Origin of the sequence: Microbacterium sp. Root280D1 (assembly GCF_001428975.1) — a bacterium.
Taxonomy (GTDB): Bacteria; Actinomycetota; Actinomycetes; order Actinomycetales; family Microbacteriaceae; genus Microbacterium.
This window is the reverse complement of the sequence record NZ_LMJK01000002.1, coordinates 563536-675752: the sequence shown is the minus strand read 5'-3', so window position 1 is coordinate 675752 and position 112217 is coordinate 563536. Positions and strand designations below refer to the sequence as shown.

At 67.3% G+C, this 112217-nt stretch carries 113 protein-coding genes and 4 tRNA genes (2 of these 117 only partly in view); 48 read left to right on the top strand and 69 right to left on the bottom strand.

What is annotated here, in order from left to right; genetic code table 11:
* From pepN (ASE34_RS09430) to ASE34_RS09415, 4 genes are all read left to right on the top strand, one after another.
* A protein-coding gene (gene pepN, locus ASE34_RS09430; RefSeq protein ID WP_056278699.1) for an aminopeptidase N crosses the window boundary here: on the top strand, positions 1–1598 show its 3' portion. Its footprint begins 955 nt before the window's first position; 1598 of the gene's 2553 nt are visible here — the last part of the coding sequence; the start codon falls outside the window, past its left edge; the stop codon is at positions 1596–1598.
* 73 nt (positions 1599–1671) lie between these two features.
* Positions 1672–2745: a mechanosensitive ion channel family protein gene (locus tag ASE34_RS09425; RefSeq protein WP_056278698.1), complete on the top strand. Its 1074-nt coding sequence runs from the start codon at positions 1672–1674 to the stop codon at positions 2743–2745.
* Positions 2700–3191, top strand: coding sequence for a globin (locus ASE34_RS09420; protein WP_222839269.1), 492 nt, complete (start codon positions 2700–2702; stop codon positions 3189–3191). The genes ASE34_RS09425 and ASE34_RS09420 overlap by 46 nt, the downstream gene beginning before the upstream one ends.
* Positions 3188–4846: an FAD-binding dehydrogenase gene (locus tag ASE34_RS09415; RefSeq protein WP_056278697.1), complete on the top strand. Its 1659-nt coding sequence runs from the start codon at positions 3188–3190 to the stop codon at positions 4844–4846. Before ASE34_RS09420 ends, ASE34_RS09415 begins: the two co-directional genes overlap by 4 nt.
* Positions 4847–4858: 12 nt before the next feature.
* On the opposite strand, the gene ASE34_RS09410 is transcribed toward ASE34_RS09415, so the two are convergent.
* Positions 4859–5524: a hypothetical protein gene (locus ASE34_RS09410; protein ID WP_056278696.1), complete on the bottom strand. Its 666-nt coding sequence runs from the start codon at positions 5522–5524 to the stop codon at positions 4859–4861.
* 51 nt (positions 5525–5575) lie between these two features.
* Here ASE34_RS09410 and ASE34_RS09405 point away from each other — a divergent pair, with 51 nt between their 5' ends.
* Entirely contained in the window at positions 5576–6463 is an 888-nt protein-coding gene (locus ASE34_RS09405) for an acyl-CoA thioesterase (protein WP_056278695.1), read from the top strand.
* Between the two features lie 29 nt (positions 6464–6492).
* Here ASE34_RS09405 and ASE34_RS09400 read toward each other — a convergent pair whose 3' ends face one another.
* The 4 genes from ASE34_RS09400 to ASE34_RS09385 form a co-directional block, all read right to left on the bottom strand.
* Positions 6493–6981 carry an acyl-CoA thioesterase gene (locus ASE34_RS09400; protein ID WP_056278694.1) on the bottom strand — a complete coding sequence of 163 codons (489 nt, stop codon included), beginning with the start codon at positions 6979–6981 and terminating at the stop codon, positions 6493–6495.
* Between the two features lie 7 nt (positions 6982–6988).
* Complete coding sequence (ettA, locus tag ASE34_RS09395; protein ID WP_053096025.1) at positions 6989–8668, bottom strand: energy-dependent translational throttle protein EttA; 1680 nt, start codon at positions 8666–8668, stop codon at positions 6989–6991.
* Between the two features lie 83 nt (positions 8669–8751).
* Positions 8752–9255, bottom strand: a complete 504-nt coding sequence (locus ASE34_RS18000) for a DUF6993 domain-containing protein (protein ID WP_072591251.1) — start codon at positions 9253–9255, stop codon at positions 8752–8754.
* Positions 9256–9336: 81 nt separating this feature from the next.
* Entirely contained in the window at positions 9337–9882 is a 546-nt protein-coding gene (locus ASE34_RS09385) for a single-stranded DNA-binding protein (protein ID WP_053096024.1), read from the bottom strand.
* A gap of 202 nt (positions 9883–10084) precedes the next feature.
* On the opposite strand from ASE34_RS09385, the gene ASE34_RS09380 reads away from it, so the two are divergent.
* Complete coding sequence (locus ASE34_RS09380) at positions 10085–10354, top strand: hypothetical protein (RefSeq protein WP_053096023.1); 270 nt, start codon at positions 10085–10087, stop codon at positions 10352–10354.
* A 24-nt stretch (positions 10355–10378) separates the two neighbouring features.
* Here the strand turns inward: ASE34_RS09380 and ASE34_RS09375 are convergent.
* A tRNA-Arg gene (locus ASE34_RS09375) sits at positions 10379–10454 on the bottom strand.
* 59 nt (positions 10455–10513) lie between these two features.
* Between ASE34_RS09375 and orn the strand changes: the two genes are divergently transcribed.
* From orn to ASE34_RS09345, 6 genes are all read left to right on the top strand, one after another.
* On the top strand, positions 10514–11140 hold the full coding sequence (gene orn, locus ASE34_RS09370; RefSeq protein ID WP_053096022.1) for an oligoribonuclease: 627 nt from the start codon (positions 10514–10516) through the stop codon (positions 11138–11140).
* 36 nt (positions 11141–11176) lie between these two features.
* A tRNA-His gene (locus tag ASE34_RS09365) sits at positions 11177–11252 on the top strand.
* A 125-nt stretch (positions 11253–11377) separates the two neighbouring features.
* A complete protein-coding gene (locus ASE34_RS09360; RefSeq protein ID WP_056278693.1) occupies positions 11378–12007 on the top strand; it encodes a LysE family transporter in 630 nt (209 codons plus the stop codon).
* Between the two features lie 36 nt (positions 12008–12043).
* Complete coding sequence (locus ASE34_RS09355) at positions 12044–12391, top strand: metallopeptidase family protein (protein ID WP_056278692.1); 348 nt, start codon at positions 12044–12046, stop codon at positions 12389–12391.
* Positions 12388–12681, top strand: a complete 294-nt coding sequence (gene clpS, locus ASE34_RS09350) for an ATP-dependent Clp protease adapter ClpS (RefSeq protein ID WP_053096019.1) — start codon at positions 12388–12390, stop codon at positions 12679–12681. Before ASE34_RS09355 ends, clpS begins: the two co-directional genes overlap by 4 nt.
* Positions 12678–13169: a DUF2017 family protein gene (locus ASE34_RS09345; RefSeq protein ID WP_056278691.1), complete on the top strand. Its 492-nt coding sequence runs from the start codon at positions 12678–12680 to the stop codon at positions 13167–13169. The genes clpS and ASE34_RS09345 overlap by 4 nt, the downstream gene beginning before the upstream one ends.
* A gap of 1 nt (position 13170) precedes the next feature.
* Here ASE34_RS09345 and ASE34_RS09340 read toward each other — a convergent pair whose 3' ends face one another.
* From ASE34_RS09340 to gatC, 6 genes are read right to left on the bottom strand one after another with little or no spacing between them, the layout of a single operon-like run.
* Positions 13171–13752 (bottom strand): hypothetical protein, encoded by a 582-nt coding sequence (locus ASE34_RS09340; RefSeq protein WP_157538167.1) that lies wholly within the window; start codon positions 13750–13752, stop codon positions 13171–13173.
* Positions 13736–14053, bottom strand: coding sequence for a hypothetical protein (locus ASE34_RS09335; protein WP_053096016.1), 318 nt, complete (start codon positions 14051–14053; stop codon positions 13736–13738). The genes ASE34_RS09340 and ASE34_RS09335 overlap by 17 nt, the downstream gene beginning before the upstream one ends.
* A 37-nt stretch (positions 14054–14090) precedes the next feature.
* Positions 14091–15347 carry a DNA polymerase IV gene (gene dinB, locus ASE34_RS09330; protein ID WP_056278689.1) on the bottom strand — a complete coding sequence of 419 codons (1257 nt, stop codon included), beginning with the start codon at positions 15345–15347 and terminating at the stop codon, positions 14091–14093.
* 47 nt (positions 15348–15394) lie between these two features.
* Entirely contained in the window at positions 15395–16909 is a 1515-nt protein-coding gene (gatB, locus tag ASE34_RS09325; RefSeq protein ID WP_056278688.1) for an Asp-tRNA(Asn)/Glu-tRNA(Gln) amidotransferase subunit GatB, read from the bottom strand.
* Positions 16909–18426, bottom strand: a complete 1518-nt coding sequence (gene gatA, locus ASE34_RS09320; RefSeq protein WP_053096013.1) for an Asp-tRNA(Asn)/Glu-tRNA(Gln) amidotransferase subunit GatA — start codon at positions 18424–18426, stop codon at positions 16909–16911. Before gatA ends, gatB begins: the two co-directional genes overlap by 1 nt.
* A complete protein-coding gene (gene gatC / locus ASE34_RS09315) occupies positions 18423–18722 on the bottom strand; it encodes an Asp-tRNA(Asn)/Glu-tRNA(Gln) amidotransferase subunit GatC (RefSeq protein WP_056278687.1) in 300 nt (99 codons plus the stop codon). The genes gatA and gatC overlap by 4 nt, the downstream gene beginning before the upstream one ends.
* A 67-nt stretch (positions 18723–18789) precedes the next feature.
* Between gatC and ASE34_RS09310 the strand changes: the two genes are divergently transcribed.
* A complete protein-coding gene (locus tag ASE34_RS09310) occupies positions 18790–20490 on the top strand; it encodes a long-chain-fatty-acid--CoA ligase (RefSeq protein WP_056278686.1) in 1701 nt (566 codons plus the stop codon).
* A 46-nt stretch (positions 20491–20536) separates the two neighbouring features.
* Positions 20537–22381, top strand: coding sequence for a DEAD/DEAH box helicase (locus tag ASE34_RS09305; protein ID WP_056278685.1), 1845 nt, complete (start codon positions 20537–20539; stop codon positions 22379–22381).
* A 103-nt stretch (positions 22382–22484) separates the two neighbouring features.
* On the opposite strand, the gene ASE34_RS09300 is transcribed toward ASE34_RS09305, so the two are convergent.
* From ASE34_RS09300 to ASE34_RS09285, 4 genes are read right to left on the bottom strand one after another with little or no spacing between them, the layout of a single operon-like run.
* A complete protein-coding gene (locus ASE34_RS09300) occupies positions 22485–22961 on the bottom strand; it encodes a hypothetical protein (protein ID WP_056278684.1) in 477 nt (158 codons plus the stop codon).
* Positions 22958–25273: an NAD-dependent DNA ligase LigA gene (gene ligA, locus ASE34_RS09295; protein ID WP_056278683.1), complete on the bottom strand. Its 2316-nt coding sequence runs from the start codon at positions 25271–25273 to the stop codon at positions 22958–22960. The genes ASE34_RS09300 and ligA overlap by 4 nt, the downstream gene beginning before the upstream one ends.
* A 42-nt stretch (positions 25274–25315) precedes the next feature.
* On the bottom strand, positions 25316–26413 hold the full coding sequence (gene mnmA, locus ASE34_RS09290) for a tRNA 2-thiouridine(34) synthase MnmA (protein ID WP_082297806.1): 1098 nt from the start codon (positions 26411–26413) through the stop codon (positions 25316–25318).
* Between the two features lie 9 nt (positions 26414–26422).
* The gene (locus ASE34_RS09285) at positions 26423–27598 is read right to left on the bottom strand and encodes a cysteine desulfurase family protein (RefSeq protein WP_056278682.1); all 1176 of its coding nucleotides are present in this window, start codon (positions 27596–27598) and stop codon (positions 26423–26425) included.
* 95 nt (positions 27599–27693) lie between these two features.
* Between ASE34_RS09285 and glgX the strand changes: the two genes are divergently transcribed.
* The 3 genes from glgX (at position 27694) to glgB (ending at position 34107) form a co-directional block, all read left to right on the top strand.
* A complete protein-coding gene (gene glgX, locus ASE34_RS09280) occupies positions 27694–29766 on the top strand; it encodes a glycogen debranching protein GlgX (RefSeq protein WP_053096005.1) in 2073 nt (690 codons plus the stop codon).
* Positions 29767–29842: 76 nt separating this feature from the next.
* Positions 29843–31906 (top strand): alpha-1,4-glucan--maltose-1-phosphate maltosyltransferase, encoded by a 2064-nt coding sequence (locus ASE34_RS09275; protein WP_082586580.1) that lies wholly within the window; start codon positions 29843–29845, stop codon positions 31904–31906.
* Entirely contained in the window at positions 31903–34107 is a 2205-nt protein-coding gene (glgB, locus tag ASE34_RS09270; protein WP_056278681.1) for a 1,4-alpha-glucan branching protein GlgB, read from the top strand. Before ASE34_RS09275 ends, glgB begins: the two co-directional genes overlap by 4 nt.
* A 68-nt stretch (positions 34108–34175) precedes the next feature.
* Here the strand turns inward: glgB and ASE34_RS09265 are convergent, their stop codons facing one another.
* Both ASE34_RS09265 and ASE34_RS09260 read right to left on the bottom strand, forming a co-directional pair.
* Complete coding sequence (locus ASE34_RS09265; RefSeq protein WP_056278680.1) at positions 34176–35105, bottom strand: tetratricopeptide repeat protein; 930 nt, start codon at positions 35103–35105, stop codon at positions 34176–34178.
* On the bottom strand, positions 35102–37120 hold the full coding sequence (locus tag ASE34_RS09260) for a hypothetical protein (protein ID WP_056278679.1): 2019 nt from the start codon (positions 37118–37120) through the stop codon (positions 35102–35104). Before ASE34_RS09260 ends, ASE34_RS09265 begins: the two co-directional genes overlap by 4 nt.
* Positions 37121–37299: 179 nt before the next feature.
* Between ASE34_RS09260 and ASE34_RS09255 the strand changes: the two genes are divergently transcribed.
* A complete protein-coding gene (locus ASE34_RS09255) occupies positions 37300–38361 on the top strand; it encodes an AI-2E family transporter (RefSeq protein ID WP_053096001.1) in 1062 nt (353 codons plus the stop codon).
* Here ASE34_RS09255 and ASE34_RS09250 read toward each other — a convergent pair.
* The 9 genes from ASE34_RS09250 to rpsB form a co-directional block, all read right to left on the bottom strand.
* Positions 38358–39071: an alpha/beta hydrolase gene (locus ASE34_RS09250; protein WP_056278678.1), complete on the bottom strand. Its 714-nt coding sequence runs from the start codon at positions 39069–39071 to the stop codon at positions 38358–38360. The genes ASE34_RS09255 and ASE34_RS09250 overlap by 4 nt on opposite strands.
* A gap of 2 nt (positions 39072–39073) precedes the next feature.
* Positions 39074–39361 (bottom strand): hypothetical protein, encoded by a 288-nt coding sequence (locus tag ASE34_RS18135; protein WP_082586579.1) that lies wholly within the window; start codon positions 39359–39361, stop codon positions 39074–39076.
* Between the two features lie 9 nt (positions 39362–39370).
* Positions 39371–40045: a transglycosylase SLT domain-containing protein gene (locus ASE34_RS09245; RefSeq protein WP_230100820.1), complete on the bottom strand. Its 675-nt coding sequence runs from the start codon at positions 40043–40045 to the stop codon at positions 39371–39373.
* 48 nt (positions 40046–40093) lie between these two features.
* The gene (locus tag ASE34_RS09240) at positions 40094–40678 is read right to left on the bottom strand and encodes a DivIVA domain-containing protein (RefSeq protein ID WP_056278677.1); all 585 of its coding nucleotides are present in this window, start codon (positions 40676–40678) and stop codon (positions 40094–40096) included.
* Entirely contained in the window at positions 40678–41817 is a 1140-nt protein-coding gene (locus ASE34_RS09235; RefSeq protein WP_056278676.1) for a phosphatidate cytidylyltransferase, read from the bottom strand. The genes ASE34_RS09240 and ASE34_RS09235 overlap by 1 nt, the downstream gene beginning before the upstream one ends.
* 5 nt (positions 41818–41822) lie before the next feature.
* Positions 41823–42377, bottom strand: a complete 555-nt coding sequence (gene frr, locus ASE34_RS09230; RefSeq protein WP_053095997.1) for a ribosome recycling factor — start codon at positions 42375–42377, stop codon at positions 41823–41825.
* A gap of 66 nt (positions 42378–42443) precedes the next feature.
* Complete coding sequence (pyrH, locus tag ASE34_RS09225; protein WP_056278675.1) at positions 42444–43160, bottom strand: UMP kinase; 717 nt, start codon at positions 43158–43160, stop codon at positions 42444–42446.
* A gap of 90 nt (positions 43161–43250) precedes the next feature.
* Positions 43251–44078, bottom strand: a complete 828-nt coding sequence (gene tsf / locus ASE34_RS09220; RefSeq protein ID WP_053095995.1) for a translation elongation factor Ts — start codon at positions 44076–44078, stop codon at positions 43251–43253.
* Positions 44079–44122: 44 nt separating this feature from the next.
* Positions 44123–45067, bottom strand: a complete 945-nt coding sequence (gene rpsB / locus ASE34_RS09215) for a 30S ribosomal protein S2 (RefSeq protein ID WP_053095994.1) — start codon at positions 45065–45067, stop codon at positions 44123–44125.
* A gap of 304 nt (positions 45068–45371) precedes the next feature.
* On the opposite strand from rpsB, the gene ASE34_RS09210 reads away from it, so the two are divergent.
* The gene (locus tag ASE34_RS09210) at positions 45372–45899 is read left to right on the top strand and encodes a murein hydrolase activator EnvC family protein (RefSeq protein ID WP_056278674.1); all 528 of its coding nucleotides are present in this window, start codon (positions 45372–45374) and stop codon (positions 45897–45899) included.
* A 16-nt stretch (positions 45900–45915) separates the two neighbouring features.
* Here the strand turns inward: ASE34_RS09210 and ASE34_RS09205 are convergent, their stop codons facing one another.
* From ASE34_RS09205 to ASE34_RS09165, 9 genes are all read right to left on the bottom strand, one after another.
* Complete coding sequence (locus ASE34_RS09205; RefSeq protein WP_056278673.1) at positions 45916–46818, bottom strand: tyrosine-type recombinase/integrase; 903 nt, start codon at positions 46816–46818, stop codon at positions 45916–45918.
* Positions 46819–46853: 35 nt separating this feature from the next.
* Positions 46854–48035, bottom strand: a complete 1182-nt coding sequence (gene dprA, locus ASE34_RS09200) for a DNA-processing protein DprA (RefSeq protein ID WP_056278672.1) — start codon at positions 48033–48035, stop codon at positions 46854–46856.
* A complete protein-coding gene (locus ASE34_RS09195) occupies positions 48032–49561 on the bottom strand; it encodes a YifB family Mg chelatase-like AAA ATPase (protein ID WP_082586578.1) in 1530 nt (509 codons plus the stop codon). Before ASE34_RS09195 ends, dprA begins: the two co-directional genes overlap by 4 nt.
* Complete coding sequence (locus tag ASE34_RS09190; RefSeq protein ID WP_056278671.1) at positions 49558–49920, bottom strand: YraN family protein; 363 nt, start codon at positions 49918–49920, stop codon at positions 49558–49560. Before ASE34_RS09190 ends, ASE34_RS09195 begins: the two co-directional genes overlap by 4 nt.
* Before the next feature lie 101 nt (positions 49921–50021).
* Complete coding sequence (locus tag ASE34_RS09185) at positions 50022–50348, bottom strand: DUF2469 family protein (protein WP_042541663.1); 327 nt, start codon at positions 50346–50348, stop codon at positions 50022–50024.
* A 47-nt stretch (positions 50349–50395) separates the two neighbouring features.
* Positions 50396–51055, bottom strand: a complete 660-nt coding sequence (locus ASE34_RS09180; RefSeq protein ID WP_053095954.1) for a ribonuclease HII — start codon at positions 51053–51055, stop codon at positions 50396–50398.
* Positions 51052–51786, bottom strand: coding sequence for a signal peptidase I (gene lepB, locus ASE34_RS09175; protein ID WP_053095952.1), 735 nt, complete (start codon positions 51784–51786; stop codon positions 51052–51054). The genes ASE34_RS09180 and lepB overlap by 4 nt, the downstream gene beginning before the upstream one ends.
* A gap of 118 nt (positions 51787–51904) precedes the next feature.
* Positions 51905–52252 (bottom strand): 50S ribosomal protein L19, encoded by a 348-nt coding sequence (gene rplS, locus ASE34_RS09170; protein WP_053099097.1) that lies wholly within the window; start codon positions 52250–52252, stop codon positions 51905–51907.
* Positions 52253–52431: 179 nt separating this feature from the next.
* Positions 52432–52920 (bottom strand): hypothetical protein, encoded by a 489-nt coding sequence (locus ASE34_RS09165; RefSeq protein WP_056278670.1) that lies wholly within the window; start codon positions 52918–52920, stop codon positions 52432–52434.
* Between the two features lie 121 nt (positions 52921–53041).
* Here ASE34_RS09165 and map point away from each other — a divergent pair, with 121 nt between their 5' ends.
* Positions 53042–53824, top strand: coding sequence for a type I methionyl aminopeptidase (gene map / locus ASE34_RS09160; protein ID WP_053095949.1), 783 nt, complete (start codon positions 53042–53044; stop codon positions 53822–53824).
* On the opposite strand, the gene ASE34_RS09155 is transcribed toward map, so the two are convergent.
* Positions 53804–54280: a pyrimidine dimer DNA glycosylase/endonuclease V gene (locus ASE34_RS09155; RefSeq protein WP_053095948.1), complete on the bottom strand. Its 477-nt coding sequence runs from the start codon at positions 54278–54280 to the stop codon at positions 53804–53806. The genes map and ASE34_RS09155 overlap by 21 nt on opposite strands.
* Entirely contained in the window at positions 54277–55014 is a 738-nt protein-coding gene (locus ASE34_RS09150; RefSeq protein WP_056278669.1) for a class I SAM-dependent methyltransferase, read from the bottom strand. Before ASE34_RS09150 ends, ASE34_RS09155 begins: the two co-directional genes overlap by 4 nt.
* An 88-nt stretch (positions 55015–55102) precedes the next feature.
* On the opposite strand from ASE34_RS09150, the gene ASE34_RS09145 reads away from it, so the two are divergent.
* Positions 55103–55675 (top strand): histidine phosphatase family protein, encoded by a 573-nt coding sequence (locus tag ASE34_RS09145; protein WP_056279048.1) that lies wholly within the window; start codon positions 55103–55105, stop codon positions 55673–55675.
* Here the strand turns inward: ASE34_RS09145 and trmD are convergent.
* The 4 genes from trmD to rpsP are packed head-to-tail and all read right to left on the bottom strand — an operon-like array spanning position 55672 to position 57677.
* Positions 55672–56382 carry a tRNA (guanosine(37)-N1)-methyltransferase TrmD gene (gene trmD / locus ASE34_RS09140; protein ID WP_053095944.1) on the bottom strand — a complete coding sequence of 237 codons (711 nt, stop codon included), beginning with the start codon at positions 56380–56382 and terminating at the stop codon, positions 55672–55674. The genes ASE34_RS09145 and trmD overlap by 4 nt on opposite strands.
* Positions 56383–56401: 19 nt before the next feature.
* On the bottom strand, positions 56402–57013 hold the full coding sequence (gene rimM / locus ASE34_RS09135; RefSeq protein WP_053095943.1) for a ribosome maturation factor RimM: 612 nt from the start codon (positions 57011–57013) through the stop codon (positions 56402–56404).
* Positions 57006–57236 (bottom strand): RNA-binding protein, encoded by a 231-nt coding sequence (locus ASE34_RS09130; RefSeq protein WP_053095941.1) that lies wholly within the window; start codon positions 57234–57236, stop codon positions 57006–57008. The genes rimM and ASE34_RS09130 overlap by 8 nt, the downstream gene beginning before the upstream one ends.
* Positions 57237–57242: 6 nt before the next feature.
* Positions 57243–57677 (bottom strand): 30S ribosomal protein S16, encoded by a 435-nt coding sequence (rpsP, locus tag ASE34_RS09125; RefSeq protein ID WP_053095939.1) that lies wholly within the window; start codon positions 57675–57677, stop codon positions 57243–57245.
* 209 nt (positions 57678–57886) lie between these two features.
* On the opposite strand from rpsP, the gene ASE34_RS09120 reads away from it, so the two are divergent.
* A complete protein-coding gene (locus ASE34_RS09120) occupies positions 57887–59038 on the top strand; it encodes a glutamate--cysteine ligase (RefSeq protein WP_053099095.1) in 1152 nt (383 codons plus the stop codon).
* A 2-nt stretch (positions 59039–59040) separates the two neighbouring features.
* On the opposite strand, the gene ASE34_RS09115 is transcribed toward ASE34_RS09120, so the two are convergent.
* Positions 59041–60012, bottom strand: coding sequence for a sugar-binding transcriptional regulator (locus ASE34_RS09115; protein WP_053099094.1), 972 nt, complete (start codon positions 60010–60012; stop codon positions 59041–59043).
* A gap of 100 nt (positions 60013–60112) precedes the next feature.
* Here ASE34_RS09115 and ASE34_RS09110 point away from each other — a divergent pair, with 100 nt between their 5' ends.
* From ASE34_RS09110 to glpK, 3 genes are all read left to right on the top strand, one after another.
* Entirely contained in the window at positions 60113–61822 is a 1710-nt protein-coding gene (locus tag ASE34_RS09110) for a glycerol-3-phosphate dehydrogenase/oxidase (protein ID WP_053095938.1), read from the top strand.
* 92 nt (positions 61823–61914) lie between these two features.
* Positions 61915–62667 (top strand): MIP/aquaporin family protein, encoded by a 753-nt coding sequence (locus ASE34_RS09105; RefSeq protein ID WP_053095936.1) that lies wholly within the window; start codon positions 61915–61917, stop codon positions 62665–62667.
* Between the two features lie 29 nt (positions 62668–62696).
* Positions 62697–64211: a glycerol kinase GlpK gene (gene glpK, locus ASE34_RS09100; RefSeq protein WP_053095934.1), complete on the top strand. Its 1515-nt coding sequence runs from the start codon at positions 62697–62699 to the stop codon at positions 64209–64211.
* A gap of 2 nt (positions 64212–64213) precedes the next feature.
* Here the strand turns inward: glpK and ASE34_RS09095 are convergent, their stop codons facing one another.
* Entirely contained in the window at positions 64214–65149 is a 936-nt protein-coding gene (locus tag ASE34_RS09095) for a LysR family transcriptional regulator (RefSeq protein ID WP_056278668.1), read from the bottom strand.
* A 78-nt stretch (positions 65150–65227) separates the two neighbouring features.
* Between ASE34_RS09095 and ASE34_RS09090 the strand changes: the two genes are divergently transcribed.
* Positions 65228–66136, top strand: coding sequence for an EamA family transporter (locus ASE34_RS09090; RefSeq protein WP_056278667.1), 909 nt, complete (start codon positions 65228–65230; stop codon positions 66134–66136).
* Positions 66137–66145: 9 nt separating this feature from the next.
* Here the strand turns inward: ASE34_RS09090 and ffh are convergent, their stop codons facing one another.
* Together ffh and ASE34_RS09080 are read right to left on the bottom strand one after the other, a co-directional pair.
* Entirely contained in the window at positions 66146–67699 is a 1554-nt protein-coding gene (gene ffh, locus ASE34_RS09085; RefSeq protein ID WP_053095928.1) for a signal recognition particle protein, read from the bottom strand.
* 13 nt (positions 67700–67712) lie between these two features.
* Positions 67713–68333, bottom strand: a complete 621-nt coding sequence (locus ASE34_RS09080) for a TetR/AcrR family transcriptional regulator (RefSeq protein WP_053095926.1) — start codon at positions 68331–68333, stop codon at positions 67713–67715.
* Between the two features lie 93 nt (positions 68334–68426).
* Between ASE34_RS09080 and lipB the strand changes: the two genes are divergently transcribed.
* A complete protein-coding gene (lipB, locus tag ASE34_RS09075) occupies positions 68427–69080 on the top strand; it encodes a lipoyl(octanoyl) transferase LipB (RefSeq protein ID WP_056278666.1) in 654 nt (217 codons plus the stop codon).
* Entirely contained in the window at positions 69077–70066 is a 990-nt protein-coding gene (lipA, locus tag ASE34_RS09070; protein WP_056278665.1) for a lipoyl synthase, read from the top strand. The genes lipB and lipA overlap by 4 nt, the downstream gene beginning before the upstream one ends.
* Before the next feature lie 16 nt (positions 70067–70082).
* Here the strand turns inward: lipA and ASE34_RS09065 are convergent, their stop codons facing one another.
* The 3 genes from ASE34_RS09065 to smc are packed head-to-tail and all read right to left on the bottom strand — an operon-like array spanning position 70083 to position 75064.
* Entirely contained in the window at positions 70083–70583 is a 501-nt protein-coding gene (locus ASE34_RS09065) for a DUF2004 domain-containing protein (RefSeq protein ID WP_053095921.1), read from the bottom strand.
* A gap of 44 nt (positions 70584–70627) precedes the next feature.
* Entirely contained in the window at positions 70628–71500 is an 873-nt protein-coding gene (ftsY, locus tag ASE34_RS09060; protein WP_053095919.1) for a signal recognition particle-docking protein FtsY, read from the bottom strand.
* A gap of 24 nt (positions 71501–71524) precedes the next feature.
* Positions 71525–75064 carry a chromosome segregation protein SMC gene (gene smc, locus ASE34_RS09055; protein WP_056278664.1) on the bottom strand — a complete coding sequence of 1180 codons (3540 nt, stop codon included), beginning with the start codon at positions 75062–75064 and terminating at the stop codon, positions 71525–71527.
* 543 nt (positions 75065–75607) lie between these two features.
* Here smc and ASE34_RS09050 point away from each other — a divergent pair.
* The 5 genes from ASE34_RS09050 to ASE34_RS09030 all read left to right on the top strand — a co-directional run bounded on the left by ASE34_RS09050 (position 75608) and on the right by ASE34_RS09030 (position 80168).
* Positions 75608–75886 carry a hypothetical protein gene (locus ASE34_RS09050; RefSeq protein ID WP_053095916.1) on the top strand — a complete coding sequence of 93 codons (279 nt, stop codon included), beginning with the start codon at positions 75608–75610 and terminating at the stop codon, positions 75884–75886.
* Positions 75887–75899: 13 nt separating this feature from the next.
* Positions 75900–76988: a GNAT family N-acetyltransferase gene (locus ASE34_RS09045; RefSeq protein ID WP_056278663.1), complete on the top strand. Its 1089-nt coding sequence runs from the start codon at positions 75900–75902 to the stop codon at positions 76986–76988.
* Positions 76985–78064 carry a GNAT family N-acetyltransferase gene (locus ASE34_RS09040; protein ID WP_056278662.1) on the top strand — a complete coding sequence of 360 codons (1080 nt, stop codon included), beginning with the start codon at positions 76985–76987 and terminating at the stop codon, positions 78062–78064. Before ASE34_RS09045 ends, ASE34_RS09040 begins: the two co-directional genes overlap by 4 nt.
* 89 nt (positions 78065–78153) lie before the next feature.
* Positions 78154–78849 (top strand): ABC transporter ATP-binding protein, encoded by a 696-nt coding sequence (locus ASE34_RS09035; protein WP_056279047.1) that lies wholly within the window; start codon positions 78154–78156, stop codon positions 78847–78849.
* A complete protein-coding gene (locus ASE34_RS09030; RefSeq protein WP_056278661.1) occupies positions 78846–80168 on the top strand; it encodes an FtsX-like permease family protein in 1323 nt (440 codons plus the stop codon). Before ASE34_RS09035 ends, ASE34_RS09030 begins: the two co-directional genes overlap by 4 nt.
* Before the next feature lie 3 nt (positions 80169–80171).
* Here the strand turns inward: ASE34_RS09030 and mutM are convergent, their stop codons facing one another.
* From mutM to ASE34_RS09000, 6 genes are all read right to left on the bottom strand, one after another.
* Positions 80172–81035 (bottom strand): bifunctional DNA-formamidopyrimidine glycosylase/DNA-(apurinic or apyrimidinic site) lyase, encoded by an 864-nt coding sequence (mutM, locus tag ASE34_RS09025; protein ID WP_056278660.1) that lies wholly within the window; start codon positions 81033–81035, stop codon positions 80172–80174.
* Positions 81028–81720, bottom strand: a complete 693-nt coding sequence (gene rnc, locus ASE34_RS09020; protein WP_053095908.1) for a ribonuclease III — start codon at positions 81718–81720, stop codon at positions 81028–81030. The genes mutM and rnc overlap by 8 nt, the downstream gene beginning before the upstream one ends.
* 17 nt (positions 81721–81737) lie before the next feature.
* Positions 81738–81947, bottom strand: coding sequence for a 50S ribosomal protein L32 (gene rpmF / locus ASE34_RS09015; RefSeq protein WP_017830754.1), 210 nt, complete (start codon positions 81945–81947; stop codon positions 81738–81740).
* A 2-nt stretch (positions 81948–81949) separates the two neighbouring features.
* Positions 81950–82498, bottom strand: coding sequence for a YceD family protein (locus ASE34_RS09010; protein WP_053095906.1), 549 nt, complete (start codon positions 82496–82498; stop codon positions 81950–81952).
* 82 nt (positions 82499–82580) lie between these two features.
* Positions 82581–83078, bottom strand: coding sequence for a pantetheine-phosphate adenylyltransferase (gene coaD / locus ASE34_RS09005; RefSeq protein WP_053095905.1), 498 nt, complete (start codon positions 83076–83078; stop codon positions 82581–82583).
* Between the two features lie 30 nt (positions 83079–83108).
* On the bottom strand, positions 83109–85283 hold the full coding sequence (locus ASE34_RS09000) for an ATP-dependent DNA helicase RecG (RefSeq protein ID WP_056278659.1): 2175 nt from the start codon (positions 85281–85283) through the stop codon (positions 83109–83111).
* Between the two features lie 61 nt (positions 85284–85344).
* Here ASE34_RS09000 and rsmD point away from each other — a divergent pair, with 61 nt between their 5' ends.
* On the top strand, positions 85345–85947 hold the full coding sequence (gene rsmD / locus ASE34_RS08995) for a 16S rRNA (guanine(966)-N(2))-methyltransferase RsmD (RefSeq protein ID WP_056278658.1): 603 nt from the start codon (positions 85345–85347) through the stop codon (positions 85945–85947).
* Here the strand turns inward: rsmD and thiL are convergent.
* Positions 85917–86912, bottom strand: a complete 996-nt coding sequence (thiL, locus tag ASE34_RS08990; RefSeq protein ID WP_056278657.1) for a thiamine-phosphate kinase — start codon at positions 86910–86912, stop codon at positions 85917–85919. The genes rsmD and thiL overlap by 31 nt on opposite strands.
* A 23-nt stretch (positions 86913–86935) precedes the next feature.
* On the opposite strand from thiL, the gene ASE34_RS08985 reads away from it, so the two are divergent.
* A complete protein-coding gene (locus ASE34_RS08985; protein ID WP_053095897.1) occupies positions 86936–87442 on the top strand; it encodes a DUF3515 family protein in 507 nt (168 codons plus the stop codon).
* A gap of 11 nt (positions 87443–87453) precedes the next feature.
* Here the strand turns inward: ASE34_RS08985 and ASE34_RS08980 are convergent, their stop codons facing one another.
* From ASE34_RS08980 to leuC, 6 genes are all read right to left on the bottom strand, one after another.
* Positions 87454–88536: a D-alanine--D-alanine ligase family protein gene (locus tag ASE34_RS08980; protein ID WP_056278656.1), complete on the bottom strand. Its 1083-nt coding sequence runs from the start codon at positions 88534–88536 to the stop codon at positions 87454–87456.
* Entirely contained in the window at positions 88442–89599 is a 1158-nt protein-coding gene (locus tag ASE34_RS08975; RefSeq protein WP_157538165.1) for an NAD(P)H-dependent glycerol-3-phosphate dehydrogenase, read from the bottom strand. The genes ASE34_RS08980 and ASE34_RS08975 overlap by 95 nt, the downstream gene beginning before the upstream one ends.
* Entirely contained in the window at positions 89565–90320 is a 756-nt protein-coding gene (locus ASE34_RS08970) for a lysophospholipid acyltransferase family protein (protein WP_053095891.1), read from the bottom strand. The genes ASE34_RS08975 and ASE34_RS08970 overlap by 35 nt, the downstream gene beginning before the upstream one ends.
* 5 nt (positions 90321–90325) lie before the next feature.
* Positions 90326–91693 (bottom strand): UDP-N-acetylglucosamine 1-carboxyvinyltransferase, encoded by a 1368-nt coding sequence (gene murA / locus ASE34_RS08965; protein ID WP_053095889.1) that lies wholly within the window; start codon positions 91691–91693, stop codon positions 90326–90328.
* A gap of 65 nt (positions 91694–91758) precedes the next feature.
* Positions 91759–92358 (bottom strand): 3-isopropylmalate dehydratase small subunit, encoded by a 600-nt coding sequence (gene leuD, locus ASE34_RS08960; RefSeq protein ID WP_056278654.1) that lies wholly within the window; start codon positions 92356–92358, stop codon positions 91759–91761.
* Between the two features lie 2 nt (positions 92359–92360).
* On the bottom strand, positions 92361–93812 hold the full coding sequence (leuC, locus tag ASE34_RS08955) for a 3-isopropylmalate dehydratase large subunit (RefSeq protein WP_056278653.1): 1452 nt from the start codon (positions 93810–93812) through the stop codon (positions 92361–92363).
* A gap of 187 nt (positions 93813–93999) precedes the next feature.
* Here leuC and ASE34_RS08950 point away from each other — a divergent pair, with 187 nt between their 5' ends.
* Together ASE34_RS08950 and ASE34_RS08945 are read left to right on the top strand one after the other, a co-directional pair.
* Positions 94000–95295 carry an O-acetylhomoserine aminocarboxypropyltransferase/cysteine synthase family protein gene (locus ASE34_RS08950; protein WP_056278652.1) on the top strand — a complete coding sequence of 432 codons (1296 nt, stop codon included), beginning with the start codon at positions 94000–94002 and terminating at the stop codon, positions 95293–95295.
* The gene (locus ASE34_RS08945; protein ID WP_056278651.1) at positions 95292–96605 is read left to right on the top strand and encodes an LLM class flavin-dependent oxidoreductase; all 1314 of its coding nucleotides are present in this window, start codon (positions 95292–95294) and stop codon (positions 96603–96605) included. The genes ASE34_RS08950 and ASE34_RS08945 overlap by 4 nt, the downstream gene beginning before the upstream one ends.
* A 17-nt stretch (positions 96606–96622) precedes the next feature.
* On the opposite strand, the gene ASE34_RS08940 is transcribed toward ASE34_RS08945, so the two are convergent.
* Positions 96623–97120 carry a DUF427 domain-containing protein gene (locus ASE34_RS08940; RefSeq protein WP_056278650.1) on the bottom strand — a complete coding sequence of 166 codons (498 nt, stop codon included), beginning with the start codon at positions 97118–97120 and terminating at the stop codon, positions 96623–96625.
* A 36-nt stretch (positions 97121–97156) separates the two neighbouring features.
* On the opposite strand from ASE34_RS08940, the gene ASE34_RS08935 reads away from it, so the two are divergent.
* Entirely contained in the window at positions 97157–97750 is a 594-nt protein-coding gene (locus ASE34_RS08935; protein ID WP_053095883.1) for an LON peptidase substrate-binding domain-containing protein, read from the top strand.
* Positions 97751–97801: 51 nt separating this feature from the next.
* On the opposite strand, the gene ASE34_RS08930 is transcribed toward ASE34_RS08935, so the two are convergent.
* Positions 97802–98806: a TerC/Alx family metal homeostasis membrane protein gene (locus ASE34_RS08930; RefSeq protein WP_056278649.1), complete on the bottom strand. Its 1005-nt coding sequence runs from the start codon at positions 98804–98806 to the stop codon at positions 97802–97804.
* Positions 98807–99053: 247 nt separating this feature from the next.
* On the opposite strand from ASE34_RS08930, the gene ASE34_RS08925 reads away from it, so the two are divergent.
* From ASE34_RS08925 to ASE34_RS08910, 4 genes are all read left to right on the top strand, one after another.
* A complete protein-coding gene (locus tag ASE34_RS08925; RefSeq protein WP_056278648.1) occupies positions 99054–99611 on the top strand; it encodes an RNA polymerase sigma factor in 558 nt (185 codons plus the stop codon).
* Positions 99608–100687 carry a DUF4349 domain-containing protein gene (locus ASE34_RS08920; RefSeq protein ID WP_056278647.1) on the top strand — a complete coding sequence of 360 codons (1080 nt, stop codon included), beginning with the start codon at positions 99608–99610 and terminating at the stop codon, positions 100685–100687. The genes ASE34_RS08925 and ASE34_RS08920 overlap by 4 nt, the downstream gene beginning before the upstream one ends.
* 79 nt (positions 100688–100766) lie before the next feature.
* Entirely contained in the window at positions 100767–101315 is a 549-nt protein-coding gene (locus ASE34_RS08915) for an ArsR/SmtB family transcription factor (protein WP_056278646.1), read from the top strand.
* Entirely contained in the window at positions 101312–102559 is a 1248-nt protein-coding gene (locus tag ASE34_RS08910) for an MFS transporter (protein ID WP_056278645.1), read from the top strand. Before ASE34_RS08915 ends, ASE34_RS08910 begins: the two co-directional genes overlap by 4 nt.
* A 52-nt stretch (positions 102560–102611) precedes the next feature.
* Here the strand turns inward: ASE34_RS08910 and ASE34_RS08905 are convergent.
* Positions 102612–102684: transfer RNA gene (locus tag ASE34_RS08905), tRNA-Glu, on the bottom strand.
* A gap of 153 nt (positions 102685–102837) precedes the next feature.
* On the opposite strand from ASE34_RS08905, the gene ASE34_RS08900 reads away from it, so the two are divergent.
* Positions 102838–103476: an MBL fold metallo-hydrolase gene (locus ASE34_RS08900; protein ID WP_053095878.1), complete on the top strand. Its 639-nt coding sequence runs from the start codon at positions 102838–102840 to the stop codon at positions 103474–103476.
* Position 103477: 1 nt separating this feature from the next.
* Entirely contained in the window at positions 103478–104356 is an 879-nt protein-coding gene (locus ASE34_RS08895) for an aminoglycoside phosphotransferase family protein (protein ID WP_056278644.1), read from the top strand.
* Here ASE34_RS08895 and pepN (ASE34_RS08890) read toward each other — a convergent pair.
* On the bottom strand, positions 104353–106836 hold the full coding sequence (gene pepN, locus ASE34_RS08890; RefSeq protein WP_056278643.1) for an aminopeptidase N: 2484 nt from the start codon (positions 106834–106836) through the stop codon (positions 104353–104355). The two genes, ASE34_RS08895 and pepN (ASE34_RS08890), sit on opposite strands and share 4 nt — an antisense overlap.
* An 82-nt stretch (positions 106837–106918) precedes the next feature.
* On the opposite strand from pepN (ASE34_RS08890), the gene ASE34_RS08885 reads away from it, so the two are divergent.
* Both ASE34_RS08885 and ASE34_RS08880 read left to right on the top strand, forming a co-directional pair.
* Positions 106919–107365, top strand: coding sequence for a MarR family winged helix-turn-helix transcriptional regulator (locus tag ASE34_RS08885; protein WP_056278642.1), 447 nt, complete (start codon positions 106919–106921; stop codon positions 107363–107365).
* A 35-nt stretch (positions 107366–107400) separates the two neighbouring features.
* Complete coding sequence (locus ASE34_RS08880) at positions 107401–108258, top strand: 3-hydroxyacyl-CoA dehydrogenase (protein ID WP_056278641.1); 858 nt, start codon at positions 107401–107403, stop codon at positions 108256–108258.
* A 6-nt stretch (positions 108259–108264) separates the two neighbouring features.
* Here the strand turns inward: ASE34_RS08880 and ASE34_RS08875 are convergent, their stop codons facing one another.
* Positions 108265–109224: a DNA topoisomerase IB gene (locus tag ASE34_RS08875; protein ID WP_372983609.1), complete on the bottom strand. Its 960-nt coding sequence runs from the start codon at positions 109222–109224 to the stop codon at positions 108265–108267.
* A gap of 194 nt (positions 109225–109418) precedes the next feature.
* Here ASE34_RS08875 and ASE34_RS08870 point away from each other — a divergent pair, with 194 nt between their 5' ends.
* On the top strand, positions 109419–110261 hold the full coding sequence (locus tag ASE34_RS08870) for a hypothetical protein (protein ID WP_056278640.1): 843 nt from the start codon (positions 109419–109421) through the stop codon (positions 110259–110261).
* Positions 110262–110313: 52 nt separating this feature from the next.
* Here ASE34_RS08870 and ASE34_RS08865 read toward each other — a convergent pair.
* Positions 110314–110385, bottom strand: a tRNA-Gln gene (locus tag ASE34_RS08865).
* A 149-nt stretch (positions 110386–110534) separates the two neighbouring features.
* Positions 110535–112040, bottom strand: a complete 1506-nt coding sequence (gltX, locus tag ASE34_RS08860) for a glutamate--tRNA ligase (protein ID WP_056278639.1) — start codon at positions 112038–112040, stop codon at positions 110535–110537.
* Positions 112041–112213: 173 nt separating this feature from the next.
* On the opposite strand from gltX, the gene ASE34_RS08855 reads away from it, so the two are divergent.
* Positions 112214–112217, top strand: partial view of an acyl-CoA dehydrogenase family protein gene (locus ASE34_RS08855; protein ID WP_056278638.1) — the beginning only. The gene runs 1241 nt beyond the window's last position; 4 of the gene's 1245 nt are visible here — the first part of the coding sequence; its start codon is at positions 112214–112216; its stop codon lies beyond the right edge, outside the window.

Below are 112217 nucleotides of genomic sequence, written 5' to 3'. Positions count from 1 at the left end.
ACCTCTGGCTGAACGAATCGTTCGCCGAGTGGGCGTCGACGATCGCGACCGCCGAGGCCACCGAGTGGACCGAGGCATGGACCACGTTCAACGCGATGGAGAAGACCTGGGCCTACCGTCAGGATCAGCTTCCGTCCACCCACCCGATCGTGGCCGAGATCAACGATCTCGAAGACGTGCAGGTGAACTTCGACGGCATCACCTACGCGAAGGGCGGCTCGGTTCTCAAGCAGCTCGCCGCCTGGGTCGGCATCGAGGAGTTCTTCGCGGGTGTCTCGCAGTACTTCCAGAAGCACTCGTGGGGCAACACCGAGCTGAGCGATCTGCTCACTGAGCTCGAGGCCACCAGCGGTCGCGATCTGAGCACCTGGTCGAAGAAGTGGCTCGAGACCGCGGGCGTGAACACGCTCGAACCGGTGATCGCCGACGACGTCGACGGCACCATCACGCGGTTCGCCGTGACACAGACTGCTCCCGCGGACTACCCCACCATCCGCCCTCACCGCCTCGGCATCGGCTTCTACAACCTCCAGGACGGCGCACTCGTGCGGTCGCACTATGCCGAGGTCGACGTCGACGGAGACCGCACCGAAGTCCCCGAGCTGCACGGCCTCAAGCGCCCCGACCTGGTGCTGCTCAACGATGACGATCTCGCCTACGCGAAGATCCGCCTCGATGACCGTTCCCTCGCCACGGCGATCGAGCACCTCGCAGACATCAGTGATCCCCTCGCACGCTCGCTCGTGTGGGGAGCGGCGTGGGATCAGACCCGCGACGCCGAGACCGCCGCATCCGATTACATCGATCTGGTGCTGGGGAACATCGGCCGCGAGACGGAGTCGACCACGGTCCGTACGACCCTTGCGCAACTGCGCACGGCTGCGACGCTCTACGTCACGCCGGAGGACCGCCTGGCGGCCCGCCAGAAGGTCGCCGACGGTCTCTGGGCACTCGCAGAATCCGCCGAATCGGGCAGCGACAGCCAGCTCCAGTTCGTGACGGCGTTCGCGAACGCGCTCGTCACTCCCGAGCACGCCGGCATCGTGGGTCGACTGCGCTCCGGCGAGGAGACGCTTCCCGGTCTCGAGATCGACGCGGACCTCAGCTGGCAGCTCCTCGTGGGCCTCGCCACGATCGGCGCGACGGACGCAGCATCCATCGATGCCGCGCTGTCCTCGGACAACACCTCGAAGGGCGGCGAGTTCGCCGCGCAGGCCCGTGCCGCGCTGCCGGACTCCGCCTCGAAGAAGGCCGCGTGGGCCTCGCTGATCGATCGTGACGACGCTCCGAACACGATCGTGCGTTCGGCCGCACTCGGCTTCGTCCACCCGGCGGGCGCCGAATCGCTCCGCGAGTTCGTTCCCGCGTACTTCGACATGCTCGTGCCGATCTGGGAGTCCCGCAGCTACCAGATCGCGCAGTACCTCATCGTCGGCCTGTTCCCCACCGCCATCGCGGATGTCGAACTGCGCGACGCGACTCGGGCCTGGCTGTCCGCGAATCAGGACGCCGCACCGGCACTCCGTCGTCTCGTGCTCGAGAACCTCGCAGACGTCGAGCGGTCGCTCGCCGCGCAGTCTCGCGACGCAGAGGACTGACCCGTCTCTCCCGATCAGGCCTCTGTGCGGTGCATCCAGCCCGCGCAGAGGCCTGATCGCTACTCTGGAGGGGATGATGCAGCCATTCGATACGAACCCTGACCCTGCAGAGACCCCACTCCCCGACTGGTGGATGGATGCTGTCACCGTGCTCCGGGACGTGGGCCTCCAAGCTCTCGGGGTCGTCGCGATCATCGGCGGCTGCATCCTGATCGGTCTGGTCCTCCGAGTGGTCATCCGACGCGTCGTGCACCGGATCGTCGACAGTGCGAAGAGCAAGGCAGACGTCGACGACACCCAGGCCCTCGAGCGATCTCCGCTCGCCGACATGCGCCTCGTGCAGCGGACGCGAACTCTCGGGACGATCCTGCAGAACATCGTCAATGTGATGCTCGTGGTGATCGCGATCGTGCTGGTGGTCAACCATCTGTCCCCCACCCTGCTCGGTTCCCTCACCCTGCTCACTGCGGCGGTCGGCGCGGGCCTCGGCTTCGGCGCTCAGAACATCGTCAAGGACGTGCTGAACGGCATGTTCATCGTCGCGGAGGATCAGATCGGCATCGGCGACGTCGTCGATCTCGGTCTCGCGTCAGGCGTCGTCGAGTACGTGAGTGTGCGCATCACCCAGGTCCGTGATGTGAACGGCACCCTCTGGTACGTCCGGAACGGCGAGGTGCTCCGCATCGGCAACATGTCCCAGGGTTGGGCGCGCGCGATCATCGACGTCGGTGTGCCCGTCGACTCGGACTTCGACAAGGCCGAGCAGACCATGTTGGACACCGCGCTGGCGCTGGCCAAGGATCCGAAGTGGCGAACTCGCATCGTCGAGAAGCCGGAGCTGTGGGGTCTCGAGTCGATCGACGGCGACGCCCTGGTCATCCGTCTCGTGATCAAGGCTCGCGCGAACGCCAAGGACGACGTGGCGCAGGAACTGCGCAAGCGTCTGCGGTCGGCCCTGCTCGAGAACGAGATCGCGCTCCCGAGCATGACGACGGTCGTGCCCACCGGTCTCGACGGTGCACGCCGGGTTCGGGGTGCGAATCCGCCCAAGACCCGTCCGAACGCGGTCACCGGCGTGCCTGCGATCCCGGACAGGGGAATCTGGCGACGCAAGAAGACGAACGACGACGGGAGCCCCCAGAAGTGACTTTCTACGACGAGGTCGGCGGTCGCGACACCTTCGCGAAGATCGTGTCGGTCTTCTACCGCGAGGTCGCACTCGATCCTGTCCTGAAGCCGATGTATCCCGAAGAGGATCTCGGCCCCGCCGAGGAACGCCTGCTCCTGTTCCTCGAGCAGTACTGGGGCGGCCCCACGACGTACGGCGAGACTCGTGGCCACCCCCGCCTCAGGATGCGCCACATGCCGTTCCACGTCGACCCCGACGCGCGTGACCGGTGGCTCCGGCACATGCGAACGGCCGTGGACGAGGCGGAGTTGTCGCCACTCCACGAATCGACGCTCTGGGACTACCTGGAACGAGCCGCGTATGCCATGGTGAACACATTCGAGCCGTCCGGCATCGGCGCACCCTCCGCCGGGCGTCCCACGCTCGAGACGCGATCACGTCAGGAATCAACGGAGAGCACATGACGACCACGCCCCTGTCTGCAGACGTACTGGTCATCGGATGGGGGCTTGCCGGGCTCGTCGCGGCGAGTGAGGCGTTGGATGCCGGGCGTCGCGTGATCCTCGTCGACCAGGAGCCGCGCACGAATCTCGGCGGGCAGGCGTGGTGGTCGTTCGGCGGACTCTTCTTCATCGATTCGCCCGAGCAGCGACGGATGGGGATCCGGGATTCGCTCGCGCTGGCGACCCAGGACTGGTTCGGAACGGCCTCCTTCGACCGCCCGGAGGATCACTGGCCGCGCCGGTGGGCCGAGGCCTACCTCCAGTTCGCGGCCGGTGAGAAGCGCGCGTGGCTGCGCGAACGCGGCGTCACGTTCTTCCCCGTGGTCGGATGGGCCGAGCGAGGCGGATACGGTGCACTCGGTCCGGGCAACTCGGTTCCGCGATTCCACATCACCTGGGGCACCGGCCCCGGTGTCGTGGCTCCGTTCGCCGCAGCAGTCGAACAGGGTGAGCGCGAGGGCCGGATCACGATCCTGCCCCGCCACCGGGTGACCGAACTCGTCACCACCGACGGAGCCGTCACCGGCGTACGGGGAACGATCCTGGAGTCGAGCCCCGCGCTTCGCGGCGTCGAGTCGTCACGGTCCGCGATCGGCGACTTCGAGATCAGCGCCGGAGCGACGATCGTCTCCTCGGGCGGCATCGGCGGCAACCACGATCTCGTGCGTGCGGCATGGCCTGCGAGCCTCGGCGTGCCGCCCGAGCACATGCTGACGGGGGTGCCCGCGTACGTGGACGGATCGATGCACGCCGTCTCGGACGCGGCGGGGGCTCGCCTCGTGAACGGTGACCGGATGTGGCACTACGTCGAAGGCATCACGAACTGGGATCCGGTCTGGCCGTCCCACGGCATCCGCATCCTCCCCGGACCCTCGTCGCTGTGGCTCGATGCCACGGGGACGCGATTGCCTGTCCCCCTGTTTCCTGGCTTCGACACGCTGGGCACGCTCGCCCACCTCCGCCGCACCGGCTACGACCACTCGTGGTTCATCACCTCTCGTCAGATCGTCGAGAAGGAGTTCGCCCTCTCGGGAAGTGAGCAGAACCCCGACCTGACGGGCAAGGACGTCGGTCTGCTGGTGAAGTCCCGACTGGCGAAGGGACCGACCGGCCCGGTGCAGGCATTCCTCGACGAGGGTGCGGACTTCATCGTCGAGAACGATCTCGAGTCCCTGCTCGAGCAGATGAAGCGGCATCCCGGCGGCGAATCGCTCGACATCGACCACGTCCGACGGGAGGTCGTGGCGCGCGACCTGGAGATGGACAACGAGTTCTCGAAGGACGCCCAGATCGGCATGCTTCGCTCCATGCGCGGATATCGTGGCGACAGGCTGATCCGCACCGCCGCACCGCACCGGCTCCAGGATCCGGCAGCAGGTCCGCTCGTCGCTGTGAAACTGCACGTCCTCACGCGGAAATCACTCGGCGGAATCAATACCGATCTCGACGGCCGTGCTCTCGGAGCCGACGGCGAACCGATCCCCGGTCTGTATGCCGCGGGCGAGGCGAGCGGCTTCGGCGGCGGCGGGATGCACGGCTACCGCGCGCTCGAGGGCACGTTCCTCGGCGGATGTCTCTTCTCGGGTCGTCAGGCCGGGCGCGCTGCCGCGCGGTGAGCTCGTACGCGTCTACTGTGCGGAGCCCGTACCCCTGACGGCGGTCAGGCCCGACGCGACCGGGCCTCGGGAGAGAACGTGTCCGCGACGGAAGGCGAGCCGAGTCCATCGCCCCGATTGCATGACCGGAACGTCCTCCTCGCCGGAGATGAAGCCGAACGCGTCCGCCGCGAATGCCACTCCGCGCGGCAGACCGCCGAGATCGTCATCGGGCTCGCCCCAGATGGCCGCACGGAGGGCTCTGACCGCCTCCTCGCCCGCGCCCGGCGTCGCTCCACGAGCAACGGCGCTGATCCCCCACTGGGCGCGTCGGGCGATCACGGATGCCGTCAGAGTCGACGTCGCCTGCCAGTGGCCGCGCGGCGGGGCGACCCCGGCCCACGCGGGTGAGAGCCCGGTCTCCGGCAGTGTCAGGGCGCGCTCGTCGTCCGTCGCTGTGAGCGCGGCGACGACGACGTCGCACTCGAGCTCGGGGTCCGCCTGGACGACTCGCATCGCCAGCACGGTCGGAGTCTGATCGAACAGGCCGTGAGGAGAGAGCGCGGCGCCCGTCAGCGCGAGGACTCCCCTCGCTGCCTGCAGCCGAACCCCTTCATCGGAGATGCGGCTCGCTCGTCCGAGGAAGGTCAGAACGTCCTTCGCGGTCTCGGCGTCTGCGAGAAGAAGCTGGTGGGGCACACCCTCTAAACTAGCAACGCCAGAAGCATCCGCAGTCGCGGGAAGGAAGTCATGACCGCCGACGCCCACGCGATCCGCACCGTCGAACAACTCCTCGACGTGCTCGATCTCGACTCGACGCAGGCACGCACCACCGAGGACATCTTCACCGGTTCGTCGCATCCGATGCCGTCCGGACGGATCTACGGTGGCCAGGTGCTCGCGCAGAGCCTGCTCGCCGCGGAGCGCACGCTTCCGGAGGATCGGGCCGTCCACTCCATGCACGGCTACTTCCTGCGGCCGGGCGACGCGAGTCAGGGAATCACGATCGCCGTGGATCGCATCCACGACGGGCGATCCTTCTCGACTCGCCGATCACAGGCCTATCAGAACGGCGTACCGATCTTCTCGATGATCGCGTCCTTCCAGGACGAGGATCCGGGACTCGAGCATGCCGTCCCCATGCCCGCCGATGTCCCCGGTCCCGACTCCTTGCTCCCCGATGAGCAGCGCGTCGACGGTCTGCCGTCCGGCGTCGTGCGGATGCTCAGTGATCGCGCGGCCGACGTGCGCCATATCGACTCGCCTCTGTTTCTGCCGAGCGCAGACGACCGCGTCCCTCAACAGGGTGTGTGGATGCGCATGAAGGCGCCGCTTCCCGATGACCAGCGCATCCACAGGGCGGCTCTCGCATACCTGAGCGACATGACGATCCAGGAATCGATCCTCCGGGCCCATGGCGTCTATTGGGGCCTGCCCGGGCTCAAGGTGGCGAGCCTGGACCACGCGATGTGGTGGCACCGTCCCGCACGTGTCGACGAGTGGTTGCTCTATCTTCAGGAGTCTCCGAACGCGCGCGGCGGCCGTGGACTCGCCCAGGGACGCATCTACACGCAGTCGGGCGACCTCGTCGCCTCGGTCGCGCAGGAGATCATGGTCAGGGTGCCCGCACCGGCGTGATCCGGCCGGCGCCGACGAGTCAGCTCACCTCACCGGTGGGCGTACTCGATGGACGGTCCGACGTACGGTTCCCAGGCCTCGCGCATCTCCTGCGTGAGCCGCGTGGGTCGTCCGGTCTTCGCATCGACGAGCACGATGATGGCGGTGGAGCGCGCATAGATCGTGCGAGGTTCCGCCGTGGGGTCGTTGTGCACCTCGTAGCAGACCTCGACGCTGGAGCCGCCGAGCTTGCCGAACCACATCTGCACTTCGAGCGGGCGCCGTTGATACGGCACCGGTGCGAGATACTCGATCTCCTGACGAGCGATGAGCGTCAGCGTTCCCTCGTCGATGCCTGAGTCGAGCACAGCGGTGGATGGCGCCTGCTCACCGGGACCCGCACGCCAGAACGCGCGTACGCGCGCCTCCTCGAGGAGCTTCAGCATCGAGGTGTTGTTGACGTGATTGAAGGCGTCCAGATCCCCCCAGCGGAGGTGGATCGGGATGTGCAGCCGGGATCCCGGTGTCAGGTCGGACATCGGGCGGTCAGTCGCGCGTGAGCTTGCGGTGCGTCGAGCGGTGCGGCTTCGCCGCGTCTGCACCGAGGCGCTGGATCTTGTTCTCCTCGTACGCCTCGAAGTTGCCCTCGAACCAGTACCACTGGTCGGGCTTCTCGTCGGTACCCTCGTACGCGAGGATGTGCGTCGCGATGCGGTCGAGGAACCACCGGTCGTGGGTGATCACGACTGCACAGCCGGGGAACTCGAGCAGCGCGTTCTCGAGGGAGCTCAGCGTCTCGACGTCCAGGTCGTTGGTGGGCTCGTCGAGCAGCAGCAGGTTGCCGCCCTCTTTCAGGGTGAGGGCCAGGTTCAGTCGGTTGCGCTCACCACCGGAGAGCACACCGGCCTTCTTCTGCTGGTCCGGTCCCTTGAAGCCGAACTTCGAGACGTACGCGCGCGAGGGGATCTCCGTCTTGCCCACGGTGATGAAGTCGAGCCCGTCGGAGACGACCTCCCACAGCGTCTTGTCCGGGTCGATGTTCGACCGGGACTGGTCGACGTAGCTGATCTTGACCGTCTCACCGATCTTGAGATCGCCCGCGTCGAGCGGCTCGAGGCCGACGATCGTCTTGAACAGCGTCGTCTTACCCACACCGTTCGGGCCGATCACGCCGACGATGCCGTTCGGCGGAAGGCTGAAGCTGAGGCCGTCGATGAGCGAACGCCCGTCGAACCCCTTCTTCAGGTTCTTCGCGTCGATGACGACACTCCCGAGTCGGGGACCCGCCGGGATCGTGATCTCCTCGAAGTCCAGCTTCCTGGTCCGCTCTGCCTCGGTCGCCATCTCCTCGTACCGCGCGAGACGTGCCTTGGACTTGGTCTGACGGCCCTTCGCGCTCGACCGCACCCACTCGAGCTCCTCCTTGAGGCGCTTGGCGAGCTTGGCGTCCTTCTTGCCCTGGATCTCGAGGCGTTCGCCCTTCTTCTCCAGATAGGTCGAGTAGTTGCCCTCGTACCCGATGAGCCGACCACGGTCGACCTCGGCGATCCACTCGGCGACGTGGTCGAGGAAGTACCGGTCGTGGGTGATCGCGATCACCGCGCCCTTGTACGCCTGCAGGTGCTGTTCGAGCCAGAGCACGCTCTCGGCGTCCAGGTGGTTGGTGGGCTCGTCGAGCAGCAGAAGATCGGGCTTCTGGAGCAGGAGCTTCGCCAGCGCGACTCGGCGCTTCTCTCCACCGGAGAGAGGCGCGATGGCGGCATCGGCCGGCGGCGTGCGGAGGGCGTCCATCGCCTGCTCGAGCTGCGAGTCGAGGTCCCAGCCATCGGCTGCATCGATCTCTTCCTGCAGTGTGCCCATCTCGGCCAAAAGCGAGTCGAAGTCCGCATCCGGGTCGGCCATCAGCATCGAGATCTCGTTGAAGCGGTCGACCTTCGCCTTGATGGCGATGCCGTCCTGGATGTTCTCGATGACGGTCTTGCTCTCGTCGAGCTCGGGCTCCTGCATCAGGATCCCGACGGAGAAGCCGGGAGACAGCTTCGCCTCGCCGTTGGACGGCGTGTCCATGCCGGCCATGATCTTGAGGATCGTCGACTTGCCGGCGCCGTTCGGACCCACCATGCCGATCTTGGCACCGGGGAGGAATGCCATGGTGACGTCATCGAGGATGAGCTTGTCGCCCACCGCCTTGCGCGCACGAACCATCGAGTAGATGTACTCAGCCACCGAAAACCGCTCCTTCTGTTGGCGTCGAAGATCGACACTCCAGCCTACCGGCGATCGCAGGGCTCGCTACCGGAGCCGCCGTATCACCAGTCGATTGCCCGCGTCGCACCGACGAGACAGCGCCCCTCTGCGAGCTGGGGCATCACGACGGCGACGGGCTCGCCGGTCGACGGTCCCACCTGACCGACGAGGCACTCCGCGTCGCCCCAACGCACCGCGAACTGCAGGCTCTCGACCGGGTTTCCGACCGTCGTGACGTCTGCGGTCACCTGCATGGCGGCCTTGTCGAAGCCGGCCGCCGTCAGGGCATCGATATACGCGCGGCCGGAAACCCTCTGCTCGGATGCCCATACGCCGTCGGTCACGGCTGCGAAGAGCGGGAGGTTGTCCTCCGCACTGCCGTCCGCCACGAACACGGGACCTGCCGGAGATGCCGACGGCCCCGGCGACGCAGCGGCGTCGGTCGGACCCGGTGCCGGTGCGGGCGAGGCTGTCGGACCGCACGCCGTCAGCAGCAGCACCAGAGTCGTGCCGATGCCGACTGCGATCGCTGAACGCGGTGCGGAGGAGTCCGGTCGTCGAAGCACGAACCGAGTCTACGGGCGTCCTCCTCCGCACGCGTCCGGCTCACCACGATCGAGTGCGTCGGACGCAGTCCTCACCCGCCCTCAGGACGCACCGGACCCTGAGGGGAACGAACCCACGAGGTCGCTGCCTGATCCCGCAGGCTCGGCGTCGTTCGCGGCCCACGACGTGTCGATGTCCTTCATCTCATCGCTCGAGCCCAGGCTCCCCGCGTCGTCGCTGACCGCATCCGACGGCGCCGCGCCACCTCGCGGAGGCGCGTCGACGGTCGATCTGGAACTACGGCGATACGCGGTCGTGCCCCAGCGGAGGTCGTGGCCGATCGCATCCGCGTCGATGTCGACGCTGGTCCCCTGCTTGCCGTTGTTCTCCCAGGCGCGGATCTTCATCCTCCCGGTGACGATCACGCTGTCGCCCGCCCGCAGCGAGGCCTTGGCATGCTCTCCCAACTGGCGAAAAGCCGCGACCGAATACCAGTTCGTGACCACGTCGATCCAGGTCCGCGTCGATTCGTCGAACCGCCTGTGAGTGCTGGCGAGTCGGAAGTTCGTGACAGGGATCCCGCTGGTCGTGCGCCCCTGGGTGGGATCGGTCGCAACGTTTCCCACGATCGTCACTGTGTCGTACATGTTCGCTCCTCTGTGCCCGGAACGTGCGTCCGGCTCGCTACAGAGTGCGCTCCGGCGGTGCTTCCTGCGCACGCGGAACACCAGATCCTGAACAACCAGAATCGACGTCCGCATGTGCAGAAGAACTGCGCTTGCCGCCGCCTCACGCCACCCGCGCAATGTCGGTGGTCGGTCATACGTTCGAATCAGGAAAGGAGATTCGATGTCCGCCACCCTGATCACGTCCGTCCCCGAGGTTCCCCACGCGACGCCGCGGCTGTCGGCGAAGAAGGAGCACCTTGTGCGCGCCTCAGCCCATCTCTGGCGGGTGCAGGACGCGAAGGACCGGGTCCTCGGGCATCTGCGCCTCGTCCCGGATCCCCTCGGGGTCAGGTATCGGGCGGAACGCCTCCACCTCGCCACGTCGTCTTTCCGACTCGTCGGAGACTTCTGGAGCGCAGACGATGCGGTGGCCGCGCTGCGGAACGGATGAGCCTCCGCACACGTGCCCAGGCGATGGTGCCCCCGGCAGGATTCGAACCTGCGACCAAGAGATTAGAAGGCTCCTGCTCTATCCCCTGAGCTACGGAGGCGCACAGAACTACCGTACCGCGCCCGACTCGGATGTCGGAGCCGTCGATAGGATGGCGACATGGTATCTGCCTCAGAGAACGACCGCCTCGTCTGGATCGACTGTGAGATGACCGGTCTCGATCTCTCCGTCGACGAGCTCGTCGAGATCGCCGTCGTCATCACTGATTTCGAACTGCGTCCGGTCGATCCCGGCTTCCAGATCGTGATCCGCCCGAGCGACGCAGCACTCGAGAACATGAACGACTTCGTGACGAAGATGCACGAGTCCTCCGGGCTGATCACAGAGATCCCGCATGGCGTCTCGCTGGCCGAGGCCGAGGAGCAGACCCTCGCCTACATCAAGCGGTTCGTCCCCCTCGAACGCAAGGCTCCGCTCGCAGGCAACACCATCGGCACCGACCGCATGTTCCTGGCGAAGTACATGAGCCAGGTGGACCAGTGGCTGCACTACCGCAACGTCGACGTCTCCAGCATCAAGGAGTTGTCGCGGCGGTGGTACCCGCGGGTGTTCTTCCAGGCGCCGGCGAAGGACGGCGGACACCGCGCCCTCGCGGACATCCTCGAGTCGATCCGCGAGCTGCGGTACTACCGTGAGGCGGTCTTCGTCGACGAGCCCGGACCGTCGAGTGACGACGCTCGCGACATCGCCACTCGCACCGTGTCAGAGTTCACCCCGAACATGTAATAGACTCGTCTGGTTGCCAATCGCGATTGGCACATGGTGGGTATAGCTCAGCTGGTAGAGCGCTGGCTTGTGGTGCCGGATGTCGCGGGTTCGAGTCCCGTTACTCACCCCACTCAGAAGAAGGTCCGAGTCGAGAGACTCGGACCTTCTTCTGTTCTCCTCGTCGGATGACGCCGCGGTCCTGAAGCCCAGGCGGCGGTGATCGAGAGCACGCTGAGCTGCCCCTAGGATTGCGGGGTGTCGCTCGCCGTGTGGTTCTCGCTTCTGACCGCCTGCGTGGTGATCAGCTTCACGCCGGGCGCCGGTGCCATCAACACGATGTCGAACGCTCTGAGTCAGGGCTGGCGCCGATCGATCTGGGGCATCCTCGGGCAGCAGCTGGCTCTCGTCCTCCATGTCGTGATCGTCGCCGCGGGCCTGGGGCTTCTCGTCTCGCAGTCCGAAGTCCTCTTCAACGTGATCAGGTATGCCGGCGCGGCGTACCTGGTCTTCCTCGGAATCCGACTGATCCTCACGAGGCCTCGACGTGCCGCCGATGACGACGGGACGGTCGTCGACCTGCACGAGGGCCACTGGTCGATGATCAGACGCGGATTCTGGGTCAACCTACTCAATCCCAAGGCGATCGTCTTCTTCCTCGCCTTCATCCCGCAGTTCATCCGACTGGACGAGCCCCAACTCCCCCAGTACCTCACTCTCATCGGCACCGTCATCATCGTCGACATCGTGGTGATGTGGGGATTCTTCGCCACAGCGGCCGGGCCGTTCCGCAGGCTCACGAGATCCTCGCGAGGGCAGCGGACGCTCAACAGTGTCTTCGGCGTCCTCTTCATCGCCGTCGCGGGCCTCCTCGTCTTCCTCCACTGACGCGCAGCTCCCCCAGCCGGCAATAGGCTGGAGCTGATGGAGATGGATGCAGCGGACTTCGAAGAGCTCGTGATCGACGAGCTCGATCGCCTGCCCGACGAGATGGTCGACGGGCTGGAGAACGTGGTGTTCGTCGTCGAGGATCGTCCGGAGGATGGAAGCCTCGACCTGCTCGGACTCTATGACGGCTTGGCCCTGACGGAGCGCACGCAATACGGCTCCGGGGAGCTCCCGGATCGGATCGTCGTCTATCGCGAGTCTCATCTGGCCGCCTGCGACACCGATGACGAGCTTCGCGACGAGATCCATACGACCCTCGTGCACGAGATCGCGCACTTCTACGGCATCGACGACGAGCAGCTCCACACGCTGGGCTGGGCATGAGTCCCCTCGCTACACCTGACATCGACGAACAGCTCGATCTCTCGGCCGCCCCGCTCGAGCCCTGGGAGGTCGTCGTGTGGAACGACCCGGTGAATCTGATGAGCTACGTCGTGCGGGTCTTCCGCACCTATTTCGGATATTCGCTCGAGCGAGCCACGATGCTGATGCGACAGGTGCACCACGACGGTCAGGCCATCGTCGCTACGGGCCCGCGCGAGACGATGGAGGTGCACGCGCAGGCGATGCACGACTACGGCCTCTGGGCGACCGTCCGAAAGGCTTCGAGGTGACCGACCTGACCGTACGGGTGCGGATGGCCCGCGTCGAGGGTGCGCAGCTGGTGCACCTGGTCGACGACTTCCGTGAACTCGTGGGAGCGAACCGCGACGTCGAGGATCCCGCGATCGGTCGCCTGATTCCAGACCCCTATCCCGAAGACGAAGACTCGTCGCGCGCGTTCCGTGACGCGACCCGAGACGATCTCTTGGATCGACGCGCTCTGGACGCGGACATCGTCCGTACCGCACTCGCCGGGATGCGCGGGGACCTCGGCGACATGCCCCGGGACGAAGCCTTCGCAGAGCACGATCTCGACATCCCCCTGTCTGATGTCGACGCGTGGATGCGCACGCTCACCGCCCTCCGACTCGTCATCGCCGAGCGTCTCGGGATCCAGAACGATGACGATCATGATCCCGACGACCCGAGGTACGGTGTCTACGACTGGCTCGGATATCGTCTCGAGCTGACTGTCGAAGCGGCGGACCGCCTCCTCTGAGCTACGGCACTTCGACGACCCTGGTCGCCAGGGAGCGGGGATCATCGCGCGCGATGTGATCGCTTTCCTGCCGCGCCCACTGCTCCCAATGAGGCCGGTACGTCTCCCCATCCCGCGCCAGAGCCCGCGCCTTGCGGCCGGTTTCGGCGGACTCGATCCAGACGCGCACGTCCGCGATCGCCGCGGTGGCCGGGGTCAGTATCCCGCTCCCCTCGATGAGCACGCCCAGCGAGGGGTCTACCGCGTGAGTCTCAGCCTCGGCGCCCTTCGCCCAGTCCCAGCGTCGCCACTCCCCGAGGTACCCGCGACCATGCGGACGCAGAATACCGTTCAGTGCTCGCTCCACTCCGTCGCTGAGGCCGTCCCAACCGGGGTAGATGGAGTCGAGAGCGACGAGCTGCACCCGTCCGGCGATCGGCCAGCGCTGGACGAGCATCCGGGCGAGAGTCGTCTTACCGGCACCGCTGCGACCGTCGATGAGGACGACCGGATTGGCCGCAGACAGCATCCGGATGTCCTCGACGATCTGGGTCGCTGCGCGCTCGAGCGCGACAGCGACCGGGTCGTCACTTCTTGAGTGCACGGATGATGCGAGAGAGCGCGCGCCCGGTGACCCAGATGAACGGCACGGCGACGACGAGCAGCGTCACGATGTTGGGCTCGAATCGGAGTCCCTCCTCGCGGCGGACGTAGACGCCGACCGGCACGGAGACACCTCCGCCACCACCGCCTTCGGCGCCGTCACCGCTGCCTCCGCCGAAGCCGGAGTAGGTGAAAGCGACAGGAGTGATGCTCACTCCATCGACATCCTGCTGTTCGCCGTACGCGCTCTTCACGCCGAACGCGGCGGCCTGCTTTCCGAGTTCCAGTGCAATGTTGGGCATGGCTCCACGCTAGTCCAGGAATCGTCCGCGACAAGCGTCAATCCAGTCCATGGGCCTTGGGATGCTGGGCAGCGCCGCGGCCGTCACCGCGCCCTATGTGGCGCGCTCGACTGATCGTGGCGCTCCCGAACCGTGCCACGGCGTCGTCGACCGCGCCCTCGACGCGTCGCCAGTCCTCATCGTCGTCCCACAGGCCGAACCCGCCACCGCCGGCGGGGCGCAGCTTCTCTGCGCGCACCCCGACGAGCCGCACAGGATCGCGTCGCTCGATCTGATCGAAGAGCGTCTGAGCCGCTTCGCCGATGCGCTGCCCCACCGCGGTGGGTTCCGGGAGCGTCTGTGAACGGCTGATGGTGCGGAAGTCGTCGAACCTGATCTTGATGGCGACGGTCGAGGTCTCCCACTCTGCTTTCCGCAGACGCGCCGCGACGCGGTCCGCGAGGCGCAGCAGCTCAGCCCTGAGGAACGATCGGTCCATGATGTCCGTGTCGAACGTCTCCTCGTGCCCGATGCTCTTCTCCACCCGCTCGGTCTCGACTGCACGGGGGTCCTCCCCGCGGGCGAGTTCCGAGAGCCGAGCGCTCAGAGCCGGTCCGACGGCACGGTCGAGAATCGCCTGCGACGAGGTGCGGATGTCCCGCACTGTGCGAATTCCTCGTCCCTCCAGCGCTTCGGCGGCTTTCGGGCCCACACCCCACATCGCACGCACTGGGCGCGGATCGAGGAAGTCCTGGGTTTCCGATGCGGCGATGACCAGCATCCCGTCAGGTTTCGAGATCGTCGAGGCCATCTTCGCCACATGCTTGGTCGCAGCGACGCCGACGCTGCAGGTGATCCCGACCTCTTCTCTGACTCGCTCGCGAACGAGGTACGCGATTCTCGCAGGGCTCCCCCACAGACGTCGGACGCCCCGCACATCGAGAAACGCCTCGTCGACAGAGAGCGGCTCGACGAGAGGCGTGAACGACTCGAAGATCGCCATGACCTGTCGCGAGACGGCGTGGTATCGATGGAAATGCGGAGGGACGATGCGCGCAGAAGGACACAGGCGCAGAGCCTGAGAGACCGGCATAGCTGCGCGAACGCCGTAGCGACGAGCCTCGTACGAGGCGCTCGACACCACCGAGCGACCGTCAGGCGCTCCGATGATCAACGGCAGTCCTCGCAGGCTCGGATCATCGAGCACCTCGACGGCCGCGTAGAACGCATCCATATCGACGTGCAGGATGCTCGTGCCGGTGTCGTCGGCATCCGCGGACGACACGATGCGCCCTCTGCCGTCACCGTGACCCATGACACCATTCTCCCCCGGGCCTCGGACATGAGGCCCGGGGGAACCGGTTACTGCGCAGCGCGCTCGAGGACGAGTTCGCGGACACGGGCGGCGTCCGCCTGGCCCTTCATCGCCTTCATCACAGCGCCGATAACGGCCCCGGCGGCCTGGACCTTTCCGTCCTTGATCTTGGCCAGCACATCGGGCTGCGCTGCGAGTGCGTCGTCGATCGCTGCGATCAGCGCACCGTCATCCGAGACGACCGCGAGTCCGCGGCCGTCGACGACCTCCTGAGGCGTGCCCTCGCCCGCAATGACGCCCTCGAGCACCTGACGCGCGAGCTTGTCTGTGAGCGTTCCGGCGTCGACGAGTTTCTGCAGGGCCGCGACGTTCTTGGGCGAGACCAGCTCGGTGACGTCCTTCTCCTGTGAGTTGGCGAGGCGCGTGATCTCGCCCGTCCACCACTTCCGGGCCGTCGCCGGAGTCGCGCCGGCGGCGATCGTCGCTTCGACGACCTCCAGCAGCCCTCCATTGCGCACGTCCTGGAACTCCAGGTCCGTGAAGCCCCACTCGGCCATCAGACGGCGTCGACGGGCGACGGGCTGTTCCGGGAGCTCGGCACGCAGGGCATCGATCAGCTCTGCTGCAGGCTCCACCGGCAGGAGATCGGGCTCAGGGAAGTAGCGATAGTCGTCCGCATCCGACTTCGGACGACCGGGCGAGGTCGTCCCGGTGTCCTCGTGCCAGTGTCGCGTCTCCTGAGTGATGGTCCCGCCATCGGCGAGGATCTGCGCCTGACGCTGGATCTCGTACCGGACGGCACGCTCGACCGAGCGCATCGAGTTGACGTTCTTCGTCTCGGTGCGGGTGCCCAGCTTCTCCTGTCCGCGGGGACGCAGCGACACGTTCGCGTCGCAGCGCAGGTTGCCTCGTTCCAGACGCGCCTCGGAGATCCCGAGGCTGCGCACGATGTCACGGATCGTCGCGACGTATGCCTTGGCGACCTCGGGGGCGCGGTGCTCGGCGCCGAAGATCGTCTTCGTCACGATCTCGACGAGCGGCACACCGGCGCGGTTGTAGTCGACGAGCGAGTATTCGGCTCCCTGGATGCGTCCGGTCGCGCCACCCATGTGGGTGAGCTTGCCGGCGTCCTCCTCCATGTGGGCGCGCTCGATGGGGATCTGCACGATCGTGCCGTCCTCGAGCTCCACCTCGACGGAACCCTCGAACGCGATCGGCTCGTCGTACTGGGAGATCTGGTAGTTCTTGCCGAGATCCGGGTAGAAGTAGTTCTTCCGGGCGAAGCGGCTCGACGGTGCGATCGAGCATCCGAGAGCGAGACCGAGACTGATCGACGAACGGATCGCCGTCTCGTTCACGACCGGGAGCGATCCGGGCAGGCCCAGATCCACCGGCGCGATCAGCGTGTTGGGCTCGGCGGCGTGGTAGAGCTCGTTCGCCGGGTTCGGCGCGTCCGAGAACATCTTGGTGTGCGTGTTGAGCTCGACGTGGACCTCGAACCCGAGCACGGGCTCGTACAGTTCGAGCGCCTTGTCGAAGTCCATGAGCTTGGCGGTGGCCATCAGCGGGTCCCTCCCACGAGCTGGGGTGCACGCGTGAGAAGCGGCGCTCCCCACGAATCGACGAGCAGCGTCTCGACGGCGGCGCCCACCTTGTAGAGTCGCGCATCCTCCCGCGCCGGTGCGATGAACTGGATGCCGACGGGCAATCCGTCTTCCGACGCGAGTCCGCTGGGGACCGAGATGCCGGGAACGCCCGCGAGGTTGACGGGAATGGTCGTGATGTCGTTCAGATACATCTGCAGCGGATCGTCGATCTTCTCGCCGATCTTGAACGCAGTGGTCGGAGCCGAGGGCGTCGCGATGACGTCGACCTCCGCGAAGGCGTTCGCGAAGTCCTGCTGAATGAGCGTGCGCACCTTCTGAGCACTGCCGTAGTACGCGTCGTAGTAGCCGGCCGACAGCGCGTAGGTGCCGAGGATGATGCGTCGCTTCACCTCGTCGCCGAACCCGGCGTCACGCGTGGCGGACATGACGTCCTCGACGGTGGGGGTGCCGTGGGGCGTGACGCGCAGGCCGAAGCGCACCGAGTCGAACTTCGCGAGGTTGCTCGACGCCTCTGCAGGCAGGATCAGGTAGTAGGCCGCGACGCCGTACTCGAAGTGCGGAGCGCCGATCTCGACGATCTCCGCGCCCTGCGCCTCCATCATCGCGAGCGCGCTGCGGAACGATTCCGCGACACCGGGCTGGAACCCGCTGTCCGGCAGCTCTCGGATGACACCGACCTTGAGCCCCTTGAGCACGTCACCGCGCGCGCCCTCACGGGCCGCGTCAGCGAATGAGGGCCACACGTCACGCAAAGACGTGGAGTCCTTCGGGTCGTGCCCGCCGATCGCATCGTGCAGGAGACCCGCGTCGAGCACTGTACGCGTGACGGGTCCGACCTGGTCGAGGCTGGAGGCGAGTGCGATGGCCCCGTAGCGGCTGACGCCGCCGTAGGTCGGCTTGACGCCCACCGTGCCGGTGACATGAGCAGGCTGACGGATCGAGCCGCCGGTGTCGGAGCCGAGTGCCAGCGGAGCCTCGAAAGCGGCGACTGCTGCCGCCGATCCGCCGCCGGAACCGCCCGGGATCCGGTCGAGGTCCCACGGGTTGCGGGTGGGACCGTAGGCGGAGTGCTCTGTCGAGGACCCCATGGCGAACTCGTCCATGTTGGTCTTGCCGAGCGGGATCAGCCCCGCCGCGCGCGAGCGGGCGACGACCGTGGCGTCGTACGGCGAGCGGTAGCCCTCGAGGATCCGCGAGCCGCTCGTCGTCGGCTGGTCGGTCGTCACGAGGACGTCCTTGATCGCGAGCGGCACGCCGGCGATCGGGCCGAGCTGCTCACCCGCCGCACGCTGGGCATCGACAGCGGCGGCCGCCTCGAGCGCACCCTCGTTGATGTGCAGGAAGGCATGAACGTCGCCGTCGACGGCTGCGATGCGGTCGAGGTGAGCGCGAGTGGCCTCGACGCTCGAGATCTCGCGGCTGGCGAGCTTGTCGGCAAGCTCCGCCGCAGTCATGCGGATGATGTCGCTCACAGCTCTTCTCCCAGGATCGCGGTGACGCGGAATCGGCCGTCGGCCTGATCCGGCGCGTTCTGGAGCACCTGCTCGTGTGTGAGGGTCTCGCCCACCACATCGGGACGGTAGACGTTGCTCAGCGGAATCGGATGACTCGTCGCTGCGATGTCGGGGCCTGCGACCTCCGACACCTTCGCGATGTTGTCGACGATGGCATCGAGCTGGCCCGTGAGTCGGGACACCTCGTCGTCGTTGAGCTGGATGCGCGCGAGCACGCCGAGATGACGCACAAGATCAGGGGTGATTTCAGACACGGCCCCAGTCTAGTTGCCGTGCTCACCGGGTCCCTGCAGTCCGGCGAAGCCGCCCTATGCTGGGCGGGTGAGCTCGTACCAGCCTCCTCGCCCATGGATCGCCAGCTATGCCGCAGGCGTCCCGGAAGACCTCTCCCCCGTGTCCGGATCGCTGGTCGACATCGTCGCCGCGTCCGCCCGCGACTACCCGGATGCCCCCGCCCTGCAGTTCTTCGGTCGTGAGACGTCGTACTCAGAACTGCAGAATGCGATCGACCGAGCAGCCGCAGGACTGCGCGACCTCGGCGTGCGGGCGGGCGATCCCGTGGCGATCGTGCTTCCGAACTGTCCGCAGCACATCGTGGCGTTCTACGCGGTGCTCCGTCTCGGCGCCGTCGTCGTCGAGCACAACCCGCTCTACACCCCGCGCGAGCTGCGGAAGCAGTTCGAGGACCATGGCGCGAAGCACGCGATCGTGTGGAACAAGGTCGTCGCCACGGTGCAGGAGTTCCCCGCCGACCTCGCCGTGACGAACCTCATCTCCGTCGATGTGACGCGCGCGATGCCCCTTCTCACTCGTGTGGCGCTGCGGCTGCCGGTGGCGAAGGCCCGTGAGTCTCGCGCCGCTCTGACCGAGAAGGTGCGAGGAACCGTCACCTGGGACTCGCTGGTGCAGTCCGCCCCGATCCCTGCCGCTCATCCGAAGCCCGCCACCGACGACCTCGCGATCATCCAGTACACGTCCGGCACCACGGGAACCCCCAAGGGCGCCGCCCTGACCCACGGCAACCTGCTCGCGAACGCCGCGCAATCGCAGGCATGGGTTCCGTCGATCCAGCGCGGCAAGGGCTGCGTCGTGTACGCGGTGCTGCCGATGTTCCACGCCTACGGTCTCACGCTCTGTCTGACATTCGCGATGTCCATGGGTGCGCGCCTGGTGCTCTTCCCGAAGTTCGATCCGGATCTCGTGCTCGACGTGATGAAGAAGCACCCCGCCACCTTCCTTCCCCTCGTGCCCCCGATCGCCGACCGCCTGCTGTCGGCGGCGAAGGCGAAGGATGTCTCGCTCGACGGCATCGAGGTCGCGATCTCCGGCGCCATGGCTTTGCCGCACGAACTCGTGGTGCCGTTCGAGGCGGCGACGCATGGCTTCCTCGTCGAGGGGTACGGACTCAGCGAGTGCTCCCCCGTGTTGATGGCGAACCCCGTCGCTGACAACCGCGTCCCCGGCACCGTGGGACTTCCTCTTCCGGGAACCGAATGCCGCGTCGTCGATCCCGAGAACCCGACCGTCGACGTTCCTGAGGGATCCGCGGGTGAGCTCCTGGTGCGCGGACCCCAGGTGTTCTCCGGCTACTACGGCAAGCCGGAGGAGACGGAGGCGGTCTTCGTCGACGGCTGGTTCCGCACCGGTGACATCGTGACGGTCGATGAGGCGGGTTTCATCCGGATCGTCGACCGCATCAAGGAGCTGATCATCACCGGCGGCTTCAACGTGGCCCCCACCGAGGTCGAGAGCGCTCTGCGTCAGCATCCTCAGGTCGTGGACGCTGCCGTGGTCGGTCTGCCGAGCGACCACTCCGGCGAGGAGGTCGTCGCCGCGATCGTCGTCGACGCGGGGGCAGACATCGACGTCGAAGCGATCCGCGAGTATGCGCGCAGCATCCTCACGCCGTACAAGGTTCCGCGGCGTCTGTTCATCGTCGACGAGCTGCCCAAATCGCTGATCGGCAAGGTGCTGCGTCGCCAGGTCAAGGAGAGACTGCTCACTCTGACTTCCGGCTCCTGAGGCGCCCTCACAGGCGCGGAATCCCGCGAAGCGCTACCCTTGGTCAGTGACTCCTGAAGACGCTGTGCCCACCGACGCCCCCGAGACCCCTGGATTCGAGGAGCTCGGCATCACCGGCCCCGTCCTCAAGGCCATCAAGGACCTCGGCTACGAGACCCCCTCCCCCATCCAAGCCGCCACGATCCCGACCCTGCTCTCCGGTCGCGATGTCGTCGGTATGGCGCAGACCGGAACGGGAAAGACCGCGGCATTCGCGCTCCCCGTGCTCGAGCGCCTCGACGTGTCCCAGAAGACCCCGCAAGCTCTCGTGCTGGCTCCGACCCGCGAGCTCGCTCTGCAGGTGTGCGAGGCGTTCGAGTCGTACGCGTCGAAGATGAAGGGCGTCCACGTCCTCCCCGTCTACGGCGGACAGGGCTATGGCGTGCAGCTGTCGGCGCTGCGCCGCGGCGTGCACGTGATCGTCGGCACCCCCGGTCGCATCATGGACCACCTCGCCAAGGGCACCCTCGACCTGTCCCAGCTGCAGTACCTGGTGCTCGATGAAGCCGACGAGATGCTCAAGATGGGCTTCGCCGAAGACGTCGAGCAGATCCTCTCGCAGACGCCCGAGGAGAAGCAGGTAGCCCTCTTCTCAGCGACCATGCCCCCGCAGATCCGCCGACTCGCGCAGAAGTACCTGCGTGAGCCCGAAGAGATCAGCATCAAGTCGAAGACCGCCACCGGCACCAACATCACGCAGCGGTACCTCGTGGTGTCGTACGCGCAGAAGGTGGATGCGCTCACTCGCATCCTCGAGGTCGAGAACTTCGACGGCATGATCGTGTTCGTCCGCACGAAGAACGAGACCGAGACGCTGGCCGAGAAGCTGCGTGCCCGCGGATACTCCGCCGCCGCCATCAACGGCGACGTGCCGCAGGTCCAGCGTGAGCGCAGCGTCAACCAGCTCAAGGCGAGCAAGCTCGACATCCTCGTCGCGACCGACGTGGCCGCTCGCGGTCTCGACGTCGAGCGCATCAGCCACGTCATCAACTTCGACATCCCCACCGACACCGAGTCGTACGTGCACCGCATCGGCCGCACCGGCCGCGCGGGACGCACCGGAGACGCGATCAGCTTCATCACCCCGCGTGAGCGCTACCTGCTCAAGTCGATCGAGAAGGCCACGCGTCAGCAGCCCACTCAGATGCAGCTGCCCAGCCTCGACGACGTGAACACCACGCGCCTCGCCCGCTTCGACGACGCGATCACGACGGCGCTCAGCGATAGCACGCGCATCGAGAAGTTCCGCGACATCATCGACCACTACGTGCGCAACCACGATGTGCCCGAGGCCGATGTCGCAGCTGCGCTCGCTGTCGTCGCCCAGGGCGATACTCCTCTGCTGCTCGACCCGGCCGACGACGCCCTGTCGAAAGCGGTCGAGTACGACAACCGTCCGCCGCGCGAGAGCAACACTCGCGAGCGTCGCGAGACCCGCGAACCGCGCGAGCGCCGTGGGCGCGGCGACTACAAGCCGTACCGCATCGAGGTCGGACGCCGTCACCGCGTCGAGCCCCGTCAGATCGTCGGCGCACTCGCGAATGAGGGCGGCCTGGGTCGTGATGACTTCGGCGCGATCAACATCCGGCCGGACTTCACTGTCGTCGAGTTGCCGGCGAACCTCGACTCGTCCGTCCTGGAGAAGCTGAAGGACACCCGCATCTCGGGTCGGCTCATCGAGATCAAGCCCGACCGTGGGCCTGGAGCCCGTCGTAACGACGGCCCTCGTGACGGCGCCCGCGGTGGGTTCGAGCGCCGCGATGACCGTCCGCGCTACGACCGTGACGACCGTCCTGCTCGCACCGATGAGCGAGGCGAGAAGCCGTTCCGCAAGCCCCGACACAAGGGCTGATCAGCCGTAGAACGCATCGAGCGCGCCGTGCCCGGACGAAAGTCCGGGCACGGCGCGCTCGCGTGCACCGATGGGCAGCCATCCTGAAGGGCCAGCCTGCGCGTCAGGCTCCTGAAGGCCTGTGGCGAGCGAGACGCGCGGCCACGTCGATGAGCTGTTCAGGGCGCGCGAGCAACGCTCTCTGCTCCGGGTTGTCGATGAGATGCTGCAGCAGCCGGTGGGCCCCGTCCACCGTCGGTGTCCAGTACCCGCCGACGTGGTGACGGCTCAGCGGTGCGATCGACGTTTCCCCGTCTGCCAGGAGCTCGACCGCGCCATCCTCAGGGTCGAATCCGAGATCGGACACGGCGAGGAACGTCAGGGCGCCGAGGACGAGCGTGCTCAAGAGGCCGGGCAGACGGAACCGCGTGGTGGGCACGTCGAGGATCACTCGCTGCACCTGGGACCAGGGAATGATTCCCCGGTTCTCTGTGCCGTGGCGGATCAGGAGCGCATCAGGCGTCAGACGCAGGTGGTTGCGGCCCGGGTCTCCCACAGCCATCGCGCCGGAGACGGCGATCAGCGGTCCATATCGCCTCATCCCAGAGCGTCCGGCCCCTCCGTGACGAGGATGTGGAACTGAGCGGCATCGAGGATGCGGATGCCGAGCTCCTCCGCCTTCCCCAGCTTCGACCCCGCTCCGGGACCGGCCGCGACGAAGTCCGTCTTCTTGGAGACGCTCGACGCGGCCTTACCGCCCGCCTTGAGGATGGCCTCCTGCGCTCCATCTCGGGTGTACCCGTCGAGCGAACCGGTCGCGACGACCGTGATCCCGTCCAACACACCGCCCTGGACGACTGCCGCGCCCGGACCGGGATGACCGGGCGTGGCCCACTGGACGCCTGCCTCGGCCCAGCGACGAACGATGTCCTGGTGCCAGTCGACATCGAACCACGCGAGCAAGGAGTCGGCGATGATGCCGCCGACTCCTTCCACAGCGGCGAGCTCGTCGCGAGAGGCCGCGCGGATCGCGTCGAGCGAACCGAACCACTGCGCCAGCGCCCTCGCCGCGACCGGCCCGACGTGACGGATGTTCAGTGAGACGAGCAGCCGCCAAAGGTCCTTGGTCTTCGCCTTCTCGAGTTCCGCGAGCAGAGTCACAGCTTGAGAGGAGGGCTGGGGGCCCTCCAGCCCCGACTTCTTCTCTGTCGCGGTCGGGTTGCGTCGGAATGGCGCCCTCGTCTTCACGAGACCGTCTTCGTCCTCCTTGGGCAGCCCCGTCTCGGCATCGCGCACGACGAGCTCGATCGGCACGATCTCATCGAGCGTCAGCGCGAACAGTCCGGCTTCGGTCTCGAGAGGCGGTGTCGCCGGCGAGGTCGGCTGGGTGAGCGCGGCCGCCGTGACTTCTCCGAGCGCCTCGATGTCGAGGGCGCCCCGCGAACCGATGTGCTCGACACGACCGCGAACCTGGGCCGGACACGAGCGCGCGTTGGGGCAGCGCAGATCGATGTCGCCCTCCTTCATCGGACGCAGCGGCGTGCCGCACTCGGGGCATTCGATCGGCATCACGAACTCCCGCTCGGTACCGTCGCGTTTCTCGACGACCGGACCGAGGACCTCGGGGATCACGTCGCCCGCCTTGCGCAGGACGACGGTGTCGCCGATCAGCACTCCCTTGGCCTTCACAACGTCCTTGTTGTGCAGCGTCGCCTGCCTGACGACGCTCCCCGCGACCTGGGCGGGAGCCATCACCGCGAACGGCGTCGCCCTGCCGGTTCGACCCACAGACACGACGATGTCGAGCAGCTTCGTCTGCACCTCTTCGGGCGGGTACTTGTACGCGATCGCCCAGCGAGGCGCCCGACTGGTGGCGCCGAGCTCGTCGTGGAGGGACAGCTCGTCGACCTTGACGACGATCCCGTCCAGCTCGTGCTCGATATCGTGCCGGTGCTCGCCGAAGTACTCGACGAACGCAACCACGTCGTCGATGCTCGTGCACACCCTGGTGTGCGGGCTGGTCGGCAGCCCCCAGTCCGACAGCTTGTCGTAGACCTGACTCTGTGCGGCGACCGGCGGATTCTCCCAGGCCCCGATGCCGTGCACGTACAGCGCGAGCGACTCGATGCGCAGCATCCCCGCCTCGAGTTCGAGCCCGTCCTTCTTGTCGATCTGCTGACGCAGGCCACCACTCGCCGCGTTGCGCGGATTCGCGAACGAGGGGAACCGCCGAGCCGCAGCAGTTCGCGCCTTCTCTTCGTCGAACGGCTTCTTCGCTCCGCTCCGAGCCTCCCAGCGGGCGAGAGCATCGGCGTAGGCCCGGTCGCGGAACTCCGCCTGTGCGGCATTCAGGCGCTCGAAGGCGGCCACGGGAATGAACACCTCGCCGCGCACCTCGACGATGGGAGGGTGACCTTCGCCGCTGAGCTCGAGGGGGATCTCGGGAAGGCGCAGCGCGTTCTCGGTGACGATCTCACCGACGCGCCCATCTCCCCGCGTCGCCGCCGACGTCAGCCGCCCGTTCTCGTAGCGGAGATTGATCGCGAGGCCGTCGATCTTGAGTTCGGTGAGCCAGTCGACAGCTCGCCCCGCAGAGGCGCGCGTCTTGGCGGCCCAATCCCTGAGCTCGTCGATCGAGAACACGTTGTCGAGACTCAGCATCCGCTCCGCGTGCTCGATGGTGGCGAGCCCGGTGGCCTCGGCCGCCCCCACCATCTGAGTGGGCGAGTCCTGACCCTGCAGCTCGGGATGCATCCGCTCCAGCTCTTCGAGCCTGTGCATCCACCCGTCGTAGGTGAAGTCGTCGACGAGTGAAGTGTCGCGCCCGTAGTACGCGTCCTTCGCTTCGAGGATTCGAGTGGTCAGCTCGTCCGCTTCGATACGGGCGTCTTCCAGCGAGATGTTCTCCGGCACCCCGCCAGTCTACGAGCGGGCGCCGACATCGAGAGGCAGGCGCTATGCGTCGACCGGCACTGCGGACACGGTGCGGTCGATCGTGAACTGGCCGAGCACGCGCGTTCCGACGTACAGCACGGCGGTCTGGCCCGGCGCGACCCCGTTGAGCGGCTGCTCGGGCACGACGCGCACGCCCTCGGGCGAGACGAATGCCCGGGCTGCTTCCGGCTCGGCGTGGGCACGGATCTGCACCTCGCAGTCGAACTCGGAGTCGACGGGCGCTGCGCCCGCCCAGCTGAATCGATCGCCCGAGATCTCACGCGTCGCGAGAGCCTCCTTCGGCCCCACGACCACCGTGTTGGACACCGGCCGCACCTCGAGCACGAAGCGGGGCTTGCCGTCGGCCGCCGGGACGCCGAGCTTCAGACCACGGCGCTGACCGACCGTGAAAGCGTGCGCGCCCTCGTGCGAGCCGACGACGGAACCCGTGCGGTCGACGATCTCACCGGTGGCGGTACCGACCTTCTCGGCCAGCCAACCTCGGGTGTCACCGTCGGGAATGAAGCAGATGTCGTGGCTGTCGGGCTTCTGCGCGACACTCAGCCCACGCTCCTCCGCCTCGGTACGCACGACCGCTTTGGACGGAGTCGTTCCGAGCGGGAAGTAGGTGTGCGCGAGCTGCTCGGCGGTGAGGACGCCGAGCACATAGGACTGATCCTTGGCGTTGTCCGCGGCTCTGTGCAGCTCGAGACCGGCGTCCGTGGGGATCAGTGTCGCGTAGTGCCCGGTGCACACTGCGTCGAAACCGAGCTCGATGGCGCGCTCGAGAAGGGCGGCGAACTTGATCTTCTCATTGCAGCGCATGCAGGGATTGGGGGTGCGTCCTGCCTGGTACTCCGAGACGAAATCGGCGATCACGTCGTCGCGGAAGCGCTCGGAGAAGTCCCAGACGTAGAACGGGATGCCCAGGAGATCGGCCGCACGACGCGCATCGAGCGCATCCTCGATCGTGCAGCATCCCCGGCTTCCGGTGCGCAACGTGCCGCCCGCCCGGGACAGCGCGAGATGCACGCCGACGACGTCGTGCCCCGCGTCCACAGCCCGTGCGGCCGCGACTGCGGAGTCCACTCCGCCACTCATGGCCGCAAGAATCCTCATGGGACCAGTCTACGAGCGTGCGGCTGAGCCGGAGCCGGAAGCCCGCAGGTAGGCCTCGCCGATGGATGCGAGGACGGCATCGACGTCGGCGTCCGTCGATGTGCGTCCCAGCGTGAATCGGAGGGCGCTGCGCGCGTCCTGCTCACTGCGCCCCATCGCCATCACGACATGCGATGGCTCCGCCACACCCGCCTGGCAGGCCGACCCGGTCGACGCGGCGATGCCTGCCATGTCGAGAAGGAAGAGCAGGCTCTCCCCCACCGCTCCGGGAAACAGTATGTGGGCGTTGCCGGGGAGCCGTCGCGAGCCGTCTCCCAGAAGCTCGGCCTGCGGCACCCGCGCCAGGATGCCGTCGATCAGCCGATCGCGCATCGTCGCCAGCCGCGCGGTCTCCGTCTCTCGCTCCGACTCGGCGAGCTCGAGCGCGGTGGCGAAGGCCGCGGCACCGGCCACGTCCTGCGTTCCGGCGCGAAGTCCGCGCTGCTGCGCGCCGCCGCGAAGGAGTGCGGAGAGCCGCGCGGTGCGAGCGACCACCAAGGCTCCGACGCCGACCGGCGCGCCGATCTTGTGTCCGGCCACGCTCATCGCGACAAGACCGACCGAGTCGGGCGCATCGCCTCTCAGCGCGCGGAACGACAGAGGCAGGTGGCCGAGGGCCGCGACCGCATCGAGATGGAGGGGAACGAGCGCCTGCGCGGTCGACGACGCCAGCATCGCGGCGTCGTTGATCGTCCCGGCCTCGTTGTTGGCGACGAGCGCGGTCGCCAGCGCCGCGCCCGGAAGCTGGGCAGTGAACTCGTCCACGTCGATGGCCGCCGAGCGATATACCGGAACAGCGCGTAGCACCGCCCCTGCCGCCACCAGGGCCTCGACGGTGTCCATCGTCGCGTGGTGCTCGGCATCCGGCATCACGATGGCATCCGACTCCGCCGGCCGCGCCTGCCACAACCCCTGAAGCGCGAGATTGATCGACTCCGTGCCCCCGGAGGTGAACACGACCTCGATGGGGTCGCAGTCGAGCACTGCGGCCGAGCGCTCGCGTGCCTCCTCGAGCAGGCGCCGCGCGTCCTGGCCGGCACCGTGCGTCGATGACGCATTCCCGACCATCTCGCTCGCTTCGAGCCACGCCTCCCGCGCCTCGGGACGCAGCGGCGTCGTCGCGGCGTGGTCGAGATAGTGCTGCATCCCTCCACTCTCCCCCATTTTCCGCGCAGTGGCGTGCACCTGGAACTGAGTGCATGCTGTCCTGAGACCCGAGCGCAGACCTCTATGGTGTACTCATGCCCGCGATCCGAGACATCACCGTGCCCGGCGGTACTGCACTCGACAACCTCGGTGTGCGCCTTCACGACGGCGTCGGAACCCTCCGCGTCTGGTCGCAGAACGCGTCCTCCATCGAACTCGTCGTCTTCGATGCCACCGACCTCGACTGGGTCATCGACCAGGTCGATCTCGCACGCCTTCCCGGCGGCATCTGGGAGGTGACGACAGAACTGCTCCAGCCCGGCACCCGGTATGCGATCCGCGTCGGAGGGCCACACGGGCCGGGGAACACGTTCAACCCCGAGACTCTGCTCCTCGACCCCTACGCTCGCGGTCTCGCGCAGGGCGACGGCTACGAGGAGTGGCGCTCCGTGGTGATCGTCGACGGGTTCGACTGGGGAGAGTCCGTCAAGCCACGGATACCGCTCGACCGCACCGTGATCTACGAAGGGCACCTGAAGGGGCTGACCAAGCGTCAGCCCGATGTGCCCCCGGCTCTGCACGGCACATACGCCGGACTCGCGCATCCCGCGATGATCGAGTACTTCCACTCGCTCGGGATCACCTCGATCGAGCTCCTGCCCGTCCAGGCGTTCGTTCCGGAGCCTCGCCTGCTCGAGCGCGGCCTCACGAACTACTGGGGCTACAACACCCTCAACTTCTTCACACCGCACAACGCCTACGCCACGGAGGACGCACGCAAGGGCGGCCCCGAGGCCGTTCTCGCCGAGTTCAAAGGCATGGTGCGACTGCTGCACGAAGCCGGACTCGAAGTCATCCTGGACGTCGTGTACAACCACACGTCGGAAGAGGGCCTCGGTGGACCTCGGTCCAGTCTGCGCGGCATCGACAACGCCAGCTACTACCGACAGGACGCATCAGGCGCGTACATCGATACGACCGGCTGCGGCAACACGCTCGACACCTCGACCGATGCCGGAGCGCGCCTCGTGCTCGACTCGCTGCGCTACTGGGCGCAGGAGATGCAGATCGACGGATTCCGCTTCGATCTCGCGGCCGCGATCGCGCGCGACGGCTCGCACACCTATACGCCCGAGCACCCGCTTCTCACCGCCATCGCGAACGATCCGATCCTCCGCGACACCAAGCTCATCGCCGAGCCGTGGGACGTCGGCATGGGCGGCTGGCAGACCGGCAACTTCCCGAACGGCTGGATGGAGTGGAACGACCGCTACCGCGACCGGGTCAGGAACTTCTGGCTGAGCGACATCGACTATGCGCGTCGTGCGTCCGCTCCGGTCGGCATCGGGGGCTTCGCGACGCGTCTCGCCGGCTCGTCGAACACTTTCGCCGATGTTCGGGGACCGCTGGCCAGCATCAACTTCGTCACCGCGCACGACGGCTTCACCATGCACGACCTCGTGTCGTACGACGTCAAGCACAATGAGGCGAACGGCGAACAGAATCGCGATGGTGCCGACATGAATCGGGCTTTCAATCACGGTATCGAGGGGCCAACCGACGACCCTGCGATCCTCGCTGCCCGGCGAAAGGCGATGCGCAACCTGCTCGGCACCCTGCTGCTGTCCGCCGGGATCCCCATGCTCACGGCCGGCGATGAGGTCGGTCGGACGCAACGCGGAAACAACAATGCCTACGCCCAGGATTCGTCGATGACGTGGCTCGGCTGGGACGCGGAACCGTGGCAGGAGGACCTGCGCGCACACGTCGCTCGACTCATCCAGCTCCGTTCCGAGAATCCCGCCCTGCGTCCGAGCCGGTACGCCCGACTCGGTGAGCACATCCCCAACGCCTCTGTCATGGACTGGTTCGACCAGAACGGCGAGACGATGGAGAGCCAGCAGTGGACGGACCCTGGTAACCGCACTCTGCAGTATGTGGCGGCCTCGACCCCCGATCGCGAATCGGCCAATCGGATCCTCCTCATCGTGCACGGGACGGAGTCGCCCATCGACGTGCGTCTGCCCGACGACCTCGAGGAGGCGACGCGTTTCGTCTCGCTGTGGTCGAGCGCCGACGACCGCCCGCAAGACGGCGGCGAGGTGTTCGCCCCCGGCGACGTCCTTCCCATCCCCGGCACCTCCATGCGACTCTTCCGCGTGGAATGAAGGGCGGCGCGCCGGGGCCCTCCGCGAGCTACCCGCTTCACGCCGCGAGCGGTACATTCGGGGGGTGGCCGCACGTATGAGCAGCATCAGTCCGAAGGCTCTCCGAAGCCCCGCGCAGATCCCGTCGCGCCCGCTGGGCGCCGTCTCGGACGGCGACGGACTCGTCGCGACGCGAATTCCTCTGGTGGGCGGCGCACCGTCCGTCCCCGGAGGCTTCGCGCCCAAGGCGTTCGTCGGCGAGGTGGTGCCGTTCAGCGTCGTCGCCTTCCGTGAAGGGCACGACCTGATCGGGGTGCAGCTCCGGTTGACAGCCCCGAACGGCGAGGAGTCCCTGCACCGATTGACGCCCTTGCTCGATGGGAGCGATCGCTGGGCAGCGGAGGTCGCTGTGGACATGCAGGGCCCGTGGGCGTTTCGCTTCGAGGCGTTCTCCGACGACTTCGCGACCTGGGCGCACGCCGCCGAGGTGAAGGTCGCCGCGGGCGTCGATGTGCCGGTCATGGCAGCCCTCGGCGCCGAACTTCTCGCGCGCGCAGCGAAAGAGAAGGATCGCCCTGCGGTTCAGCGCAGACGCATCAGCGAACTCGCCACCGCACTGGCGGGGGGCGATGCAGAGACCACCACCGCGGTCTCGACCGACGCCGAGCTGGGCGGTCTCTTCCATGAGCGGCCTCTCATGACGCTGCGTTCAGCATCTGCCACGCACACTCTGCTCGTGGAGCGGACCGCCGCAGGCGTCGGTGCCTGGTACGAGTTCTTTCCCCGCTCGGAGGGCGCGAAACGCCTGAAGGACGGCACTGTCAAGAGCGGTACGTTCAGGACAGCCGCCAAACGTCTTCCCGCTGTCGCCGCCATGGGCTTCGACGTCATCTACCTGGTGCCGATCCATCCGATCGGAACGACCAACCGCAAGGGACGCAACAACACTCTGACGACGGAGCCAGGCGATCCGGGCTCACCGTATGCCATCGGCTCCGTTGACGGCGGCCACGATGCGATCCACCCGGAACTCGGCAAGCCGGCCGACTTCCGCGCATTCGTCAGGGCGGCGAAGAACGAAGGGCTGGAGGTCGCTCTCGATCTCGCACTGCAGGCCTCTCCGGACCACCCGTGGGTCGATGAGCACCCCGAGTGGTTCACCACTCTCCCGGATGGCACCATCGCCTACGCAGAGAACCCGCCCAAGAAGTACCAGGACATCTACCCGCTGAACTTCGACAACGATCCCGCCGGTATCTACCAGGAGATGCTCCGCATCGTGCAGCACTGGGTTCGCGAAGGCGTGAAGATCTTCCGCGTCGACAACCCGCACACGAAGCCGCTGCAGTTCTGGGAATGGCTCATCGCGACCGTGAACGCCCAGGACCCGGACGTGATCTTCCTGGCCGAGGCGTTCACTCGACCCGCCGTGATGCGTGCGCTCGCGGCCGTGGGGTTCCAACAGAGCTACAGCTATTTCACCTGGCGCAACACCAAGGCGGAGCTCGAGGAGTTCCTCACCAGCGTCTCGCACGAGACGAGCGACTACATGCGGCCGAATCTCTTCGTGAACACGCACGACATCCTCACGGAGTACCTGCAGTTCGGCGGCCGCGCCGCCTATCGGATCCGCGCCTGCATCGCCGCCACCGCCGCCCCTGTGTACGGCGTGTACGCCGGGTACGAGCTCTTCGAGAACGTGGCGAGGCCCGGTTCCGAGGAGAACATCGACAACGAGAAATACGAGTTCAAGTTCCGGGACTGGGAGGGCGCGGAGGCATCGGGTGACTCGCTTGCGCCTCTCCTGCGCCGACTGAACGAGATCCGCCGTGAGCACCCGGCTCTTCGACAGCTCCGCAATCTCTCCGTGCACTGGAGCGACGACGACTCGGTGCTCGTCTACAGCAAGCACCTCGATGCCGCGTTCACCGGCACGGGCCACTCCGATACGATCCTCGTCGTCGCCAACGTCGATCCGCACTCCGTGCGTGAGACCACCGTGCACCTCGACACCACGATCTGGGGCGTACCACCTGGCGAGCCGTTCGAGGTGGAGGACCTCCTGACCGGTGCCGTGTGGACGTGGGCCGATCACAACTACGTGCGCCTCAACGCCTTCGCCGAGCCGGTGCACATTCTGAAGGTGAGGAGACGAGCATGAGCTACGTCGAAGATGCCACTACATCACCGGACTGGGCGGCTGTCGCAGCCGGCGCCCATCACGACCCGCACGCAGTGCTCGGCTCCCACCCGTTCACGGATGCGAGTGACCGGACCGTCACGGTGATCCGCGCTCGCCGACCTCTCGCGTCCTCGGTCGCAGCCGTCTTCGAGGACGGGAGCCGATTGGAGCTCGATCACGTCGCACACGGCATCTGGGAGGCCCAGCACGACGGTGCCCCGGTGGCGTATCGCATCGCCACCGCGTACGGCGACGACGACGAGACGATCACCGGCGACCCGTACCGGCACCTCCCGACTCTGGGCGACGTCGATCTCCATCTGATCGCCGAAGGGCGGCACGAGCGGCTGTGGCAGGTGCTGGGTGCGCACGCGACGGTCGCAGACGCCGAAGACGGCGTCGCATTCGCCGTCTGGGCCCCGAACGCCACAGCCGTGCGAGTCGTCGGAGATCACAACGGGTGGAACGGCGAAGCGCACGCGATGCGCTCGATGGGTGTGAGTGGCGTCTGGGAGCTGTTCATCCCCGATCTCGCCGTCGGAACGACATACAAGTATCAGATCCGCACCCGCGGCGGCTCCTGGATCTTCAAGGCCGACCCGATGGCGCAGGCCGCGCAGGTGCCGCCCGAGACCGCATCGGTGGTCACGCGGTCGGACTACGCATGGTCAGACGGCGCGTGGATGACCCGCCGGGCAGCGACTCACGCGGTCGCTCAGCCGCTGTCGGTCTACGAGGTGCACCTCGGCTCCTGGCGCGGAGGCCTGAGCTACCGCGATGCCGCAGAACCGCTGATCGCACACGTCACCGAGGCCGGTTTCACGCACATCGAGTTCATGCCGCTCGCCGAGCATCCGTTCGGCGGCTCCTGGGGCTATCAGGTGAGCGGGTACTACGCGGCGACCAGTCGCTTCGGCAGCCCGGATGACCTGCGATACCTCATCGACCAGCTGCATCAGGCCGGAATCGGCGTGATCATGGACTGGGTGCCCGGGCACTTCCCCAAAGACGCGTTCGCCCTCGCGAGGTTCGACGGACAGCCGCTGTACGAGCACCCCGACCCTCGTCGCGGTGAGCATCAGGACTGGGGAACGCTCATCTTCGACTACGGTCGCCCTGAGGTGCGCGGATTCCTGGTCGCGAACGCGCTGTTCTGGCTGAGCGAGTTCCATGTCGACGGCCTGCGAGTGGATGCCGTGGCGTCGATGCTGTACCTCGACTACTCGCGTAACGAAGGCGAGTGGGAGCCGAACATCCACGGGGGCCGGGAGAACCTCGAAGCGATCCGCTTCCTCCAGGAGGTCAACGCGACCGCCTACCGCCTGCACCCCGGCGCGCTGATGATCGCTGAGGAATCGACGAGCTTCCCCGGTGTGACCGCACCCACCGACCACGCGGGTCTCGGCTTCGGGTTCAAGTGGAACATGGGCTGGATGAACGACTCCCTCCAGTACATCGAACGAGACCCGATGTATCGCGCGCACCACGAAGGTGAGATGACGTTCTCGTTCGTCTACGCGTTCGGGGAGAATTATCTGCTGCCGATCAGCCACGATGAGGTCGTGCATGGAAAAGGCAGCCTCGTCTCGAAGATGCCCGGTGACCACTGGCACAAGCTCGCCAATGTCCGCGCATACCTCGGATACATGTGGGGTCACCCCGGAAAGAAGCTCCTCTTCATGGGGCAGGAGTTCGGCCAGCTCGCCGAATGGTCGGAATCCCGCCAGCTCGACTGGTGGCTCCTCGACCAGCCGTCGCACGCGCAGCTGCAGGGTTTCGTCGGACAGCTCAACCGCACCTATCGCGCTCAGGCCCCGCTCTGGGAGCGGGACAATGACGGATCCTCGTTCTCACGCCTCGGCGCCCCGAGCTGGGATCCCAATGTCATCGCCTTCGAACGCCGCGACGCACATGGCGGCCGTCTCGTGGTGATCAGCAACTTCGCCGGCGTCGAGCGCAGCGGTTACAGCCTCGCGCTGCCGATCCCCGGCGTGTGGCAGGAGATCCTCAACACGGACGCCGCAGAATACGGCGGTCGCGGATCCGGCAATCTCGGCATGGTCGTCGCGCACTCGGAGGACGACGGACCGGCCATGGCGACGATCACGGTTCCCGCACTGTCGACCATCTGGCTGCGCCACGAGAGCGACCCGCACGTACCCACGATCAGCCGCGGCTGACGACCTCTGCCGATCAGCGAGACGGCCCCGGCCCGACAGAGCCTGGGCCGTCTCGCTGCACTCTCAGCTCAGAACAGCAGGGAAGACAGTCTGTTGCGCGCGGTGATGACGCGTGGATCTGCGACGCCGATCAGGCCGAACAGCTCGAGAAGGCGTTCCCGCACGGGCGTTCGCTCATCCGAGGGCAGCTGGGCGAACAGGTCGAGAAGCCTTCCGAACGCATCTTCGACATGGCCTCCCGCGAGGTCGAGGTCGGCGACATCGAACTGGGCCTGGATGTCCAGGGGTCCGGCTGCGGCCGCGGCCCGAGCTTCCTGGAGATCGAGTTTCTGGACGCGGTCGAGCAGACGGACCTGGCCCAGGCCTGCGATCGCATCCTCATCGCGCGGATTCTCCGCGAGAGCCTTCTCGTATGCCACGACCGCCGCGGCGTAGTCGCCGTTCTCGATCGCGGCGAAAGCCTCCGCGTGCAGCGGCGGCATCGGCGGCTCCTCCGGCGTCTGCTCGCCCTCGGGCGCCTCTCCGACGTTCAAGGTGCCCGTCACTCCGTTCTGAGCAGCGAGCTGAAGCAGCTGCGCGAAGACCTCTCTGACCTGTTGCTCGGGCACTGCACCGGTGAACATCGGAACCGGCTGACCGGCGATGAGTGCCACGACCATCGGGATCGACTGCGCGCGGAATCCCTGGGCGAGCTGCGGGTTGGCGTCGACATCGACCTTCGCGAGAAGCACCCTGCCGCCGAGTTCACGCGTCACCTTCTCGATGATGGGGCTCAGCTGCTTGCACGGCCCGCACCATTCGGCCCAGAGGTCGACGACCACCGGCACTGTCCGGGAGAGCTCGAGGATCTGACCGAACGACTCGTCGGTCGCATCGACCACGATGTCCACGGCCCCGGGAGCAGGGCTCTGCGCTCCGGCGGCAGCAGCCGCGGGCCGGTTTCGCAGAGAGGAGAGGTCGACGGCTCCACGGAGCGCGGCGGGAGAGATATCGGTCATTTGATCACCTCGACGGAGAGTAGGTCCTGTCGGACCGCCATGAGTCGGATCTGCTCCGTCGAGCCCTGCGCGGGAACGGAGAAGAACAGCTGGAATTCGTACTTGGTCGTGAAGCCCTTCGCGGACTCCGTGACACCCGTCAGCGCCTTCGCCTGCGGATTCGCGTCTTCCAGTCGGATGACGGCGTCCGGTGACGTCGGGGTGACCGATTCGGTGTCGATGAGCGAGACGGCCACGATCGCACCGCTGTCCAGCGTGGTCATCGAGACCGGCTCGGAATCGGCCGGGAGGATGTCGAAGGCGGTCTGAGAAGTCTCCGCCGCTCCGTTGTCCGCCAGCGTCTGCACGACCGCCTGCCGGCTGTCGCGAATCGACTGGGCGAGGTTCTGCGAGATCTCGTCGAACATGCCGTACGAAGGGCTGGCCTCGCCCGCGTCGACGACGTCGGCGAAGGTCTCCGCAAGCTCTCCCGGCGGGATGCTGAGGAATGCGGAATCGTCGGGAACGAGCGAGGTGCCGAGCCACGCTGCAGCCACGTCGGGGAAGACGGCATCCGCAGACATCTCGGCCATGTTCGTGACCTTGTAGTTCGACCACGGATCCTGCTGCGTCATGGTCAGGATGACGGGGGGAACGGTGTCGTCGTCAGCGCTCTTCGAGAGCAGGAGCACCGTGCGCGGCCACCGGTCGGTGGCTTCGGGAAGCACGACCTCGACGTCATCGGTCGGGAGTGCGGCGGGCGGTGCGGTCTCCGGAAGAGCTGTCCGAAGCGCGTACTCGGTGGTGCGAGCCGTGAGCGCCGGGCCGTCCAGACGAGTGCCGGCCAGAGCGATGTCCATCGACGCGTCCGCGTCGGACAGGGTCGACGACACTTCCTGCAGGATCCGCTTCGCCTGGGCCTCCGTCACTGCCGGGGGCTTCTGATTGTCCGGGGCGATCACCGTCGCACTGGGAGACGGCGAGGGCGTTCCCTCTCCGAGCTGCGGCCATGAGTCAGGCGAGCAGCCGCTCGCGAGCAACGCGGTCACGGCGAGGGCGGGGACCGCGAGCAGGCGCCGTCGACGGTTCACGGGTCGCGCACGCATCTCCGTCTTCCGATCGGGGTCTGGGTTCTTCGGACCGGCGGCGTCGACTGCCCCCGGGTCACCGGCGGCTGCCGCGTCGGAGTCTGCGCCGGTCCGACCGGGCTCATCCCCGGCAGCGGTGGTCGAGGTGTCGTCGATCGCCGCGCGTTCCGATGGCGGCAGCTGAGCCACGTCGATCGGCTCGGTGGCCGGAAGGGGGCCGGGGCCCTTGCGCCGCGGTCCTCGCCCGCGACGCTGGTGCCGGATCGCGAGGACGTAGAGCACGAGTCCGACGAGAAGCATCGCCGCGCCCGCCGCCATGAGCGGTCCGGCGAGAGGGGTGGACGTGTCCAGCGGCCAGGACACCACGATGTCGTCCGGTGCGTCGGCGGTGCCGTCGTACGCGATGATCAGACTCACGCCCTCGGGCAGCTGCATGTTGTCTGCGATGAGTGTGTCGGTCTCGGTGAAGGAGTCCAGCCAGAGGTCGGAGCCGGCGGGGTTGCGGCCCGGCTCTGCGGCTGCATCGCCCTCGGCGGGCGTCTCCGCCGGTGCCGGAGTCTCGGCCGCGGCCGGGGTCTCGGCAGGGGCGGGGGTTTCGGAGGCCCCATCACCTTCCGGTGCTGATCCGGCGGGGACCAGCTCGACCTCCAGGTCACCATCGTCGCCGACCGTCACGCGGTTGTACGACGAGTCGGCAAGCCACGCTTCCATGTCGGCGGTGCGGCCATAGGCGGCGAAGATCTCGCCCTCTCCGCGCACCAGCAAGGTCTGAGATCCCGGGTGCTCACGAAGGACGTCGCCGTCCATCAGCACAAACGGGGCGGGTTCCTCTGCAGCGACTGAGACTTCCTGAGTCGACGGACCCATGAAGATGGTTCGCTGCGCGATGCCCGCAGCGATCAGTCCCGCAGCCAGCACGAAGGCCACGACGGCCCATACGAAACGCACGAATAGTCTCCTCACACGGCCCGGACGCACGCCCGAGTCGCAACACTCGACATTTCAGACTAGCGAAATCACCTGTGTGTTGCCCACGAGGGGCATGCGGCACCACGTGCGGCACGTCGTCCCGGCCGGTCGTGGTGCGGTGGATACGCTTGCAGAGTCCCCCATTCCGAGGAGCAACGATGAAGATCCACAACCCGTTCCGCACCGCCCTCGTGGCGACGCTCGGCGTGGGACTGGGAATCCTGCTGATCGGAAGCGTGGAGAGCCTGTCGACCGTGCTGCTCTACGTCGGTACGGCTCTCTTCCTCAGTCTCGGCCTGGACCCGCTCGTCTCCTTCCTCGAGCGCAGGCGTCTCCCCCGCTGGCTCGCCGTGCTCATCACGATCCTCGCGGTGCTCGGGATCTTCGCCGGGATCATCCTGATCGTCATCCCCGTGCTGGTCGACCAGATCTCGCAGCTCATCGCCGAGATCACGGCCATCGTCCAACGCGGGACATTTCTCCTCGACCTGCGCCAGTGGATGGTCGACACGTTCCCCAATCTCAAGGTGGATGACGTCTTCGCCTATGTGACCGACTGGCTGGAGACGAACCTCGCCCAGATCGGGGGGTCCATCGGGCAGGGCGTGCTCGCCGCCGGCGGGGCACTGCTGAGCGGACTGTTCGGCGCGTTCATCATCCTCATCCTGACGATCTATCTGACGGCCTCGACACCGTCGCTCAAGCGCGCCGTCTACCAGCTCGCTCCTGCATCCAAGCGCGAGCGCTTCATCGACCTGGCCGAGCAGATCACCGATTCGGTCGGCTACTACGTCATGGGCCAGGTCTCCCAGGGCGTCATCAACGGCATCCTGAGCATGATCTTCCTCACGATCATCGATGCGCCGTTCCCGGCCGTGCTCGCCGTCGTCGCCTTCTTCTTCTCACTGATTCCACTCGTCGGCACCCTCACGGGGTCGACCATCATCGTGCTCGTGTGCCTGATCCCCGGCCTGGGATCACCGGCGACAGCGATCGCCGCCGCCATCTACTACCTCATCTACATGCAGATCGAGGCGTACGTGATCTCGCCGCGCATCATGAGCCGGGCCGTGTCCGTACCCGGAGCGGTCGTCGTCGTCGCGGCGCTGGCGGGCGGAAGCCTCCTGGGGCTGCTCGGCGCGCTGATCGCGATTCCGGTGGCAGCCAGCATCCTGATCCTCTACCGGCAGGTGCTGATCCCTCGCATGAACGAGCTCTAGTCGGCGGGCCACTCCGTCGGCAGCGGAAGAGCTGCCGGGTTCACGGCAGCGACGATCTCAGTGAGGACTCTCCGAGTCTGGCTCTCCCCCACCCAGAGGTGCTTGCCACCCTCGACGGCGATCAGCTTCGCATGCGGAATCGCGGAGAAGCGCTCGCGTGCTTCGGCCGGGCGGAGGTAGTCGTCGAGCTCGGGTACCAGCACCACGACGTCAGCATCGGAGGCGGCCCACTCCGCCACCTCGGCGTCTGTGGCGCGGTGAAGTGGCGGGGACAGGAGGATGATCCCCTCGACATCGTGTTCCCGACCGTACTTCAGCGCGAGTTCGGTGCCGAACGACCAGCCGAGCAGCCATGGGCGCGGAAGACCGCGCTCGCGCACGAAGCCCATCGCCGCCGCGACGTCGAACTGCTCCGCCTCTCCCCCATCGAACGCGCCATCGCTGGTGCCACGCGGAGAGGTCGTCCCTCTCGTGTTGAAGCGCAGCACAGCGAGGTCCGCCAGCGCAGGCAGACGGGCGGCAGCCTTGCGGATGATGTGCGAGTCCATGAACCCGCCGGCCGTCGGGAGAGGATGCAGCGTGACGAGCGTGGCCACGGGCGCCGACGACTCGGGAACCGCCAGCTCTCCGACCAGTGTCAGCTCGTCTGCGGTCTCCAGTGCGATGTCTTCGCGCCGCGCAGGCAGCTCGATCGGTCCACGGATCTCCATGCTCACGCAATCCTCCAACAGTGTGTGTGCCAATGCCTGCGTGCCGCGAGGTCTGCGGCGTCACCGAGCACCCCGTCTGCGCGCCAGATCACGAGGTGAGCGGTTCCGGGAACAACCGATCGCCCGCACCCAGGACAGATGTACTCCTTCAGCGCCTGAGCTGCCGACACCGGCTGGACGGTCCACTCGGAACCACGACGGACTTCCGTGCGCTTCCAGGACGCGAGGAGTCGATCGAGCGAATCGTCGGTGTCAGGGCGCGTCGGACGGCGTCTGCGAGAGCGGGCCATGAGGCCGACTCACCACCAGTGGTTGTTCGTCCAGAAGGCGTGGGCGCCCGCCCAGCTTCCGTATCGACCCGTGGCGTATCCCGTTGCCCAGCGCAGGTTATCCACCGGGTCGTAGCCATTGCCGGGAACCTTACTGCATGGCAGAGCCTGGACGAGCCCACACGCTCCAGAGGACTTGTTCGTCGCGTTCGGGTTCCAGCCGCTCTCGCGGGAGACGATGTAGTCGACGAAGCCCCAGTCGGACTCCGCGATGCCCGCTGCTGCCATCCACTCCGCAGGGGCTCCCCCGCCGGTGTAGTACAGAGGAGCGCTGGGACCGGGTTTCGATGACCCGGACGACGCGGTCGTCGGTGTCGGGGTGGGAGTCGGCTTGGGCGTCACGTAGACCGAGAACGATCCACGCTGAACCGGTGCGATAGCGGCACCCTCTGCGGTCACCGTGAGATTCTGCGTCTCCGTGAGCGCCGCTGAGTACGCCGACTCGGGGCCTTCCGTCTCCGGCTGCTGAGCCAGCGCGACGCCGGTCGGGGCGACCATCGCGGCCGCGAAACCCACGACCGCGAGGGCGCTGACGAAACCGACGACGCCCCGTCGGCGGCTACCGCTGCGCGCCGAAAGCGCCGCCGATGCAGGCACCGGCGTGACGTCTTTGCGATGAGGTGTGATGTCGTTTCGGGAGTTCACGATGAGTGGCAGTCTACCCGGTGAGGCGTGAGTCGGCCATCAGAACGCTCAGCGAACCGCCAGGATCACATCGACGGTAGCGTCGAGAAGGGCATCCACCTGCTCTTCCCGGTACCCGCCGCGCTGCATGCGGAACGCCGCCGAACGCAGCTGCTCGGCCGTCAGCGGTTCGCCGTCTCGCAGATAGCGGGCGATGCGGGTGCCCACATGGTCAACCTCGTCGATGCGATACCCGAAGGTGAGGACGCCCGTGCGCGCGAAACGCTGACGCTTCGGACGCGCGAGGTGGTCGAGGATGATCTGGGCATCGTCTCGTGCCTGCTCGACCCATGCCCCCGCGCCCTGCGACCGGACGGCCCGGTCACGCGCGCGAGCCGCCAGCGCGTCCTCCACTCTCCCGAGCGCCGCATCGACCTCTGCCACGACATAGCCGTTCTTCACGAGCGGGAAGGACGCCACGCGTACGTCGGCTGCGCCGAGATCGTCCGCGTCGCCTTCGAATGCAGCCCGAGCGGCTGCGAGGAACGTGTCGACCGCTGCGCGGTGATAGCCGCGCACGCGCCCGGTCGTCACAGAGAACGCGGCCGGAGGCTGAACCGAACCGTCCGATGTTCGCACGTCGTCGAAGACCATCACAGCACCACCCAGGAGGAGAAGAGGAAATACAGGCACAGCGCGGGCACCGTCGACGGAAGGATGCTGTCGAGTCGATCGAGGAGCCCGCCGTGACCGGGCAGCCAGGAGCTCATGTCCTTGATTCCGAGATCACGCTTGAGCATGGACTCCCCGAGGTCGCCGAGGGTCGCGGACAGCAGGATGGCGACGCCGAAGATCACGCCGATCCACCACGGCAGATGCAACAGGAAGATCGCGAGGAGGACACCCGCCGTGATGGAACCCACCACGGCTCCACCGAACCCTTCCCACGTCTTCTTGGGACTGATTCGCGGGGCCATCGGATGCCGGCCGAAGGCCAGCCCGGCGGCATACGCGCCGGTGTCCGCCACGACGGCGATGGCGATGAAGCTCAGCACCCACCACTGGCCACCCTCCTGCTTGAGCAGGATCAGGGCGACCGCCGCGAGGAACGGCACGTAGATCTGAACGAAGCCTCCGATGACGGCATCCGTCAGCACATCGCCGTAGGTTCTGCCGTCCTTGGCGACCATCTGGGCGACCAACCGCCACACGATCACGAATGCGACGGCGAAGAACAGCATCACCCAGACGAACCACAGGTCGAGGAAGAACGCGGACAGCACGAGCAGCGTCGCCGCCACGAACTGAGCGATCACGTCGATCCGCCGCCCGGACGCGCGCAGTGCCAGCGAGAGCTCGTACACCCCGAGCAGCGCCGCTGCCAACGCGAACGGCACGAAGAGGACCTTGATGAACAACAGCGAGGCGAGCAGGGCGGCGCCGAACGCCAGCCCGATCAGCGTCGCGAGGATCAGGTCACGCCCTGTGCGCTCCTTGATGCGCTCGTTCGCCTGGTCGAGCTGCCCGCGAGCATTCGTGACGTGGGTCCCGAACTCGTCGCGTGCGGCACGCCACTGCTCTCTGATCGCGTTGTGATCAGCTGTGTCCAACGGGGACTCCGTCATCGCGCGCTCCTCGGCGGGGAGAGGTGGACGTGGCGGGATGCTCGTCGCGTCGAACGCCGGGAAGGCGCCGTCGACCAGCGGGATGGCGCCGGTCGAGGTCGACGAGTCGCGCGCCTCCCGGCGCGTCTGCGGCTTGTCGGTGCCGTCATCGGTGCGTTCGTCGGACATGCCGCCTACACCTCGAGGAGCTCAGCCTCTTTGCGCTTGAGTGCGTCGTCGATGAGGTCGACGTGCTGGCGCGTGAGGGCGTCGAGTTCCTTCTCTCCGCGAGAGATCTCGTCTTCTCCGAGCTCGCTCTTGAGACCGTCGAGTTCGTCCTTGGCCTTGCGACGGATGCCGCGCACGTGCACCTTGGCGTCCTCGGCCTTGGTCTTGACGAGCTTGACGTACTCCTTGCGGCGCTCAGCCGTGAGCTCGGGCATCGTCACGCGGACGAGGTTGCCGTCGTTCGTGGGGTTCGCGCCGAGGTTCGGCATGTCCCGGATCGCCTGCTCGATCCCCTTCAGAGCACTCTTGTCGTAGGGAGTGATGATGAGGGTGCGCGCCTCCTGGTTCGCCAGAGAGGCGAGCTGGGCGAGCGGCGTCGGCGTTCCGTAGTAGTCGACGAGCACCTTCTGGAAGAGCTGCGGGTTGGCGCGACCCGTGCGCACCGTGGAGAAGTCCTCCTTGGCGGCCTCGACCGCTCGTGCCATACGGGAGGTGGTTTCAGCGAGGACATCCGCGATCACGGTGACTCCTATCGTCGGGGTGTTCTGAAATTCTATCTGGCGCGGCGCGTGAGCACCGTCAGGGACTCAGGCGGTGACGAGAGTGCCGATCGGCTCTCCGAGGAGCGCACGCGTGACATTGCCCGCCGGCTCCATGCCGAACACCCTCATGTCCATGTTGTTGTCCATGCAGAGGCTGAACGCGGTCGAGTCGACCACCTTGAGGCCGCGCTGAAGGGCATCGCGGTAGGTCACGCGCTCGATGCGCTCGGCGTCGGCGTGCTTGTTCGGGTCCGCGGTGTAGATGGCGTCGACGCCGTTCTTGGCCACGAGCACCTCCTGCGCCCCGATCTCCAGCGCGCGCTGCGCGGCGACCGTGTCGGTGGAGAAGTACGGGAGGCCCGCTCCGGCGCCGAAGATGACGACGCGGCCCTTCTCCATGTGCCGCTCGGCCCGCAGCGGGATGTACGGCTCGGCGACCTGCGTCATCGAGATCGCGGACTGCACGCGGGTCGGCGCTCCGGCCTGCTCGAGGAAGTCCTGCAGCGCGAGGGCGTTCATCACCGTGCCGAGCATGCCCATGTAGTCGGCTCGCCCCCGGTCCATTCCGCGCTGGCTGAGTTCCGCTCCGCGGAAGAAGTTGCCGCCGCCGACGACGATCGCGATCTCTACGCGGTCGACGGCCGCGGCGATGTCACGGGCGATCTGGCTGACGACGTCGGGGTTGACGCCGAGCTGTCCGGCGCCGAACGCCTCACCGGAGAGCTTCAGGAGAACGCGACGGCGTCCGTTGCCTTCGGTCATGGGGGTGTTCCTCTCGTCCCGATTCAAGATAGTGCCTTCTGGGCATGAAGAAGGGGTTCGGATCATGTGATCCGAACCCCTTCGACGGTGTTACGCGCCGACCTTGAAGCGCGCGAAGTCCGTCACGGTGATACCGGCGTCCTTCGCCACCTGGGCGACGGAGAGCTTGTTGTCCTTCGCGTAGTCCTGCTCGAGCAGTGCGACCTGCTTGATGAACGCGGAGACACGGCCCTCGACGATCTTGGGCAGAGCCGCTTCCGGCTTGCCCTCGTTGCGAGAGATCTCGGTGACGATCTCGCGCTCCTTCTCCACGGCGTCAGCCGGGACGTCCTCGCGGGACAGGTACGACGGGTTCGCGAACGAGATGTGCTGCGCGATGCTGCGAGCGGTCTCGGCGTTGTCACCCGTGTAGGCGACGACGACGCCGATCTGCGGCGGGAGGTCCTTGCTCGTGCGGTGCAGGTAGACCTCGACGTTGTCGCCGGTGATCGTGCGAACGCGACGAAGTTCGACCTTCTCGCCGATGATCGCAGCCTCTTCCGAGATGACCTGCTCGACGCTCTTGTCGCCTGCCTGGGCGGCGAGTCCGGCCTCGACCGAGTCGGCCTTGACGGCCGCGACAGCGTCGGCGACCTTGTCGGCCAGTGCGATGAAGCGCTCGTTCTTCGCGACGAAGTCCGTCTCGCAGGCGAGCTCGATCAGCGTCACTGCGCCGTCCTGCTCGCGAGCGACGATGAGGCCCTCGCTGGTCGAACGGTCGGCACGCTTCGCGTTGCCCTTGGCACCCTTGAGACGCAGGATCTCGGTGGCCTTCTCGACGTCTCCGTCGGCCTCCTCGAGCGCCTTCTTGGTGTCGACCATTCCCGTTCCGAGCTGCTCACGCAGCGCCTTGAGGTCGGCGATGGTGAAGTTGGCCATGTGTGGTGGCTCCTTGCTTCGTGATGTGTGTGGTGGTCGCGGAATTACTTGGCGTCTGCTGCCTCGGCGGCGGCGACCTCAGCGGTCTCCTCGCCGGAAGCGGCAGCGATGGCCTCGTCGTGCGCCTCGGCGCCGGCCTCGTCAGCAGCGGTCTCGTCGGCAGCGGGGGTCTCGACGGTGGCAGCTTCGTCAGCTGCGGCGTCATCGACCTCTGCGGCGTCAGCCGACTCCTGGACGGGAGCCTCGAGGAGCTCCTTCTCCCAGTCGGCGAGCGGCTCAGCGTCGCCCGTCTCGGGGTTGTGCTTCTGCTGCAGGCCCTCTGCCGCTGCGTCCGCGATGATGCGGGTGAGCAGCGAGACGGAGCGGATGGCGTCGTCGTTGCCGGGGATCGGGTACTGGAAGTCGTCCGGGTCGGCGTTGGTGTCGAGAATGCCGATCACCGGGATGCCGAGCTTCTTGGCCTCGTCGATGGCGAGGTGCTCGCGCTTGGCGTCGACGACCCAGAGAGCGGACGGCGTCTTGGTGAGGTTGCGAATACCACCGAGCGACTTGTGGAGCTTGTCGAGCTCACGCTTCTTGAGAAGGAGTTCCTTCTTGGTGAAGCCCGAGGCAGCCGGGTTCTCGTAGTCGAGCTCCTCGAGCTCCTTCATGCGAGCGAGACGCTTCGCGATGGTCTGGAAGTTGGTGAGGAGTCCACCGAGCCAGCGCTGGTTGACGTAGGGCTGGCCGACGCGCGTGGCCTGCTCCGCGAGGATCTCCTGCGCTTGCTTCTTCGTGCCGACGAAGAGGATCGTGCCGCCGTGCGCGACGGTCTCCTTGACGAAGTCGTAGGCCTTGTCGATGTAGCCGAGCGACTGCTGGAGGTCGATGATGTGGATGCCGCTGCGCTCCGTGAGGATGAAGCGCTTGACCTTCGGGTTCCACCGACGGGTCTGGTGTCCGAAGTGCACGCCGCTGTCGAGCAGCTGGCGGATGGTGACCACAGCCATGGTCGTCTCCTTGTTCCGGCGCGATTCTGCGCCCTTGAGGTTGTCGAGTCGATCGGACGACCGAACTCCCTGGTGCCCGGCGCACACCCGCCTGAGTGGATCAGGACCAGTGGGAGTGGATGCCACGACCGAAGTCGCTCTGGGCACGCGTAGTCACCCCGAGATCGAGGTGCTCCAACAGCATACAGGATGCGGCGGCCTCACTCCTCCTGCACGATGCACCGAAGCCATGTCTTCCCCACATGGATCGCGGGGGTTGCGATGACGCGTCCCTCCGCCGGCGGGAGCGACGGACCATTGCCTCATGAACTCCCGCGCACGCGCGACCATCGCGTTCCTTCTGCTGGTCGCCCTGATTCTCGTCGCTCCGATCCCGACGCGTGCGCACGCGTCATCCGCGGAAGGTGAGAGGTATCCCGTCTGGCTCTGGCCGACCGATGAGCGCCGCGCGGTCGCGTCGCCGTATCGCGCTCCCGCGCACGAGTACGGTGCCGGCCATCGAGGGATGGACCTCGCGACGACGCCGGGGGCTGTGATCCGCGCTCCCGCCGACGGGGTGATCGCATTCCGCGGAACCGTCGTCGACAGGCCTCTGATCACGATCGAGCACCCCGGTGGCTACGTGTCGACGTTCGAGCCGTTGTCCTCCGAGCTCTCGCCGGGAGACGCGATCTCATCGGGGCAGGTGATCGGCACCGTGGCTGCCGGTGGCCACGCGGCGCCCGGCACTCTGCACCTCGGTGTGCGAATGGATGGCGCGTACATCAACCCGTTGCTCCTCTTCGGCGCCGTACCCAGGGCGGTGCTGCTCCCCTGCTGCACGACCCCATGAATCGGTGACCGGGTGTTCAGGCGCGCGGGTGTGCGAGGCGATACGTCGCGGTCAGCCGTTCGGCGGACACGTGGGTGTAGATCTGGGTCGTACCGAGACTCGCATGGCCGAGGATCTCCTGCACCGCTCGCAAGTCCGCGCCGCCGTCCAGGAGATGGGTCGCGGCAGTGTGTCTCAGCGCATGCGGGCCGACCGTGTCCGCCCCGATGAACGGTGCGAGCACGTCGGCGACGAGCGAATAGACCGCGCGCGGTCCGATCCGCGCGCCTCGACTGCCGAGTAGCAGAGCGGGCGACGGCCGAGTAGCTCGTGCTGCCAGTGAGGGCCGCCCTCGAGACAGGTAGGCACCGGTGGCATCACGTGCAGGAGCACCGTAGGGCACCACCCTCTCTTTCGCGCCTTTCCCCAGCACGCGCGCCGTGCCCCGGTCGAGGTCCAGATCGTCGACATCGAGTCCGCACAGCTCGGAGACTCGGATCCCTGCCCCGTACAGCAGCTCGAGAATCGCATGGTCGCGGAGCGCGATCGGATCACCGGTGGCGGCGGCGTGCCGTTGCGCCTCGAGAAGAGTCGTCATCGCGTCCTGAGAGGCGATGACGGGCAGCGTCCGCCCCCGCTTCGGGGCTACCAGCCGGAGACTCGGATCGTGTGCGACGAGCTGCTGCTCCTGCGCCCAGCTGAAGAAGGACCGCGCCGCCGCGGCGCGCCGCGCGAGTGTTGACCGCGCGTCCCCCCGTTGAGTCGCGCGCCACAGCCAGTCGCGCAGTGTCTCGAGTGTGACGTCTTCGAGCTCGCGATCGCCGACGGTCTCCGCGAGATCACGGAGATCAGATCGGTAGGCCCGCACAGTCGCTGAAGACAGCCGACGCACTCGGGAGAGATGCTCGGTGAAGGCGTGTGCTGCTGCCTGGAACTGCATGGATCAAGTGTGCAGGAGCGCGAATCCGCGCGGTGTCAGCCGCGCCGCTCTCCGTCCGGCCGTTTCCGCCATCCGCTCTCGACGCGCGTGACAATCCCATCCAGCTCCAGGAGCCCGAGGAGGGCGCCGATCCTCTCGGGAGCGAGCCCCGATCTTCGGGACAGCTCGAGAACGGGTCGTGCGGAGCGACTGCTCAGGGCGTCGAGCACCCGAGACCGATCCGGGTCCGTGGCTCCGCCAACGGTCGTCCCGGGTGCGGCGTCACCCCACAACTCGCGTATCTCGGCGGTGGTCGTGACGCATCTCGCGTCGTATTCACGAAGAAGCCGATGACAGCCGGCCGACGATGCGGAGGTCACAGGCCCAGGCACCGCACCGAGCGGCCGTCCGAGCGCAGCCGCGTGTCCTGCGGTGTTCAGTGAACCGCTCCGCCACCCTGCCTCCACCACGACCGTCGCGTCGCTGATAGCGGCGATGAGTCTGTTGCGCGAGAGGAATCGCCACTTCGTCGGCGCGGTGCCGCAGGGCACTTCGCTCACCACGGCTCCGGTCTCCACGATTCTCCGCAGCAGCGGCTGATGGCCTTGGGGATACGCGCGATCGACTCCCCCGGCGAGGAAGGCTACGGTCTTGCCGCTCACGCCGAGGGCGGCCCGATGAGCTGCCCCGTCGATGCCGTACGCTCCGCCGGATACGACGACCGTGCCGGAGGCTGCGAGCTCGCCGGCGAAGTCACCGGCGAGCATCTCTCCATAACCGCTGGCCGCCCTCGCGCCCACGATCGCGACTCGGCTCGGAGCCGTGAGCAGCGCCGGGTCTCCGCGAACCCAGAGCACTGTCGGCGCATGCACCCCAAGGTCGTCGAGAGATCTCGGCCAGAGGTCGTCCCCCGGCAGAAGCAGCCGAGCGCCGACCTCGGCTGCTGCACGGATCGCATCGAGAACGCTGCGCGCATCCGCGCGGACCATCCACCTGGCTCGTCCCTCGGCGAGAGTCCGTTCACTGACCTCCGAACTCGCCACGGCCCCTCCGCCGATCGCCAGCCCCAGTGATGCCACTGCGCCCCGCTCCGCGATGAGCGCTCCGGCGACTCCGTCCCCCGGCTCGGTGAGGACTGACCACGACACTCGTGCCAGCGCCTCGTCCAGGTCATCGACTAGTCGCACCTGTCGCAGCGATCGCCGCACCGCCGCATCGCCTCTGAGAGACTCGATCACGATAGGTATCCCCTCTTCAAGAACAGTGCCCGTCCTATTTCTTCCCGGCCTGGACTGTCGACCTGTGCGAGGTCCGCCATGGTCCAAGCCAGCCGCAGAACCCTGTCATAGCCTCGAAGAGTGAGAGCTCCCCGCTCGAGAGCCCTGTCCAGTGGCGCCCTTGCCTCTGCGGCGATCCGCAGATCGAGTTGCCTCAATCGGGCGCCCGGAACTTCGCTGTTGCGGACCCACGGTGTCCCCCGCCACCGCGAGGCCGCCCGCTCACGCGCCTGCATGACTCTCGCTCGAGCTCGCTCGCTCGTCACCTCCGTACGGTCGCCGATCATCGCCCGAGAAGCAGACACGCGCGAGACATGCAGCTCGATATCGACCCGGTCGCGAAGCGGACCGGACAGTCGGGTCGAGTATCTCCGGATCGCCAACGACGGGCAGGTGCATTCCGCACCGCGCACCCCGTAGTTGCCGCACGGGCACGGATTGAGCGCCATGACCAGTTGGAAGCGTGCGGGGAACTGTGCGGTGACGCCCGATCGACTCACCTCGATGACGCCGGACTCGAGCGGCTGCCGCAGTGCGTCGAGCGCGACTCTCGAGAATTCCGCTGCTTCGTCGAGGAAGAGCACACCCCGGTGCGCGCGAGAGATGGCGCCAGGACGAACAGACCTCGTGCCGCCTCCGACGAGCGCCGCAACCGAGGCGCTGTGGTGAGGCGACTCCATCGGCGGCGTGGCGTCGAGAGCTCGCACAGCGTCGCCGGTGAGTGAGCGGATCGAGGCCACTTCGAGAGCCTCGTCGTCGGAGAGACTCGGAAGTATGCCGGGGAGTCGCCGCGCGAGCATGGTCTTACCTGCGCCTGGCGGGCCGCTGAGCAGCATGTGATGGCCTCCTGCTGCCGCGACGATCAGAGCCTCGACCGCCTCGTCCTGGCCGACGACGTCCGCGAGGTCCAGCCTCTCGCGATGCTCCGGCGCGAGTGTCGCCGAGGCGACCGGATCGGCATCGAGCACGTCGATCTCCGCGCCGTGCCAGACGGCGACCTGCGAAAGACTCGCTGCTGCGCGAACCTCGATTCCGGGCACCAGCCTCGCCTCCGCCTCGTTGCCCCACGGCACGATCACGGTGTCGAACCCCGCACGCGCAGCGGCGAAGACGGACGGGAGCACCCCGGGCACGGGACGGAGCCGGCCGTCGAGTCCGAGTTCGCCGAGATGCACCGTTCCCGCGATGGACCGCGTGGACAGCGCTCCCCCTGCCGCGAGAGCGGCGACCGCGATGCTCAGGTCGAAACCGGCTCCCTGCTTGGGGAGGCTGGCGGGCGAGAGGTTGACCGTGAGGCGGCGGCGCGGAAGATCGAGTTGCGTGTTCTTGCAGGCGTTGTGAACCCGCTGAACCGCCTCGCCGAGCGCTTTGTCCGGCAGGCCGATGATCTTGAAGTCGGGGGTCTGGTTCGAGATGTCGGCTTCGACCTCGACCATGTGCCCGTCGACCCCGGTGAGCGCGACCGCCCACGTGCGGGCCGTTTTCACGACACGTCCACGAGATGTTCGAGAGTGCTGTGCTGCGGGTCGGCTCCGATGATCCCGATCGCCTCGATCCGGATCACGAGGCCGACCGCCTGTTCGGGATGGTCGGCCGCCCACGCATGAGCCAATCGCCACAGTCGTCGGATCTTACGGGAATCCACGGCCTCGAACGGGTGTCCATGGGAGATCGTCCGTCGTGTCTTGACCTCGACGATGGCGAGGTGGTGACCGCGACAGGCGACGATGTCGATCTCGCCCTGCGCACATCGCCAGTTGCGGTCGAGGACCACATATCCGATGCCGGTCAGATACCGAACCGCATGTTCTTCGCCGGATCTACCGAGCTCGTCTTTCGCTGCCATGAAGACAGCCTGTCGATCGGGATCGACGACCGCGCTTCAGGAGTGGGGACGTTACGGAGTGCGGGGACAGCCCATCAGAAAGCCGGACTGTGCAGAAGTGGTCACTCCCCGTCGAGCGACAGCTCCTGGGGCAGCTCGAACTCGCGGCGCTGAAGCTCTTCGACGTTGACGTCCTTGAACGTCAGCACGCGCACAGCCTTCACGAAGCGGTCGGCACGATAGATGTCCCACACCCAGACGTCACTCATCGAGATCTCGAAGTAGAAGTCGTGCTCGGTGTCACGACGCACGACGTTCACCTCGTTGGCGAGGTAGAACCGGCGTTCCGTCTCGACAACGTACTGGAACTGCGCGACGACATCGCGGTATTCGCGGAACAGCGCCAGCTCGAGCTCGCGGTCGTAGTCGTCGAAGGCTTCCTCATCCATGATCACTCCATCCTAGAGTCGGCGACGCGTCGATGCCGCACGCAGGCTCAGAACAGAGTCGGGACATCCGCGATCGCCCAGGATGATCGGTGGTGTGGAGAGAGCCCGAGGCTGCGGATCGCATCGCGATGCTCGAGGCTCGCGTATCCCTTGTTCCGGTCCCACTGGTACGCGGGGTGACCCTCGTGGAGCTCCGCCATGTAGGTGTCCCTCGCCACTTTCGCGATCACCGATGCCGCCGAGACCGATGCGCAGTCGCGGTCGCCCTTGACGACCGGTCGCACCCGTAGAGGCACCGGATGCACCCGCGAGACATAGTCGTGGTTGCCGTCGAGGAGCACCAGAGCCCCGTCGAGGCGAACTCCCGAATCGACGACGCTCTGCACGGCGCGCGACGCCGCAAGACCGAGCGCTCGCATGATGCCCACCTCGTCGACCTCGGCCGCGCTGGCCCAACCGACTCCAGAAGCCTGCACCCATGCCGCGGCTCGCGCAGCGACATCGGGCCGACGCCTCTCGGTGACCAGCTTCGAATCCCGAAGCCCTTCGGGAACGCGGCGGCGCGCCCCTGCCGCATCCATCACGGCAGCTCCGACCGCCACCGGCCCGGCAAGCGCACCGCGTCCGACCTCATCGAGGGAGATGATCAGATCGCACTCGCTCAGCAGCCTGCGCTCCAGAGTGAGCTTCGGAGCGACGACGGTCATTCCGGATCCGGGACGCCGTTGAAGCTGTCATGGTGGCCGTCGATCGTGCCCAGACGGTCGAAGGGCCACGTGGTGAAGAACGCCTTGCCCACGACGTTCTCGATCGGGACGAAGCCGCCGCTCGGAAGATCCTGATGCGCCCGCGAGTCGCGCGAGCGATCGCGGTTGTCTCCGAGGAGCCACAGCGACCCATCCGGCACGACCACGTCGAACGGATCGTTCGACGCTGCGGTGTCGCCGTCTGGCAGGTTGAGGTAGCTGAGCTCGTCGATGGGCGCTCCGTTGACCGTGATCTGTCCGAGCGCGTTGCAGCAGACGACGTGGTCACCCGGGAGACCGATCACACGCTTGACGAGGTGATCCTGCGAATCCGTGGCCGAGATCCCGACGACGTTGAGCATCCAGTCGAAAGCCTCGACGAGAGGCGGCTGCGCAGGAGTCTGCGGCTGGCCGTCGAGCCACCCGCCCGGGTCCTTGAAGACCACGACGTCGCCGCGTTCGTAGGCGGTCCACCGCGGCGTCAGCTCGTCCACGAGGATCCGATCGTTGACCAGGAGAGTTCGTTCCATCGACGCGGACGGGATGTAGAAGGAGCGGACGATGAAGGTCTTGACGACGAAGGAGACGAGCGCCGCGATGACGACGATCACGAGGACGTCGCGCAGGAACACGAGGAACCCACGACGCCGCTTCGTCGGTCGAGCGGACGCGGCGGCGGAGTCAGTCGTCATGGGGTTTCCTTCACAGTCTCGCACCGCACGGAGACGGCAGTATCAAGGGTCGCACACCCCGGGGAGAACACAGCACCCCGGGACATCGTGTCCCGGGGTGCTGTGGAGAGCCTGCGCGTCAGTTGTCGCGCTTCTCCTTGATCTTGGCCTTCTTGCCCCGCAGCTGACGGAGGTAGTAGAGCTTTGCGCGACGCACGTCACCGCGGGTGACGACCTCGATGTGGTCGATCACCGGGGAGTGCACCGGGAACGTACGCTCGACGCCCACCTGGAAGCTGATCTTGCGAACGGTGAAGGTCTCACGCACGCCGTCGCCCTGGCGGCCGATGACGACGCCCTTGAAGACCTGGATACGCGAGCGGGTGCCCTCGGTGATGTTCACGTGCACGTTGACCGTGTCACCGGGGTGGAAGACGGGAACGTCTGAACGCAGGGATGCTGCGTCGACGGCGTCGAGGATCTGCATGATCGTCTCTCTCTGCACTCGCCTCAGGTCGGTTGCATGCTGTAAGTAGGAATAAGAAGAAGTGTGTGCTGAACGGCGCCGAAGCGTCCGTGGGCTCCCCTGAGGCAGAACCGGTCACGGCACAAACACTCATTCTGCCATGGATGCCGCACACGGCCAAAACGTCGCGTGCGTTTCCGTCACTCCGGCGAGTCCTTCTCCCGGATGACGAAGACCTCTCGCACGCGGGTCTCCGGCGCGGGCTCGTCGACGCCGGGAACGGTGGACCACGAGATGGTCTCGCGGATCCGTGCTCCGCTTCCCTTCGCCTCGTTCCACAGCTGCCAGAGCTGCAGCCAGACCAGACCGATGCCGACGACGACGGCGGCGGCGAGAAGCCAGCCGAACGCGCCGTCGATGAAGCATCCGACAGCGATGATCAGCCCGTGCCAGAGCGTGAAACCGCCGACATCCCACCACGAGACGGCCCTCTCGACCCGCACCGACGGGCGAGACCGAGTCAGGAGCGTGAGAAGAAGCTGGCCGACGAACACGGAGGGGACCGCGATGAAGAGGACCCAGAGGATGGCCCAACCGCCTTGGAAGACGCCCCACCCCACGAGCAACCAGAGCGGCAGGAGGAACGCTGCCGGAATGAGCCACCGGAAGAACGCCTGACGCAACCACATGTCACAAATCGTACGACGGCGTGCGGCCGATGATCCAGGTGTTCGCTCTGAGCACCCGGCCTCGAGGCGGACGCCCGTCACCCGGAGATCGGGGAGAATGGAGAGGACGAGAGGACACCCGATGATCGAACTGCGCACCCCTGCCGAGATCGACGAGATGCGCGCCGCCGGTCGCTTCGTGGCCGAGACCCTGGCAACCCTGCGCGACGAGACGAAGGTCGGCACGAACCTGCTGTCGATCGATCGCCGAGCGCACGACATGATCCGTAAGGCCGGAGCGGAGTCCTGCTACATCGACTACCACCCGTCCTTCGGCGCCAGTCCCTTCGGCAAGGTGATCTGCACCTCGATCAACGACGCTGTACTGCACGGCCTCCCCCACGACTACACGCTGCGAGACGGCGACCTGGTGTCGCTCGACTTCGCCGTCTCCGTCGACGGATGGGTGGCCGACTCCGCGGTGTCCTTCGTCGTCGGCACTCCCCGCGACGAGGACCTCCGCATCATCGAGACGACAGAGCGCGCTCTCGCTGCGGCCATCGACGCGGCCGTGGTCGGCAACCGGATCGGCGACATCTCAGCCGCCATCGCCGCGATCTCACACGGCGAGGGGTATTCGATCAATACCGACTTCGGCGGTCACGGTGTCGGACGCATCATGCACGGCGACCCCCACGTCCCCAACGACGGTCGCGCGGGACGTGGATTCCCGTTGCGCGAGGGCCTGGTGTTCGCGCTGGAACCGTGGCTGCTCGAGACCACGGACGAACTCGTGACCGATCCCGACGGATGGACCCTGCGGAGTGTGGACGGTTCCAGGGGCGCGCATTCCGAGCACACCGTGGCAGTGACGGCCGATGGTCCGATCGTCCTCACCGACAGGTCATTCCTCGGCGTTCGCTGACCCGCGGGGCTCAGCCGGCGGCAGCGCGCGTTCCCACGCGGCGACCGGACCCTCGAGGACGTGGAACGCCGGATGCGGTTCGGGCACCGAGACCGCGGACCAGAGTCCGAGCACGTCGGGATTGCGCTCCGCGAGCTTCGCGCTGAGATGCGACCATTCCAGCGCGAGCTGGCCGGTGGTCACGGACAGGATCGACTCACCTCTCGCATCCGGTCGATCGATTCGCGATCGGTCGAAGGTATAGCTGCGCACGTCCGCCTCGACGGCGACGCCCCGAAGGTACGCGCCGATCGCATCGAGCGGGTCGGGATAGGCACGGAACCGCTCCAGCTGGGGGTGACCGGTGTAGCCACGGGTTCGCCCGGCGAGCACCGCTTGAGCGAGCAGCGCCTCCCGCCAGCAGGCCACCAGACCCTGGCGATCGAGGTACTGCGGGTGCAGTGACCAGATCCTCATGCGCGCCGATAGACGAACACGTCGGTGATGATCGGCAACTCGAGCTGTTCGCGCCCGCGTGTGTCCGGGTCCCCGTCGAGCACCGCTTCGATGGCGGTCGACATCACCGAACGGGCATGGTCGTCGGCCACGAGGAAGGTGCTCACCGTCGACCAGCGACGGAGGTATGCCTCGCGGCTGATCTGCTCCGTCCAGTGGATCGATTCGCTCGTCACGAACGTGAATCCGGGGAGCTCCGCCGCGGCGGTGCTGGTCGTTCCGTCCGTGTCAGCGACCGCGGGGTGCGCGATACGGTGCGCTGCTCGATCCCACGAACTCGACGGATCCGAGTGGTTCCAGACCAGCCCGAGAGTTCCGCCCGGCGTGAGGATGCGCGAGATCTCCGCACAGGCCGACTCCCGATCGAACCAATGGAACGCCTGCGCGACGGCGACGACATCCGCCGTGCCGTCCGGCAACGGAATCCGCTCGGCACTGCCGATGAGGCCTTCCACATCCGGAAGCTTGGCTCGCAGAACCGACAGCATCTGCTCGGAAGGCTCGACAGCGATCACGCGTTCCGCTCGGGCCGACAGCAGTTCCGTGAATTTCCCGGTGCCCGCGCCGAGGTCCAGCGCAGTCCCGATGCGCTGTGGTGCGATGAGCTCGACCGCCTCCACGGGGAATCCGGGACGGTAGCGGTCGTAATCCGCCCCGATCGTCTCGAACGACTTCGCCAGCACCTCATCGACCATGGTGCGACGCTATCAGCCGCCGATTCCACCGGGTACGGAGGCGACGCGGCTATGCCATCCTGAGTCCATGATTCCGGAGGATCGGCATGTGCCAGAACACCTGTTCCTGGTGCGGCACGGGCAGACCCGCTGGAACCTCGATCATCGGCTGCACGGGCAACTCGACTCGCCTCTGACCGAGGACGGCATCCTTCAGGCGCAGAGCGTCGCCGCGCGCCTCGTCGACCGAGGCATCACCACCGTGTGCTCCAGCCCGCTCGGCCGCGCGCTCCGGACCGCGGTCATCGTCGCCGATCGGATCGGCGCAGATCTCGTGGAGGTACCGGAGCTCGCCGAGCTCCATCACGGTGAGATGGCCGGCCTGACCTGGTCCGAGATCGATGAACGATTCCCCACCGCCCGCGAGGACCGGGCTGAGAACCGATATGGTTGGGCATTTCCCGGAGGTGAGAGCTACGCCCAGGCGAAGGGACGTGCCCGCCGGGCACTGTCGGTGTGCGGGTGGGCTTCGTCCGGGATCCCGCTGCTGGTGAGTCACGAGATGATCGGTCGGCTGCTGCGTGCGGAGCTCCGGGGCCTGGCCCCCGCATCCGCGCTCTCGCTGCGGCACCCTCAGGGCGTGGTGTTCGAGATCGACTCGGGGATCGAACGGATCGTCTAGCGGTCGTCGTCCGGCAGCAGATCCGGGCGCCGACGTCGCGTCCGTTCGATCTGCTGATCCCGCCGCCAGGAAGCGATCACGCCGTGATTGCCGCTCAGCAGCACGTCCGGCACCGGTCGCTCTCGCCACACCGACGGCTTCGTGTAAGACGGGTACTCGAGGAGTCCGTCCTCGTGAGACTCCTCGACGAGGCTCGCCGGATTTCCCACAACACCGGGGATCAGGCGACCGATGGCCTCGATCATCGCCATCGTCGCCACTTCCCCGCCGTTGAGGACGTAATCGCCGAGACTGATGAGCCGCACCTCGCCGAGCGATGAGGCGTATTCGAACACCCGCTCGTCGATCCCCTCGTATCGACCGCATCCGAAGATGAGGTGGTCGCGAGTGCTGAGATCGCGTGCGGTGGCCTGCGTGAAGACCTCGCCTGCGGGCGAGGGGAAGATGATCGTGGGCCGACTGCCCTCTTCGGACGGAGCAGATGATGCCAGCTCGTCGAGCGCGAGCCCCCAGGGCTCCGGCTTCATCACCATCCCCGCCCCGCCCCCGTAGGGGGTGTCGTCCACGGTGCGGTGACGATCGGACGTCCACTCACGGAGGTCTCGGACACGCAGGTCGAGGATGCCGGTACTCTGCGCCTTCCCGAGCAGGGAGAGCGTCAGACCGTCGAAGTACGACGGGAAGATCGAGAGGACGTCGATGCGCACTGGCGGGCCGAACGAGGGATCAGTCAGTGGCGTCGGAGTCGGAGGACTCCCCCGCCTCCGTCGCATCGGACGCGTCAGGGAGCTCTTCGAAGAGGCCCGCAGGCGGCGTGACGATGACGCGCCCGGCGCTGATGTCGACCGTGGGAACGATCGCCTGGACGAACGGCACCATGATGTCCTGCTCGCCGGACCTGACGATGAGCAGATCCTGCGCAGGGAAATGCTCGACGCGAGCCACCTTGCCCACGACGACGCCGTCACGGACGACGTCGAGACCCACGAGCTGATGGTCGAACCACGCGTTGTCCTCGACCTCGTCGTTGTCCTGATCGATCCAGAGGATGGCTCGGACGAGAGTCTCTGCGCCCTCGCGATCGTCGACATCCTTGAGGAAGACGACGGGGTTGCCGTTCATCACGCGGTATTCGCGAACGACGACGGTCTTGCCATGCCACGGAGATGCCTCAGGCACCTGCAACGTGAACTCGGCTCCCGGAGTGAATCGGCGTTCCGGGTTGTCGGTGTACAGCTCGAGCTTGAGAGCGCCCTTGAGGCCGTGGGCCTTGACGAGGCGCCCCACCCGCAGCTGGTTCTTGCCCTGGTTGCGGTCCTTGGACACCACGTCAGTCATCCGCGACGTCGACCCGGACACGCCGCCCATCCGCGAGAGCGGCGATGAGCGTGCGCAGTGCTTTTGCGGTGCGGCCGCCGCGCCCGATCACTCGACCACGGTCGTCGGGGTGCACACGCACCTCGAGCAGGTCGCCTCTCGGCGTCGTGGAAGCGTTGATGCGGACATCTTCAGGGTGATCGACGATCCCCTTGACGATGTGTTCGAGCGCGGCGGCGAGCACGACGAATTACTCTGCGTCGGCGGCGGGAGCCTCTGCGGCCTCCGCGTCGGCCTTGGCGGGAGCCTCCTCAGCGGGGGCCTCCACCTTCTTCTCGGCCTTGGGCTTGACGACGGACTTCTTGGACGCGTCGATCTCGAACGGAACCTTGGGCTCCTTGACCTTCAGCGTGGACTTCGCGTCCTTGTCGCCCTTGAACTTGCCCCAGTCGCCCGTGATCTTGAGCAGAGCAGCGACCTGCTCGGTCGGCTGAGCGCCGACGGAGAGCCAGTACTGCGCACGGTCGGAGTCGATCTCGATGAACGAGGGCTCCTCGGTGGGGTGGTACTTGCCGATCTCCTCGATCACGCGACCATCGCGCTTGGTCTTCGAGTCGGCGACGACGATGCGGTAGTACGGCGCACGGATCTTGCCCAGGCGCTTGAGACGAATCTTGACAGCCACGATTCTCCTGAATTGTGTGGAAGGTAACGAACCGATCGCCTGGAGAGTGGGGTGCACACCCGGCGGAAGCTCAAATAGGGAGGACGAGTGCTGGATAGAGGGTCGAGCACGTCGTCCGACCTTCTATTCTGCCAGATCCGCGGCCCAGGAGCGAAACGCGGCGACACGACGGTTGCCGTGTCGCCGACAGCGCGTGTCAGACTGTGCTCGTGAAGCTCGATTTCGCGCCATCGGCCCGGTCCACCGTCGGTCTCGAGTGGGAGATCATGCTCGCCGATCCGGTGAGCGGTGATCTCGTCGGCCGCGCCCCCGAGCTGCTGTCGGCACTCGAGGATGAGAGTGCAGAAGAACGGCACACCGTGACGGGCGAGCTCCTCACCAACACGATCGAGGTCACCAGCGGCATCGGCGATTCCGTGGCCCATGCCGTGGACGACATCGCCAACGCGATCACCGCTGTTCGTGCGGCGACGGATCCGGCCGGCATCGAGCTGCTCTCAGCCGGCAGTCACCCGTTCGCGCAGTGGTACCACCAGGAAGTGACCGACAAGACGCGCTACCACACCCTGATCGAGCGCACCCAGTGGTGGGGTCGGAACATGATGATCTGGGGGATCCACGTCCACATCGGCGTGGAGGATCAGCGCAAGGTCATCCCGATCATCAACGCCCTCGCCGCTTATCTCCCGCATCTGCAGGCTCTCTCCGCCTCGAGTCCGTTCTGGGCCGGTGAGCGCACCGGGTACGCTTCGAACCGTGCTCTGGTGTTCCAGCAGCTGCCCACTGCGGGGCTCCCGTGGCCGCTGCAGGACTGGTCGGAGTACGAGGCCTACCTCGACGACATGGTGCGCACCGGTGTGATGGCGGACGCCACCGAAGTGCGCTGGGACATCCGGCCCGCACCGCGGTGGGGGACGATCGAGGTGCGGGCATGCGACGGGCTCTCCACGCTGCCGGAGCTCGCGGCGGTGGCCGCGCTCGTGCAGGTCCTGGTCGAGCATCTCTCGCGTCAGATGGACGAGGGACTCCCCCTCGCGCAGATGCCTGCCTGGTACCACCGGGAGAACAAGTGGCGCGCCGCGCGCTACGGCTTGGACGCGCGGGTGATCGTCGACGCCGCCGGAACCCAGCGTCCCGTGCGGGAGCATCTTGCGGAGGTGCTCGAGGAGCTCGCCCCGGTCGCGGTCGAACTCGGCTGCGTGCGTGAGTTCGGCAGCATCGAGACGATCCTCACGGACGGCGCGAGCTACGAGCGTCAGCTGACGATCGCGAACGCGACGGGCGGCGACCTCGGTGCAGTCGTCCAGCATCTGATACGAGAGTTCCGCTCCGGCCCGGAATCCTCGACCGACGAGCCGTAGGGTCAGTCCTCGACGAGCCTGCGCGCGAGTCCTTCATCGAGCACCACGTCCGTGATGAGGTCGGCGGCGATGGCGGCGCGGAGGCTGGCGAGCTTCGGAACACCGGACACCACGCACACGCGTCGGGGCACCCGCCGCAGCCGGTCGAGACCCGGACCCGTCGCCCGTGCGTTGACACGGATGTCCCTCCAGGACCCGTCCGCGCGGAAGAAGACCGTGGCCACGTCGCCGATCGCATGGTCCTCCCGGAGGCTCCGGTAGTCGTCGCGACCGAGATAGCCGCCGACGTACACGCGACTGGGGACTTCCGCGGCCGGAGAGCCGAGACTGAACACGGCGATGTCCATCTTCGACTGCAGGTCGAGCACCCGCAGAGTGCTCCGCTCTCGCCACATCGCCTCGCGCGTCGAGGGATCGTCGAAGAACGCGGGCACGGGGAACTGCTGCACCTGCGCACCGAACGCGCTGCCGAAGCGCTGGAGGATGTCGCTCGAGTACTCGACCCCGCTGGTCTGCGTGTTCCCGGCACCGTTCAACTGCACGAACGTCGTGTTGTGCGTCTCCTTCTGGGTGAGACCACGGCTGACCGCGCTGATCGTGGATCCCCACGCGACACCCACGATCATGTTCGAGTCGACGAACTGCGACAGCAGCCGCCCTGCGGTCAGAGCCACCCGCTCGAGCCTCTCGACCTCGCTGACGATCTCGGGGATCGGTACGACGTGGGCCACGAGGCGATGCCTGTCCCGGATGCGCTGCTCCAGCATGCCGAGTCGCTCGAGAGGGGAATTGATGCGGATGTCCACGAGTCCGCTCTCGCGGGCGAAGCTGAGCAGGCGCGACACCGATGATCGCGAGGTCTTCAGCTCCTGCGCGATCACCTCCATGGTCTTGTCCTGCATGTAGTAGAGCTGTGCCGCGGTGAGCGCGGCGATCAGCTTGGAATCGCGCGATCCCGCGTCAGACTGGCGCATGACGACCTCCTCGAGTCGATCTTTGCACATATGTGCAACGGGCTTGCGCGTGGTGGGCGATCAGGTCGAAGCTGGGAGCACGCACAGAGAAGGGTCGAAGATGATCGAGTCGACACACTCATCACCGGAACGCGCGGCAGTCCGCGCCGTCCGTGAGTCCGGACGCACGAGCGTCCTTGTCATCGGAGCCGGGATCAACGGGATCTCCGCGTTCCGTGATCTGGCGCTGCAGGGCGTCGACGTACTGCTCGTCGAGCGAGGCGACTTCGCCTCCGGCGCGTCGGCGGCGTCGAGCCACATGATCCACGGCGGCATCCGCTATCTCGAGAACGGCGAGTTCCGACTCGTGCGCGAATCGGTCGAAGAGCGCAACGGTCTGCTGAAGATCGCCCCGCACTACGTCAAGCCGCTCGAGACGACGATCCCCATCTACTCGACCTTCTCCGGCATCCTGTCCGCTCCCCTGCGCTTCCTCACGCACAAGAGCGGCAAGCCCCAGGAGCGTGGAGCGTTCCTGATCAAGGTCGGACTGACGATCTACGACACGTTCTCCCGCGACGGCGGCATGGTGCCCCGTCACCGGTTCCTGGGCCGCAAGCGCTCGCTCGCCGAGCTCCCCTCGCTCGACCCGAACATCAAGTACACGGCCACCTACTACGACGCGTCTATGCACGACCCGGAGCGCCTCGCGCTCGACGTCCTGCAGGACGGACGCGCCGCACACCCCGGCGCCGTCGCACTGAACTACGTCGAGGCGATCGCGCGGGACGGCGAGAAGGTCGTCCTCCGCGATCGTGAGAGCGGGACCGAGTTCACCGTCACCGCCGATGTCGTCGTGAACGCATCCGGTCCGTGGACCGATCTCACCAACGACGCGCTGGGCAACGACACGCGTTTCATGGGCGGCACCAAGGGATCCCACATCGTCCTCGACCACCCCGAGCTCCTCGAGGCGACGCGCGGACGCGAGATCTTCTTCGAGCACTCCGACGGTCGCATCGTCCTGATCTACCCGCTCAAGGGTCGCGTTCTCGTGGGAACGACCGACATCGATGCAGACCCCCGCGAGGTCCCGGTGTGCACCGAGGAGGAGATCGACTACTTCTTCGACCTCATCCACCACGTCTTCCCGACGATCGACGTGACCCGCGAGCAGATCGTCTTCAACTTCTCGGGGATCCGTCCGCTCCCCCGGCACGAGGACACCGCGCCGGGATTCGTCTCTCGCGACTATCGCATCGAAGTCGACGAGAAGGGTGCCGCCCCTCTCGTGAGTCTCGTCGGAGGCAAGTGGACCACCTTCCGAGCCCTCGGCGAATCGCTCTCCGATGTGGTGCTCGGTCTGATCGGTCGCACCCGCACCGTGTCCACCGCCGGACGCGCCATCGGCGGAGGCCGTGACTTCCCGCGCACCGAGAAGGCACGTCGCATCTGGATCCAGGAGAACCTGCCCGGAGCCGGCGATCGCGCCGAGCGTCTTCTCGCCCGATACGGAACCCGCGCCGCGCAGGTCTGGGAGTTCATCGAGCAGGGAGACGACGCGCCTCTGGTCGGAGGCGACCTCTCGACGCGCGAGCTGGCATGGATGGTCGAGAACGAGATGGTCGCGCGACTGCAGGACGTCGTTCTGCGCCGCACCAGCATCGCTTTCACCGGCAACGCCGACGCGGATGTGCTCGAAGAGCTTGCAGACGCGCTGTCTCCTCTGCTCGACTGGGATCGCGCACGGCACGATGCCGAACTCGAGCAGACGCGGGCGCTGCTGAACGAACGCCATGGACTCCAGATCTCGTCACGCGCACGCGGCTGACGAGACATCCGAACACCGCCCTCCACGCGGTGTAATTCCCAACAAGTGCCAGGGCTAAGGGGCCCTGGCACTCAAGAAAGGTCAATGAAGACATGACTGAAGTGAATCTCGGTCTCTACTTCCTCTCGGAGTTCGTCGGCACAGCGCTGCTGATCCTCCTCGGATGTGGTGTGGTCGCCAACGTCGCGCTAGCCAAGAACAAGGGCTTCGGCGGCGGTTTCCTGATGGTCAACTGGGGATGGGGTCTCGCGGTCTTCGTGGGTGTCCTCGCCTCCGCCTACTCCGGCGCCATCCTGAACCCTGCTGTCGGCATCGGCCTTCTCGTCGCAGGCAAGATCGACTTCTCTCAGTTCGCGGTCGCGACCGGTGCTGAGCTGCTCGGCGCGATCGTCGGTGCGATCCTCACCTGGCTGGCCTACAAGCAGCACTTCGACGAGGAGCCCGACCCCGCCAACAAGCTCGGCGTCTTCTCGACCGGTCCCGCGATCCGCTCGTACGGCTGGAACCTCGTCACCGAGGTCATCGGCACGTTCGTCCTCGTGTTCGCGGTCTTCGCGTTCGCTGACTACGGCGACATCGAGATCGGCGTCCCCGGAGGCCTCGGCCCGCTCAGCGCCCTTCCCGTCGCGCTCGTCGTGGTCGCCATCGGTGCATCGCTCGGTGGACCGACCGGATACGCGATCAACCCGGCACGTGACCTCGGCCCCCGCATCGCCCACGCCATCCTCCCGATCAAGGGCAAGGGTTCCAGCGACTGGTCCTACTCGTGGGTCCCGGTCGTCGGTCCGCTCATCGGTGGTGTCCTCGCCGCCGTCGCTGCGCCGGTACTGCTCAACCTCGCCTGAACCCGAACCTGACTTCAAAGGAGAACACAATGGCCGACTACATCATCGCCATCGATCAGGGCACCACCTCCAGCCGCGCGATCATCTTCGACAAGAAGGGCAGCATCGTCGCGACCGGTCAGAAGGAGCACGAGCAGATCCTGCCCAAGGCAGGCTGGGTCGAGCACGACCCCGCTGAGATCTGGCGCAACGTGCAGGAGGTCATCGGACTCGCACTGAGTCGTGCCGACCTGACGCGCCACGACATCGCCGCGGTCGGAATCACGAACCAGCGCGAGACCGCTGTGGTCTGGGACAAGACCACCGGCAAGGCCGTCTACAACGCCATCGTCTGGCAGGACACCCGTACGCAGGAGATCGTCGACCGCCTCGCGGCCGACGGCGGGGTCGAGCGGTTTAAGCCCATCGTGGGCCTCCCCCTCGCCACCTACTTCTCCGGCACCAAGATCGCCTGGATCCTCGAGAACGTCGAGGGCGCTCGCGAGAAGGCGGATGCCGGCGACCTCGTCTTCGGCACGACGGACAGCTGGGTGCTCTGGAACCTCACCGGCGGTGTCGACGGCGGCGTTCACGTGACGGACGTCACCAACGCCTCGCGCACGATGTTCATGGATCTCGAGACGCTCGAGTGGCGCGACGACATCCTCGAGGCGTTCGGCGTTCCCCGCTCGATGATGCCCGAGATCCGCTCCTCCTCCGAGGTCTACGGCGCAGCCGAGGACTCGTCGCTGCTGCGCGAGACGCCGATCGCCGGCATCCTCGGCGACCAGCAGGCCGCGACCTTCGGCCAGGCCGCATTCAACACGGGCGAGAGCAAGAACACCTACGGCACCGGGTGCTTCCTGATCTTCAACACGGGTGAGGAGATCGTCCACTCGAAGAACGGCCTGCTCACCACTGTCGGCTACAAGCTCGGCGACGGACCGACGCACTACGCGCTCGAGGGCTCGATCGCCGTCACCGGATCCCTGATCCAGTGGCTGCGCGACCAGCTCGGCATCATCGGCTCCGCTCCCGAGGTCGAAGAACTCGCGAAGCAGGTCGACGACAACGGCGGCGTGTACATCGTCCCGGCGTTCTCCGGTCTGTTCGCGCCCTACTGGCGTCCGGACGCCCGCGGCGCCATCGTGGGCCTCACCCGCTACGCGAACAAGAATCACATCGCTCGCGCAGCGCTCGAGGCGGTCGCATTCCAGACCCGCGACGTGCTCGACGCCGTCAACGCGGATGCCGGAGTCGACCTCACGGAGCTCAAGGTCGACGGCGGAATGGTCGCGAACGACGCGCTCATGCAGTTCCAGGCCGATGTGCTCGGTGTGCCGGTCGTTCGCCCCGTCGTGGCGGAGACGACAGCGCTCGGCGCCGCTTACGCGGCCGGTCTCGCCGTCGGATTCTGGAACGGACTCGACGATCTCTCCGCCAACTGGCAGGAGGACCGCCGTTGGGAGCCCTCCATGGAGGACGGAGAGCGCGATCGCCAGCTGCGTCTGTGGCGCAAGGCCGTCAGCAAGTCGATGGACTGGGTCGACGAAGACGTGAAGTGACCTCAGATACCTGAGTGGGCGGGCCCGGAGGATTCCTCCGGGCCCGCTTCATCATTCCGGCGCGACGTCATCGACTCGACGACGCGGAGGAAGGCGGACGTGACGTTGCGCGGGGCGCGATCGTCCCAGGCGACGTACTGAACCCGTACGGGACCATCGACGAGATCGACCGCCGCGACGTCGAAGGACGACGTAGCGATCACCCTCGGTGCCAGCAGTGAGATCGCGAGCCCCTGGGAGACGAGACCCAATATCAGCTCAGACGAGTCCGCTTGGAAGGGCACGTCACGTGTGATGCCGGCTGCCGCGAAGGCAGCGTCCGCCTGGGCGCGGCCAGATGTGCCCGCGGGAAAGTCCGCGAAGACCTCATCCGCGAGGTCGGCGAGGCTGACGCCGACATGCCCGGAGATGCGGTGAGCAGGGGATGCCGCGACGACAAGGCGTTCGCGGGCGAGTGCACGAAATGCCACGCTCCGAGGCTCGACGCCCTCTCGCAGTCCCAGCAGAGCGACATCGAGGTCGCCGCGCCGAACGGCCTCCACCAGCGTGTCGCTGTTGCCGACCGTGAGCTCGACCGCGGCATCCGGATGAGCGGCGCGGAACCGTGCGATCGCTTGCGGGACAGGGACGGCGCTGCCCGTGGGGATGACACCGAGATGAAGGGTGCCCACGACGCGGCCGGCCGTGGCAGCCGCAGCGTCACGCGCATCGTGCGCTGCTCTGACCGCCCGATTCGCATGGACGAGGAATGCCTCACCCGCCTCGGTGGTGCGTACGCTGCGGCTCGATCGGACGAACAGCCGCTGCCCGAGTTCCCGCTCGAGAGCAGCTATCTGGTGGCTCAGCGCCGACTGCGTCACGAAGCAGCGCTCGGCGGCGCGCGTGAAACTGGCGGACGACGCGACTTCGACGACGTATCTCAACTGCTGCAGATCCATGCATTCATGATCGCAGCTCATGTGTCAGGTGAGAACCATGCGTTGGACTCATGGCTGATGGGCATTCAGGCTGAAGGAATGAACCGCCTCGCCCTGCTGCTGCTCACCGCGCTGGCCCCTCTGTCGTGGGGCACCACCTACCTCGTGACGACGGAGTTGCTCCCGACCGGTCATCCCCTCTTCGCAGGACTCCTCCGCGCGCTTCCTGCGGGACTCGTCGCACTGGCGATCGGTCGCGCTCTGCCGCGCGGAGCCTGGTGGCTGAGATCTCTCGCACTCGGAACCCTCAACATCGGCGCATTCTTCCCGCTCCTGTTCATCGCCGCGGAAAGGCTGCCCGGCGGAGTCGCCGCCGCCGTCGCGGGTGTCCAACCGCTGACCATCCTCGGACTAAGTGCTCTGCTGCTCGGAGACCGCATCCGCCCTGTCACGGCAATCGCTGCCGCCGTGGGTGCCGGAGGCGTCGCTCTCGTCGTGCTCGGACCAGCAGCCCAGCTCGATGCCCTCGGCATCCTGGCGGCACTCGGCGGGGTGACTGCGACCTCGGTGGGCATGATCCTCACCAAGCGCTGGGGGCGCCCGGCAGGCGTGGGGGCCGTCGCCTACGCGGGGTGGCAGCTGACTGCGGGCGGGCTGGTCCTGCTGCCCCTCGCCCTGTTGTTCGAAGGCACTCCCCCGACCGTCGACGGCGGAGCAGCGCTCGGGTACGTCTGGCTCGGATCGGTGGGAGGCCTGCTCGCCTACATACTGTGGTTTCGAGGCATCCAGCAGCTGCCGGTGATCGCACCCGGGCTGCTCGCTCTGCTCTCCCCCGTCGTGGCGACTCTGCTGGGCGCACTCGTCGCCGGCGAGAGGTTCACGACGGCTCAGGTCGTCGGTGTCGTTCTCGTCCTGGTCGCCCTCGTCGGAGGACAGCTGACCGCGCTCCGGCGACCCCGCCGGTCGTCACGTGTTCCCGAACCGGCGCTGCCCGCGCGCCGACTATGAAGGGACGCCTCAGCTCTTGCCGAAGAGCTTCTGGATCTCCGCGAGGTCGGCTTCGCTCGGCGCCTTCGCGCCCCCGAGACCGAAACCCGAACCCGTCGGAGTCGACGTCGGAGCGAGGCCGGCGTTCTCGGCGGCGCGCTTGGCGGGGTTGCCCGAACGTGAACCGCCGGAGGACTTGCCCTTCTTGCCGCGCTTCGACGACGCGCCGGGCTTGCCCATGCCGGGCATCGACCCCATGCCGGGGATGTTCGGGGTGCCACCGCGCGCGACGGTCTTCATCATCTTCGCGGCCTGATCGAAGCGCTGGACGAGCTGGTTGACATCCGTGACCGTCATTCCCGAACCGCGGGCGATACGCAGGCGACGCGAGCCGTTGAGGACCTTCGGATTGCGGCGCTCACCGGGAGTCATGGAGCGGATGATCGCCTCGGTGCGATCGATCTCGCGCTCGTCGAAGTCCTCGAGCTGCTGCTTCATCTGCCCCATGCCGGGAAGCATTCCCAGCATCTTCTTCATCGATCCCATCTTCTTCATCTGCTGAAGCTGGTCGAGGAAGTCTTCGAGTGTGAACTGCTCGGTCGCGAGCTTCTCGGCCATCTTGACGGCCTCTTCCTCATCGAAGGCCTGCTGGGCCTGCTCGATGAGGGTGAGGATGTCGCCGAGATCCAGGATCCGGCTGGCCATGCGATCGGGGTGGAACGGCTCGAGGTCTTCGAGGCGCTCACCGGTCGATGCGAAGATGATCGGGCGTCCGGTCACGGAGGCGACGGACAGCGCCGCACCACCGCGGGCATCTCCGTCGAGCTTCGACAGCACGACGCCGGTGAAGTCGACACCCTCCTGGAACGCACGAGCGGTGTTCACCGCATCCTGGCCGATCATGGCGTCGATGACGAAGAGAACCTCGTCGGGGTCGGTGGCCTTGCGGATGTCGGATGCCTGCTTCATGAGCTCGGCATCCACGCCCAGGCGTCCGGCGGTGTCGATGATGACCACGTCGTGCTGGTGACGTCGCGCATGCTCGACGCCGTCGCGCGAGACCTTGACCGGGTCGCCCACGCCGTTGCCCGGCTCGGGTGCGTAGACGGTGGCACCGGCCTGCTCGGCGACCACCTGGAGCTGGTTCACGGCGTTCGGGCGCTGGAGGTCCGCCGCGACGAGCAGAGGAGTGTGCCCCTCCCCCTCGAGCTGCTTCGCGAGCTTGCCCGCGAACGTCGTCTTACCCGAACCCTGGAGTCCTGCGAGCATGATGACCGTCGGCGCGGTCTTGGCGAACTGGAGACGACGCTGCTCGCCTCCGAGGATCTGCACGAGCTCCTCGTTGACGATCTGCACGACCTGCTGGGCCGGGTTCAGTGCCTTGTTGACCTCGTCGCCGAGGGCACGTTCGCGCACCTTCGCGGTGAAGTCCTTGACGACCGTGAGAGCGACGTCGGCGTCGAGCAGCGCGCGCCGGATCTCGCGCACTGTGCCGTCGACGTCGGCCGCAGTGAGCTTTCCCTTCGTGCGAAGGTTGCGGAAGGTCTCGGTGAGCCGATCGGAGAGCGTGCCAAAGGTAGCCATGGTGACACCGAGTTTACGCGAATCCTGACCCGTTCTCCGCGCTCGCTGCCGCGGTCCACGGCAACCGCGCGATCGCGCGCACAGCGTCGGCGAATCGATCGCTGACCGAACCGCGACCTGCGCCGCTCTCGGCCCAGGCTCGCACCGCAGCGAGAACCGCGGCGGCCCACGTCGCTGCCGCGATGTCGGCGGTGAGCGCGGGGACGCCGGAGCGCCGGGCGAGATCGGCGAGGGTCGCAGCCAGGCGCGCCTGTCGCCGTGCGGCGTCCTGCTCGAGTTCGTCGTCGAGCCCCATCGCGGACGAGTTGTTGATCGCGAGTGCGAGGCTGTCGGGTGCGAAGTCGTCGACGAGAGCCGAGAGGATGCGTCTGACGTGCGCGCCGTCGCGATCTTCGTGCACCGCGACCAGATCTTCGACCGCACGACCGATGCGGTCGTCGAGACCGGACCAGAGCACGTCGCTCTTCGACGAGAAGTAGTTGAAGAAGCTCGAGCGGCTCACTCCGGCTCGCTGGGTGATGTCGGCGACCGAGGTGGCGTCGTACCCCTGCTCCAGGAACAGCTCGCAGGCAGCCTCGGCGAGAGTCTCCCGCGAAGACGCCTTCGGCCGCCCTGCTCGGCTCGTGCTGCTCATGTCAACACGCTACCGCGCGTCGCTGCGGCGCGCCGCCGTCAGTGCGGAGGAGTATTCTTAGACGCAATCCATTTATTGACGAGAGTGGTCTCCATGCTCGAGATACTGACGGCGGGTCTCGCCCCGACGTACGTCCCCTACACCGTGGGCTGGGATCTGCAGCGCAGCATCCATGCCGACGTCGTGTCCGGCACCCGTCCGGACACGCTCATCCTCCTCGAGCATGAGGCCGTGTACACCGCCGGCAAGCGGACCGAGCCGCAGGAGCGCCCCCACGACGGCACTCCGGTGATCGACGTCGACCGCGGCGGGAAGATCACCTGGCATGGCCCCGGCCAGCTCGTGGGATACCCGATCGTCCGACTGCCCGAGCCGATGGACGTCGTCGCTCACGTCCGCCGCCTCGAGCGCACCCTGATCGACGTGCTCCGTCCGCTCGGCGTCGACGGGTACCAGGTCGAGGGACGCAGCGGCGTATGGGTCCGCCGCCCGCTCTCGGAGGACAAGGTCGCGGCGATCGGGGTGCGTGTGCAGCAGGGCGTCACGATGCACGGCTTCGCGATCAACTGCGACAACACTCTCGCGGGCTTCGGCGGCATCATCCCGTGCGGGATCACCGACGCGGGCGTGACGACGGTGAGCGAGGTCGTCGGTGCTGACGTCTCCCCCGCCGACATCAGCGCCTCCGTGTCCGCCGCCTTCCTCGCCGAATACTCGACCGCCGACCGTGTAGGAGCCTCCAGATGACCGCCGCACCCGAAGGACGCAAGCTCCTCCGCCTCGAGATCCGCAACGCCGAGACGCCCATCGAGCGCAAGCCGGAATGGATCAAGACGAAGGCGAAGATGGGGCCCGAGTACACCGCACTCCACTCGCTGGTGAAGAGCGAGGACCTCCACACCGTGTGCCAGGAGGCGGGGTGTCCGAACATCTTCGAATGCTGGGAGGACCGAGAGGCGACCTTCCTCATCGGCGGGTCGCAGTGCACCCGTCGGTGCGACTTCTGCCAGATCGACACCGGCAAGCCCGACGCCTACGACACGGACGAGCCGCGCCGGGTCGCCGAGAGCGTCGTGCGGATGAACCTCCGCTATGCGACGGTCACCAGCGTCGCCCGCGACGACCTCCCGGACACCGGAGCCTGGCTGAATGCCGAGACCGTCCGGAAGATCCACGAGCTCAACCCGAACACCGGAGTAGAGCTGCTCGCCAACGAGCACAACGCCGATCCGGCCTTCCTCGGCCAGATCTTCGACGCACGCCCCGAGGTCTTCGCCCACAACGTCGAGACCGTGCCGCGCATCTTCAAGCGCATCCGCCCTGCATTCCGGTACGAGCGCTCGCTCGATGTGATCACCCAGGCACGCAACGCGGGACTGATCACCAAGTCCAACCTCATCCTCGGAATGGGCGAGGAACCGGAGGAGGTCGTCCAGGCGCTGAACGACCTGCACGACGCCGGCTGCGACATCATCACCATCACGCAGTATCTGCGGCCGTCTCCTCATCACCTGCCTGTCGCACGGTGGGTCAAGCCGACCGAGTTCGTGGAGTTCAAGGAGGAGGCCGAGCGGATCGGCTTCCTCGGCGTGCTCGCAGGCCCCCTCGTGCGCTCGTCCTACCGCGCCGGCCGGCTGTGGGCGCAGTCGATGGTGTCGAAAGGACGCGAGATCCCGCCGCACCTGGCGCACATCGCCGAGAGTGCAGACCTCGGCTTCGCCCAAGCCGTCTGAACTGAGGCGGGAACGGTCAGTCCGCGCTCATCACGGATTGCACGCTGCCGTCGGAGCCGAGGTTCACGAGCAGGACGTCGTCGGTGGTGGTGGCGTCGAGCGCGTACTCCAACACGGCGAAGGGCTCGGACCCACCGTGCTCGTCGGCGAGGATCGTCATGCTCATGAGCCGGAGCGATCGGATGATGTCGACGGCGGCGTCACCGCTCACGTCGACGAGGACGTCTTCGAGCTCGTCACCATACGCCTCCTGCTGCTGAAGGATGTACTCGGTGACCTCGCTCGTGCGATCGTCGACCTCCGCGAGCATGCCCCGCCGCGAGACCGCGTCGACGTTCTCGATCCCCGCGATGAGCGAAGCGGCGATGTCGAGCGCGTCGGCAGAGACATCGTCCTGGTCGGGAGCCGTGAGGTCGACGGTGACGCTCTGGTCACCGAGCTCCACCGTCTCGGACCAGAAGATCGAGCCGTCGGGCCCTGAGGACAGGAGTCCGAAGTAGTCGTGTTCGATCGCCATAACGCTATGAAACCAGCCTCGTGCTCGCGGCGGTAGTCCCGTCGTCAGCCGACGAGCGACTTGACGAAGACATGGGGGGTGAATCCGGTCAGATCATCGATGCCCTCGCCCTGCCCGAGGAGCTTGACGGGGATGCCGGTGCGCTCCTGCACGGCGAGGACGAAACCGCCCTTCGCCGATCCGTCGAGCTTGGTCAGGACGAGACCGGTGACGCCGGCATGCTGGAGGAAGGCCTCGGCCTGCATCACTCCGTTCTGCCCGGTCGTGGCGTCGAGCACGAGAAGGACCTCGCTGATCGGCGCCTGCTTCTCGATCACGCGACGGATCTTTCCCAGCTCATCCATCAGCCCGCCCTTGGTGTGCAGACGACCGGCCGTGTCGATGATCGCGATCTCGATGCCCTCACGCTGGGCGAACTCGATCGTCTGGTAGGCGACGGATGCCGGATCCTGGCCCTCCTGCTGGGGACGGACGATCGCCGCTCCCCCGCGCTGCGCCCAGGTGGCGAGCTGATCGACGGCCGCCGCACGGAACGTGTCGGCTGCGCCGACCACCACGCTGCGCTGGAACCCGCGGAGGAACTTGGTGAACTTGCCGATCGTCGTGGTCTTGCCGACGCCGTTGACGCCCACGACGAGCACGACCGCCGGTCGCTCGGTGAGCTTCAGGGTGGTGTCGAACTTCGCGAAGTGCTCCTCGAGCGTCTCGCGCAGCATCCGCTGGAGATCCTGCGGATCGGTCGTGCGGTAGCGCTCGACCTTCTCTCGAAGCTCCTCGACGACCCTCTCGCTGATGTCGGGACCGAAGTCAGCCGTGATGAGGGCGGTCTCGAGGTCCTCCCACGTCGTCTCGTCGATAGTGGGCTTGACGAACATCCCGCGCAGCGCGCGAGTGAGGGACCACGACTTCTCCGCCATGACTCCAGCCTACGGGTAGCGCCGTCAGACGGCGGCCGCGCGGTCGCCCACGCGCTGCCCGACGACCGCAGAGACGCCGTCCTGACGCATCGACACACCGTAGAGAGCGTCCGCGATCTCCATGGTTCGCTTCTGGTGGGTGATGACGAGCAGCTGCGAGCTCTCGCGAAGCTGCTCGAACACGGTGAGCAGGCGGCCGAGATTGGCGTCGTCGAGCGCCGCCTCGACCTCGTCGAGGATGTAGAAGGGGCTCGGGCGCGCCTTGAAGATGGCGACGAGCAGCGCGACCGCGGCGAGGGAGCGTTCACCTCCCGAGAGCAGGGAGAGCCGCTCGATCTTCTTGCCGACCGGACGCACCGACACCTCGATGCCCGTGGTGAGCATGTTCTCGGGATCTGTGAGCGAGATGCTTCCGGATCCGCCGGGGAACAGCAGCGGGAAGACCTCTCCGAACGCGACCCTCGTGTCTTCGAACGCGCTCGCGAAGATCGTCTGCATCCGCTCGTCGAGATCGGCGATGATCGTGAGCAGATCCTGACGGGTCTGGGTCAGGTCGGCGAGCTGTTCGGTGAGGAATGCATGGCGCTGCTCGAGTGCCGCGAACTCCTCCAGCGCGAGCGGGTTCACGCGTCCGAGTTGAGCGAGCTTGCGCTCCGCATCAGCCAGTCGACGCTGCTGAATCCGTCGATCGAACGGGATCGCCGTGTCGAGCTGCTCGTCATCGGCGGGCTCCGCAGCGGGGTCCCGCGGAACGAGCTGGTCGGGACCATATTCCGCAACGAGAATATCTTCGTCGAGCGCGAGCTCCGACGCCACCCGCTCCAGGAGGCTGTTGAGGTGCAGCTTCTTCTCATGGATCTGCAGCTCGAGACCGTGGACGCTCTCGGTGAGGCCGGCCAACCTCTCCCGGAGCGAGGTCTCCTGCGCGCGCAGAGCCGTCAACTCCTGGTTCTGCGCCGATCGCGCCGACTCCGCCTCGGCCAGCGCGACGCGTGCCTCGGTGACGGACCGATCGATCGAATCGAGGATGCGCGGGAGCTCTAGCGCGACGCCGGATGCCGCCTCGCGCTGCGCACGGCGGATGACGGCCCGGCGCGCTGCCTCGGCAGCCGCGTCCCGCTCCTGCTCGCGCTGCCGCTCGAGACCGACGACCCGGGACTGGGCAGCGCGCACGCGCTCACGCAGCGTCTCGATCTCCAGTCGAGCCCTGACCTCGCCCTCGCGTGCGATCTCGAGCGCTTCGAGCAGTCCGTCACGCGCTGAGGCGTCGAGCACGGGCCGCGGCGCCGCGACAGCGGCGTCCCACTCGGCCTTGGCTGCCTCCGACGCTGCCTCGGCCTCCTGCACCGCGCTCTGCGCCTGCGCGAGCCCGTTCTCGAGTCGCTCGCACTCGGCGACCGCCGACTCGTGGGTGACCGTGATGCGGTTGACCTGCTCGGCGTGCGTCGCCAGCGCGGCATCGTGCTCGCGGAGCGCCCGGAGCGCGTCCTTCGCCAGACGACGGGATGTCTCGACGGACTCGTTCGCGTCCTCACGCGCCTCCCGCAGCGAGTCGACGATGACCTGCACTTCGGCCAGGCGGTCGTTCGCCGCGTCTCGTTCGGCGGCGAGCTCGAGGCGCGAGCGTTCGCCGCCGGAACCCGTGCGCAGAGTCTGAGCGGTGACGACGTCGCCGGCGGTGGTCACGATCGTGGTGGTGGTGTCGCCGGCGAGATCGAGTGACACTCGCGCGGCACGCGCTGCGTCGAGGCTGTCTGCGATGACCACGTGCGACAGGATCCCGAGGACGCCGTCCGGCGCCGTGACCGTGTCGACCGCGCGGGTCACCCCATCGATGGCGGGCAGCTCGATCGACGGACGCGCGGAGTCGGCGATCACGAAATCGACCACTCCCCGTCGCTGCTCCGACGCGTCGCCGGCGAGGTCGAACGCATCGTCCGCGCCGTCGACGAGGACGCCTTCAGTGAGGGGACCCAGCACCGCCGCGACGGCAGCTTCGAATCCGCTCCTGACCTGCACCGAGTCGCCCACGAGTCCGCGTATCCCCGGACCGCCGGTCTTCACGATCTCCGCGGCTCCTCCGGAGATCGCGAGCGCGCTCCCGAGCGCCGCCGACTTCGCGGTGAGCGCGTCGACCTCGCGTTCCGCTGCGTGCAGCCGCTCTCGGAGTGTCTCCCGCTCGGCTTCGGCCGCGGTCACAGCCCGCTGCGCGCTCTCGTACGTTGCGGAATGCTCGGCTGCCGTGCCCTCAGGCGCCTCTGCATCGGCGATCGCCTCGAGGGCTTCCGCTGCGTCACGACGGCGCGCGTTCGCCGCCTCGAGAGCGTTCTCCTGTCGAAGAACCGCGCCCCGCACGGCAGCGAGAGCGGACGCGGCCGCATCGGCTGTGCCACGCAGCGAACTGATGCGCATGTCGTACGCCGACACCAGCGCGCTCTGTTCGGCGATGTCGACGTCGAGAGTGTCGAGTTCGGCGCGCGCGAGCATCACCTCGCGGCTCGCCACGGTCGCCGCTTCCTGGGCGTCACCGAGGCCAGCGGAGATCACGGTGATCTCATCCTTCGCCTCGTCGATCGTGCTCTGCGTGACCGTGACGGCGGTCACGGCCGCGTCATCGTCGTCCGAGCCGAGCAGCGCGAGCCGCTGATTGGCCAGAGTGTAAAGCCCGCGCATCCGCTCCTGCACCTGCTCGAGACCGAAGGCGACGCTTCTCGCCTGATCCACCGCGGCCGAGTTCTGATCCTGCTCGAGCCGTGCGATGTTCGCCCGCACCGCCTCCGCCTGATCGGACAGCACCAGTCGTTCGGTATGTCTCTCGTTCTCCGTGCGCGTGTGATCGGCCAGGGCGGTGCGCAGCGCCACGACGTCGTCGGCGAAGATCCGGGCCTTGGCATCGCGGACGACCGCGGCGATCGTCTGCGCCTCTCGCGCGATCTCGGCCTGGCGTCCCAGCGGCTTCAGTTGACGGCGGATCTCACCCGCGAGGTCGCTCAATCGCGTGAGGTTGGTCTCCATCGCATCGAGCTTGCGAAGGGTCTTCTCCTTGCGCCGCCGATGCTTGAGGATGCCGGCGGCCTCTTCGATGAAGCCACGACGGTCTTCCGGCGATGCCTGGAGCACCGTGTCCAGCCGGCCCTGTCCGACGATGACGTGCATCTCGCGTCCCAGCCCCGAGTCGCTGAGGAGCTCCTGCAGATCGAGCAGACGGCAGTTCTCTCCGTTGATCGCGTATTCGCTCGATCCGTTGCGGAACAGAGTCCGGCTGATCGTGACCTCGGCGAACTCGATCGGCAGTGCGCCGTCGCTGTTGTCGATCGTCAGCTGCACCTCGGCGCGGCCCAGCGGCCCCCGGGTCGAGGTGCCTGCGAAGATGACGTCTTCCATCTTGCCGCCGCGCAGCGTCTTGGCCCCTTGTTCGCCCATGACCCAGGCGAGGGCGTCCACCACGTTGGACTTGCCTGACCCGTTGGGTCCGACGATGCAGGTGACACCCGGCTCGAAGACGAAGCTGGTCGGCTGCGCGAAGGACTTGAACCCCTTGAGGGTCAGGCTCTTCAGATGCATGCGCGTACCGCGTCTCGGGGGTGAATCACGCCCATACGCTACCGGAATGACGGCTCAGAACGGGCATCCCGCGCGGGTTCGCAGTGAACCGGAATTCCGCGCGACACGCCGATCCACGCCGGTCATGCTTGACGGACACGCCCGGGTTTCGCTACCGTAACCTCCGGATCGCCACACGAAAGGAGGTTACCGATGATCACTCAGCTCACTGCTCAGGCCACTGGCCTCGCCGCGCCATTCGCGCCGCGCTCTGCGCACTCGGTAACCGCCGGCGTCCGTCGAAGCGCTCTCTCGTAGAACCGCAGCCCGAGAACTCTGCCCCGAACCATCCACCGGTCTCCGACCTGTGACGGGGCTTCTCGCCCGCTCTACTCCGCGCTCCGCCCTCTGATCCTCTCCGGATCACGGCTCTCCGCCGATCCCGGCGCTCGCCTTCGGGCGCACCGGGCTCTCGACTCTCACCGCGCACCGCCGCCCTTCACCGAAGGCCCGGCGGCCGCGTTCGCCGCACCCATGACCACCATTCATCTCGAAGGAATCATCGTGAACACCACGCTGTACCGCAGCATCCCCCACCCTCCGGATACCGAGGACCAGCAGGTCCTCCACATCCCCGCACCCGATGAGCTGCGGCGCCTCGCGCTGGCAGATCGTCTCTCTCTCCGGATCGGCCTCTGGCTGCTCCAGAGGGCACAGCGCCCTCGCCCGGTACGTCGTATCGCCGCCGCCGAAGCGGATGCGCTGCGTCTCGATCGACGTGATCGCACGCCCGGCGAGACCTACGCCCTGCTCACCTACGACCTGCAGCGTCAGCTGCGCTGACCTGGAGATCGCCATGAGCATTCCGCTCACCCCTGATGCGTCGCTGCATCCGCTCGTGCTGCCGGCACGAGCGGATGCAGCTGACGCCGCCGAATTCCGCGAGCTCGCCCGCGTTCGCAACGCCGTCTACCGAGAGCTCACCGGACGCACCGAGCAGGATCTGACGCCAGAGGCGCTGCTTCCGATCCTGCGCTCTCGCAAAGAGCGCACGACTGCCGTGTGGGCGGTGCGCGTCGGAGGCGAGATCGTCGGGCGCACAGTCATCGACATTCCTCATGAGGAGGGGTCGCGTGTGGCGATCGCCGCGATCGAGATCCACCCCCGTGTCTGGGGTCAGGGGATCGGAACCGCGATCCTGCCGCACGTCGAGGCCTTCGCCCGTCTCCACGGCCGCGAGGTCATTCAGAACTGGTCGGAGCAGCCGGCCAGCGACGGACCCAGGCTGCAGGCGAAGACGGGCTTCGGCAGCGTTCCGGACGATCACGTCGCACGATTCCTCATCCGCCACGGATTCGCCCTCGAGCAGGTCTATCGGGTGAGCCGCCTCGCGGTCACCCACGAGACGGTTCAGCGTGCCGAGGAGGTGCGCGAGGACGCGCGAGCGCTCTCACAGGACTATCGCGTGCTCCAGTGGATGCTTCCGACGCCACCGGAGCACGTCGACGGCTACGCATGGCTCAAGTCGCGCATGTCGACCGACGCCCCCTCGGCCGATCTCGAGACCGACGAGGAGGCCTGGGACGCAGAGCGTCTGGTCGCCACGGAGAAGAGAGTCGCGGAGATGGGCCAGATCATGCAGGTGACTGTCGCGCAGCATATCCCGACAGGCGAGCTCACCGCATTCACCGAACTCGGAATCGGTCCGGATCCCACCGCCACCACACACCAGCACGACACCCTGGTGCTCACCGAGCACCGCGGCCATCGTCTGGGGCAGCTCGTGAAGTGCGAAGCGTTCCTGTCGTGGACAGGCATCGCTCCCGCGTCACGCGACGTGATCACTTACAACGCCGAGGAGAACCGGCCGATGCTCGCCATCAACGAGGCGATGGGATTCACGGCCATCGCCTACGAAGGCGCGTGGAAGAAGGAGCTGTCATGAACACAAGCACACTGACGATCACACCTCTGGCCGTCCCCCGCGCGCTGGACGCCGAGGATGCCGCGGACTTCCGCGCATACGGAGAGCTCAACAGGCAGATCTGCGAGGAGCTGGTCGGTCTGCCCGACATCGCCCCCGATGCCGCGCAGATGCTCGCATCGTGGCAGGATCCCAGCGATACCCTGCAGACCGGGTTCGTCGCCAGGCTCGGAACCGAGATCGTCGGCATGATCACTCTCTCCTACGCTCAGGAGGCGGACGCGAACGCCGCAGAGGCGGACCTCCTCGTGCCGGAGAAGCACTGGGGACGCGGTGTCGAAGACGCTCTCCTGTCGCTCGCCGAGTCGGAGGCGCGCGCACACGGCCGCTCTCTGGTGCAGACCTGGACGCTGCACAGGCCCATGGAGTCGGACCGGATGATCACACCGCGAACAGGGTGGGGTCGCATTCCGGCGATTCCGCTGTCGGACGCTCTCGTCGCCCGCGGATACGAGTTCGAACAGGTCGAACGCAACAGCGAGCTCGATCTGCGCTCCGACCCCGCCCCGCTGCTGGCCGCTCTGGAATCGGCGAAGACCGCCGCCGGCGACGATTACCGGGTGCTCCAGTGGATGGCGCCGACACCGCCTGAGTTCCGCGACGGGTACGCGGCGATCCTCGCTCGCCTGTCTACCGACGCCCCGAGCGGCGACATGGACTTCGTCGCCGAGGAGTGGGATGCGGAACGTGTCGTGCGCCGTGAGCGACGGCTCACGGGGGCCGGTCAGGCTCTGTCGATCGTCGCGGTGCAGCATGTGCCCAGCGGAGACATGGTGGCCTACAACGAGCTGCTCGTCGGGGCGGACCGCGCAGGAGTGACCCACCAGCTCGGCACTCTGGTGTCTCGCGAGCACCGCGGGCACCGTCTCGGCACGATCGTCAAGTGCGCGAATCTCCTCCGTTGGAGAGAGCTCATGCCGCTCACCCCGACGGTCTCGACGTTCAACGCAGAGGAGAACCGTCCCATGTTGAGCATCAACGAGGCGATCGGTTTCGCGCCTGTCTCCTATGCGGGAGCGTGGCAGAAGCGGATCTGATCGAGATCATCCGAGCGGTGTACACGGCCGGCCACGGATCATCCGCCCGGCCGACGCAGCGGTCTCCGTATGGCCGCGAGGCTGGATGCATGAACACGACGGTCCTCGACGCACGCTCTCTGACCAAGTCCTACGGAACGACCCGCGGACTCGCCGGGGTGGATCTCACCATCCACCGCGGCGAGTCGGTCGCCATCATGGGTGCCTCCGGGTCGGGCAAGACCACTCTCCTCCATGTCCTCGCCGGCATCATCAGTCCGGACTCGGGCACCGTGTCGTTCCAGCCCTCGGTCGGTCAGGCGGTGGAACTCGCCGGACTCGGAGAATCCGCTCGTTCCCGGCTGCGGAGAGAGCGGTTCGGGTTCGTCTTCCAGCAGGGTCTGCTCATTCCGGAGCTCACGGCGGTCGAGAACGTGGCGCTCGCATCGATGATCAACGGAGTGAAGAGAGCACAGGCCACCGCTCACGCGGCGTCCTGGCTCGCCGCGCTCGGGCTGGCCGGGATGGAGGACCGCCGAATCGGCGAGCTGTCCGGCGGGCAGGCGCAGCGCGTCGCGATCGCACGGGCTCAGGCGACGGGTGCGGAACTCGTGTTCGCCGACGAGCCGACCGGCGCCCTCGACTCGCACACGTCGCAGGACGTGATGAATGCGCTGCTGTGGTCGACGACGGGCCAAGGGCGCACGCTGCTCGTCGTGACACACGATGCAGACGTGGCGGCGCGCTGCTCGCGGATCGTCTCCGTGCGCGACGGCCAGATCATCTCGTCGGCGGTGACGGCATGAACGCCCGCGTCCTGGCTGTGCTTCTTCGCGCCGGGACGGGAGAGAAAGCGGTGCTCGCGCTTCCGCTCATCGCTTTCGGCATCGTCACCGCCCTCGTGCTGACCGTCGTGGGCGGGGCTCAGTCGTTCTGGACCTGGACCGATGAGTACGCGCCGGTGTACCAGGCGTTGGCCGCGATCGCGCTCGTGCTCCTCATCGTCCCGCTGATGAATCTCGGCGGGGCGGCCGCCCGTCTCTCAGCCCGCCGTCGTGACGAGCGTCTCTCGACCCTGCGGCTTCTCGGCGTGACGCCTCTGGGCGTCGGCGTCGCTACGGTCATCGAATCCATGATCGTCGCGGCCGCCGGTGCCGTCGCCGGAGTCGTCGTCCATCTCGCCCTCACCCCTCTCGTCGGACTCATCCCGTTCCGTGGCACGGCTCTCGGCGTCGAGGCGATCATGCTCTCGCCCTTCAGCGTTCTCGCCGTCGTGGGAGGCGTCCTTCTCGTGGCGGCAGCGAGTGCTGTGCTGGGGCTCCGGCGCGTGATCATCTCGCCCCTCGGCGTGCGCCTGCGGACGACCGTCTCCACCGCGCACTGGTTCCGCGCGATCATCGCAGTCTCCGTTCTTGCGCTCGTGTTCGTCCTTGTCACGGTCTTCCCGTCCGTCGCAGGACTCGCGGCGACCATCACCGTCCTCGCCCTGTTGTTCGCCGTCTCCCTGGCGGTGCTCAACGTGATCGGACCATGGGCCCTGAAGGTCGCCGCCGGCCGTCAGCTGCGCAAGGCCGAGCACGCAGATCGGCTGCTCGCCGCCCGTCTGGTGCTGGACTCCCCCAAAGCCGCGTGGCGTCAGGCGAGCGGCATCGCGATGGCGAGCTTCATGGCCGTGTTCGCAGGAACCGGAGTCTCCCTGATGAATGTGATGAACAGCGGCGACACGACGTCCGCGGATGCGGCCCTCGCCGCGGACATGCGCACCGGCCTCGTCATCACCCTCGTCGCTTCATTCCTGATGGTCGCGGCGTCCGTGGGGGTCAATCAAGCCGCGGCCGTTCTCGATCAGCAGGAACTCCACCGGAGTCTGCACCGGCTGGGCGTGCCGCTCGCGATCGTCGACAGCGCACGCCGCCGGGCGATCATTTCTCCACTCCTCGTGACCGCGATCGGCTCGGCCACCTGTGCCGGCGTGCTGGTCTTCCCGCTGCTGGGGATCGCCCTGGTCGCGGCACCCGAGTCTCTCCTCACGATCGCGCTCGTACTGGTTGTGGGGATCGGAATCGTCTGGATGAGCACTCGAGCGACGCGGCCGCTGCTCGCCCGGTCGTTCGAGATGGTGTGAGTCTCAGCGACGCCGCTGGCAGCGCGGACAGTAATGACTCGAGCGGTTCATGAAAGCCTCCCGGCGGATCAGAGTGCCGCAGCGCGGGCACGGCTGTCCGCCTCGACCGTACGCGTTGAGCGAGTGGGCGAAGTAGCCTGCCTGACCGTTCACATTGACGTACTGGGAGTCGAAGCTCGTGCCGCCCTCTGCAAGGGCCTTCACGAGCACCACTCTGATCTCGGCGAGGAGGCGCCTGCTCGCTTGCGTCGACAGCGCACTCGCGAGCGTCGCCGGGTGGATGCGCGCCGCCCACAGCGCCTCATCCGCATAGATGTTGCCCACGCCGCTGATCGTCTGCTGATCGAGCAGCACTCGCTTGATCGCACTGCCGCGTGTGCGGAGTGCACGCAGGAAGCGATCGTCGTCGAACAGCGGGTCTATCGGATCACGGGCGATGTGCACGACCTGAGTCGGGATCCACGTCGGTCCGTCCGGCACCAGACCGTCGACCGCCAACGACCCGAAAGTCCTCTGGTCGGCGAAGACGATCGCGAGCTCGCCATGACGAGGATGCTCGATGCTGATCCGGATGCGCTCGTGGCGTTCCGCCTCGGCGTCCGGCGCGCGCAGCAGCATCTGTCCGCTCATTCCGAGGTGCGCGATCAACGCGGAATCAGCGGTGTCCAGCGGCAGCCAGAGGAACTTGCCCCGTCGGTCGGCTGCAGTGACTCTGCGTCCCTCCAGGCGCGCGGCGAAGTCGGACGGCCCGGCCGCATGCCGTGTGAGAGCTCGTTCATCGAACACGCTCACGGCCGTGATGAGCGAGCCGATCACCGCGGGAGCGAGACCCGCCCGGACGACCTCGACCTCGGGAAGCTCAGGCACGCTCGTTGAGCAGTCGCCACGCGCTGAGCGCGGCGGCCATCTCTGCCGTCTTCTTGCTGCTGCCCTTGCCGGTCATCGCCAGATCGCCGACGACCACGGTTGCGAGGAATCGACGATCGTGGTCGGGGCCGCTCGCCTCCACCGAGTACTGGGGCGGAGTCGCACCGACTCGCGCAGCCAGCTCCTGCAGGCTCGTCTTCGGATCCATCGCCGCGCCGTAGCGCTCGGGGTCGGCGAGGAGCGGCGCGGTCAGCCGGAGCACGAGCTCGGTCGCCGCCTCAGGACCCGCTGACAGATACGTCGCGCCGATCACGGCTTCCATCGTGTCGGCGAGGATCGAGTCCTTGTCGCGACCGCCCGTCTGTTCCTCACCGCGTCCCAGCAGCAGATGGCTGCCGAGATCGATCGCTCTCGCGACCTCGGCGAGAGCGACCGTCGAGACGACGCTCGCGCGCCGCTTGGCCAACTCCCCCTCATCCAGCCCCGGATGGGTCGTGAAGAGCATCACCGTCACGGCTTGTCCGAGAACGGAGTCGCCGAGGAACTCGAGACGTTCGTTATGGGGGATGCCGCCGTGCTCGTAGGCATAGGAGCGATGGGTGAGCGCCAACTCCAGAAGCTCCGCGTCGATATCGACGCGGAGCTTCTCTGGGAGCGGTCTCGTCCCCCCAGGGACCTCAGTCACAATCGTGAAGTCGCGACTCAGACGTCGGCGACCTTGCGACCCTTGTACTCGAGGAAGAGCTCGGTGCCCTGCGAGTCGGTGACGACCTTGGCCTGGTGAGGACGGCTGTAGACGACCTGACCGTTCTCGATGGTCTTAACGAGTGCGACGGGCGCCGCCTTCCACTGCGCGCGGCGCGAGCGGGTGTTCGAACGGGATACCTTGCGCTTCGGGGGGTTACCAGCCATGACTAGCTCTCTTCTTTCTCGGCGGCTCGGCTCTGTGCCTCACCGTCTTGGTCTGTGATCTGCTGGAGCGCGCTCCACCGAGGATCGATGGGAGCCACCTGCTCCGTCCCGGTGCTCGCGGTCAGCCTCTCGCCCGTCTCCGGGTCGAGCCCGGGGCAATCCGGCTGACACACCGGCTGAAATGGAAGCGCCAATACGGCCGCATCCCTGACTAGAGTTTCAAGATCCACGTGGTCGTCTTGAACCTCGAAGTCAGTTTCTTCCTCACCAGGATACGCGAAAAGCTCCTGGAACTCGACTTCGACGGGCCGGGTGATGTCGATCAGGCATCTTCCGCATACGCCGGAGTACTCAGCATCGGCGGTTCCGGACACCAGGATGCCCTCGTGAACCGACTCGAGACGCACGTCCAGGTCGAGCGCAGAACCGGCTTCATACGCGACGATTCCCTCTCCCCAGCCTTCGCCGAGGGTCACCGAGAACTCGTGCTCGCGCATCTCGCCCGGCTTGCGGACGATGTCACGGACGGGCAGGACGAAGGGACCATTCATTCGGGAACGCACCCGGCAATGGTACCGGCTCCTGCGGGATGGAGGCTGGTTCCGCGCTGTGTGGAGACGGCGCCTCCGGAAATCAGATCCCGCGTGATCCGGTGTCGAGGAAGGAGGCGACCGCCGGAGGCACGAACGGCGACACGTCACCGCCGAGGCCGGCCACCTGACGGACCAGGGAGCTGGAGACCAGGGCATGCGCGGGGTCGGGCAGGAGGAAGACCGTCTCGATGTCGGCGAGGTGACGGTTGACGATCGCCATCGGGGATTCGTACGCGACGTCGATCTGCGAACGGATGCCCTTCACGAGAACTCCCGCACCGACGTCGCGGGCGTAGTCCACGAGCAGCCCCATGCTCCAGGAGCCCACGACGACGTTGTCGCCGATCCCGTCCTCAGCGATCGACTGCTCGAGCAGCGACATCCGCTGAGCGATCGGGAGCAGCGCCTCTTTGCCGGGGTTGTGCACCACGAGCACGTGGAGTTCGTCGTACAGCTTGGCTGCGCGACGGATCACGTCGAGATGACCCAGGGTCGGCGGATCGAACGATCCAGGGACGACGGCGATCCGGCTGCTCATGCCCCCAGCCTAAAGCACGCGATGCCGCGGTCAGTTCTTCGCGAGTGCCGCCCGGTCGTCGTCGCTCACGCGTCGCTCGATCGCCGAGCGGAGTCCGGGATTCGCCCGCAGATCCGGGTCATCGGAGAGGATGCCCTCCGCGAGCTCCCGGGCTCGGACGATCAGGCCCGAGTCTTTGACGACCCGCAGCAGCTTCAGGGAGGACCGAGCTCCAGCCTGTGCGGCACCGAGCACGTCACCTTCACCGCGGAGCTCGAGATCGACCTCCGCGAGAGCGAATCCGTCGAGAGTCGCTGCCACCGCGTCCACGCGTTCGCGCGCCACTGACCCCTCTTCGGCTTCGGTGACCAACAGGCAGAGCCCTGGAACGCCTCCTCGACCGACACGGCCCCTCAGCTGGTGCAGCTGCGACACCCCGAACCGATCGGCGTCGAGAACGATCATGGTCGAGGCGTTCGGGACGTCGACGCCGACCTCGATCACGGTCGTCGCCACCAGCAGGTCGATCTCGCCGCGCGCGAAGGACTGCATGACGGCGTCCTTCTCGTCGGACGGCATGCGACCGTGCAGCACGGCCCGTCGGACGTTCCCGAGCCGGGGGTGCGTCGCCAGGGCCTCATCGAGCTGCACCACGCCCCAGCGAGGACCTGACGCACCCTCGGGCGGGATCACGGGCTGCTCCCCCGCTTCCGCCGTCTTCTTGGTCGTGTCGATCGCCGCGCATACCGCGAACACCTGTCGGCCCTGAGAGATCTCCTCGGCAGCGCGCTCCCAGACTCGATTGAACCAGCCGGGATGCTCTGCGAGCGGAGCGACGAAGGACTCGATTCCGGCTCGTCCCTTGGGCATCGTGCGGATCACGGAGGTGTCGAGATCGCCGAACACCGTCATCGCGACCGTCCGCGGGATCGGGGTCGCGGTGAGAACCAGCGCGTGCGGGCTGGACCCCTTCGCGCGGAGCGCCTCTCGTTGCTCGACTCCGAACCGGTGCTGCTCGTCGACGACGACGAGGCCGAGATCAGCGAAGGTCGTCTTCTCGCCGAGCAGCGCGTGCGTGCCCACGACGATCAGCGCCTGTCCGGAGGCGACGCGGAGCGCAGCCTTGCGACGCTCGGCGGCCGGCATCTGACCGGTGAGCAGGGTGGGCATCACGAGCGGCGACATCTGCGGCCCGAGCATCTTCGCGATCGATCGCAGGTGCTGCCCTGCGAGCACCTCGGTCGGGGCGATCAGCGCCGCCTGACCGCCGGACTCGGCCACCTGGAGCATCGCGCGCAGCGCGACGAGGGTCTTCCCGGACCCGACCTCGCCCTGCACGAGACGATTCATCGGCCAGGCGGCGACGAGGTCGCTCGCCACCTGCTCGCCGACCGTCTTCTGGTCGGGCGTGAGGTCGTACGGCAGCGAGGCGTCGAAGCGCTCGAGCAGCCCACCGGGCTTCGACGGACGCGCGGTCGCCGACAGCGATCGCACCGCATCGCGCTGCTGCAGGAGGGCGGTCTGGAGAGTGAGCGCCTCGTGCATCCGCAGGGTGCGGACCGCAGGATCGATGTCGTTGCGGGTCTTCGGGCGGTGAATCTGCTCGAGCGCCTCTCGGGCGGTCAGAAGTTCCTCCCGCGCGCGGACATCGGGGGCGAGAGGCTCCGGCACGTCGCCGAGGCCGTCGAGCGCCCGCGTGATGAACTTCGCGATCTGCCACGTCTGCAGCGTCGACGTCGCGGGATAGATGGGAATCAGCACGGCAGCGCGCGCGTCCGCCCGGCGTCTGGCCGCATCCTCGTCGTCGAACAGCTCGTACTCGGGATGCGCGAACTGCGTCATGCCGTTGAACTCGCCGACCTTGCCCGAGAAGACACCTCGACGTCCGACCGCGAGGTCCTCGGAGCGCCACTTGGCCGCGCCCAGGTTCTTCGCGAAGAACGTCAGAGACATCTTGCCGATGCCGTCGCCGATCACGACGTCGACCATCGCACCACGACGGTTGCGCATCGCCCTGGCGCTGGAGGACAGCACCTCGGCGACGATCGTCACCGTCTCGCCCAGAGGGAGTTCACGGATCGGGGTCAGCTCGCCCGGATCCGCGTACCGTCGGGGATAGTGCGACACGAGATCGCCGACCGTCTTCATGCTGAAGGCTCTGTCGAGAGACTTCGCCGGCGTGGCGCCCAGCGCCTCCTCGAGCGACGAATCCAGCGTGAGCGACATGATCCGAGTCTAGGAGGCCGCACGGACACGACGTGCGCCGCAGCTGTCGTATCGTGAACGGGTGACGAGGATCATCGCCGGAACAGCGCGCGGCGCGCGGCTCGACGTGCCCCGCGCGGGAACGAGACCCACCAGCGACCGCGTGCGGGAGTCGCTCTTCGGAGCGCTGGAGTCGGCGGATGCCATCGTCGGCGCGCGGGTGCTCGACCTCTATGCCGGCTCGGGTGCGCTGGGACTGGAGACCCTCAGCCGCGGCGCGACGAGCGCGGATCTCGTCGAGCACGGCCGAGAGGCGGCGTCGGTGGTCCGCCGCAACGCCGCCACCGTCGCGAAGGCCGGAGCGCCGAGCGCGAGGGTGCACCAGAGCACCGTCCGATCGTTCCTGCTGCGCGCCTCCGGCCCGTACGACCTCGTGTTCTCGGATCCCCCGTACGACCTCGACGACGAGGCGATGACGGCGGACCTCGTCACGCTCGCGCCGCTTCTCACTCCCGACGCCCTCGTGATCATCGAGCGCGCCCGGCGATCGACCCCTCCCGACCTCGCTGCGGCCGGACTGGAGCTGATCCGCGAGAAGGCCTACGGCGACACCGCCCTCTGGTGGGCCGAGCCCACTCCCGCGACGGAGTCGTCTCAGCCCGAGGCCGAGTCCCAGTCGCGATAGGGATCCCAGCCGCTGACATCCGCGGGTGCGCCGTCGACCAGCAGCTCGTGCTCGCCCCGGGGCACGACAGTGCCGATGACGCGGAAGCCCGCCGGCACGATCCCCGGCGGGAAGCAGGCGAGAAGGGCGTGATCCTCGCCACCGGCGAGAGCTCGCTGGGGGCTGTCGCCGAGGGCTGCGCTGTCGAGTGCGATGGTGACCTCGGAGGCCGCTGCCATCCGTCGCGCGTCGAGCGCGAGCCCGTCCGAGATGTCCATCATCGCGGTCGCGCCCGCAGTGGCAGCGAAAGGGCCGAGACCGATCGGCGGCGATGGACGGAGCTGAGCCGCCAGAGCAGCGCTCTCACCCGGGGCGAGCAGGGACGCATCGACGGGGACCGGCGCCTCCCCCTCGCGGAACCTTCCGAAGAGCACCGAGAGTCCGTGAGCGGCGTGCCCCAGTTCGCCTGCGACCGCGACCGCGTCACCGACCCGTGCGCCCGACCGGGTCACGGGCGGCCGGCCCTCGAGATCGCCGAGCGCGGTGACGGCCACGGTCAGGACGTCCGAGACCGTGAGATCGCCGCCGACCACCGCGCATTCCGGTGCGAGTGCGGCGCAGGCTTCTCGGAAGCCGTCTGCGAGGCGCTCGATGAACGACAGTCGAAGGTCGCGGGGAACGGCCAGCGCCACCAGGAGCGCCGTCGGCCGCGCGCCCATGGCCGCCACGTCGGCGAGGTTGACTGCGGCGGCCTTCCAACCGAGGTCGTACCCCGACGACCACGCGAGCCGGAAGTCCGGGCCGTGCACGAGAGTGTCCGTCGTGGCGACCACCGAACCCGAGGGAGCGGCTATCACCGCCGCATCGTCGCCGGGTCCGACGAGCGTGTGAGAGGCCCGCGCCGTCCTCGCCAGGATCGCTCTGAGGATCTCCCCCTCCGACAGTTCGCCGAGGGTCGGATCATCGTCGCGAGGTCGGGAGGACATGCAGTCAAAGGTAGCCTGGATGCATGCCCCGCTCTCGCCGTCTCGCCGTCGTCGCGGGCTCGCTGGTCCTCCTCGCCGCACTGTCCGGCTGCTCGACGACGATCCACCTCGAACCCGCTGAGGACGCCAACGATCCGGCCTGCGCCGAGGTGTCCGTGCTCCTCCCCGACGCCGTCGGCGATCTCGATCGGGTGTGGACCGATGCTCAGGCGACCGGAGCCTGGGGCGACCCGACCGTCGTGCTGCGCTGCGGCGTCGAACCGCCGGCGCCGTCGACAGAGGTGTGCACGACCATCGGCAGCGTCGACTGGCTCGTTCTCGATCAGGAGGAAGACCGGCAGCGCCTCGTGACGTACGGTCGCGAGCCCGCCATCGAGGTGATCATCCGCCGTGGCGAGGAGATCGACTTCCGTACGGTCGTCGAGAGCCTCTCCACGAGCATCCAGTCGGGCCTCGCGCCCGCCACGGCACGCTGCACCGACCGGGTGCCCACCGAGGAGAACCCGGACGACGGATCGACCGAAGGCTGACCCGTCGAGGGTCAGCGGCGCAGGCCCGCCTCGATCAACTCGGAGATCAGGTCGCCGTAGCTGAGTCCGGAGGCCACCCAGCACTTCGGGAACATCGAGATCGGAGTGAATCCCGGCATCGTGTTCAGCTCGTTGACCACCAGCTCTCCCGTAGGAGTGAGGAACATGTCGACGCGCGCAAGACCTCGCCCGTCCACCGCCTCGAACGCACGGACTGCCGCATCCTGAATGGCCGCGACCTCCGAATCATCGAGCTCCGCCGGGCACACGACGTCGACGCCGTCGCCGCCGAGGTACTTTCCCTCGAAGTCGTAGAACCCTCGAGTCGTCAGCACGATCTCGCCAGGAAGCGACGCTCGGACGCCGTCGGCACCTTCGAGCACGGCGACCTCGATCTCGCGGCCGACCACGCCCGCCTCGATCAGGACCTTGTCGTCTTCTGCGAACGCGATCGCCAGCGCCGCATCGAGCTCGTCGGCGCTCTCGACCTTCGAGACGCCCACGCTGGATCCCGCGCGAGCCGGCTTCACGAAGAGCGGCAGGCCGAGCGCCGCCGCCGAGTCGCGGATCGCGACGGCATCCTGTTCCCACTGGCGCGCGCGCACCGTCAATCCGGCCGCCACCGCGATACCGGCGGCCCGCAGCGCGATCTTCATGAAGTGCTTGTCCATGCACAGTGCGGAGTCGAGCACCCCGCCGCCGGCGTAGGGGACCTCGAGGGTGTCGAAGTACCCCTGGATGGTGCCGTCCTCGCCGTGCGGGCCGTGGAGGATCGGCAGCACGATATCGATCTCGCCGAGGGATTCGGTGGTGCCGTCGGTGCGCACGACGCGCAGGCTGCGGTCTCCGCCGGGTTCCGGCCACAGCACCCGTGTGCCGTTGTCGGCGACCTCGGGCAGGTGAGCGGCATCCAGCGGGAACTTCGCCGGGTCGTCGTCCTCGAGGACGAAGGCGCCGTCGCGGGTGATCCCGACCGGGATCACGGCGTACCGATCGCGATCAATCGCGCCCAGCACTCCGCCCGCCGTTGCGGAACTGATCGAATGCTCGCTGGAGCGCCCTCCGAAGAGCACCACCACCGTCTGCTTGTCCATGGTTGGTCCTCTCACCCTGCGGGGTGTCGTCGTCCGTCGTCAGGTGGGGTGCGATGTCGCGGGGGTTCATCTTGCCGTCGAGCACCATCTTCACCTGCTCGACGATGGGCATGTGCACGTCGGACTCTCGGGCGAGTTGCAGCACCGGCGCCACGGACGCGAGGCCCTCAGCGGTCTGCTGCATCTGCTTCACGACGTCCTGGAAGCTGTATCCCTGGCCGAGCAGGCGCCCGGCCGTGTTGTTGCGGCTCAGCGGGGACTGACATGTCGCGATGAGGTCGCCCAGGCCCGCGAGTCCCTGCAGGGTCTCAGGGTGAGCGCCGTTGGCGACGGCGAAATCGGTCATTTCCACGAGCCCGCGGGTGATGATCGACGCCTTGGTGTTCTCGCCGTACCCGACGCCGTCGACGATGCCGATGGCCACCGCGATGAGGTTCTTCAGCACTCCCCCGAACTCCGTGCCGATCACGTCGGTGTTCACGAACGTCCGGAAGTAGCCGTTACGTGCCGCGCGCGCGACCTCCTCGGCGGTCTCCCGACTGCGTGAGGAGATCACGGCGGCCGTGGGCTGCTCGCGAGCGATCTCGAGCGCGAGGTTCGGCCCGGAGGCGACCGCGATACGGTCGGGATCGCAGCGCAGCTCCTGCTCGATGACCTGGCTCATCCGGAGCCCCGTCGTGCGCTCGACGCCCTTCATCAGGCTGACGATCTTGGCGTCGTTGTCGGCGAGCAGCGGCCGAAGCGCCTTGAGATTCTCCCGCAGCGACTGACTCGGCACCGAGAGGTACACCTGGTCGACATCGCGGAGCGCGATCGCCAGCTCGTGCGTCGCGGACATCGTGCGCGGCAGGTTGATGCCGGGCAGATAGCGGGAGTTGCGCTTGGCCTCGTCGATCTCGTGGGCGAGTTCGGCTCGGCGCGCCCACATCGTGACCTGCGCCCCGCCGTCGGCGAGGATCTTTCCGAACGTGGTGCCCCAGCTTCCGGCACCGATCACCGCGACGCGTGGTCCTGCGGGAGCGTTGCGCTTAGGAGTCAAGGCGACCCGTCTCCTTCTGTCCATGGGCGGACGGGTTCCAGCGCTCGGCCGGAGCCTTCTCGTCACGCAGGTCCTCGAGCAGCGCCGTGATGGCCTGCATCAGTCGTTCGGTGGCTTCGTTCAGCGCAGATGCCTCGCCTGCACGACCACGGAGGTCCGACAGATCGACGGGATCGCCGATGACGACGTCCACGGGCTTGCGCAGCGGCCAGAGGCTGAGCCCCTTCTGGTAACGCCCCATGATCCGCTGGGTGCCCCAGTGGGCCATCGGGATGAGTGGGATGCCGTCGGTCAGCGCGAGCCGGACAGCCCCGGACTTTCCGCGCATCGGCCACATGTCGGGGTCGCGGGTCAGCGTGCCCTCCGGATAGACGATCACACCGCGACCGTGCTCGACGAGCTCGGCCGACTGCTTGAGCGTCTGCTTCGCCGCGGATGCCGACGAGGCGCGTGCCACGGGGACCATTCCTGTCGCGCGGAGCACGGCTCCGAGCACAGGAACCTTGAAGAGACTCTCCTTCGCCATGAAGCGCGGAGCTCGACCGATGCGCCACACCGCGAGTGCGACCACGAGCGGATCGAACTCGGAGTAGTGGTTCGGGGCGAGAACGTACGCTCCCTCACGCGGGAGCTTCTCGCTTCCCGTGATGCGGAGCTTCGCGACGAGCGAGATCAGCGGCACGGCGATCGCCGCGACCGGCCAGAACGCACTCGGTCGCGTGGTCTCCGTCGAGCGGGAACCCATCGGGGTCACCGGATGACGTCGAAGTCGGCGCCCACGGCATCGAGCTTGGCGAGGAACTTCTCGTAGCCGCGGCTGAGGATGTCCACTCCGGACACCCTCGACTCGCCTTCGGCGGTCAGCGCCGCGATGACGTGGCTGTATCCGCCGCGAAGGTCGGGAACGACGATGTCTGCGGCGTGCAGCGGCGTCGGGCCGGTGATGACGGCGGCCTGCTCGAGGTCCCGGCGCGGGACACGACGGGCTCCGTCCTGCAGTCCGCGGGGGTGCACGACGATGTCGGCGCCCATCTTGACGAGCGCCTCGGTGAAGCCCAGACGGTTCTCGTAGACCGTCTCGTGCACGACCGAGCGGCCCTTGGCCTGAGTGAGCGCCACGACGAGAGGCTGCTGCCAGTCGGTCATGAATCCGGGGTGCACGTCGGTCTCGACGATGACCGGCTTGAGCTCGCCGTCGCGACGGAACAGGATCCCGTCCTCCTTGATGTCGAACCATCCGCCGGCCTTGCGGAACACGTTGAGGAACGTGAGCATCTCCTGCTGCTTCGCGCCGCCCACGAAGATCTCGCCGTCGGTGGCGAGTGCGGCGGACGCCCAGGATGCGGCTTCGTTGCGGTCGAAGATCGAGCGGTGGTCGTACCCCCGAAGCGTCTCGACACCCTCGATGAGGATGACGCGGTTCGGCTCGTAGGAGATGATCGCGCCCATCTTCTGCAGCACCGCGATCAGATCCATGATCTCGGGCTCGATGGCGGCGTTGCGAAGCTCCGTGGTGCCCTCGGCGCGAACGGCCGTGAGCAGCACCTGCTCGGTCGCTCCGACACTCGGGTACGGGAGGTGGATGTTCGCACCGTGCAGGCGCGCACCACCCGTCGACAGGCGGATGCCGCTCGGCAGCTTCTCGACGATGGCGCCGAACTTGCGGAGCGCGTCCAGATGGAAGTCGATCGGGCGGTCGCCGATGCGGCAGCCGCCCAGGTCGGGGATGAAGGCCTGACCGAGACGGTGCAGCAGCGGGCCGCAGAAGAGGATCGGGATGCGCGAGGCACCCGCGTGAGCGTCGATCTCCTCGAAGTGGGCCGACTCGACGTCGCTGGGGTCGAAGACGAGAGCTCCGGGCTCATCGCCGTCGGAGACCCGCACGCCATGGACCTCGAGAAGCGAGCGGACGACCGCGACGTCGCTGATGGCCGGCACGTCGCGCAGCACGCTGACGGTCTCTCCGAGCAGGGACGCGACCATCGCCTTGGTCGCGAGGTTCTTCGCGCCCTTGACGTCGACGCGGCCGCGCAGCGGGCGCCCTCCGCGAATGGCGAGGACGTCTCCGGTGAGTGGGGGGACTCCGTCCGGAAGAGCGTCGCGCACAGGTGTCGTCATTCGGAGCCTCACTTCATTCAACGGAATTCGGGGCGGGGTCGCCCTCGGCTCCCCCGCCCCGCCGTTCACTGCTGAACGGGAAGGGTCCGGGGCCGCCACGACTCGCGACGGGCCTCGAACTGCGCGATCTTGTCTTCGTTGCGCAGGGTGAGCCCGATGTCATCGAGCCCTTCGAGGAGCCGCCATCTAGTGTAATCGTCGATCCCGAGGTCAGCCTGGATCTCACCGATCGACGCGACTCGCGCCTCGAGGTCGACCGTGATCGAAGCCCCGGGATTCCGGTCGATCTCAGCCCAGATCCGCTCGAGATCCTCTTCGGAGATGGTGGCGGCGAGGAGCCCCTGCTTGCCCGAGTTGCCCCGGAAGATGTCGGCGAAGCGCGGGCTCAGGATCACCGCGAAGCCGAAGTCGCGCAGCGCCCAGACAGCATGCTCGCGGCTGGATCCGGTGCCGAAGTCGGGGCCGGCGACGAGCACCGATGCGCCCTGGAAAGCCGGCTGGTTGAGCACGAACTCGGGATCCTGACGCCAGCCGTGGAACAGTGCGTCCTCGAAGCCGGTCTTCGTGACCCGCTTGAGGAACACGGCGGGGATGATCTGGTCCGTGTCGACGTTCGAGCGCTTCAGCGGGGCGGCGATGCCGGTGTGGGTGGTGAACTTCTCCATGGTCAGACCTCCGCCATCTCGTTCAGGTCGCTCGGACTCGACAGCGTGCCGCGGATCGCGGTCGCGGCGGCGACGAGCGGCGACACCAGGTGCGTGCGTCCACCCTTGCCCTGCCGGCCCTCGAAGTTGCGGTTGGAGGTCGACGCGCAGCGCTCCCCCGGCGCGAGCTGATCAGGGTTCATCCCGAGGCACATCGAGCACCCCGCGAATCGCCACTCGGCTCCGAAGTCCTTGATGATCTTGTCGAGCCCTTCGGCCTCCGCCTCGAGCCGCACCCGGGCAGAGCCGGGAACGACCATGACGCGGACGCCGTCGGCCTTCTTCTTGCCTTCGACGATCGACGCGAACGCGCGGAGATCCTCGATGCGACTGTTCGTGCACGACCCCATGAAGACGGCGTCGACCGGCACCTCCTTGAGAGGCGTGCCAGGCGTCAGATCCATGTACTCGAGGGCCCGCTCGGCTGCGGCACGCTCATTGGCATCGGCGATCTCTGCCGGGTCGGGAACCGCCGCCGACAGCGAGCTGCCCTGACCGGGGTTGGTGCCCCACGTCACGAACGGCTCGAGCTCATCGGCATCGATGAAGACCTCGGCGTCGAACGTCGCCCCCTCATCCGTCGGCAGCGTTCGCCAGTACGCGACGGCGTCGTCCCAGTCCTGCCCCTTCGGGGCGTGCGGGCGACCCTTCAGGTACTCGAAGGTCGTCTCGTCGGGCGCGACCATGCCGGCACGAGCGCCGGCCTCGATCGACATGTTGCAGATCGTCATCCGGCCCTCCATCGACAACGCCCGGATCGCGCTGCCGCGGAACTCCAGGACGTAGCCCTGACCGCCGCCGGTGGTGATCTTCGCGATCACCGCGAGGATGATGTCCTTCGCGGTGACGCCGGGCCTCAGCGTGCCCTCGACGTTGATCGCCATGGTCTTGAACGGCTTCAGCGGCAGCGTCTGCGTCGCCATGACATGCTCGACCTCGCTCGTGCCGATGCCGAAGGCCATGGCGCCGAACGCGCCGTGCGTCGATGTGTGCGAGTCGCCGCAGACCACCGTGATGCCGGGCATGGTGAGACCGAGCTGCGGCCCCACGACGTGGACGATGCCCTGTTCGGCGTCGCCGAGCGAGTGCAGACGCACGCCGAACTCCGCGGCGTTGCGGCGCAGCGTCTCGATCTGCGTGCGGCTCGTGAGGTCGGCGATGGGCTTGTCGATGTCCCAGGTCGGCGTGTTGTGGTCCTCGGTGGCGATCGTCAGGTCGAGGCGCCGCAACGGTCGCCCCTCCGATCGCAGTCCGTCGAACGCCTGCGGGCTCGTCACCTCATGCACCAGGTGCAGATCGATGTAGATGAGGTCCGGCTCGCCGTTCTCGCCCTTGACGACGAGATGGTCGTCCCAGACCTTCTCGGCGAGGGTCCTGGGACGGACGGGAGCAGTGTCTGCTGCGGGGGTGTTCATTGCGTGTCTCCTGAAGCTGGCGGTTCGGCCCACGATGGACTCCGCGACGAGGAGGGGCTCAGAACGAGGTCTCGTCGCGGCCGCTAAGAAGGAGCACGATCCGCATGACGTCAGATTACCACCGCTTCAGCGCCCGGAGTCTCCGCGTGACACGCTACTGTCACCCACACCTTCGAGAGGCACCCGCATGACCGACGACAGCACCGGATTCGCCACGAGAGCGGTCCACGCGGCCCGGAATCAGGGGCCCGCATCGTCGAGGGCGACGCCGATCTACCTGACGGCGGGCTTCGAGTTCGACGACTTCGACCACGCCGCCGACCACTTCGGCACCGGCGCGGGGTTCGGATACACGCGCACGGGGAATCCGACGGTGCACGCCGTCGAGCGCCAGCTCGCCGCACTCGAATCCGCCGCAGAGGCCGTGCTCGTCGCCAGCGGCCAGGCCGCGGTCGTCACCGCACTGCTGACCGTCGCCGGAGCGGGCGATCACATCGTCTCCTCGACGCACATCTACGAAGGCACGCGAGGGCTTCTGCTCGACAACCTCGCTCGCCTCGGCATCGAGACGACGTTCATCGACGACATCGCCGACCCCGGCGCCTGGCGGGGTGCGATCCGCCCGACCACCCGGGCGCTGTTCGGCGAATCCATCGCGAACGCGCGCAACGACATCCTCGACATCTCCGCGGTGAGCGCGGTCGCCGACGAGTTCGCCATCCCGCTCATCGTCGACAACACCCTCGCGACGCCGTTCCTGTTCCGGCCGCTCGAGCACGGCGCCGCCATGGTGGTGCACTCCGCCTCGAAGTTCCTCGCCGGTCACGGGTCGGTGCTCGGAGGCGTGATCCTCGACGACGGTCGCTTCGACCAGGCGAAGGCGGGGCACAACGCTCCGCATCTCGTTCTTCCGGGGCGCGGCGGGTTCCCGAGCGTGGCTTCGCGTCATGGCGGCAACGCGCGCATCGCCTACGCGCGCGAGTCCGTCGCTCCGCGATTCGGCGCGTCCCCGTCGCCGCTCAACGCGTTCCTGATCGGACAGGGCGCCGAGACCCTCGGTCTGCGGGTCGAGCGGCAGTCCCGGAACGCCCTCGAGATCGCCCGCTGGCTCGCCGCGCAGGAAGCGGTCGAGAGCGTCGACTACGTCGGCCTCGACACGCATCCCGACCACGGCCTCGCCGAGAGGTACCTCTCGGGAGGGTACGGCTCGATCTTCACCTTCACGCTCCGCGGGGGCCTCGACGCCGCACGCGACTTCGTCGAGAGCGTCGACGTGTTCACGCACATGACCCACATCGGCGACGTGCGCTCGCTGGTGCTGCACCCCGCGACCACCAGCCACTCGCATCGCACGCCCGAGGAGCGAGACGTCCTCGGAGTGCAGCCGGGAACCCTGCGGCTGTCGGTCGGCATCGAAGACGTCGCCGACCTCCTCGGCGACCTGGCCCGAGTCCTGGAACCCGCACGAGAGGCCGTCTCATGACCAGGCCCCAGCACTTCGGGTGGTTCCTGGCACGCGGCTTCGGCCCGCAGGGGTGGGGCTATCCGTCGCTGGACTGGGACTACGACTGGACCCGTCCGGAGATCTACCAGGAGGCGGCTCGCACGCTCGAGCAGGCAGGCTTCGACCTCCTCATCATCGAGGACGCGCCGTCGCTCGGCTCTCCCGACACGATCGACCTCCGGGTGCGCCATGCCTTCGGCGGCCCCAAGCACGACCCGCTGCTGCTCGCTCCCTACCTCTTCCAGGCGACACGGCATCTCGGGGTCGTGCCCACCGTGAACCCGGCGGCGTACCTGCCGTATACCGCGGCTCGGCAGTTCTCCACGCTTCAGCACCTCAGTGGCCACCGCCTCGGGCTCAACGTGGTGACCGACACCGGCAGTGCGCGACATTTCTCCGCCGCGGAACAGCTCGGGCACGATGCGGCATACGACCGCGCCGAAGAATGGCTCGCCGGCATCCGCTCGCTCTGGCGCAGCTGGGACGACGGTGCACTGGTCCGCGATCGCGAGACCGACGTGTTCGCCGACGGATCGAAGCTGCGCTCCGTGCAGCACCGCGGAACGCACTTCGACTTCGACGGCCCGTTGAACGCCGTGCCGTTCACCGACGGGGAGCCGTCGATCGTCTCCCCCGGCGGCTCCGGCCGCGGCCTCGGATTCGCCGGCGCCAACTCCGATGTGCAGCTCGCCCTCGCGCCGCTGGACGAAGCATCGGTGCGTGCCTATCGAGCGAAGATCCACGATGCGGCGATCGCCGCCGGACGCTCGCCGGACGACATCAAGATCCTGTTCGCGATCCAGCCAGTGATCACATCATCCGCCGAGGAGGCCGACCGAATCGTCGCCGCCTCCGCGCATCCCGACGACGCGACCCTCGTGCAGATCGCACGCAAGCAGTCCAGCGACCTCGAGACGGATCTGACCTCGCTCGATCTCGACAGACCACTCGACCTCGAGATCTTCGGCGAGCACGTCTCGCGCGGGAGCATCCAGCGCCTGATCGGCGACCGCGGAGACGATGCTCCTCTACGAGTCCATCTCGCCGCGCTCGCTCGGACGGGCCGCATCTCCGATCGCTCGGGTTTCGTCGGCACTGCCGAGGAGTTCGCAGATCTGATCGAAGAGCTCGGCGAGTGGGGCAACGACGGCGTCCTGCTGTGGGGCGACTTCCACCCCGTCACGCTGCATCGGACGCTGGATGAACTCGTGCCCGTTCTTCGACGCCGGGGCATCCTGCGCCGGGACTACGTCGACGGAGGGCTGCAGGCGAACCTCCGCGCGTTCTGACGCGTAGGCGAGCAGGGTCACCAGCCCAGGGTGCCGGGTGCACCCTTGAAGGGGCCGACGACCGTCGACGTGACCCACCCGCCGTAGAACCCGCCCGGCTGCGGTGTGACGACCTCGTCCCCCACCGTGCACTCGTCCATCGGACCCGCATAGACGGCGACCCGGTCTGCCAGCATCTCGAAACCTCGAGAGGGATTCGGGTAGTTCCAGGCGGCCCCGGCCGCCGTCTGCGCTCCACCTCGCACGTCGAGGTAGCGTGCGGCTCCCTTGAACTCGCAGAACGAGGAGCCCGGCGCGTCAGAGAGCGAGCCCGCGGTGAAGTCGGCGATCGGCAGGTAGTACACGGGAGGATGGCTCGTCTCGAGGACTCGCACCGCGTCGCGCGTGTCGGCGATGAGCTGGCCGCCGAGGCGAACGGTGATGCGCGCAGCCACGGGCTCGACCTTCGGCGGTCGAGGATAGTCCCAGACGGATTCCTGACCGGGCGAGGGCATCAGAGGGCGGGGTCTGCGCATCTGTTCACTGTACGTCGCACGGTGTTGACTGGGGCCATGTCAGAAATACCGATGTTCCCGCTGGGGTCGGTGCTCTTCCCGTACACCCCGCTCCCGCTCCGCGTGTTCGAGCCGCGGTACCTCACCATGATCGGGCAGCTGCTCGACGAGGACGACCCTCAGTTCGGCGTCGTGCTCATCGAGCGCGGACATGAGGTCGGCGGTGGCGACCGCCGCAGTGGATTCGGCACGATGGCGCGCCTGGTGAGCGTGGCGGCGGATGCCCAGGTGCTGCACACCCTGGCGGTCGGCACGGCACGCTTCACCGTCGAGCAGTGGCTGGACGAAGCTCCTTACCCGCGCGCAGAGGTGACCCCGCTGCCCGAGCTGACCTGGAACGATGCCCTCACCCCCCTGCGCACCGAAGCCGAGGCGATCGTGCGCCGGGTGCTGGCACGCACCGACTCGCCCTGGGACGCCGACACCGAGCTGTCGGAAGAACCGCTCGCGGCCGCCTGGCAGCTCGCCGCCATCGCGCCGCTGGGCGAATACGACCAGTACACGCTGCTGCAGTCCACCACGGTGGGCGCTCTGCTGCGTCAGGTGATCGATCTCACGCTCGACGCCGAGGCGCTCTGGACAGCGGAGTGACACGTCTCCTGCTCGTCGCGGGAATCGCGGGCGCCGCGGAGAGCGACCGCCTCACTCGACCGTCGGGCCGACCCGCTGCGCCCGCTTCTCCCGAGACGAGGCGATGAGGCTGGCGACGGTGGCCACGGTCATCGCCACGACGATGACGCCCAGCGACACCATGTTGTCGATGTCGGGAACCCACTCGACATGCTGACCGCCGTTGATGAACGGCAGCTCGTTCTCGTGCAGCGCGTGAAGGATCAGCTTGATGCCGATGAATCCGAGGATGACCGCGATCCCGTAGTGGAGGTAGCGCAGACGATCGAGCAGATCACCGAGCAGGAAGTAGAGCTGGCGCAGACCCATGAGCGCGAAGATGTTCGCGGCGAAGACGAGGAACCCGTTGGTGGTGATCTCGAAGATCGCCGGGATCGAGTCGATCGCGAAGATCAGGTCGGTGACGCCGATCGTGATGAACACGATGACCATCGGCGTCCACATGCGCTTGCCGTCGACGGTCGTGCGCAGCTTCGAGCCGTCGTACTCCTCGCTGATGTCGATGCGGCGCCGCAGCAGGCGCACGATGAAGTTCTCCTTCTTCACATCGTCTTCGTGCTCGCCCTCGGGCATCGCCTGCTTGATCGCGGTGTAGATGAGGAAGGCACCGAAGATGTAGAAGATCGGCGAGAAGTGCTCGACGATCGTGACGCCGACGAGGATGAACGCTCCGCGGAGGACGAGGGCGATGATGATGCCGACCATCAGCACCTGCTGCTGCAAGCGTCGCGGCACCGCGAACTGCGCCATGATCAGCACGAAGACGAAGAGGTTGTCGATCGAGAGGCTGTATTCGAGCGCCCAGCCGGTGATGAAGTCGCCGGCGTTCCGCCAGCCTGCGACGTTTCCGAGAAGAACCGCGAAGAGCAGCGCGAGTCCGACGTAGAACACCACCCACAGGGTCGACTCCTTGGTCGAGGGGATGTGGGGACGAAGTCGGATCAGAAGCAGGTCGCCGATCAGGATGATCGTGAGGACGATCATCGAGGTGATCTCGAACCAGACAGGGATTTCCAAGGGCGTACAGCACCTTTCGGGAGGGTCGGAAAAACGCCGAAAGTCTCTCCCACGCACAGAGTGCGTCGCACGACCGGAGCAGCGATGTCGGTGCTCGTGATGACGGTGGATGCGCTTGCGGGATACTCCCTCTCGCCTCAGCAATGGTAGCGGAGTCGAAGACGCTTGCGGATGCCGCCGGCACCGATCTGAGACGATGGGGCGTCGACCGACACTTCCTGGGTGAGAGACACCGAACGGAATCGGGATGCCAGTGCAGACGAGTGACCAGAGAGTGGCGGCGCGGGCCGCGGCAGGTGACGAGAGCGCCTTCCGCGAGCTGTACCGCGCGTACGCCCGCCCGGTCTACTGGATCGCACACGGGATCGTCGGCGCCGCCGCGGATGCCGAGGACGTGACTCAGGAGACCTTCGTCACGGCGTGGCGGAAGCTGCCGGGGTTCGAGCTGCAGGGAGACTCCATCCTCCCGTGGCTCGCGACGATCTGCCGCTTCCAGGCCGCGAACCGCCTGCGCCAGCGCAGACGCGACCAGGCCAACACCGCGGATGCGGTCGATGAGACCCTCCCCTCGACGGTCAGCGTGGAGGAGCAGGTGATCACCGCGGACCTCGCAGAGCGGATCGCGGCCGAGGTCGGCACCCTCAGCGACCTCGATCGCGCGATCTTCCGCCTCTGCGCCGCGGAAGGCTACGCCTACCAGGCTGCGGCCGAGGAGCTCGGCGTGAGCCACGCCATCGTCCGGAACCGTCTCTCCCGAGTCCGCACCCGACTGCGTGGTGCCGTGAAGGAAGCGAGCGACGCATGAACGACACCTCCACCGAGCCACTGCCCGAGCTCACCGATGCCGCAGTGGAGCGCATCGAGAGAGCCGTGTTCGAGGACATCGCCGCCGAGCTGCCGCGGCAGTCGCCTGCAGAGAAGCGCGGTCGCGTTCGTCGTGGTCGGTGGCTCACCGGCACCGGCATCGCCGCGGCGTTCGTCATCGGCGTCCTCATCACCCCGCCCATCCTCACCGCGGTCGGCGGTTCGGCGACGAGCTCGGCCGACGGCGGGGGCGTGACTGTCGTCGAGGACGCTCGCTCGGGCGCCGTCGACCAGAGCGCGCCCTCGGCTCTGACCGAGTCAGCCGAGTCGGGCGCGGTCGCCGGAGATGTCGCAGCGGGTGATCGTGAGATCATCGCCACGGCCAACGCCACGGTGGAGGTGAAGGACGTCTCGGACGCCGCGGTCGCCATCGGGGCACTCGCAGAGTCGCATGGCGGCTACGTCGAGAGCACCGAGATCGGCGGGACCCCTGCCGTGGACGCCTCCTCCGATCCTGTCGCCGCGGACTCGGAGTACGGCTGGATCAGCATCCGCGTGCCGTCGGCGGATCTTCCCGCCGTCATCGATGAGCTCACCGAATCCGGCGAGGTGCTCTCCTCCTCCATCGCGCAGCAGGATGTGACCTCGACCGCGATCGATCTGCGAGCGCGCATCGATGCGACCAGGGCATCCGTCCAGCGACTCAGCGAGCTCATGTCCCAGACCGGCACCGTCGCGGAGCTCATCGAGGCGGAGGTGGCGCTGACCGATCGTCAGGCGCAGCTCGAGTCGTACGAGCAGCAGCTCGCCTCGCTCGAGGACCAGGTCGCGATGTCGAGTCTCTCGGTGCAGCTGACCCGCACCGCCGCGCCGACGACGGCCGATCCCGCAGGATTCTCCGATGGGCTCGTCGCGGGATGGAACGGGCTCGTGGTCTCGCTGAACGCCCTGGTGGTCTCTGTCGGATTCCTGCTTCCGTGGCTCGCCGTGGCCGGGCTGGTCGTGCTGATCATATGGGGCGTCCGCCGAGCACGCCGCGGTCGTCGAGGCTCGGACGCGGCGGGTACCGACAGCTGAGATCACCCGTTAAATCTCGGATTTACGGGGTATACAAGAACTCTTGTGAGAATCGGGAACCGGTTCTAACGTGACGTTCATGGAAGACATCTCGGTCGTCACCGCCGTGCACCACCCGCTGCGCCGACGCATCTACGACTACCTGCTGCTGTACGGCACATCGCAGGTGACGGCACTCGCCCGGTCGCTCGATGCGCAGGTCGGCAGCATCAGCCATCATCTGCGCATGCTGGAGCGGGCGGGCCTCGTCGAGCGCGCCGAGGACCCGTCGGGCGACCGGCGCACGAGCTGGTGGAAGATCGCCCGTCGCGGCCTGACCTGGTCGGCGGAAGACTTCGCGGACTCCCCCGCCGACGCGCTTCTGGCGCGCGAAGCGCAACGGCAGAGCATCCGGATGCAGATCGAGCGCCTCCAACGCTGGCAGCGCCGGCACGATGATCCGGCCGTCGCCGGCTATGACGCCTCGAACACCGAGACCACGGCCTGGGCGACGCCGGTCGAGCTGCGCGACCTCAGCTCGAGGCTGTCGGCGACGCTGAAGGACTGGCGCGACTCGGTCGATCTCGAAGACGGGCAGCAGCGGACACCGATCTTCTTCTTCGCGCACGCCTTCCCGACGACACCATGACCGCCGCAGACCCTGTGCAGCTCGTCGAGCCGCCGGCGTTCCGACGAGACCATCGAGTGCATGCGTGGATCCTCGTCAAGGCGCTCTCGGACGCGGGCGACGCCCTGTGGACGATCGCGCTGGCGTGGACCGCCGTGCAGACGGCCTCGCCTGCGGTCGCAGGACTCATCGTCGCCGCCGGCACTCTGCCTCGTGCGGTCGTCCTGCTGTTCGGCGGCATGATCGCCGACCGCGCGGACGCGCGCCGAGTGATGATGCTGTTCAACGCCGTCCGGGTGGGCGTTCTCGTGACGGTGGCGCTCTGGGTGCTCTCCGCGCCGCCCACCGTGGGTGTGCTCCTCCTCGCCGCCATCGCATTCGGCGTCTGCGACGCCTTCTACGAGCCCTCGGCGGGCACCGTCGCCCGCCAGCTCGTGCGAGCCGCTGACCTGCCGTCCTACGGCGCTCTGTCGCAGACCGCATCGCGACTCGGAACGATGGCCGGCGCGGCCGTCGGCGGTGTGATCGTCGCGTCCGCGGGCCTCGTCGGAAGCGCGGCGGTGAACGCGGTGACTTTCACCGTCGTCATCGCGTTCATCGCCATCTGGCTCAGACCGCGGTTCCTGCTCGCACGGGCAGACCGACAGTCCGCTCTTCGCGACATCGCGGGTGGATTCGCCCACCTCGGCGCACATCCGACCACCCGCACGCTCGTCATCGCCCTCTCGGGGCTCAACCTCGCGGTCGGTCCGGCCGTCGGGATCGGCCTCGCGCTCCGAGCACACGACGAAGGCTGGGGCGCGCCGGCTGTAGGGCTGTTCGAAGCTCTGTTGGGACTCGGCGCGGCGATCGGCGCCGTGTCCGTCGCCAGGTGGCGGCCTCGGCGCGAGGCACGCGCGGGATTCCGTGCTCTAATGCTGCAGGGAATGGCCATCGTCGCACTCGGCTGGGGTCCCGCGTGGAGTGTCGGAGTCGCTGCCTTCGTCATCGGTGCGACCGCCGGCTACGCATCGGTGCTGCTCAGCGCCACGTTCTCGGCAACCGTCGACACCGCGTACCTCGGCCGCATGAGCTCCATCACCCGGTTGGGCGACGACTGCCTGATGCCGCTCGCGATGGCCGCGTTCGGTCTGCTCGCGTCGACCACCGCGCTCTGGGTTCCCTTCGCCCTCTTCGGTGGAGCGATGACGGCATCGATGGTGGCGCCGTTGGCCAACCCCGCGTTCCGGAGCATGTCGCTGCGTACAGCCGTCGGATCCACATGATGGATGCGGAGACGACGAAAGCCCTCGGAGAACCGAGGGCTTTCGCTTGTTGTGACCCCAGCGGGATTCGAACCCGCGTTACCGCCGTGAGAGGGCAGCGTACTAGGCCGCTATACGATGGGGCCGTCTGGCGGAACGTTTCCGTGCCGCGACAACTGTTCAAGTATGCCACGACGATTCTCACGTCGCCAAATCGAGCGGGGCGGTCTTCAGATCCCGGGCGTGGCGCACCTGCCGAGGGGTTTGCCACGGCGCCCCTGAAGGAGTTGACTCATCTCATGCGCGTCACCAAATTCGAACATGCCGCTCTTCGCATCCAGCAGGGCGATGACGTCCTTCTCCTCGACCCGGGCTCGTTCACCTCTCCCCTGAACGATCTCTCGGGTCTCGTCGCTGTCGTGATCACTCACGAGCACCCCGACCATTGGACCCCCGAGCACCTGGATCGGATCCTGCGCGCAGCCCCCGGCACCCCGATCTACGCCCCGGCGGGCGTCGCGCGCGCGGCCGACGGCTATGACATCTCCGTGGTCGCTCCGGGCGAGACGGTGGAGGTCGGTGCGTTCACGCTCCGCTTCTTCGGCGGCACGCATGAGGTGATCCACTCGTCACTGCCGGTGGTCGAGAACGTCGGCGTGCTGATCAACGATGTCTTCTACTATCCGGGCGACTCGTACGCGATCCCCGAGGGCGTCGAGGTCGGCACTCTCGCGGCACCGCTCGGCGCGCCGTGGCTGAAGATCGGCGAGGCCATGGACTACGTCCTGGCCGTGAAACCACGGCGGGCGTTCGGCACTCACGACATGACGCTGTCCGTCGCGGGCAAGACGATGCACCGGCAGCGGCTGCAGTGGGCGACCGAGCAGGGCGGCGGCGAGTTCTCGATACTCGAACCGGGCGACTCGCTCGACATCTGACGTGGCGGACTCCCCCTCTGCCGAGTACTCGCTCGACGAGGGCGGCGTACGAGATCTCCTCCGAAGCACGGACCCCGCCCTCGCCGAGCTTCCGCTGAGGCTGTTCGCCGACGGCTGGGACAACTCGATGTGGCGCCTCGGCTCCGAACTCGCCGTGCGACTGCCTCGACGCGATCTCTCGGTGCCGCTCATCACCCACGAGCAGCGTGCCCTGCGCACGATCGGCCCGGCTCTCGCCGCCGTCGGCATCCGTGCGCCCGTCCCCGTGATCGTGGGCGAGCCGAGCGCGCACTTTCCGCGACCCTGGTCCGTTCTGCCCTGGATCCCCGGAACGACGGCGCTCGCGTCCTCCCGCCCGGACAACGCGACCTGGGCGCCCCGACTCGCGGACGCCCTGCGCGCGCTGCACGTCGCCGCGCCGGTCGATGCTCCCCGCAACCCGGTGCGCGGACGCGCCCTGTCCACTCGAGACGCCGCCATTCGGCCACGTCTGGACGCGTTCGACCGCCGGACGGCACTGCGCGACGCCTGGGCCGCGGCACTCGCAGCGCCGCCCGCATCGGAGCAGGTCTGGATCCATGGCGATCTGCACCCGGGCAACGTGCTCGTCGCCGACGGCACGCTCACCGCGCTCATCGACTTCGGCGATGTCACGGTCGGCGACCCCGCCTACGACCTCGCCTCGGCCTGGATGCTCTTCGACGCCTGCGGCCGAGAGGCATTCCGGCGAGCGACGAGGGAGCGTTACGACGACGCCACCTGGACCCGCGCGAGAGGCTGGGCGGCGTACATCGCCCTCGTCCTGATGACTCAGAGCGATGACAGGCCCGAGTACTTCGCCGTCGGAGTGAGCACGGCCGACGCGCTCGAAGAGGACTAGCTCTGCGCGGCTCGAACGCGCAGAGCTCGAGCCAGGTGGTCGCGCTGTTCGATGACGATTCGGCGCAGAGCGGCGGGCGCCGTGTCGTTGTCCGCGAGCCACGCATCCACGGCATCGAGTGTGGGCGAGGCGGGGAAGAGTCCGACCACGAGGCGTTGCGCCAGCTCGATGCTCCGTGTCGCCCACGCATCGCCGATCCGCCCGAAGTACTCGGCATCGAACCTCTCGATGAGATCGCGGCGTCCTCCGGCTCGGAACCCGCCGATCACCGCGTCGAGATGATCGTTGCTGAGCGATCCGTCGTTCCACGCCGCGTCCCAGGCGGCAGCCCGGACGTCCGGTTCGGGACGCGAGGCCAGGGCCCTGCGGGCAGCGGTGCGTCCGCTGCCCGTGTCGTCGGACTCCAGCTCCGCGGCCACCGCATCGGCATCCGCGTGTCCCGTGGTGACGAGGGCGGTGAGGAGCTGCCACCGCAGATCCGGGTCGATCGTGAGCCCGTCGGGGGCATCGCCATGCAGGATCGCGCGGATGTCGTCTGCACGCACGTCGTCGAAAGCTGATGCCGATGCGAGCGCACGCGCCCAGGAGAGCTGTGCATCGCTGCCGGCATCGGATGCCTGGAGCGCAGTCCACGCGGTCTCGACCCATGCTGTCAACTCACGCTGTCGCGCGTCATCGCTCGCGTAGTTGCGGATCGCGAAGAGCGTATTCGCGAGGATGCCGGCGAGAAGGCCGATGTTCGACTCCCGCGGAGCGTGGGCACGAACGATCTCGGCGTACCGAGCGACCGCGAGCTCGCCGTCGCGGGTGGCGTTCCAGAGCGATGACCAGATGACAGCCCTGGCGAGAGGATCGTCGAGCGAAGACAGTGATTCCCGCACCGTCGCCAGAGAGGCGTCATCGAGACGCACCTTGGCATAGGTGAGGTCGTCATCATTGAGGAGCACGAGATCCGCAGCCGGGATGACGACCGGTGTCCGCTCGTCGTCGATGTCGAGCGCGATCTGATCGCGACGGACGACCCTCCCGTCGACACGATCGTAGAGACCGATGCGCAGGCGGTGCGGCCGAGGGTCGCTCTGCATGACGGCGGCGCCGCCGTCGGCATCCCGCTCCACCCACAGCGTCGAGACCCCGGTGGTCTGCAACCAGGCACGCGACCAATCGGTCATGTCCCGCCCGGAGACCGCACTCAACTGCACGAGGAAGTCGTCGAGGGTCGTGTTGCCGAAGGCGTTCGCCGCGAAGTACCGCCGCGCGCCCTCGAAGAACGCCTCGTCGCCGACGAACGCGACGAGCTGCTTGAGCACGGCGGCACCCTTGGCGTAGGTGATGCCGTCGAAGTTCAGCTTCGCCGCCTCGAGATCGGGGATGTCCGCGACGATCGGGTGCGTCGTGGGCAACTGGTCCTGCTGGTACGCCCACGCTTTGCGGTTCGCAGCGAATTTCACCCAGGCGTCGTGGAAGCGCGTCGCCACCGCCGAGGCGTGCGAACCCATGTAGTCGGCGAACGACTCCTTGAGCCACAGGTCGTCCCACCACTTCATCGTGACCAGGTCGCCGAACCACATGTGCGCCATCTCATGCAGGATCGTGTTCGCGCGAGCGGCACGCTGGGCATCCGTGGCGGCCCCTCGCGACAGGTAGGACTCTGTGAATGTCACGAGGCCGGGGTTCTCCATCGCGCCGAGGTTGTATTCGGGCACGAAGATCTGGTCGTACTTGCCCCAGGGATAGGGGTAGGCGAACGCGTCGGTGAAGAAATCGAGACCCTGGCGGGTGATCTCGAGGATCTCGTCCGACTCCAGGTACTGCGCGAGGGACTGTCGCGCGAACAGGCCCAGCGCGATGCGCTGATCGTCGCGCTGCCACTCGCCGTCGACTCGAGCGTAGGGTCCCGCCGCGATGGACGTGATGTAACTGGAGATCGGAAGCGTAGGAGCGAACTCGACACGTTGCACGCCGACGCCGGCGTCGACGTGCACCGCCGCCTGGTTCGACAGCACCTGCCAACCCGCCGGAGCATCGATCACGAACGTGTAGGGCGCCTTGATGTCGGGCTGCTCGAAGCAGGCCATCACCCGTCGCGCGTCGGCGGGCTCGTACTGCGTGTAGAGGTAGGTGCGGTCGTCGACCGGGTCGTGGAACCGGTGCAGGCCTTCGCCGGATCGGCTGTAGCTCGCGACAGCTTCGACACGGACGACGTTCTCGGTCCCGAGGCCGCTCAGCTCGATGCGCGACCCGTCGTAGACGACATCGCGGTCGACGCCGTTGACGACGACCCTCTCGACGCTCTCTCCGATGAAGTCCACCCAGGTCGAGTCCGCCGTCGCGGTGAAATCCAGGGTCGTGGTCGTGGAGAACCCGCTGCGTGCCCGCTCCGGCGCACCCGTGAGGTCGAGTTCTACGCGGATGCTGCGCACGGAGACGGCGGCGGATCGCGCCGCGGTCTCCTCTCGGGAGAGATTGGCTGTGTCCATGCCTCCATCCTTTCATCCGCGTTCCCGCCCTGCCGAACCTACGTACGTTGCCTCACGCAACAGAGGAGCGTAGAGTTGCGCTATGCAACATGAGACTGGGTCAGACGAACGCCGAACCGACAGCGCCGCCGTCCTGAAGTCGCTCGTCGCCATCACGCGGCGCGGCCTGGTCGACGCCCGCGCGGGAGAGCCGACGCTCTCGATGACCGACCAGTCCATCGTCATGGCGATCGCCGACCAGCCCGGGATCCGGTCGACGGACATCGCGCGGATGTTCCGACTGAACCGCTCGACCGTTTCACGTCAGCTGTCCGCACTCATGTCTCTCGGCCTCGTGCAGGAGGCCCCTTCGAACTCCGGACGCGGCCGACCGCTCGAGCTGACCGCCGAGGGCGAAGAGGCATTCCGCGGCACACTGCGATCGCTGCAGGACGTCATCGACGCCCATCTCGCGCAGTGGACGGATGACGAGGTGCAGCGCTTCGCGCATGATCTCCGGCGTTTCGACAGCGGCGACGAACAAGCCTGACCACGGCCCACAAGGCCACCAGAGGAAGAAGAGAAATGAAGAACATCACTGTTCTCGGCACCGGCGTGCTCGGATCGCAGATCGCGTTCCAGACCGCCTTCCACGGTTTCGACGTCGTCGCATACGACATCGATCAGTCCGCGCTCGATCGCGCGGCCGAACGACTCGAGGGTCTCGCCTCGCGCTACATCGCAGACGGCGTGGAGAATGCCGCTGACGGCGGCGCGAAAGCCGCGATCGACCGCATCCGGCTCACCTCCGACCTCGCGGATGCAGCCGCTGCGGCTGACCTCATCATCGAGGCGGTGCCCGAGAGCCTCGAACTCAAGCAGAGCATCTACCGGACCCTCGCCGACGCCGCACCGGCGACCACGATCTTCGCGACCAACTCCTCGACCCTCCTGCCGAGCGCGCTCGCGGAATCGACGGGTCGCCCCGACCGGTTCCTCGCCCTCCACTTCGCGAACGAGATCTGGTCGCACAACACCGCCGAGGTCATGGGAACCCCCGCAACCGACCCCACCGTCTACGAGACGGTCGTCGAGTTCGCGACGCAGATCGGGATGGTCCCCATCCAGATCAAGAAGGAGAAGGCGGGCTACCTGCTGAACTCGCTGCTCGTGCCCTTCCTCCAGGCCGGGGCCGAGCTGCTCGTCGACGGCATCGCCGAGCCCGCGGACATCGACGCGACCTGGCGGATCGGCACGGGCGCGCCGGCAGGCCCCTTCGAGATCTACGACATCGTCGGTCTGACGACCGCCTACAACATCTCGCGCATGGGCGGCGAGAAGCAGCAGCGCTTCGCAGACCTGCTCAAGGAGCAGTACATCGACCACGGCAAGCTGGGGGTCGCGACGGGCGAGGGGTTCTACACCTACCCTCGCGAGAGCTGACGCCCCTCACCGCCCGAGGAGCTTGCGGATGGCAGTCTCCGGCGACACCGACAGGTCGAGAGTGCGGCCGCGCGCGTAGAGCCGGAAGACCCGCGGATCGATATAGCTCCCTCGGGCGACCGCGAGAGTGTTGCCGAGCGCCGACGCCGTGGCCTGCACAGCGAGGCGCTCGGCGCGCCGTCGATCGGTCTTCGTCTCGAGTCGGCCGATCCGCGCGAGCGCGTCCGCCGCGAGGATCGTACCGTGCAGCGTGCGGAAGTCCTTCGCGGTGAACGACGATCCCGCCACCTGCCGTAGATAGTCGTTGACCTCGCTCGAGGTGAGGCGCACCCGGCGACGGCCCTTGCGATAGGCGAGCAGCGGAGCCTTCGGCGAACCGACGGCGAACTCCGACAGCGCCTCGGCGAGCGGCGCATCGGTGATCTCGATCGAGGCGAGCTGCTTGCTCTTCGCCGGGAAGCTGAGCGCGACCGTACTCCCGTCGATCCGCACGTCCCGTCGCCGAAGCGTGCTCAGGCCGCGACTGCCGTGTTTCACCAGGTAGCGCTCCGAGCCGATGCGCAGTGCAGCGTCGTCCAGCAGCCGGAAGGAGACGGCGAGGGCGCGTTCACGTGTCAGTCCCGGTTCACCGATGGCACGGGTGACCTTCGCCCTGGCGGCGGGCAGCGCCTCGGCCAGTTTGAGCGCCCGGGCGAACTTGCGCTGATCTCTGCCGGTGCGCCAGAGGGGATGGTAGAGATACTGACGTCTGCCCGCGTCGTCTGTGCCGACCGCCTGAATGTGAGCGAGGGGGTCGGCGGCGATCCACACGTCTTTCCACGCGGGAGGTATCGCGAGGTCCCGGATGCGCTCTCGATCGGCCTCGGCCACGGGCGTGTTGCCGGCATCGACGTACCGGAAGCCGGAGCCCGACCGCACGCGTCGAATTCCTGGCGTCTCGCCGGGGACGACTCTCGTGAGTGCCATTGGCATCCTCCCTGTCATGCCGCGTCGGGCATCTGCGATCACGATGCCCGGCCCGGCGACGGCAGTGAAGGGCATGGCGCGACACGGGCGCGCTCTGCTAGGCGATATCTTCCTCCGGACGGCATGCTCCGTCGGCAGCGGCATCGCGCCGATCGGATTGTCCGGGTACCCGATGGTCTGCCATCCTCGTGACTATGGCGATGTCATTCGAGGAGTTCCGTGCGTCCCTGACCCGTGCAGATCTGCGCGCCCCACTCGGGTTGCAGCTCACCGACCTCGAAGCCCGCCAGGTGGCCGACGACACCGCGTCCGCTCAGAGCTGGTACGCCTACTGGGTGTCGACCCAGCCGACCGCTCCCCCGCCGCCCACGGGCCCCGCATACGACGCACCTCCTCCGGCGTACGACGCACCTCCTCCGGCGTACGACGCACCTCCTCCCGCATACGACACGGCGCCCGTGTACGCCACGCAGGCCCCGGCGCCAGCAGGCCCGCCGGTGTACCCGGGATACACGGCCGCGCCCGACGGCCCTCCGGGTCAGAAGAGGCGTGTCGGTCTCTGGGTGGCGCTCTCGATCGTGGGCGCGCTCCTTCTCATCGCCGCGATCGTCGTGATCTTCGCCTTCGCCACGGCGCGACACTGGACCAAGACCGATGTACCCGAGCAGCCGGAGACCTTCCGCAGCGAGGAGTACGAGACCGGGCGCTACGACGTCACGATGGACGACGTGAACCCCTGCAGCGTGAACCAGGACTGGACGGACTGCACGAACCTCATGGTCGCGACCTACACGGCAGCCTGCGTCGATGTCGAGCTCACCGAGAGCGCGACCCGCCTGTGCGCCGAGTACATCGCGGCGATAGACGAGATGAAGGCGCAGGACGGCGACGGCTACTTCGTGGCCACGCTCGGCAGCTATGGCAGCCTTCACCGGACGCCTGAGATCGATACACGTCAGGTGTCGAACGACGACTACGAGCCGGCCGTCACGCACGAAGCGGTGTGCTACCTCGGGTTCATCGGAGAGTGCGAGTAGGCACGCATCCAGTAACGACAAAACCCCCGCCTGAGCGGGGGTTTTTGTCTTGCTGGGGTACCTGGACTCGAACCAAGAACAACGGAACCAGAAACCGCCGTGTTGCCAATTACACCATACCCCAAGGGCGAAACCGGAGTCTCGCACCGAGAGTCAAGCTTACCCGAGCCGCGGCCCTAATGCCAAAACGCCGCCGTTCGTCCGGGCGCGTCGCGGGCGGGGATGACGAGGGAGAGCACTCATCGGCGACTCTCCCTCGTCGACCAGGCCGTCTCAGCCGGCCAGGAACTCCGACAGCAACCGGAGCCGTCGCAGCGACTCGTCCTTGCCCAGGAGCTCCATGGATTCGAACAGCGGCGGCGAGATGCGGCGCCCCGTGATCGCGACACGCGGAGGACCGTAGGCGACACGCGGCTTGAGCTCGAGGCTCTCGACGAGCGCCGCTGCGAGAGCCTCCTGAATCTTCTCGGGGGTGAAGTCGGTCACCGGCTCGAGAGCCACCACGCACGCGTCGAGAACCTCGCCGGCGTTCGCAGGGAGCCCCTTGAGCGCGTCGGCGTCATACGAGACGTCGTCGGAGAAGAGGAAGCCGACCATGCCGGGCACGTCGCCGAGCAGCTGCACGCGCTCCTGCACGAGCGGGGCGACCCGGAAGGCGAGCACGAGCTCTTCGTGAGTCGGCTCGTCGAAGAGGCCGGCGGCCGCGAGGTACGGGATCGTCCTCTCGGCGAAGTCCTTCTCGTCGAGCTTGCGGATGTGGTCGCCGTTGATCGACTCGGCCTTCTTCTGGTCGAACCGAGCCGGGTTCGGGTTGACGTCCACGATGTCGAACGCCTCGGTGAACTCCTCGAGCGTGAAGACATCGCGGTCGTGACCGATGGACCAGCCGAGCAGCGCCAGATAGTTCAGGAGACCCTCGTGGATGAATCCGCGATCCCTGTGCAGGAAAAGATCCGCCTGAGGGTCGCGCTTGGAGAGCTTCTTGTTACCCGTCTCGCCGAGCACGAGCGGCATGTGAGCGAACCGCGGGACGAACGTGGTGACGCCGGCGTCGATCAGGGCCGCGTACAGCGCGAGCTGACGAGCCGTGGAGGGCATCAGGTCTTCGCCGCGCAGAACGTGCGTGATGCCCATGAGCGCGTCGTCGACGGGATTCACGAACGTGTAGAGCGGGATCCCGTTCGGACGCACCACCACGAAGTCCGGGAAGGAACCGGCGGGGAAGGTCACCTCACCGCGGATCAGATCGACGTAGGTGAGGTCCTCGTCAGGCACGCGCAGTCGGAGTGCCGGCTGACGACCCTCCGCGCGGAAGGCGTCCTTCTGCTCGGTCGTGAGATCCCGGTCGTGATTGTCGTAGCCGAGCTGCTTCGCGCGTCCGGCCGCCTCGTTGCGGGCGTCGATCTCCTCCGCCGTGGAGAAGCTCTCGTACAGGGCGCCGGAGGCGAGGAGCTTGTCGATCACGCCGCGATAGATGTCGTGACGCTCGGACTGGCGGTACGGGGCATGCGGCCCACCGACCTCGACGCCCTCATCCCAGTCGATCTTGAGCCAGGTCAGAGCGTCGACGAGCTGGCGGAAGCTCTCCTCACTGTCGCGCGCGGCGTCGGTGTCCTCGATGCGGAACACCATCTTCCCGCCGTTGTGGCGGGCGTACGCCCAGTTGAAGAGGGCCGTGCGGACCATGCCGACGTGCGGCAGTCCGGTGGGCGAGGGGCAGAAGCGGACGCGTACGTCGGAGCCGCTGGCGGTCGTGGTGAGGGGGTGCGGGGTAGCCATATCCCCTCGATTCTAGTTGCCGGGTGGCGTCTCGACCTCCCCGATCGCCAGCGGTCGCGGGCCGCTCAGGAGGGGTCACCGTGGGTAACAGTCCCTCACCCTGGGTAACAACCCGCATTCGACGCCGACGCGCTCCTATCGTTGCCGCATCGACCAACCGGAAGGGTGACAACATGA

Excerpts from the sequence above, each read along its gene's own strand:
- ASE34_RS09235 (WP_056278676.1), bottom strand. The coding sequence starts at position 41,817 with ATGTCCGACGAACGCACCGATGACGGCACCGACAAGCCGCAGACGCGC.
- ffh (WP_053095928.1), bottom strand. The coding sequence starts at position 67,699 with ATGGCTACCTTTGGCACGCTCTCCGATCGGCTCACCGAGACCTTCCGC.
- ASE34_RS09155 (WP_053095948.1), bottom strand. The coding sequence starts at position 54,280 with ATGAGGATCTGGTCACTGCACCCGCAGTACCTCGATCGCCAGGGTCTG.
- map (WP_053095949.1), top strand. The coding sequence starts at position 53,042 with ATGATCGAACTGCGCACCCCTGCCGAGATCGACGAGATGCGCGCCGCC.
- coaD (WP_053095905.1), bottom strand. The coding sequence starts at position 83,078 with ATGAGCAGCCGGATCGCCGTCGTCCCTGGATCGTTCGATCCGCCGACC.
- ASE34_RS09385 (WP_053096024.1), bottom strand. The coding sequence starts at position 9,882 with ATGTACGACACAGTGACGATCGTGGGAAACGTTGCGACCGATCCCACC.
- ASE34_RS09035 (WP_056279047.1), top strand. The coding sequence starts at position 78,154 with ATGAACACGACGGTCCTCGACGCACGCTCTCTGACCAAGTCCTACGGA.
- ASE34_RS08925 (WP_056278648.1), top strand. The coding sequence starts at position 99,054 with ATGCCAGTGCAGACGAGTGACCAGAGAGTGGCGGCGCGGGCCGCGGCA.
- ASE34_RS08915 (WP_056278646.1), top strand. The coding sequence starts at position 100,767 with ATGGAAGACATCTCGGTCGTCACCGCCGTGCACCACCCGCTGCGCCGA.
- ASE34_RS09090 (WP_056278667.1), top strand. The coding sequence starts at position 65,228 with ATGAACCGCCTCGCCCTGCTGCTGCTCACCGCGCTGGCCCCTCTGTCG.
- ASE34_RS09275 (WP_082586580.1), top strand. The coding sequence starts at position 29,843 with ATGAGCAGCATCAGTCCGAAGGCTCTCCGAAGCCCCGCGCAGATCCCG.
- ASE34_RS09185 (WP_042541663.1), bottom strand. The coding sequence starts at position 50,348 with ATGGATGAGGAAGCCTTCGACGACTACGACCGCGAGCTCGAGCTGGCG.
- ASE34_RS08940 (WP_056278650.1), bottom strand. The coding sequence starts at position 97,120 with ATGCGCAGACCCCGCCCTCTGATGCCCTCGCCCGGTCAGGAATCCGTC.
- ASE34_RS09250 (WP_056278678.1), bottom strand. The coding sequence starts at position 39,071 with ATGGAGATCCGTGGACCGATCGAGCTGCCTGCGCGGCGCGAAGACATC.
- lipA (WP_056278665.1), top strand. The coding sequence starts at position 69,077 with ATGACCGCCGCACCCGAAGGACGCAAGCTCCTCCGCCTCGAGATCCGC.
- ASE34_RS09415 (WP_056278697.1), top strand. The coding sequence starts at position 3,188 with ATGACGACCACGCCCCTGTCTGCAGACGTACTGGTCATCGGATGGGGG.
- dinB (WP_056278689.1), bottom strand. The coding sequence starts at position 15,347 with ATGGGTCACGGTGACGGCAGAGGGCGCATCGTGTCGTCCGCGGATGCC.
- glgX (WP_053096005.1), top strand. The coding sequence starts at position 27,694 with ATGCCCGCGATCCGAGACATCACCGTGCCCGGCGGTACTGCACTCGAC.
- ASE34_RS08910 (WP_056278645.1), top strand. The coding sequence starts at position 101,312 with ATGACCGCCGCAGACCCTGTGCAGCTCGTCGAGCCGCCGGCGTTCCGA.
- ftsY (WP_053095919.1), bottom strand. The coding sequence starts at position 71,500 with ATGGCGGAGAAGTCGTGGTCCCTCACTCGCGCGCTGCGCGGGATGTTC.
- ASE34_RS09115 (WP_053099094.1), bottom strand. The coding sequence starts at position 60,012 with ATGCGCCAGTCTGACGCGGGATCGCGCGATTCCAAGCTGATCGCCGCG.
- leuD (WP_056278654.1), bottom strand. The coding sequence starts at position 92,358 with ATGGAGAAGTTCACCACCCACACCGGCATCGCCGCCCCGCTGAAGCGC.
- lipB (WP_056278666.1), top strand. The coding sequence starts at position 68,427 with ATGCTCGAGATACTGACGGCGGGTCTCGCCCCGACGTACGTCCCCTAC.
- glpK (WP_053095934.1), top strand. The coding sequence starts at position 62,697 with ATGGCCGACTACATCATCGCCATCGATCAGGGCACCACCTCCAGCCGC.
- ASE34_RS09300 (WP_056278684.1), bottom strand. The coding sequence starts at position 22,961 with ATGAGGCGATATGGACCGCTGATCGCCGTCTCCGGCGCGATGGCTGTG.
- ASE34_RS09000 (WP_056278659.1), bottom strand. The coding sequence starts at position 85,283 with ATGTCGCTCACGCTGGATTCGTCGCTCGAGGAGGCGCTGGGCGCCACG.
- ASE34_RS08975 (WP_157538165.1), bottom strand. The coding sequence starts at position 89,599 with ATGGACAGAAGGAGACGGGTCGCCTTGACTCCTAAGCGCAACGCTCCC.
- ASE34_RS09105 (WP_053095936.1), top strand. The coding sequence starts at position 61,915 with ATGACTGAAGTGAATCTCGGTCTCTACTTCCTCTCGGAGTTCGTCGGC.
- ASE34_RS09190 (WP_056278671.1), bottom strand. The coding sequence starts at position 49,920 with ATGGCAGCGAAAGACGAGCTCGGTAGATCCGGCGAAGAACATGCGGTT.
- ASE34_RS09150 (WP_056278669.1), bottom strand. The coding sequence starts at position 55,014 with ATGGTCGATGAGGTGCTGGCGAAGTCGTTCGAGACGATCGGGGCGGAT.
- ASE34_RS09165 (WP_056278670.1), bottom strand. The coding sequence starts at position 52,920 with ATGTGGTTGCGTCAGGCGTTCTTCCGGTGGCTCATTCCGGCAGCGTTC.
- ASE34_RS09210 (WP_056278674.1), top strand. The coding sequence starts at position 45,372 with ATGAACTCCCGCGCACGCGCGACCATCGCGTTCCTTCTGCTGGTCGCC.
- ASE34_RS09110 (WP_053095938.1), top strand. The coding sequence starts at position 60,113 with ATGATCGAGTCGACACACTCATCACCGGAACGCGCGGCAGTCCGCGCC.
- ASE34_RS09045 (WP_056278663.1), top strand. The coding sequence starts at position 75,900 with ATGAGCATTCCGCTCACCCCTGATGCGTCGCTGCATCCGCTCGTGCTG.
- ASE34_RS09065 (WP_053095921.1), bottom strand. The coding sequence starts at position 70,583 with ATGGCGATCGAACACGACTACTTCGGACTCCTGTCCTCAGGGCCCGAC.
- ASE34_RS08935 (WP_053095883.1), top strand. The coding sequence starts at position 97,157 with ATGTCAGAAATACCGATGTTCCCGCTGGGGTCGGTGCTCTTCCCGTAC.
- ASE34_RS09265 (WP_056278680.1), bottom strand. The coding sequence starts at position 35,105 with ATGACCGATATCTCTCCCGCCGCGCTCCGTGGAGCCGTCGACCTCTCC.
- rplS (WP_053099097.1), bottom strand. The coding sequence starts at position 52,252 with ATGCAGATCCTCGACGCCGTCGACGCAGCATCCCTGCGTTCAGACGTT.
- murA (WP_053095889.1), bottom strand. The coding sequence starts at position 91,693 with ATGACGACACCTGTGCGCGACGCTCTTCCGGACGGAGTCCCCCCACTC.
- ASE34_RS09405 (WP_056278695.1), top strand. The coding sequence starts at position 5,576 with ATGACCGCCGACGCCCACGCGATCCGCACCGTCGAACAACTCCTCGAC.
- ASE34_RS09380 (WP_053096023.1), top strand. The coding sequence starts at position 10,085 with ATGTCCGCCACCCTGATCACGTCCGTCCCCGAGGTTCCCCACGCGACG.
- ASE34_RS09240 (WP_056278677.1), bottom strand. The coding sequence starts at position 40,678 with ATGGTCTTCGACGACGTGCGAACATCGGACGGTTCGGTTCAGCCTCCG.
- orn (WP_053096022.1), top strand. The coding sequence starts at position 10,514 with ATGGTATCTGCCTCAGAGAACGACCGCCTCGTCTGGATCGACTGTGAG.
- ASE34_RS09010 (WP_053095906.1), bottom strand. The coding sequence starts at position 82,498 with ATGAATGGTCCCTTCGTCCTGCCCGTCCGTGACATCGTCCGCAAGCCG.
- ASE34_RS08950 (WP_056278652.1), top strand. The coding sequence starts at position 94,000 with ATGACCGACGACAGCACCGGATTCGCCACGAGAGCGGTCCACGCGGCC.
- ASE34_RS08945 (WP_056278651.1), top strand. The coding sequence starts at position 95,292 with ATGACCAGGCCCCAGCACTTCGGGTGGTTCCTGGCACGCGGCTTCGGC.
- glgB (WP_056278681.1), top strand. The coding sequence starts at position 31,903 with ATGAGCTACGTCGAAGATGCCACTACATCACCGGACTGGGCGGCTGTC.
- ASE34_RS08980 (WP_056278656.1), bottom strand. The coding sequence starts at position 88,536 with ATGGACAAGCAGACGGTGGTGGTGCTCTTCGGAGGGCGCTCCAGCGAG.
- rpsB (WP_053095994.1), bottom strand. The coding sequence starts at position 45,067 with ATGGCTGTGGTCACCATCCGCCAGCTGCTCGACAGCGGCGTGCACTTC.
- thiL (WP_056278657.1), bottom strand. The coding sequence starts at position 86,912 with ATGTCCTCCCGACCTCGCGACGATGATCCGACCCTCGGCGAACTGTCG.
- ASE34_RS08900 (WP_053095878.1), top strand. The coding sequence starts at position 102,838 with ATGCGCGTCACCAAATTCGAACATGCCGCTCTTCGCATCCAGCAGGGC.
- ASE34_RS09255 (WP_053096001.1), top strand. The coding sequence starts at position 37,300 with ATGAAGATCCACAACCCGTTCCGCACCGCCCTCGTGGCGACGCTCGGC.
- ASE34_RS09040 (WP_056278662.1), top strand. The coding sequence starts at position 76,985 with ATGAACACAAGCACACTGACGATCACACCTCTGGCCGTCCCCCGCGCG.
- mnmA (WP_082297806.1), bottom strand. The coding sequence starts at position 26,413 with ATGAGGATTCTTGCGGCCATGAGTGGCGGAGTGGACTCCGCAGTCGCG.
- rimM (WP_053095943.1), bottom strand. The coding sequence starts at position 57,013 with ATGACTGACGTGGTGTCCAAGGACCGCAACCAGGGCAAGAACCAGCTG.
- ASE34_RS08920 (WP_056278647.1), top strand. The coding sequence starts at position 99,608 with ATGAACGACACCTCCACCGAGCCACTGCCCGAGCTCACCGATGCCGCA.
- ASE34_RS09285 (WP_056278682.1), bottom strand. The coding sequence starts at position 27,598 with ATGCAGCACTATCTCGACCACGCCGCGACGACGCCGCTGCGTCCCGAG.
- smc (WP_056278664.1), bottom strand. The coding sequence starts at position 75,064 with ATGCATCTGAAGAGCCTGACCCTCAAGGGGTTCAAGTCCTTCGCGCAG.
- ASE34_RS08970 (WP_053095891.1), bottom strand. The coding sequence starts at position 90,320 with ATGGGTTCCCGCTCGACGGAGACCACGCGACCGAGTGCGTTCTGGCCG.
- clpS (WP_053096019.1), top strand. The coding sequence starts at position 12,388 with ATGAGTCCCCTCGCTACACCTGACATCGACGAACAGCTCGATCTCTCG.
- ASE34_RS08870 (WP_056278640.1), top strand. The coding sequence starts at position 109,419 with ATGGCGATGTCATTCGAGGAGTTCCGTGCGTCCCTGACCCGTGCAGAT.
- ASE34_RS08880 (WP_056278641.1), top strand. The coding sequence starts at position 107,401 with ATGAAGAACATCACTGTTCTCGGCACCGGCGTGCTCGGATCGCAGATC.
- ASE34_RS09030 (WP_056278661.1), top strand. The coding sequence starts at position 78,846 with ATGAACGCCCGCGTCCTGGCTGTGCTTCTTCGCGCCGGGACGGGAGAG.
- ASE34_RS09205 (WP_056278673.1), bottom strand. The coding sequence starts at position 46,818 with ATGCAGTTCCAGGCAGCAGCACACGCCTTCACCGAGCATCTCTCCCGA.
- ASE34_RS08885 (WP_056278642.1), top strand. The coding sequence starts at position 106,919 with ATGCAACATGAGACTGGGTCAGACGAACGCCGAACCGACAGCGCCGCC.
- ASE34_RS09180 (WP_053095954.1), bottom strand. The coding sequence starts at position 51,055 with ATGACCGTCGTCGCTCCGAAGCTCACTCTGGAGCGCAGGCTGCTGAGC.
- ASE34_RS09095 (WP_056278668.1), bottom strand. The coding sequence starts at position 65,149 with ATGGATCTGCAGCAGTTGAGATACGTCGTCGAAGTCGCGTCGTCCGCC.
- tsf (WP_053095995.1), bottom strand. The coding sequence starts at position 44,078 with ATGGCCAACTTCACCATCGCCGACCTCAAGGCGCTGCGTGAGCAGCTC.
- gatB (WP_056278688.1), bottom strand. The coding sequence starts at position 16,909 with ATGGCCACCGCCAAGCTCATGGACTTCGACAAGGCGCTCGAACTGTAC.
- ASE34_RS08985 (WP_053095897.1), top strand. The coding sequence starts at position 86,936 with ATGCCCCGCTCTCGCCGTCTCGCCGTCGTCGCGGGCTCGCTGGTCCTC.
- ASE34_RS18135 (WP_082586579.1), bottom strand. The coding sequence starts at position 39,361 with ATGGCCCGCTCTCGCAGACGCCGTCCGACGCGCCCTGACACCGACGAT.
- gltX (WP_056278639.1), bottom strand. The coding sequence starts at position 112,040 with ATGGCTACCCCGCACCCCCTCACCACGACCGCCAGCGGCTCCGACGTA.
- ASE34_RS08875 (WP_372983609.1), bottom strand. The coding sequence starts at position 109,224 with ATGGCACTCACGAGAGTCGTCCCCGGCGAGACGCCAGGAATTCGACGC.
- ASE34_RS09355 (WP_056278692.1), top strand. The coding sequence starts at position 12,044 with ATGGAGATGGATGCAGCGGACTTCGAAGAGCTCGTGATCGACGAGCTC.
- pyrH (WP_056278675.1), bottom strand. The coding sequence starts at position 43,160 with ATGACCGAAGGCAACGGACGCCGTCGCGTTCTCCTGAAGCTCTCCGGT.
- rpmF (WP_017830754.1), bottom strand. The coding sequence starts at position 81,947 with ATGGCTGGTAACCCCCCGAAGCGCAAGGTATCCCGTTCGAACACCCGC.
- ASE34_RS09080 (WP_053095926.1), bottom strand. The coding sequence starts at position 68,333 with ATGAGCAGCACGAGCCGAGCAGGGCGGCCGAAGGCGTCTTCGCGGGAG.
- ASE34_RS09425 (WP_056278698.1), top strand. The coding sequence starts at position 1,672 with ATGATGCAGCCATTCGATACGAACCCTGACCCTGCAGAGACCCCACTC.
- ASE34_RS09400 (WP_056278694.1), bottom strand. The coding sequence starts at position 6,981 with ATGTCCGACCTGACACCGGGATCCCGGCTGCACATCCCGATCCACCTC.
- leuC (WP_056278653.1), bottom strand. The coding sequence starts at position 93,812 with ATGAACACCCCCGCAGCAGACACTGCTCCCGTCCGTCCCAGGACCCTC.
- ASE34_RS09335 (WP_053096016.1), bottom strand. The coding sequence starts at position 14,053 with ATGCCCAACATTGCACTGGAACTCGGAAAGCAGGCCGCCGCGTTCGGC.
- lepB (WP_053095952.1), bottom strand. The coding sequence starts at position 51,786 with ATGACGACTGACTCCGCCGCCGCGTCCGCTCGACCGACGAAGCGGCGT.
- pepN (WP_056278643.1), bottom strand. The coding sequence starts at position 106,836 with ATGGACACAGCCAATCTCTCCCGAGAGGAGACCGCGGCGCGATCCGCC.